The organism is Rhizobium indicum, from assembly GCF_005862305.2.
Classification (GTDB): Bacteria; Pseudomonadota; Alphaproteobacteria; order Rhizobiales; family Rhizobiaceae; genus Rhizobium; species Rhizobium indicum.
Genome location: NZ_CP054021.1, coordinates 3,431,324 through 3,542,116 on the forward strand (window position 1 = coordinate 3,431,324; position 110,793 = coordinate 3,542,116).

Genomic DNA, 110,793 nt, shown 5'->3' on the forward strand with positions numbered 1-110,793 from the left:
GATGAAGGTCACCACGCCATTGGCCAGCGTGACGCTGGCAAGCTCGTTCTTGCAGCCCTTGGTGGCGTCGAATTTGGCGACGACCAGCTTGGCGCATTTGCCGGAAAGCGTAATGACGCCGGGCGCACCAGGAAAGGTCTCTAAGGGCGCGGCCGGCGCGGCAGAGGCCGGCAAGGCGAGGACGGCGGAAAAAAGGGCGGCAGCGGCAAGCGCGTATAACTTCATTTCGATCTCAAACCCCATGTCGTGGCCCCATGTCGTAGCGAGGCGAATCACTACCTCACCCTCGGTTCGCCATGGCATGGCTCTGTGTCCGAATTTGGCGCCGTTATTGCTGAGGCGCAAAAATTTTGTCGGCCACCGGGCTCGCTCGGCGATCGGCGGCAGATGAATGAAAAGTTAGTTGAGCTTGCTGGTTACAAGATCCAGCAACGACATAGGCTGCCGGACATCGGCAACGAACCGATGTGAAACGACAGTGGCAAGGCACTCATCGAGTGTGCCGTCTTGGACGCACGTCCGGTCAAGGGGAATGGGCCCAGGCAGGGAAGTCCAGGCCCATTCTTTCCCGATCGGAGGTCAGTCAGATCAGGAATTTGTAGCTGCCGGTCCAGAGCATAATGCCGAAAAGTGTGAACGGTTTTCGGATGACATCCTGTTCTAGCCGGCAGCCTTTTATCAGAACGCGCGCTGCAGGCGGAAGAAGCCCGAGGTAACGTCGCTAGCATTGTCCGGATCGAGGTACTGAACCGAAATCTTGGTGGAGAGGTTGTCGACGATCTGGTAATCAACCGTCAGACCGACCTTCCAGGCATCATTGTCGTCGTTGAACTCGCCAGCAGTGATGCCGTAGTTGTTGTAGTACTGAACAGCCGGGGTGATCTTCAGCTTGTCGGTCGCCTTGATGGCGTATTCAGCAGCGATCGCCCACTCAGCCTTGTTGTAATAGGCGTTCGGGTTGCTCGCGTAGACAACTGCGAGGCCGAGCGTGCCCGGACCGACAGCAACCGTACCCATAGCGCGGACGGCGCCTTCTTCGTTGTCGGTGTCGTAACCGGCAGTGATCTGGTAGCTGAATGCACCAGCCTTGCCGCCGAGACCGACTGCAACGCCAACGTTGTTGGCGGTTTCGCCGTCATAGAACGGGCTGTCTTCCAGCTCATCAACGCTGATGCCAGCGTAGAAAGCGTCGGTTTCGTACTGATAACGGATGGAGTTATGCAGCGTTACCGGAGAACCGATATCGTCCGTTTCGCCGGAGAGACCATCGTCCCACCAGCTGTAGAACAGACCAGCGCGGAAGCCGGCGATGTCGATGTAGGCGGAGTCGAGAATGGCCTTCTGAGCCGAAGCGTTGTCAGCATTGAACTGCATGACGATAACGCCGGTCAGCGGACCATATTCGGTGTCGCTCTTGGCCGTGAACTGAACCTGACCACGCGTACGGGCGTCCCAGTCCGAGTCGTTAGCGACAGAACCACCGCCGCCGGCGCCGATCGAGCTGGCGTTCGGAGCAACGTCAACCTGGAAACGGATGTAACCGTTGATCTTGAGGCAGGTTTCGGTGCCCGGGATGTAGAAGTAGCCGGTGCCGTAGGCGTCGCAGACGCGAACGTATTCAACCGGTTCCGGCTCGGCAGCAACGATAGCGTCAGCAGCCTGAGCGCCGGATACTGCTGCAAGTGCTGCAGCGGAGCCGAGAAGAAGGCTCTTAATGTTCATGGAATAACCTCCAGTTCAGATGCAGAAGGATGAAGACCGTTGCCATCGGCAGTCCCTACGTATCTTCAACCCGTGTGAGCGAAGCGGCGCCTTTTGACCCGGTGCCTGCCTCGCCGCGGTAGTTACACAGCGGCATGTTGCGTCGCAATAACGATGTCGATCATGACAGCAGGGCGGGGCTGCTATGTTGCTGAAATAACACGCGTTTTGTCACAAACCCGTCATCTGTCCGTCACAAAACCGCGCTTCCGGATAGGTGAGCAACGAGGGGGTGAGTGTTCAGCAACGGTATGCAATTGATGCTCGAATGAGCGTGTCCTCATATCTGGACACGCCGTAACAGCCATCGGCGCGAGTCGGAGGAAGGCTAGGCGACCGCCAGGGTCTGCCGGGGCCTGCCGATCTTGGCGACAGGTTCTAACGGGCAGTAATCGGTGGCTGACGATACGTCGCCTCGACGAGAAGCGACGAAAATCTGGCACGCACTTTTGCTGGAATTGCTCTATTTGCCTTTTCACCAGCTTGCCGGCGGCCTCTCGGGCGTCGAACGGGAAGAGCAAGCGTCTCGCTAGGGATTTTTGAAGTCGTCCCAGAGGATCGCTACCCCAGCCGCGAGGATCGTGATCGGGATCAGCCAAAGCTTGATGCTGATGGGTTCGACGACATGAAACTGCATATAACTGAAACCGAGGAGACCAGCCCCAACCAGGGCGAGGCCGAGGATTAAGGATATCGCTTTCCGTGTCCGCGTCCTTTGCGTCATACGTCCCCCGTGTGGGGCCATCCCACAGCCATTGAAACCCCGGCCCGGATCATGGTCGCGGACCAATCACGTGCAAGCCCTCGCTCCGCAAAGTGTTGGATCTGACGCGCGTGCCAGGCTCAGGAATCAGAAAATCCCCAAGGCGGGGATTTATCAACGATGTCAGGGAGATCGGATGGTGGGCGTGACAGGGATTGAACCTGTGACCCCTACGATGTCAACGTAGTGCTCTCCCGCTGAGCTACACGCCCATCCGATGGCGGCGCATAGATCACAAAACCTTTGGAGCCGTCAATAGGCTTTTTTCAGTTTTGTGACGCGCCGGCCGGCAAGCCTTACGCGGCAAGCATCTTGTTGACCTCGTCGACGAGATCGCGCAGGTGGAAAGGCTTGGAAAGGACCTTGGCATCCTTCGGCGCCTTCGAATCAGGGTTCAGCGCCACGGCGGCAAAACCCGTGATGAACATCACCTTCAGGTCGGGGTCGAGCTCGGTGGCGCGGCGCGCCAACTCGATGCCGTCCATCTCGGGCATGACGATATCGGTCAGCAGCAGGGAAAACGGCTCCTCGCGCAGCCGGTCATAGGCGCTGGCGCCATTGTCATAGGAAAGGACCTTGTAGCCGGCCTTTTCGAGCGCTTTCACGAGGAAGCGGCGCATGTCGTTGTCGTCTTCGGCGAGAAGTATCTTCTGAGTCATCAATCCAGACCGCGATCCATAGGTTTTTGGTGGGCTGCCAGCCGTTTACACTAGTCTTTATCCGGTAAACAACCGGTGAATTGCCTGTGCGTGACCGCCATCCCGTCTACATAGTATGGACTTGCGGCCGGGCAACTGGCAACATGGGCCAAGCAGTCAGTTCATGACATGGTAAAGAGGGCCGAAAGTGCCGGAAATACGCGAATACGAGCTTTTTGAGGTTCATGAGCCCGTGTCGCAGACCATTCCCTTCGTCTACAACTCCCCCCATAGCGGCCGCATTTATCCACCGGAATTTATTGCTCAGTCAAGGCTGGAGGGCATCGCCATCCGCCGTTCCGAGGATCACTATGTCGACGAGCTCTTCGGCTCGGCCGTCGCACTCGGCGCGCCGCTGCTGGCGGCCAACTTCCCGCGCGCCTATCTCGACGTCAATCGCGAGCCTTACGAGCTCGATCCGCGGATGTTCGACGGGTTGCTGCCGCCCTATGCCAATGTCAATTCGCTCAGGGTCGCCGGCGGGCTCGGCACCATTCCGCGCATCGTCGCCGAGAACATGGAGATCTATGCGCGGCGCCTGCCGGTGCAGGAGGGGCTCGATCGCGTCGAAGCGGTCTACAAGCCCTATCATGCGGCGCTTCGCCGGCTGATCGCGCGAACGCATGTGCAGTTCGGCTTCGGCGTGCTGATCGACTGCCATTCCATGCCCGGCAACGTGCGCGTTGCCGGCAGCACTGCGCGACCTGATTTCATCATTGGTGATCGCTACGGCACCAGCGCTTCGGCCGAACTTTCGCGCGCGGCCATCGCCATCCTCGAGGAAATGGGTTTTGCGGCGATCCGCAACAAGCCCTATGCCGGCGGCTTCATCACCGAACATTACGGCCGGCCTTCGCGCGGCCTGCATGCGCTGCAGATCGAGGTGAACCGAGCGATCTATGTCGATGAAGTGACGCTGGAGAAACGAGAGGATTTCGCCGCAGTGGCCGACGCCGTCACGGACTTCATGCAGCAGATGGCGGAATATGTCGAGAAATTTGCCGGCGACCGGGCGCTGGCCGCCGAATAGATCTCTTCTTCGATGTTGCTGACGTCTGGCCTTCGTTTTCCGGCCAAAAAAAACCGCGCTTGTGAGCGCGGCTAAGTCTAGGGAGGAAACACCCAAGGAGGGTATTTACAGTCAGAAGACTGTATGAAGACGCTACTATTGCATTGCACAAATGTCAAGCAATATATTGCGCTGCGATATCTTTGGGCAGTTGGAGCCAAATTGCCTGCTGCATTTGCATTCCCGTTGCTTTTCGCTATGAAAAGCGCCATTCCCGCCAGCCAAACGGATCCAACATGTTTCCTGACCGTTCGTTCTTCAATCGCCTGGCGGAGGCTGCTCGAGCCGAAACGCTGCCGCGCTTCCGCTCCGGCCTCGATGTCACGAACAAGCTTTCCTCCGGTTTCGATCCGGTGACGGAGGGCGACCGGGCGGCCGAACTCGCCATCCGGGCGCTGATCGAGGAGAGTTTCCCCGGCCACGGCATTCTCGGCGAGGAACACGGCAATGTCGGGCTCGACCGCGAATATGTCTGGGTGATCGATCCGATCGACGGCACGCGCGCCTTCATATCGGGTGTGCCGGTATGGGGAACGCTGATCGGCCTGCAGAAGGATGGCAGGGCGATCATGGGCATGATCGAACAACCCTTTACCGGCGAGCGTTATTTCGCCGACCAGAACGGCTCGATCTATACCGGGCCGGAGGGCGAGCGGCGTCTGGCGACGCGCCAGTGCGATGCGCTTTCGAACGCCATCCTGTTCACCACCTCGCCGCATCTCTTTGCCGGCGAGGAGATGGAGAAATACCGCGAGATCGAGAGCCAGGTGCGGCTCTTCCGCTACGGCTGCGACTGCTATGCCTATGCGCTGCTTGCCGCCGGTCATGTCGATCTCGTCGTCGAAAACAGCCTGAAGCCTTATGATGTCGGCGGCATCATTCCCGTCATCGAGGGGGCGGGCGGCATCATCACCACCTGGGACGGCGGACGGCCGGAAAACGGCGGCTCGATCATCGCTGCCGGCAGCCGCGCAGTCTACGAACAGGCAATCGCCATCCTGCAGCGCTAAGCCCCGACCGGCCGCGCTGATCCCGGTCAGCAACGCTGATCCCCCGTCAATAACGCTGATGCGTCTCACGTGCCGAGGGCTGCGACGTCCTGGTTTTCTTCGGCATCGCTGCCGGGAATGAAGGCGTGGAAGGCCGCAAGGGCGGCGGCGCGGTAGATATCGCGCTCCTGAAAGATCTCGTGACGGGCGCCGTTGATCGGCACCAGCTGGCCGGCACGGAAATAACGCGAAAGCCGCTCCTGCGCCGTATAGGGCACGACACCGTCGCGCGTCGGGGCGATGACGATGGTCGGGATGGTGATCGAGAAGAGATGGTAGGGTGAGGTGACCCGGTCCATCGTGCGAAAAGCCTCGATCAGCCAGCGGGCCGTCGGCGGCCCGAGCGTCAATTCCGGATAGGCCTTCATCATTGCGACATTGCGCTCGAAGCGGTGTTCGTCCGAGGTCAGCGGGTTATCGCTGAAGTTCGGCTCCTTCAGTTTCGAGGTCAGCGGCAGGAAGCCGAGGCCGACGGCAGTCAGCGTGCCGGCGAGAGCGCGGATGACGCGGGGCGAGGCCGACTGGCCGGTCAGGCCGATGAAGGGCGCCGACAGCACCATGCGATCGATACGGGTGGTGAGATAGGGCGCGGCGGACAGTGCGATCAGGCCGCCGGTGGAATGCGCGAGCAGATAGAAGGGCAGGCGGGTATCCGGCAGCACCACCTTTTCCAGGAAGGTATCGAGATCACGCTCGTAATCGGCAAAGCGGCGGATGTGGCCATGGTTGCGGCGCTTCATGAGCCGTGACGAACCGCCCTGGCCGCGCAGGTCGAAGGTCGCGACCCAGAGACCCTTGGCCGTGAGGTCGCGGATCGTTTCGAAATATTTCTCGATATATTCGTTTCGGCCGTGAAGGATGACGACGGTGCCCTTGGCAATCTGGCCACCCGAGCGGAAGACGGCGTAACGCAACTGGTGGCCGTCATGGGTTTCGAAGAACCCTTCCGTGCGGTTTTCCGGGGCGGGATTATCGGGCGTCGAATAGAGAACCTGATCCATGACTTTGCCAATGCGCCGCTGCTGACTGCTTCGCATCAGGGATAGCGCATGGCATCCGGCTTGGAAAGCGGTGGGGAAAAGGGCCGGCAGGAGCATGAGGGTGCTCGCGGCCGGCCGAGGTTGAGACTGAAGAAGAAGGGACGATGCACTTCAGTCATCGGGACCAGATTCACCCGACGCCGAAATTCCTAGGCGAATGCGCCTGAACGCGCTCCGAACCGGTCGTTCATGCGGGGTTCACGGGCCGATCAAGGCGATTCCGGAAAGGTCTTGAACTCCTCGAATCCCATCACCATCTCCTTTCTGCGGGTGCCGAACAGGGCCTGCACAACCGTCCCAAGGCCGCCAAGGATGGGGTCTCAGGGGCAATTCATCGCAACACGTCGCTTCCACAGGAGGACATCATGCGTCACGTAGACTTCTCTCCCCTTTATCGTTCAACCGTCGGTTTCGACCGGCTCTTCACCATGCTCGACAGCCTTGCCCAGCCGGAGCAGGCGCAGACCTATCCGCCCTATAATATCGAGCGCACCGGTGAAAACACCTATCGCATCACCATGGCCGTTGCCGGTTTCGACGAGACCGAACTTTCGATCGAAGCCCATGCCCATGTGCTGTCCGTGAAGGGTGAAAAGAACGAGGAACCTGCCGAAAGCGGCGAATTCCTCTACCGAGGCATTGCCAAGCGCGCCTTCGAGCGCCGCTTCCAGCTTGCCGATCATGTCGAGGTGACCGCCGCTTCGCTGAAGAACGGCCTGCTGCACATCGACCTTCTGCGCAATATTCCCGAGGCCATGAAGCCCCGCAAGATTACAATTGCCGCAGAACCGGTCGAGGCTCCGAAGGCCATCGAAGCGCAGATCATCAACGGCTAATCAGATCCTTATCGGATAAAACGAACGGCGCTCCATCGGGGCGCCGTTTTTGTTGTTGCTTAGGCCGGGCTGCCGGCCTCTTTCATCTCTTTTTCCGTTGCGCGGCGGGCCGCGGCGGCGGCGTATTTCTGGGCAATGACGGCGCAGACCATCAGCTGGATCTGGTGGAACAGCATCAGCGGCAGCACGATCGCGCCGATCGACTGGCCGGCGAAGATGACGTTCGCCATCGGTACGCCGCTTGCGAGGCTCTTCTTCGAGCCGCAGAAGGTGATGGTGATCTGGTCGGCCTTGTTGAAGCCCAGCCACCGGCTGCCGAACATCGTCAGCACCAGGACAATTGCCAGCAGAACCATGTCGGCGGCGATGACGACGGCGATATTGGCGATCGAGAAGGTGTGCCACAGGCCCTCGACCACCGCCGTGCTGAAGGCAAGATAGACGACCATCAGGATCGAGCCGCGGTCGACAGGCATCAGGATTTTCTTCTTGGCGCGAATCCAGTCGCCGATCCAGGGCTGCAGGACCTGGCCGATGATGAAGGGGGCAAGCAGCTGCAGCAGGATCTGCTCTAATGCGTCGAAGGAGAAGCCGCCATGGCCGCCGACGGAAAACAGCAGGCCGACGAGCAGCGGCGTCAGGAACATGCCGAAGATGTTGGATGCAGAGGCCGAGCAGATGGCGGCGGGCACATTGCCGCCCGCCATCGAGGTGAAGGCGATCGACGACTGCACCGTGGACGGCAGGACGCAGAGGAAGAGGATGCCGAGATAAAGCGGCTGCGGCAGGATCGTGTCGGGGATCAGCCCGAGCGCCATGCCGAGCAGCGGGAAGATGCCGAAGGTCGTCAGCAGGATGACGATATGCAGGCGCCAGTGCAGCAGGCCTGATATGACCACGTCGCGCGACAGGCGGGCGCCATGCAGGAAAAACAGCAGCGCGATAGCAAGATCGGTGGCGATGCCGAAATAATCCGCGAACGTGCCGCGCGCCGGCAGCAACGAGGCAAGGATGACGGTGCAGACGAGCAGGATGGTGAATGTATCGGGCAGAAAGCGGCGCATGGCGGTCTCGCGGCTTGATAAAACAGTCATTGTTCTGTCGTCCATTATGATCCAGGATGCAAGAAATAACAGTTATTGAGAATCTGGATCATGCTGGACCTTTCGCAATTGCGCAGTTTCGTCGCCGTCGAACAGATGGGCAGTTTCACGCTCGCCGCCGAAAGGCTGGGCCTCGGGCAGTCGACGGTCAGTCAGCACATCCAGCGGCTGGAGGCAGCGCTCGGGCGCAGGCTGCTGGCACGCGATACGCATAAGGTGATGCTGACCGGCGATGGCGAGGCGCTGTTGTCGCATGCGCGCGCCATGCTTTCGATCGAGGGGCAGGTACAGTCGCTGTTTAAGAACAACAGCCTGCGCGGCAGCCTGCGGCTCGGCGTGTCGGAGGACTTCGTCACCAGCCAGCTGCCGGCGGTGCTGGAGGATTTCGTTCGTTCGCACCCTTCGGTCGACCTCGAACTGACAGTGGCGCTTTCCGGCGTTCTTTACGAGATGCAGGACAATGGCGAGATTGATCTGGTGCTCGCCAAGCGCCGGCTCGGCGATGCGCGCGGAAAGCTCGTCTATCGCGAGCCGCTCGTCTGGCTGGCGCGCGATCCCGAGCGTGTGCTTGCCTCCGGCCCTTTGCCGCTGATCGCCTTTCCGCCGCCGAGCGTGACACGAGTGATCGCGCTCGAAGCGCTCGGGCGAAACGGGGTGCCGTGGCGGATCGTCTGCACCTGCGGCAGCCTGAGCGGGCTGACGGCGGCGGCGCGGGCCGGAATGGGCGTGCTGGTGCAGCCACGCAGCATGGCGCCCTCAGGACTGAAGGAGATTGCGGTCGGAAAACTTCCGGCGCTGGAGGATGTGGAATTTGTGCTGGTGCCGCGCAAGGGAGCCGATCAGGCGCTGGTTTCAGCACTGTCGGAGGATATTCTGCAAAAGGTGAGGGGACTGAGGTCGGCGTGAGTCCTTGCCCGTCACCGAAAGGCCTGCCGGGCCGGCAAGCCTTTCGGGCAGGCGATCAGGCGGCCAGGCACTTCAAGAAGCCATCGACATCCGCTTCGGTGGTCGCGAAGCTGGTGACGAGGCGGATCAGGGTTTCGCTTTCGGAAACGAGTTCGGGCATTGCCGCCGGGACCGGCCATGCGTAAAATTTCGCGCCCCTTTCCTCCGCAGTTTTTGCGGCACTTTTGCTGACGACGGCAAAGACTTCGTTGGACGCGGTCGGCCAGGCGAGGCGGGCGGAGTTGCTCGTGCCGATACCGGCGCGCAGCCGGTCGGCCATGCCGTTCGAATGGCGGGCGAGATCGAGCCAGAGATCGTTTTTGAAATAGGCATCGAACTGGGCGGCGATGAAACGCGACTTGGAGAAGAGCTGGGCGGCGCGCTTGCGGATGAAAGGCATTTCCCGAGCCTGATCCGGATTGAAGAAGACGATCGCTTCAGCACACCAGCAGCCGTTCTTGGTGCCGCCGAAGGACAGCATGTCGACGCCGCGCTTCCAGGTCATTTCGGCCGGTGTGGCGCCGAGTGCGACCAGGGCGTTGGCGAAGCGGGCGCCGTCCATGTGGAGCGGCAGATTGCGCTTCCTTGATATGGCGGCGATCTCGCCGATCTCCGGCAAGGAGTAGACGGTGCCGATCTCGGTCGCCTGGGTGATGGTCACCGCGCTGGCGCGGCCGTGATGGACGGCATCCTCGGGAAAGCTTGCGATCTTCGCCGAAAGCTTTGCCGGATCGATCTTGCCGGCTTCGCCGTCAATGGCAACGAGGCGGGCGGCGCCGGAGAAAAATTCCGGCGCGCCGCATTCATCCTCGATCACATGGGCCTCCGAATGGCAGAAGGTGATGCCGCCGGGCCGCTGGACGCTTGCCAGCGATAGGGAGTTGGCGGCCGTGCCGGTGGCGACGAAGAAAACCGAAACCTCACGCTCGAAGATCTCGGAAAAACGGGCCTCGACCTTCCTGTCGAGATCGCCGGCGCCATAGGCCGCGGCAAAGCCGGTCGATTCCGTCAGCAGACGTTCGGCAATGGATTTGTGGGCGCCGGCCCAGTTATCGGAAGCAAAGAACATGGGGGAAACCGTGGGAAAGGAGGGGGTTGGCAAAGTCCGCAGCGGACATTACGCCAAAGCTTCACAGGATCAAGGTTGTCGCCTGCGACACATCACGGAAATTGAACTACGCAATCAATAAACAAAATAATACGTCTCGGCGTAATTTTATTTCGTCGCTGCAGCTGCTCAGGCAATCTTCCGTCGCAAATTGACGTTTTTTAACGGAGCGCTCTTGCAGAGCCGAATGCTTTCTGGCATAGAACTGATGAATTAGGACAGTGTTGCTGTCCTATTTTGGCCTTTATGACCGAAGAGGCGCCGAAAGCCCTGGAACAGACCGGCTTTCACGCTATAGTTCTTCCGAGCGTCAAGCCTCAAGGGCGGCGCGCGGAGGCGAATGGCAGGCGCGGAACGCGACGGTTTGCTTTCCTTTAAAAGCAGATGTCTGCGGCCGATCTTCACAATGCAACAGCGCTGTCATGCGCCGAACCTATCTTCGGGTTGCGGCGCGAGACGAAAAGCCGCCCGCGGCCCCGCGGGCTTCGACAGGAGGAAAGATGATGACGAAGACGCCATCCATGGAAGTTGACCGGTTTGCTGCTGCAGAGCTGCGCGCGACGGCCAATATCTCCAAATCCGCCTCCGGCCTGCCGAAGAAACAGGGCCTCTACGATCCGCGCAACGAACATGATGCCTGCGGCGTCGGCTTCGTCGCGCATATGAAGGGCCAGAAGTCGCACCAGATCGTCAAGGATGGCCTGTTCATTCTCGAGAACCTGACGCATCGCGGCGCCGTCGGCGCCGATCCGCTGATGGGTGACGGCGCCGGCATCCTGGTGCAGATCCCCGACCGTTTCTTCCGCGAGGAGATGGCCGAGCAGGGCATCACCCTGCCGCCGGTCGGCGAATATGGCGTCGGCCATATCTTCATGCCGCGCGATGAAAAGCAGATCGAGCACTTCAAGAAGGTGATCAAGGATGTCATCACCGAGGAAGGTCAGGTCTTCATCGGCTTCCGCGACGTGCCGGTCGACAATTCGTCGCTCTCCAAGGCGCCGGCCATTGCCGCCACCGAGCCGCATCATGTGCAGGTCTTCATCGGCGCCGGTGAGGATGCCGAAAACAACGACGAGTTCGAGCGCCGGCTGTTCACGCTGCGCAAGGTGATCTCCAACCGTATCTATGACGAGTTCGACGGCGAGGAGAGCAATTTCTATCCGGTGTCGCTGTCGTCGGCGACGGTGGTCTACAAGGGCATGTTCCTGGCTTATCAGGTCGGCGTCTATTACAAGGACCTGTCGGATCCGCGTTTTGAAAGCGCGGTCGCCCTGGTGCACCAGCGCTTCTCGACCAACACCTTCCCGTCATGGAAGCTCGCGCATCCCTACCGCATGGTCGCCCATAACGGCGAGATCAACACGCTGCGCGGCAACGTCAACTGGATGGCGGCGCGCCAGGCGTCGGTCTCCTCACCGCTGTTCGGCGAGGACATCTCCAAGCTCTGGCCGATCTCCTACGAGGGGCAGTCGGACACGGCCTGCTTTGACAACGCGCTCGAATTCCTGGTGCGCGGCGGTTATTCGATGGCGCATGCCGTGATGATGCTGATCCCGGAAGCCTGGGCCGGCAACCAGTCGATGGCGGCCGAACGCAAGGCCTTCTACGAATATCATGCGGCGCTGATGGAGCCCTGGGACGGGCCGGCTGCCGTCGCCTTCACCGACGGCAAGCAGATCGGCGCGACGCTCGACCGCAACGGCCTGCGGCCGGCGCGCTACCTCGTCACGAATGACGACCGCGTCATCATGGCGTCCGAAGCCGGCGTGCTGCCGGTTCCGGAGGAGAAGATCATCCAGAAGTGGCGCCTGCAGCCGGGCAAGATGCTGCTGATCGACATGGAACAAGGCCGCATCATTTCCGACGACGAGGTGAAGTCGCAACTGGCGACGGCGCATCCCTATCGCAGCTGGCTCAATCGCACCCAGCTCATCCTCGAAGACCTGAAGCCGGTGGAACCGCGGGCACTGCGCCGCGACGTCTCGCTGCTCGACCGCCAGCAGGCCTTCGGCTACACGCTCGAGGACACACGCATCCTGATGTCGCCGATGGCGACGACCGGCCAGGAAGCGATCGGCTCGATGGGCACGGATACGCCGATCTCGGCGATGTCGGAAAAGCCGAAGCTGCTCTACACCTATTTCAAGCAGAACTTCGCGCAGGTGACCAACCCGCCGATCGACCCGATCCGCGAGGAACTGGTCATGAGCCTGGTTTCCTTCATCGGGCCGCGGCCGAACATTCTCGACCATGAGGGGGCGGCCAACGCCAAGCGGCTCGAGGTTCGTCAGCCGATCCTGACCAATGGCGATCTCGAAAAGATCCGCTCGATCGGTCATACGGAAGACCGTTTCGACACCAAGACGCTCGATTTCACCTATGATATCGAGCGTGGTGCCGAAGGCATGCCCGAAATGCTCGACCGGCTCTGCGAGCGCGCGGAAGCGGCCGTCAAGGGCGGCTACAACATCATCGTGCTCTCCGACCGCCAGATCGGGCCGGACCGGATCGCGATTCCTGCTTTGCTCGCCACAGCTGCCGTGCATCACCATCTGATCCGCAAGGGGCTGCGCACCTCGGTCGGTCTCGTCGTCGAGACCGGAGAGCCGCGCGAAGTCCATCATTTCTGCCTGCTTGCCGGCTACGGCGCCGAGGCGATCAACCCCTATCTCGCCTTCGACACGCTGCTCGACATGCATGCCAAGGGCGAATTCCCGAAGGAAGTGGATGCTTCCGAAATCGTCTACCGCTACATCAAGGCGGTCGGCAAAGGCATCCTCAAGGTCATGTCGAAGATGGGCATCTCGACCTACCAGTCCTATTGTGGCGCGCAGATCTTCGATGCGATCGGCCTGCAGTCGGAACTGATCGACAAGTATTTCTTCGGAACCGCGACGATGATCGAAGGCGTCGGCCTCGAGGCGATCGCCGCGGAAACCGTCGCCCGCCATAATGCGGCCTTCGGCACCGATCCGCTTCTTGCCACGACGCTCGATATCGGCGGCGAATATGCCTACCGCATGCGCGGTGAAAGCCATGCCTGGACGCCGGATGCGGTCGCAGCCCTCCAGCATGCCGTGCGCGGCAATGCCGAGGACCGCTACCGCGAATTCGCCGACATGGTGAACAATTCGGCGCTGCGCATGAACACGATCCGCGGGCTCTTCAAGATGAAGAGCGCCGAGGCGCTCGGCCGTACGCCGGTATCGATCGACGAGGTCGAGCCGGCGGCCGATATCGTCAAGCGTTTCTCGACGGGGGCGATGTCCTTCGGATCGATTTCCAGGGAGGCGCATACGACACTGGCGATCGCCATGAACCGGATCGGCGGCAAGTCGAACACCGGCGAGGGCGGCGAAGAATCCGACCGCTATATACCGCTGGCCAATGGTTCGATGAACCCGGAGCGTTCGGCGATCAAGCAGATCGCCTCGGGCCGCTTCGGGGTGACCACCGAATATCTCGTCAATGCCGACGTGCTGCAGATCAAGGTGGCGCAGGGCGCCAAGCCTGGCGAAGGTGGCCAGCTGCCGGGTCACAAGGTTGACGCGACGGTTGCCAAGACCCGCCACTCGACACCGGGCGTCGGCTTGATTTCGCCGCCGCCGCACCACGACATCTATTCCATCGAAGATCTGGCGCAGCTGATCTACGATCTGAAGAACGTCAACCCGACTGCCGATGTTTCGGTCAAGCTGGTCTCGGAAGTCGGCGTCGGTACGGTCGCTGCCGGCGTCGCCAAGGCGCGCGCCGACCATATCACGGTCGCCGGCTTCGACGGCGGCACCGGTGCCTCACCGCTGACCTCGCTCAAACATGCCGGCAGCCCCTGGGAAATCGGCCTTGCCGAGACCCAGCAGACTCTGGTGCTGAACGGCTTGCGTTCGCGCGTCGCCCTGCAGGTGGACGGCGGCCTGAAGACCGGCCGCGACGTTATTATCGGAGCGCTGCTTGGAGCCGACGAGTTCGGCTTTGCCACCGCGCCGCTGATTGCCGCCGGCTGCATCATGATGCGCAAGTGCCATCTCAACACCTGTCCGGTGGGTGTGGCGACCCAGGATCCGGTGCTGCGCAAGCGCTTCAAGGGCGCGCCGGAGCACGTCATCAACTACTTCTTCTTCGTCGCCAACGAAGTGCGCGAAATCCTCGCCTCGCTGGGCTTCACCCGGCTCGACCAGATCATCGGCGCCTCGGAGCTGCTGGAGAAGGACGAGATGCTGAACCACTGGAAGGCGAAGGGCCTCGACTTCAGCCGCATCTTCCACAAGGTCGACGCTCCCAAGGAAGAGACCTTCTGGACGAGCCGGCAGAAGCACCCGATCGACGACATTCTCGACCGCGTGCTGATCGAACAGGCGCAGCCGGCACTGACGGCCAAGACGCCCGTTGCCTTCGAGGTCGGCATCAAGAACGTCGACCGGTCGGTGGGCGCGATGCTTTCCGGCGAGGTCGCCAAGCGTTATCGCCATCGCGGTCTGAAGGAAGACACGATCAACGTGACGCTTCGCGGCACGGCGGGGCAGAGCTTCGGCGCCTTCCTGGCGCGCGGCGTCACCTTCAACCTGATCGGTGACGGCAACGACTATGTCGGCAAGGGCCTTTCGGGCGGCAAGATCATCATCAGGCCGCCGGAGAATTCGAGGATCGTCGCCGAGGACTCGATCATCGTCGGCAACACCGTGCTTTATGGTGCGACCGAGGGCGAATGCTACTTCCGCGGTGTGGCGGGCGAACGTTTCGCCGTGCGCAATTCGGGCGCGATCGCCATCGTCGAGGGTGTCGGCGACCATGGCTGCGAATACATGACCGGCGGCGTCGTCGTTGTGCTCGGCGCCACGGGCCGCAACTTCGCAGCCGGCATGTCCGGCGGTGTCGCCTACGTGCTCGATGAAACCGGTGATTTCGCCAGCCGCTGCAACATGGCAATGGTCGAGCTCGAGCCGGTGCCCGAGGAGGACGACATGCTGGAGAAGCTGCATCATCACGGCGGTGATCTCATGCACAAGGGACGCGTCGACGTCTCTGGCGACATGACGCGCCATGACGAGGAGCGCCTTTACCAGCTGATCTCCAACCATCTGCATTATACGGGCTCGGCCCGCGCCACTGAGATCCTCGACAACTGGGCCGATTACCGGCCGAAATTCCGCAAGGTCATGCCGGTCGAATACCGGCGTGCGCTCGAGGAAATGGAGCGCAGCCGGATGGGCATCGCCGCGGAATGAATTGCACCGGACATCCGTCACCTGACGACTGCAGGTGACGGGTGACGAAAATATCTCGATGACCCGTGACGATCACACCGACGGCGAAGGCTGTCCAGATCGCCCGGATGTCTTTCAGGGGATATGGTCCAATGACGGTCAAGACAAGCAACTTGCCCCGGGTACCGGGACTGACGATAGACAGATTGGCTGCGGTGAGGCGGTCATGAGGGTAAGGGACGAAGATATGGGTAAGGTAACAGGGTTTCTGGAAATCGACCGGCAGGTGGCAAAGTACCAGCCGGCGTCGGATCGTATCCGTCATTTCCGCGAGTTCACGATCCCGATGTCGGACCCGGAAGTGCAGAAACAGGCCGCGCGCTGCATGGACTGTGGCATCCCTTATTGCCACGGCCCGACCGGCTGTCCGGTTCACAACCAGATTCCCGATTGGAACGACCTCGTCTACAACAACAACTGGGAAGCGGCGATCCAGAACCTGCATTCGACCAACAACTTCCCTGAGTTCACCGGTCGCGTCTGCCCGGCGCCTTGCGAGGAAGCTTGCACGTTGAACCTCGAGGATGCGCCGGTCGCCATCAAGACGGTCGAGCAGGCGATCGCCGACAAGGCTTATGAACTCGGTTTCATCCGGCCGCAGCCGGCAACGGTCCATACCGGCAAGAAGGTCGCCGTCATCGGCTCCGGCCCCGCCGGCATGGCGGCCGCCCAGCAGCTCGGCCGCGCCGGCCACGAGGTGCATCTCTATGAGCGCGAGACCAAGCCGGGCGGACTGCTGCGGTACGGCATTCCCGACTTCAAAATGGAGAAGAACTTCATCGACCGTCGCGTCGAGCAGATGAAGGGTGAGGGCGTCACCTTCCATTGCGGCGTCAATATCGGCGTCGACGTCAAGGTCGAGCAGTTGCTCGCCGATCACGACGCCGTGCTTTACTGCGGCGGCTCCGAGACGCCGCGCGAGGCGGGCATTCCGGGCACCGACCTTGCGGGCGTGCATGATGCGATGCCCTATCTGGTGCAGCAGAACCGCCGCGTCGGGCGCGAGAACATCGACAGCGTCGGCTGGCCGTCGGACCCGATCCTTGCCGGCGCCAAACATATCGTCGTCGTCGGCGGCGGGGATACGGCTTCGGACTGCGTCGGCACGGCCTTCCGCCAGGGCGCCGTCAGGGTCACCCAGCTCGACATCCGGCCGCAGCCGCCGGAGAAGGAAGACAAGCTTGCCGTCTGGCCCTTCTGGGCGACGAAGATGCGCACCTCTTCCTCGCAGGCCGAGGGCGCCGTGCGTGAATTCCAGGTGGCCACTCTTGAATTCGTCGGCGAAGACGGTGTGCTGACCGGCGTCAAGTGCTGCGAGGTCGACGAACGCCGGCGGCCGGTTCCAGGCACGGAATTCGTCATCCGGGCCGATCTCGCCTTCATCGCCATCGGTTTCCGCGGGCCGTTCACCGGCAGCGTGCTGAAGGAGCTCGACGGCAAGCTGACGCTCAACACCGATAAGCGCGGCTCGACCAACGTCGTCGCCAACGACCGCGACTACAAGACTTCGGTCGACAAGTTCTGGACGGCGGGCGACGTGCGCCGCGGCCAATCGCTGGTGGTCTGGGCGATCCGTGAAGGCCGCCAGGCTGCGCGCGCCATCGACGAGGAATTGATGGGCTCGACCGTTCTGCCGAACTGACCGCCAGCCGCACACCTGCCCGAAGACCACGAACTCCGCCCCTCCGGCGGAGTTTTTTCATGGTGCACAGCGCTGTAGTGCGACCGCTTGACGCGGAGGCTCTGCGCCGCAAGCCCCAGGCAATGCCGGGAAGCGAGATTTTCCGCCGGACGCGGGCTCAGAAGGAGCCGGCGGCGACCGAAGCGGAGGTGCCCTGCCGTTTTGGCCACAGCACATTTCACCATCGGTCGCGACGCAAGGCCGCGAATGATCGACAAGGATTTTCAAATGGTTTCCGCACTTGACAGCACACGGCTGGTTTCGGCCCAATATGCCCTGAAAAACCTTCGCGGCTCCGATGACAGCGCGCAGGATACGCAGAGTTCATCGGCTGCCAGCATTCTGAGCAGCTACGGGCTCGATCCGAGCTCTTCCTCGCTTCTTTCCAACCAGGCCCTTTCTGGGCTGCTCGACAGGCTTTCGGCCCAAAGCGACACGTCGGACGAGTCCGACACGACGGGTGACGGCGCCGACGTCACCAGCGCCTCGTTCATGTCGATGCTGAAGCAGCAGCTGCAGGATGCGGCTGCGGCCGAAGGCGAGAGCGGCAAGGCCCATGACATGCTGGCCGCCCTCGAAGCGGGTACGCTCACCATCACCGATCCGACACAGGGCGTATCTATAACCGCCTGGGATGTCGACGATCCCGACGAGGCGGACACCGAGAGCAAGGCCGGCAAGGATATCGACGTCAGCGGCTGGAGCGACTTCCTCGACGCGCATCTGGAGCGCGGCGCCGATGGCGCCTTCGTCAAGGAAAACGGCAGTTATGTCGACCAGACGAACGACAGCAACGCTTTCTTCGGCCTGATCGGCTCGAACTATTATTATCTGAGCTGGCCGCAGGCGACGTCCGCATAAACTGCGTGAAGCAAAAGGGCGCCTCGGGCGGCCTTTTCATTTGACCGAGACTTCGGCCGGCGCCTTAACCGCCGGCAGGCGGTAGTCATCGACGCGGCCTGGAGGTGCTGGCGTCATTTCGCCCTGCTCGACCAGGAGATCGCGCGGCGAGCGCGTCAAAGTCATCGGTGGCGGCCTGGCACCGAGAAGCTCGGCGCCGCCGTCGAGATTGGGATCGGAGAGACTGATCGGCACGGTATGTTCGACCGGATTGGTGGGAAGGCCGAGACCGGGCAGATTGCTGGAGTCGAGGCGGACCAGATCGGGGCTTGCCTGCGTGCCGAGCAGACGCCGCGCCGGTTTTTCCACATAGAAGGCGAGCTTGCGCCGGCCGGCCTGCGTAAGGTTGATGCCATCGGAGGTGCGCAGGCGCACCTGCTGGCCGTTCACATCCGAACCGGTGACGATGAAGTTGCCGTTTTCGTCGACGAAACCATCCCAGATATCGACGAATTCACCGCCGATGCTTTCGACCTGGTTGCGATAGAGCTGGTTCATCTGGACGGCATCGGCCGTCATCGAATCGGATTCGAAGGCGGGAAGACCGACCCAGAGCAGCGGGATCTTGCGGTCGGTGACCTCCTTGCCGAAGGAAAGCACGCGGCGGCGGTATTCGGTGAACCAGCCATCGGTGCGGAATTTTTCCTTGGCGGTGTCGGTCACCATCTGCTGGCGGTCGTTGGCGCCGATCATGACGACGACCATTGCCGGCTTCAGCTCGTCGATCATCTTCGGCAGCTGTTCCGGCCAGTCGTAATAATCGTCGCGGACAAGGCCTGAGGAGACGTTGCCGCGGGCTTCGACGACGACACCCGGCGAGGTCTCGAAGGCGGCGGTGAGGCCGTCGCCAAGGCCGCTGGCCAGGAAATCGCCGACGATCAGGATCTTTCGGGCGTCGCCGAGCTTCTGTACGGCCGGCTCCTCCTCCTGTACGGGAGCGCGGACCGGCGGTGCAGTGCGGGTATTGACTATGGCTTTCTGCGCCGGCGGGCGTTTGCGCTGCTGGCGTCTCGGCTGCTGCACGTCAGGGGCCTGCGGGCCGTCGTCGAGATAGCGTCGGCCAAGGAAGAAATCGAAGATCGACCGGCGCTGATACCGCTGCTCTTGGGCTTCGGCGACATGCACCGGCGCAAAAGCGCCAAGGCACAGCGAAGCCGCCGCCAAGGCGAGCACGAGCCAACGGATTTTACAGGTCCGATCAATTTTCTTCGTCATGGGCAGTTCCGCATCTGCCGGCATCTTGCACGCAGGGCAGGCCAGCGTCCACTCCCACTGATATCTAGGTCACGGTTCTGCCGCTTCCAATGCGGGTTCGCCAAAACCGTGCGGCAGGAGACGGGGCGACCTGCATGAGACAAAGACTTGAAGCGCCCTGCATGATTCCCGAACCGATGCAAACTCTAGCGGCGCAGTGCGTTCAGAAGCGGCAACGAGGGCTCGCCGTCCGGCTGCATGCCGATGCGCGACTGCACGGCTGATATCGCCGCCTTCGAACCCGAGCCGAAATTGCCGTCCACCTCGCCATTGTAATAGCCGAGCGTCTTCAAACGGGTCTGCAGCTCGAATTTCTCGGTAATGTCGAGTGCGCCGTTCGGGCGCGGCCAACGCTGCTGCATACCGCCGTAGCCGGCGATCTGGTCGGCCAGCAGGCCGACGGCAAGCGCGTAGCTGTCCGAGGCATTGTAGTTCTTGATGGTGAAGAAGTTGGCGGTCATCAGGAAGCCTGGGCCGCCAGCTCCGGCCGGCATCTTCAGCACGGCTTTGGTAGCGCTCTCGCGGAAGGCCTTGCCGTTCGGGCGTGTCAGGCCGAGTGCCGCCCATTGGGCCAATGTATGGGTCTTGCCGGCCTGCTTGGCGGCCGCTGCGGGAACGACGACCTCATAGCCCCAGGTCTTGCCGGTATCCCAGCCGTTCTTCATCAGGAGATTGGCCGAGGTCGCCAGCGCGTCGGGGATCGAGTTCCAGATATCGCGATAGCCGTTGCCGTCGGCATCGATGGCATAAAGCAGGTAGCTTGTCGGAATGAACTGAGTGTGGCCCATCGCGCCGGCCCAGGAGCCGGTCATCTCGCGTGCCGGCACATCGCCGTTCTGCAGGATCTTCAGCGCGGCGACCAGCTGTTTCTTGGCGAATTTGGCGCGGCTCGGATCGGCATAGGCAAGCGTTGCCAGGGCGCGTGGCACGTAGTGCAGCCGGTCGTCCTTGTCGAGGACTGCGCCGTAATTCGATTCCATCGACCAGATGGCCAGCAGAATGGTCTTGTCGACCCCGAAGCGCTGCTCGATCGCAGCGAGCGTCCTTGCGTGCTTGGCGGCCATCTCGCGGCCGATCTTGACCGTATAGGGGTTGACGCGGGAATCGACATAGTCCCAGATCTTCGAGGTGAATTCCGGCTGGTAGGCCGCCTTTTCGAGCACGGTCGGATCGGGCTCGCTCACCCCGGAAAAGGCCTTTTGATAGGTTGCCTTACTGATGCCACTCTGAGCGGCAGTCTGGTAAAAATCCGCGATCCATTTCTGGAAGCGGGAATCAGCTTGCGCGTTGTCGGGGACCAGTGCCACCTGGACGGCGACAACGAGGGCGAGAGCAAGACCACGAAGGGAGTTTTTGTGATTCTGGGTCATCGACAGTCGTATCCGTCATCTTTAGTTTCTGGTGCAGCGGGGCATCATTTCCGCCCAGACCCGAGACTACAGGAACGGAGTCAACAAATTCTTTACCATGGCGGCCCGCTGCAGTCACCATTTGCAAAACAGTAGCAATTCTATACTAGTTAAAGCTAAAAAGCTCTATTTCCAAAGCGATATGATCGAAGCAGGAGGCCGGGTGTGGCTCAACACAACAAAGTTCGTAAAGCAGTATTTCCGGTTGCCGGGTTGGGAACGCGATTCCTGCCGGCGACAAAGGCTGTTCCGAAGGAAATGTTGACCGTCGTCGACAAGCCAATCATTCAATATGTCGTCGATGAGGCGATCGAAGCCGGGATCGAACATCTCGTCTTCGTCACCGGACGCAACAAGCACGTCATCGAAGATTATTTCGACATTCATTTCGAGCTGGAACAGACGCTGCGCGAACGCGCCAAGAAGGCGGAGATTACCCTTCTCGCCCAGCAATTGCCGAAGGCCGGCACGGTGAGCTTCACCCGCCAGCAGGAGCCGCTCGGCCTCGGCCACGCCGTGTGGTGCGCGCGTGAGATCGTCGGCGACGAGCCCTTCGCACTGTTGCTGCCCGATATGATCATGAAGGGTGACAAGGGCTGCATGAAGGGCATGATTGACCTCTATGCCCAGAGCGGCGGCAATATCATCGCCGTCGAGGAATGCGCACCGGATCAGGCGCATAAATACGGCATCGTCGGCGTCGGCGAGGCGATCGGCGACGGCTTCCGCATCACCGGCATGGTGGAAAAGCCTGCCAAGGGAACGGCGCCTTCCAACTTCTTCATCAACGGCCGCTATATCCTGCAGCCTGAGATCTTCAAGATCCTCGAAACCCAGGAGCGCGGCGCCGGCAACGAGATCCAGCTCACCGACGGCATGCTGAAGCTGCTGAAGGAACAGGATTTCGCCGGTTACCACTTCCGCGGCGCGACCTACGACTGCGGCGCCAAGGACGGCTTCATCCTGGCGAACGTCGCCTTCGCCCTCGAACGCGCCGATATCCGCCCCTCCGTCGAAGGCGGCTTCAGGGAACTGCTGGCCGGCCTGAAATAAGTTGCAGATTCAACGCGATAAAGCGCCGCGTGTCCTAACGGATGCGCGGCGCTCTATTTTCCGAGATTCTTAGCGTTTCAGCTTGAGACCGACGCCGGCTCGCCATTGCTGCGAATCGGTGCCTTCCTTGCGCGTCGTCAGCTCGTAGCCGAGCGTGCTGGTCAGATCGAGATAGCGGTTGATGTTCCAGGTCAGGCCGGTCGCGGCGGTATAGACGAGCTCGTCGTTGATGGTGCTGTCCGTGGGATAATCGCGCCATATGACCCCGCCGATCATCGTCCCGACCAGGTTGTCGCGCAGCTGGTGGGTGACCGTCGTCGTCAGCGCGTGCGAGACGTAGCCGCTTTCGCCTGCCGTGGTCGAGGGTTGGATGCTCGTCTGCAGGTCGAGATTGACATCGGTGCCGCGGATCGGCGACCAGAGCAGGCTCGCATCGAGCGTGGCTGTATCGATCGAGGACAGCCGGCTGTCTTCGAAATCCGCCATCTCGTAGCCGAGGCCGACTTCACCCTTCAGCTTTTCGCCGAGATCGACCTCGACGCCTGCCTTGGCGCCATAGCTATGGCCGGAGCGCTCGTAACCGGCAGAGTCGCGGGTTTCGTCATAGACCGAACGGCCGATCGTCGCCTCGATGAAGGGAATGAGCGCGGGAGACAGCTCGTAGCCGACGCGGCCGCGCAGCGTACCCGTCGTCTGGTTGCGATCGCTGAGGGCGACGGTGGTGCCGTTCGCAAGCTTGGCATCCGAATAGATCGAGCGGGTCAGTGCCAGTGCCGTCGTGCCGCGCAGGATGCCGAAATCGCGTTGGACGGAGGCGCCGGCCGAAATTTCCTGCACGTCCGACTGCTGTGCGGCGTCGGCGATGGCGTCGGGATCATCCGTATCCTCACGGTAGAAATTATAGCCAGCGGTGAGGTGCGCGGTCGTATCGTCGGGAAGATCCAGCCTGAGATCGCCGTTGACTTTAAAGGAAGGCTGCTCCTCGCCCTCGCCGCTGATATTCCTCTGCCAGGCACCTTCCGAGGTGACGGTCAGCTGGTGCCGACCCCAGTCGGAAGTCAGTGTCGCTGCGGCATCCGTTTCGAGAAAGGCGCGCCGCTGCCTGGTATTGCCGTCCTTGGTGGTCTCGGTGTTGATGCTCTGGGTGACGCTCGGGCGGAGCACGAAAGTGCCAATCGGGATTCCCGGCGTTTCCTCTGTCGAGGCGCTATCGGCAGCCCTGCGGCGCGGCAGCGTCTCGTCGCTCGGCGCCTCGCGGGTGTTCAGCCGGCGTATGTCTTCGTCGAGGATGGAGCCGGTAATGTCGTCGCCGGCTTGCGCATCCGGTATGGCGGGCCGCTGCTGGGCATCGTCCGCGTTCGCGGTCGCGCCGTTTGCCGTAGGCGCAATGGTATCGCCGGTCTCGTCATCGAAACCGGCGGCGGATGCGGCATTGTTGGTGGCGCGGTTATCCTGGGAGGCGGCGGAGCGGCTGTTTGCCGGCTGTGTCGAGGCGGACTGCGCGAAGGCTGCCGTCTGGCTGAGAAGCAGACCACCGACCACTGCAAAAGAGACGGCACGGCTCATGGCGCGGAGCGGCGTCACACTGCTCGTCTGTTTTGGCTGGCCCATGCAATTCGCGCCTGACATGCTTTCGGTTCTTACCCAAAGGTAAAGCCTCGTGGTTAATCATTCGTTGCTGTCGGCGGGCGCTGTTCACAATTCGGAAAGAGTGCGGGGTGGACTTGGAAAGTGAAAAGGTCTAACGCAACTTCATGAACAGAAGAGCGATCAACCTCGTTGAAAACAGCGTGCTCGAGTCGGCAAAACGCACGATAGAGACCGAAAGACGCGGTCTTGAAGCGCTCGAACAAGCTTTTGACAATGGATTGGCCGGCCCTTTCACACGGGCCGTCGAAGTCATCGGCGACATCTCCGGACGTGTGATTGTCACCGGCGTCGGCAAGAGTGGGCATATCGGCGCCAAGCTCGCGGCGACATTCGCTTCGACCGGAACACCCGCCTTTTTCGTGCATGCGGCGGAAGCCAATCACGGCGATCTCGGCATGATCGAGCGTGATGACGTTGTGCTGGCGATTTCGAAAGGCGGCGAGAGCGCCGAACTCAAGAGCATCATTTCCTTCACGCGGCGCTTCTCCATTCCGCTGATCGCGATCACCTGCAGCGAAGGCTCCTCGCTCGCCGCCGCCGCCGATATCGTCCTTCTGATGCCGAACGAACAGGAAGCCTGCCCCAATGGGCTGGCGCCGACGACCTCGACGCTGATGCAGCTTGCAATCGGCGACGCGCTGGCGGTGGCGCTGTTGGAGGCGCGCGGCTTTACCGCCACGGATTTCCACGTCTTCCATCCGGGCGGCAAGCTGGGCGCGAGCCTGATGCATGTCGCCGATATCATGCACACCGGCGAGCGGCTGCCGCTCGTTGCCAAGGGCACACCGATGCCGGAGGCCATCACGGTCCTGTCGCGCAAGCATTTCGGCTGCGTCGGCGTGCTTGATGAGGATGGGCGGCTCTGTGGTATCGTCACCGAAGGCGACATGGCGCGCAACCTGACGCGCAATCTTGCCGAGCTTGCCGTCGACGACATCATGACGCGGACGCCGAAGACGGTGAAGCAGACGGTGCTGGCGACCGCAGCCCTGGCGCTGCTCAACCAGCATCACATCGGCGCGCTGATCGTCATCGACGACGACAGCCGGCCGGTCGGGCTGGTGCATTTCCACGACCTGCTGCGGATCGGCGTCGCCTGATCAGGTTCGTTTGATCAGCGTTATTTGATCAGACGGGCTCGACCGTCAGGTCGCGGCCATTGCTCGAAACCACCTTCACCTGCGTTCCGACGGGCAGGTCAGGCCCCATCACCTGCCATAGCGTATCGTCGAGGCGGATGCGGCCGCGGCCCTCGCGGATCGGTTCGTGCAGGGTCGCCGTGCGGCCGACGAGGCTGGCGCCGCGCTGATTGAGAAAGGGCTCGTCGGTGGTCGCATTGCGCAGGGTCAGCCGGCGGCCGGCGAAGGTCGTGGCAACGGCGAGAAGCGCAAAAAGGATCGCCTGCAACTCCCAGACCCAGAAGGCGCTGTCCCAAAAGAGCAGCGACAGCGCGCCGACGATCAGGGCGGCAAGGCCGATCCAGACCAGGAAGAAGCCGGGAACGATCATTTCCGCGGCGAGCAGCACGAGGCCCGCGACCCACCAGCTCCACGGACCGAGTTCGGCGACGATCTTCGCCAGCATGGCTTAACGCTCCTGCTCGGGATTGAAAGGATTGGGGGTCGACGGATTGATCGGTGGCGTCGAGCGCGCCGGTGCGGGGCGCGGACGCGGCGGTACCGGCAGCGGTGTTGACGGGCTGTTGCCGGCATCGCCGAAGACCTCGCGGGCAATGGCGCCGATACCACCGAGCGAACTCAGGATGGAAGAGGCTTCCATCGGCATCATCACGATCTTGGAATTGGGCGCCGAACCGATCGAGGTGAGCGCCTCGGTATATTTCTGGGCAACGAAATAGTTGATCGCCTGAATGTCGCCAGCGGCGATGGCTTCAGAGACCATCTTCGTCGCCTTGGCCTCGGCCTCGGCCAGGCGTTCGCGGGCTTCGGCGTTGCGGAAGGCGGCTTCGCGCTGGCCTTCGGCCTGCAGGATGGCGGATTGCTTGGCGCCTTCGGCCCTCAGAATCTGTGCGTTGCGCGAGCCTTCGGCCTCCAGCACCTGGGCGCGTTTCTCGCGCTCGGCCTTCATCTGGCGGGCCATCGCATCGACGAGGTCGCGCGGCGGCTGAATGTCCTTGATCTCGACGCGGGTGACCTTGATACCCCAGGGATGCACGGCCTCGTCGACGACGCGCAGCAGCCGGTCGTTGATCGCATCGCGGTTGGAGAGCAGTTCATCAAGATCCATCGAACCCATGACCGAGCGGATGTTGGTCATGGTGAGATTGAGGATGGCGTTTTCGAGGTTGGAGACCTGATAGGCAGCCTGGGCGGCGTTCAGCACCTGATAGAAAGAGACGGCATCGGCCGAAACCGAGGCATTGTCCTTGGTGATCACCTCCTGGGTCGGCACGTTCAGCACCTGCTCCATGACGTTCAACTTGGCGCCGACGCGCTCGATGAAGGGGGTGATGAGGTTGAGGCCTGGCTCCAGCGTGCGGGTATAACGCCCGAAGCGCTCGATCGTATAGCGGTAGCCCTGCGGCACGGTCTTGATCCCGGCAAAGAGTACCAGGATGACGAAGATGACCAGTACGATCACGACGATGTCGAAGCCGCCGAACAGCATGAAAAATTCCTCCTATCGGCGCATTCGCGCCCACCTACACCACTGATGTGGTGAGTTAGCATGTTCTTTGCGAGGAGGAAATGACGCACGGCTGCCGCACCTTCCAAGCGAAAGGACGGTAAGGTCCGTCGGGTCGTCGCCGACTATCCGTGCGGTGTAAATTTCTGAAGATGGTTTCTTAGATCCAGCCCTGCAATTCGCGGCGGACGACCTTTTCCAGCACCTTCATGCCGTCCTCGCCATCGTTGAGGCAGGGGATATGCGCGAACTTCTCGCCGCCGTTTTCGTGGAAGGAGTGGGCGGCCTGTTCGGCGATCTCCTCCAGCGTCTCCAGACAGTCGGAGACGAATCCGGGATTGATGACGGCGATGCGTTTGACGCCGTCCTTGGCGAGTTTCTCAACGGTCTTGTCGGTATAGGGCTGCAGCCATTCCTCCGGCCCGAAGCGGGACTGGAAGGTCACCATGAAGTTTTCTTTGGTGAGCCCGAGCCTCTCGCGCAGCAGCCGGCCGGTCTTCTGGCATTGACAGTAATAGGGATCGCCTTGCTTGAAATAGGACATCGGTATGCCGTGGAAGGAGGCGAGCAGCATCTCGGGCTTCCAGTCGAGGGTCGAAAGATGCCTTTCGACGGATGCGGCGAGCGCTTCGATATAGGTCTCGTCGTCATGATAGGCGGGAACGGTGCGCAGCGCCGGCTGCCAGCGCATTGAGAGCAGCTTCTGGAAGGCCTTGTCGTTGACGGTGGCGGTCGTCGCCGCCGCATATTGCGGATAGAGCGGGAAGAGCACGATCCGGTCGCAGCCTTCTTCTTTCAGCGCGTCGATGCGCGAGGCGATCGACGGCGTGCCGTAGCGCATCGCCCAGTCGACCTTGACGCTATCAAGATCCTTCAGGCGCTCGGCCATCAGTTCCGACTGGTTGCGGGTGTAGGTGCGCAGATAACTTTCGTTCCTCTCCTTGTTCCAGATCAACTCATAGGCCTTACCGACCTTTTGCGGGCGGGTGTTGAGGACGATGCCGAACAGGATCGGATACCACTTCCAGGGCGACCATTCGATGACGCGGCGATCGGTCAGGAATTCCCTGAGGTAACGGCGCATCGAGGTATAATCGGTGCCATCAGGCGTGCCGAGATTGACCAGCAGAACACCGACCTTGCCAAATTTGACGGCCGGATGGTCGGCCGGGCGGAGTGAAATATCTGCTGTCATTCTGACCCCAAAGCTCTTTCTGTCTCTTCGGCTCATACGCAGCCTGGAGATCGTGGTTCACCCTATAGAAAGAAAAGCCGGCCCGGGAAACCCCGGACCGGCCATTGGCATCGGGACAAATCGTCTTACTTGGCAGGGACCTCGATCTCCTTGCCGACCGTCAGGTGACGCGGGTTCGGCTTGCCATTGGCATCCGAAAGCTTCCGCCACAGCGTGCCGTCGCCATAGAAGGTCACTGCGAGATCCCAGAAGGTGTCGCCCGCGGCGATGACGTGGGTGGAAGGCGTCGTCGCGGCAGGTGTGGAGGCTGCCGGTGCGGGTGCCGGTTCCGCAGCGGGTGCGGGTGTTGCTGGCGCCGGTGCCGCGGGTGCAGGAGTCGGTTCTGCAGGTGCCGCCGGCGCGGGAGCCGGTGCTGCTGGGGCCGGGGCAGCGGGTGCGGGAGCCGGCTCGGTGGATGGGGCGGGAGCAGCCGGTGCAGGGCTGGGTTCGGCAGAGGGAGCCGGAGCAGGCGCTGCCTGCGCCAGTTCCGTGACGCGGCCGTCCGTGTAGGGCTTGTAAGGCGAATGCGCGGCGACATATTCGGCGGTCACGTCGGCAAGATCCGGACCATAGTCATAGGCGTTCTGGCCGTCCTTGAAGATCGAATAGCCATCGCCGCCGGCCCGCATGAAGTTGTTGGTGGCGACTTTGTAGGTCTTGGCGGGATCGATCGAAGCGAAATTGTCGCCGTCCTTCACCTGAACATCGCTGACGCGGCTGCCGACGGGTTTCGACTGGTCGAAGGAGAACTTCAGGCCGGCGACCTGCGGAAAGCGCCCGGCGCCCTGGTCGATCTGGCTGACGCCGTTTTCGAGCGCCTTGACGATGTCTGCGCCGCTCAGCTCAAACGTCGCGAGCGTGTTCTGGAAAGGCAGGACGGTGATGACCTCGCCCTGGGTGATCTCGCCTCCGTCGATCGAAGCACGCAGGCCGCCGCCGTTCTGAACAGCGATGGTGACGCCCTGGTTTTTGGTGCGATCGAGCATGGCGTCGGCCACAAGGTTGCCCATCGAGCACTCCTTGACGCGGCAGACCTTGCGGTCGCCTTCGATCGGGCTTTCCGAGGAGCCGATCACCTTTTTGCGCAGGTCCTCGATCGGTTTTGCCAGTTCGGCGATACGGGCGATGACGGCCGGATCGGGCGTGAAGGTGGAATCGATCAGGATCGGATCGCCCTTGGCATCCTTGACGACGCCGCTATCGTCGAAATTGACGACGAGATCGCCGAGATACTTGCTGTAGGAGGCGGCCTGGACGACCGGTACCTTGTAGCCACCGGGATTGTCGACCATCGTCGGGTAGGGGCCTTCAGCCTTCGGGTCGGTGTTGGAGAGCAGGCTGTGGGAATGGCCGCCGACGACGATATCGACATCCGGGATCTTGGCGATCAGGGCGAGATCGCGGGGATAACCGACATGGGTCAGCGCGATGATCTTGTTGACGCCCTGGCCCTTCAGATCCTGAATGGCCGCTGTGATGGTCTCAACGTCATCGGCGATCGTGACGTTCGGGCCGGGGGAGGAAAGCTCTGCCGTATCATTGGTGACGGCGCCGACGATGCCGATCTTCTGGCCGCCGACATCGAGCACCAGCGACGGCTTGATGCGGTCACCGAGCTTGGAGGCGGCCGTCGCCTTGACGTTCGCGGTCACGACAGGGAACTGGACCTTGTCGAGGAAGGTCGCGAGCCCGTCCTCGCTGTCGTCGAATTCATGGTTGCCGACGGTCATGGCGTCGAACTTCATCAGGTTGAGGAATTCGGCTTCGGCTGCCCCCTTGTAGGTCGTGTAGAAGAGCGAGCCCTGGAAATTGTCGCCGGCATTGAGGAGGACGACGTTCTTGCCGGATAGCGCCTGACGGCGCTGGTCGATCGCGGTCTTCAGGCGGGCAGCACCACCGAAGCATTCCTTCTTGCCTTCCTCCTCGGCCGAGCAGGTGGAGTCGAACTTGTTGATCGATTCGATGCGCGAATGGAAATCGTTGATATGAAGAATATTGAGTTCGTAATCCGCAAAGGCGGCGCCCGCGCTGAGCGCCAGCATGGACGCGGTCAAAAGACCGAAGCTGAAAGACTTCGTCATCCTTGTTCTCCTGATTGAGGCGAAAGATCCCCCTGATCCCTCGCCGATCCCTTTCATTATGCGCCGGGGCGGTTTCCCGGCCTGCGGATGTTCCATCAGACGATGCACGACCGCAAGAGAAAGCTGGGCCAGGCGGGACGCTTTCCAAGGGGGCCGGGTAAAAAAGCCGGGTTCCTATCCCCGGCATTCGCCGTCGGCGGTGTTTCGATAGAGTTCGTGCACGGCCTCCGCAATATTCGGGACTATGGCGAGCGCGACGATCAAGCAGAGAAGGGAAACGAGGCGATGAAAGCGCCGGCCGGCCCGATAGGCAAGGAGCGCGCCTGCACCATAGATCAGGACTGCCGGCACGGCGAAGATCAGCACCTGCAGCGGCCCGTCGCAATCGGGAGCGGCGATGCCCTGGGCACGATATTCGTTGGCCGGTGAAACGACCGCAAGCGCCGCAAGCGGCAATGCAAGCAGCAGGATGAGATAAGAGGCGAAGGCCCGCATGGTGTGCCTAGCCTATCGCCTCATCTTTCAGCCGCGGCGGGAAAGCGTGAACTGCGCGCCGGAATCGGAGGTGCAATTGAGCTGGCTCGGGTTGACGAGGGCGCAATTGACCTTTGACTGGGTCTTGCGCACCAGCGAGGTCATGTTGATCTCCACCAGGGTCGGTGAGGTGTTGATATAGGTGCCCGAGGCAAGAAGCTGGTTGCTGTCGGTCGTGCGGGTGGTGAAACTACCGCCCTGGAAGGTGGAAACGATGCCGTTCGGATCGCTCCAGTTGCCTTCGACGCCGGTGGCGGCGGGCGCGGTTGCAACCGGCAAGCGACGCGGCTCTGATGAAACGCAGGCGGCAAGAGCGGCCGCTGCACCGACAAGAACAAGACCAGTTCTGATTTTCATAAGGCTTCTCCCGGCGAATCGGCGCGGCGGACAGCCGCCAAGTTCGGGCAAAACATGGCGCGCGCCCGGCACGAAGGCAAGCCTTGGAGGGGTGGCGGGCGGCAATTATACAGCCGGCGTTACAAAAATGCCCGCCTTGCGGCGGGCATTGTCAAAGCCGTGCAGGCGTCCTCAGCGAACGAGAATGTTCCTGAACTGCCACGGATCCTTGGTGTCGATATCCTCCGGGAAGAGGCCCGGACGACCGTCGAGCGGGGTCCAGTCGGTGTAGTGGCCTTCGACCGGGCCGAGATAGGGCATCTGCACTTCGAGGCAGCGCTTGTAATCGATCTCGTCGGCTTCGACGATGCCGGCATTCGGGTTTTCCAGCGCCCAGACCATGCCGGCGAGGACGGCGGAGGTCACCTGCAGGCCGGTGGCGTTCTGGTAGGGCGCGATGCGGCGGGTTTCTTCCAGTGACAGGCGCGAGCCATACCAGTAGGCATTCTTCTCATGGCCGTAGAGCAGGACGCCGAGTTCGTCGATGCCGTCCTCCAGCTCGTCCTCGTCGAGAACGTGATGGACCGGCTGCGGCGTGCCGCCATTGCCGAACATCTCATGCAGCGAGAGAACGGCGTCGTTGGCCGGATGGTAGGCATAGTGGCAGGTCGGGCGGAAGGTCACTTCGCCGTCCTTGTCGCGGACCGTGAAAAAGTCGGCGATCGAGATCGACTCGTTGTGGGTGACGAGGAAGCCATATTGCGGGCCGGGCGTCGGGCACCAGGTGCGCACGCGGCTGTTGGCGCCCGGCTGCTCCAGGTAGATCGCCGCCTTGTTGCCCTTCTTGTGCTTCTTGGCGTTTTTCGGCATCCACTCTTCATGCGTGCCCCAGCCGAGTTCAGCCGGCTGCAGGCCTTCAGAGATGAAGCCTTCGACGGACCATGTGTTCCAGAAGACGTTGAGCGGCTTCGGATGCTTGGTGCGCTGGGTGTCGCGCTCGGCGATGTGAATGCCCTTGACGCCGACCTTCTTCATCAGCTTTGCCCAGCCTTCGCGATCGTGCTGGTCCGGCTCCTCGAACTTGAGGCCGATGTCGTTGGCGAGGTTGACGAGCGCCTGCTTGACGAACCAGGAGACCATGCCCGGATTGGCGCCGCAGGTGGAGACGGCGGTGGCGCCGCCCGGGTTCTTCGCCTTTTCCTTGCGCATGGTTTCGCGCAGCGCATAGTTGGTGCGGTCGGCATTGCTCATGCCCTTGTCGAAATAGAAGCCGAGCCAGGGCTCGACGACGGTGTCGATATAGGGAACGTCGAGTTTGCGGCAGAGCTTGATGATGTCGAGCGAGGAGGTGTCGACCGAGAGGTTGACGCAGAAGCCCTGACCTTCGCCCTCCGTCAGCAGCGGCTTCAGCAGTTCCTTGTAATTGTCCTTGGTGACATGTTCCTTGATATGGCGAACGCCGTGCTTCTTCAGGATCTCCATGTCGGAGGGCTCTTCACGAGGGTCGATGACGACCATCCGGCTCTTGTCGAATTTGAAATGGCGCTCGATCAGGGGCAGGGTGCCGCGGCCGATGGAGCCAAAGCCGATCATTACGATCGGACCGGTAATTTCGGCATATACCGGATAATTCTGTTCCGTCATTCTTTTCTCCTGTGGAAGGCGACGAAGGCGTTCAGCCCGAAGAATTGTTTTGAAATTGCCGCAGAGAGTGCGAGGTGACCGGCTCTAACCATAAAACGACGTCACAATAAAGAGCGTTGACGGGGAAAGACCAAATATCGAGTGGCGATAGGGGCCGGCGAAACCGTCCTGGGGATCGGCAGACAGCATGGATTGGCTTAACCGATGACGGTGCCCTGATGGAAGAGCATGCGCCAGTGCCCCTCCTCTTCCAGCCGCCAGATGGAACTGCGCAGCGTCCGCCTTTCGCTTCCGTCGGTGTCTGTGTAAATGGCGCGGTAGGTGACGAGCGCGATGTGCTCCGCAAGTCTTTGGGTTTCGAAATGCTCGCCGTGGGACGTTCCCGTTCGTTGCTCGGCCAACAGACTGGGCACAATGACGTCGAAGGTATAGAGCCGTCCGGAACCGCCGATTTCACGGAAATCGCGCGAGAGCAGCGTAGTCAGCATCTCCCGCGAGGCGCGAACGGACGGGTCGAAGAGTTTTTCTTCGAGCTCCTTCAGATGGGCTGCGAGATCATCCATGATCGGCTCCTGCAAATTCAGCCCTTCAGGATTTCCAGTCCTTCGACCGCCGTCGTTACGGCAAACTCGGTGATGTCATATTCGGCAACGCCATGGATGGTGAAGGGATCGGCGGCGACATAGGCCTCGATTGCGATGCGATCGCCGATTGCGAGGATGACGCCGCCGGTGCGCGGTACCTTGCGGCCTGAGGCGAGGAACCAGCCCTTGGCATAACCCTCCTTCACCCAGGCCATGTGCGGCTCCATGTGCCTGTCGGCTTCATCGTTGGGTTTCACATAGGTGAGCGAGAGAATGAACATGGTCAGCTCCTGACGAGGTTTGCGCGGATCAGGCCGCGCAGCGAATTGCCGATATAAAACGTGCCGGCATCGAGATCGGCAAGCGAGATACGGTCGACGCGGGCCTGCCGCCGGCAGATGAGCTCGGTGCGCAGCACGCCGGCGAGCAGGCCGCAGGAGATCGGCGGGGTGCGCAGGATGCCGGTTCCATCGTCCAGGAAGATCGAGGTGATGGTGCCCTCGCAGACTTCGCCGCACTCGTTCAAAAGCATGACCTCATCGGCCTCATCAGGCCGATATTCGGCGCGCGCGGCCTCGTAGACGGCACGGCGCGTGGTCTTGACGCGCAGCAGCCTGTCGGCGGAATTCAGGCGGGTCTCGGCGAGGCGGACGGTCCAGATGGTATCGGGCGCCAGGGGCACGAAAGCGGCGCGCGTCACCTCGATGTGGCCTTGCGCGTCGAAGGTCAGGCGGATGCGCAGTGGACCGGCAGCACCCGCAACGGCTTCGTCAAGCCTTGCTGTCGCTTCGATCGGTTGCGGGAAGCCAAGGCGACGGGCGGAGCGGGAAAGCCGGGCGAGATGCAGCCGCAGCCGGATGAAGCCCTCGCCGGGCTGCCAGCGCAGCGTCTCGATCAACGAAAAATCGATCATCGCGCAATCCATTGGTCGCCGACAGCGAAGCGGGCCTTGAGCAGGCATTCCTCATATTCGGCCTCGGCGGTCGAATCGAAGACGATGCCGCCGCCGACATTGAAGACGGCCCTGCCGCCGTTAAAAAGCGTGATCGTGCGGATGGCGACGGAAAAACGCATGGCGCCGGTGGGCGAGATCATGCCGATCGCCCCGCAATAGGCGTCGCGCGGGGCATCCTCCAGCGCGTGGAGGATTTCCATTGCCCGCATCTTCGGCGCGCCGGTGATCGAACCGCAGGGGAAGAGCGCGGAGAAGATGTCGCGGATCGAAAGATCGGGGCGGAGCCTTGCCTGGACATGGCTCACCATCTGGTGGACGGTCGGATAGGTCTCGATGTCGAAGAGCTTAGGGACGTCGAGCGTGCCGACCTCGGTGATGCGGGAGATATCGTTGCGCAGGAGATCGACGATCATGCGGTTTTCCGCTTGCGTCTTGATATCGCGGCGCATGGCCTCGATGATTTCGGCATCCTCGGCGGCAGTCGTGCCGCGTTTTGCCGTGCCCTTCATCGGATGGGTCTCGATCCAGCCCTCTTCATCGGTGCGGAAGAAAAGCTCGGGCGAACGCGAAAGGATGATCGGGCCGCCGAGATCGACCAGCGCGCCGTATTTTACAGGCTGGCGTTCGATCAGCCACCAGAAGGCGGCACGAGGATCGCCGTTCCAGCGAGCCTCGACCGGCATGGTGAGGTTTGCCTGATAGGCGTCGCCGAGCCGCAGGTGCTGGTGGAGGCGGTCGAAGCGCTCTTTATATATAGGGAAATCCCACGCGGCTTTCGGAGCGGTGAGGAATTCCTCGTTTTCGAGGCGCTGTCTTGGCTGGGCAAACGGATGCGTATCGGGCTGCGGGGCGTCGAAAACGCCGAAACAGATGAGCGGGGTTTCGCGATGTTCCCCGGCGAAGGGGGCAAGTTTTTCTTCGAAGAGGTATCCGGCCTCATAGGCCATGTAACCGGCAAGCCATTTGCCTGCGGCCTTGGCCTGCTCCATCCGAACAAGGCCTGCAAAGAACTCGGCGCGCGTCCTGGCAAGGATGATCTCTGCCGGCTCGGCGAAAAGCATCACCTGTCCTGATGTGTCGTCGCGGAAGAGAATGTAGGGGTCAGACATTGTTCACGGCATATTGCTTGGTTATCCGACGGTCGCGTCTGCGATGCGGGGCGATGCGAAACTCGTGGTTTTGCTGCGGTAGGCCGAGACCGCAGTAGCACCCACCTCCCTCATTCCTGTGCTTGTCACAGGAATCCAGCCACGGCGCGTCTGCGCCGTGAATGACTCATGTCCGACAGATAAAGAGTCTCCGGCGCCCAAGGACTTGGGCGCGCTGGATTCCTGTGACGAGCACAGGAATGAGGGAGAGTGGGCTGCCGTCATGGGTCCTCGTGGACATTGCAGAATGCGGTCAATGTATCAAGCGTAACAACGGTCCCATCATAGCGTTCGTTCTTTCAAGTCATGGTCGGGGCTCTCAGCCCTTATCCAACGCTTCCAACTCGTCGATCAGCCCTTCGATCATCGACAGGCCCTGGCTCCAGAACGACGGATCGGTGGCATCGAGGCCGAAAGGCTTCAACAGTTCCGAGTGATGCTTGGTGCCGCCGGCCCTCAGCAGTTCGAAATACTTCTCCTGAAAGCCCTTCTCGGACTTCTGGTAGACGGCATAGAGCGAATTCACCAGGCAATCGCCGAAGGCATAGGCGTAGACATAGAAGGGCGAGTGGATGAAGTGGGGGATATAGGCCCAGTAAGTCTCGTATCCCTCGGAAATGCTGATCGCCGGCCCAAGGCTCTCCGACTGGACGGAGAGCCAGAGTTCACCGATATCGTCGGCAGTGAGTTCTCCAGCCTTGCGGGCGGTGTGCAGCTTGCGCTCGAATTCGTAGAAGGCGATCTGGCGCACGACCGTGTTGATCATGTCCTCGACCTTCTGGGCGAGCATCGCCTTGCGTTCGCGCGTATCGGTGGTCTTTTGCAGAAGGGCGCGGAAGGTCAGCATCTCGCCGAAGACGGAAGCGGTTTCGGCAAGCGTCAGCGGCGTCTGGCACATCAGCGCCCCTTGCGCACCGGCGAGAACCTGATGCACGCCGTGCCCGAGTTCATGGGCAAGGGTCATCACATCGCGCGGCTTGCCCATATAATTGACGAGCACATAGGGATGGGCGGAGGGAACCGTCGGATGGGCGAAGGCGCCGGGCGCCTTGCCGGCACGAACCGGAGCATCGATCCACTGTTCGTCGAAGAACCGCCTGGCGATATCAGCCATCTCGGGGGCAAAATTGCCATAAGCCGAAAGCACCGTGTCCTTCGCCTCCGGCCAGGAGATGATGGCACTGGAGGTTTCCGGAAGAGGCGCGTTGCGGTCCCAGAAATTCATCTGCTCCATGCCGAGCCATTTCGCCTTCATCTTGTAATAGCGATGCGAAAGGCGGGGATAGGCTTCGCGGACGGCTGCGGCCAGCGCATCGACGACCTCGCGCTCGACGCGATTTGCCAGGTGTCGGCTGTCTGCGATGTCCTCGAAGCCGCGCCAGCGGTCGGCGATCTCCTTGTCCTTGGCAAGCGTGTTAGTAATCAGCGTAAAGGTGCGGATATTCGCCTTGAAGGTTTCGGCGAGCGCCATAGCTGCCTTGCGGCGTACTTCCGGATCCTTTTCCTGCAGCTTGTTCAACGCCACTTCGAGCGGCACTTTCTCGCCATCGATGTCGTAGCGAAGTTCCGCCATGGTTTCGTCGAAGAGGCGGTTAAAGGCGGCGGCCGAGGTCATCGACTTCTCGAGGAAGAGCTGTTCCAGCCTGTCGTCGAGCTGATAGGGCTTGTCCTTCCTGAGGTCGAGCAGCCAAGGGCGATAATGTCCGGCGGCGGGATCATTCGCCATGCAGGCGTCGATCACCGCGTCGTCGATGCGGTTCAGTTCCAGCGCGAAGAACAGGAGATGGCCGGAAAATTCGGTGATCTTGGCCTGTACGTCGCCGTAGAGCTTGCCGTTTATCGGATTGGTGGTGTCGGAGAAATAGGTGAGGCCGGCAAAGGAGCCGAGACGGCCGATGATGTCGTCCAGTGCCTCATATTCCTTCAGTGCCGCGCCGATGCCCTCAGCGCCGGTCTTCGCCGCCGCCGCAGTGAGTGTGCCCTTCCACTTTTCTTCAAAGGCGATCGCGGCCTTGCCGGCCTTTTCCATGTCGGCGACGAAGGCGGTGGAGGTGGCGGAGGGATAAAGATCCTGCAGCTTCCAGACCGGCAGATCGCCGAGCGCCGCATCGGCGGCCCCAGCTGGCGCTGCCGCCGATAGAAGAAGGCCGGCGTGCGGGAGCTTGTTTTTCATGAGCGCAATTCCTCTCCACTTTTATAACAGGTCTGCCGTAACAGGTCAGCTTGTCTACCGCATCGGCCCGAAAATCGGAATCGATTTTCGGAAAGCACGATGCGTCGATTGAAAGTGTTACAGCGTCCTTTGCGCGTCTGAAAAGACGCGCGGCGCTGTAAGCGTGCTAACGCCCGGCATCAAGGGGTTTTCGGCGTATGAAAGGCCTCGCTTCGGCACGAAAACCGCTCGTCGCAATCGTTAAAATGCAATTGTTTCTCAAAACTGGATGTTCAAGCCTTGCTGTCAGAGTGCGCTTTATGGTTTCGCATGAAGTGAGGCGACAATGACCGGTTACAATGAGCTCAAGGGAGCAGGGCAAATCCTCGTGGTCGAGGACGACCCCGTGCAGCGCCGCCTGCTCAAGAACGCAATCGAGCGTCACGGCCATGTCGTGCACCAGGCGGAAAATGGCCGCATCGGCCTGGAAATGGTCAAACGCGACAGCGGCCTTTTCAACGTCATCGTGCTCGACTTGATGATGCCGGAGATGACCGGCCTCGAATTCCTCGATGCGCTTCACGAATTCGGCACGCAGATCCCTGTCATCGTGCAGACGGGGCAGGGTGGCATCGAAACGGTGGTGCAGGCGATGCGCGCCGGCGCCTTCGATTTCGTCGTCAAGCCGGTCTCGCCCGAACGCATCGCCACTTCGATCTCGAACGCGATGAAGCTCGACCAGCGCGAGGTGAAGGCGCGGGCCGGACGCCGGTCGCGCTCAGGCTCGGTTGGCTTCGACGATATCGTCTCGGCAAGCCCGGCGATGCTCCGTGTCATCGATCTCGCCCAGCGGGCGGCTCAGTCCAACATTCCGGTCGTGCTCGAAGGCGAATCCGGCGTCGGCAAGGAACTGGTGGCGCGCGCCATCCAGTCCGGCGGCGACCGCTCGAACAAGCCCTTCGTCACGGTCAATTGCGGGGCGATCCCGCATAATCTGGTCGAAAGCATTCTCTTCGGTCACGAGAAGGGCGCGTTTACCGGCGCGACCGAGCGTCATATCGGCAAATTCATGGAAGCCGATGGCGGCACCATCTTCCTCGACGAGATCGGCGATCTGCCGCTCGAGGTGCAGGTGAAGCTTCTGCGTGCCGTGCAGCAGGGCGAGATCGAGACCGTCGGTGCCCGCACCGCGCACAAGGTCAATGTCCGGCTGATCTCGGCGACCAACAAGGATCTGATCGAGGAGGTCAAGAACGGCCATTTCCGCGAGGATCTCTACTATCGCCTCAACGTCTTCCCGATCACCATTCCGGCGCTGCGCAAACGCAAGGAAGACATTCCGCATCTGGTGCGCGTCTTTGCCGACCGCTTCTCCAGCGAGCAGAAGAACGGCCGCCGCATGACGGTGAATGCCGGCACGCTGGCTTTGCTGACCGCCTATGACTGGCCGGGTAATATCCGCCAGCTCGAAAACGCGATCTTCCGCGCGGTCGTTCTGGCCGAAGGACCTGAGTTGACCGAGGCTGATTTCCCGCAGATCGCCGCCCAGCTTCCGGAATATGACGTGGTGGATCACCTGGCACTAGTTGCCGACAATACCGGCCTCGATCCTGACAATGGCTATGGCGAGGACTTCAGGGCGTCGATGTCGGGAGAGGTGCACCACCGCCTGTCCGAGGCCTCGGAAAACGCGATCGCCAGCGTCAATCCTGCCGGAGACGTGCGCAAGCTTGCCGATGTCGAGGAGGAACTCATCCGATTCGCGCTCAAATTCTATCGCGGGCAGATGAGTCAAGTAGCGCGCAAACTTGGCATCGGCCGATCCACACTTTATCGCAAGCTCAAGGACTACGGCATAGACCCTGACAATCCCCAGAAAGATGCGGCTTAAGCGCTTTTCCTTAAGATTAAGGCAACCACGTTTTGTTACTAGTCATAAACCACTTGTTAGTGGCGCGTTCACTATGTAAAGAAAAGGTTGATCATGTGTGGCATTTTTGCCATCGTGTGACCGCATTTGACAGTCATCTGAGACAGTACGGGACATTGTCTGTCTGACGGGGATCGAGTTGCCGAATCTGAATGGGAATTCCAAGCCTTCGCGCTTGAGCTGGCGTTTGTTGTGCGCCGACATTTGCGGAAAGGCAATAAGGACGGTAGCGGCCGCCCTTCTTGCGCTCGCGGTTTCCTCACCGGTATTCGTTGGTACGCCTTCGCAGGCAGCGGGCGACACCCGCAGCCTCAAGCTCTATTTCATTCATACCGGCGAAAAAGCCGTCATCACCTACAAGCGTAACGGCAAGTTCGACCCCAAGGGTCTGGAGCAGCTGAACCGCTTCCTGCGCGATTGGCGCAAGAACCAGCCGACGAAGATGGACCCGCGCCTGTTCGACCTGATCTGGGAAGTCTATCGCCAGAGCGGTTCGAGGGATTACATCAACGTCGTCTGCGGCTTCCGCTCGCCGGGGACCAACGAGATGCTGCGCGGCCGCTCGCGCAAATCCGGCGTCGCCGAAAAGAGCCAGCATATGCTCGGCAAGGCGATGGACTTCTTCATTCCCGACGTCAAACTCGCGACGTTGCGCGGCATCGGCATGAAGATGCAGGTCGGCGGCGTCGGCTTCTATCCGAAATCGGGCTCGCCCTTCGTGCATATGGATGTCGGCGGCGTTCGCGCCTGGCCGCGCATGAGCCGCGACGAACTCGTCAGGCTTTTCCCCAACGGCAACACCATCCATATTCCGGCCGACGGCAAGCCGCTGCCGGGCTACCAGCAGGCGATGGCCGACTACAAGCGCCGCGCCAGCGGCACGCAGATTCAGATCGCCAGCGCTTCCGAATCGGCAGCGCCGAAGCACAAGACGCTGTTTGCCGCGCTCTTTGGCGGCGGAGCGGACGAGCAGGAAGACGAGTCGGATGATTCCACGCCTGTCGCCGTCGCCAAGGCGACGCCGCCTAAGGCCGAGCCTGCTCCTGCTGAGCCGCAGCAGACCGAAGTCGCCGATTTGAACGCGCCGGTGCCGCAGGTTCGCCCCGCATTCAGCAACCAGCCGGCGGCCAGCGAAGTGGCGAATGCACTCGTCGCGCCGCCTTCGGGTAATGCCGCACAGCAGGCTCTTGCGGCGGCCATTCCGGCCGATCAGGCCCAGCCGCAGCAGTTCGCCGATCTCAGCGCCTACAGCATTCCGGTTCCCTCGCTTCTCGGTCAGCGCCGCGCGCCTGGCGACGCCGAGGTTGCGTCGACCGATCCCGTGCTGACGGGCGCGAATGCGCTGCCGGTTCCGACGCCGATCGAACGCCCTTCCGTTGCCGAGAACCTTCTTGCAGCGGCCGATGCCGATCCGGAGGCAGACGCCGACGAAGCCGACCAGGACGCGCTCTCTCCTGCGGTCGCCGATGCGCTCGACCAGCAGCGGAACGAGGATGCGGAAAGGCAGATCGCGTCCAGGGCGGCGCCGCAGACGGTCGAGCAGGCCATCAACGCCGCGATGACGCAAAAGGCGGCTGCCGCAAAGCCACCGCTCGAACTCGCGGCGTTGGCGCCGATGACCAAAACGGCTAGCTTTGGCGACGGCTTCGACGAACCGGCTGTCGAAAGCGCCGTGGCGCAGGGGCTTCCCGCCAAGGGTGGTCGCCCGACACATAAGGAAGCCGCTGCAGCGGATGCCAGCCGCACGACGGTGCGCACTGAGCCGAAGCTGACGGAAAAGATGATCTCGCAGTGGGCGCTCACCAATGCCCGCCTGGAAATGGCCTCCAAGCAGGTCAAGGCGCCGCGGTTCGTCAGCCAGACGATGCGCGCCCAGCCGACCGCCGTCTATGCCGAGGGCTTCAACGTCAAGACCGCTTCGGTCGACCCGGCCCGCTTCAGCGGCACGGCTGTGAATTTCATGGAAGTGCGCAAGTTCAACACGAACTGAGCCTGCCGATTACGGAATGTCGAAACCGCCGGAGCGATCCGGCGGTTTTTCTTTTTGCTGTTTCGATGGAGCGAGATGGCCGTTCCGCCTTGCGCGCAAAAGAAAAGCCGCCGAAAGGCCCGGCGGCTTGTCGATATCGGCGATGTGGGCGGATCAGGCCTCCGGCGGCGACTCGATCATGCCGAGCGCGAGCAGGTAGGTGTCGAGGATTGCTTCCTCTTCCATGCGTTCCTGCTCGTCCTTCTTGCGCAGCGCCACGACCTTCTTCAGGATCTTGGTATCGAAGCCCATTCCCTTGGCTTCGCCATAGACGTCCTTGATGTCGTCGGCGATGGTCTTCTTTTCTTCTTCCAGCCGTTCAATGCGCTCGATGAAAGCGCGAAGCTGATCGCGGGCGACGCCATGAGCATCAGACATCGTGTTCTCCTGGTTTTTCGGTGATCAATTTTGGATGCCAGTGACTGCCGCGAAGCGACGTCACGGTCAAGCCTGTTCGCGGCCAGCCACGCTATTTGTGTGGATTGTTCAGTTCAAAAGCAGCCTTTTGCACAGGCGACGCCTCGTTCTGGTGAAGATTCTTCCAGTCCTCATAGGACATGCCATAGACCATTTCGCGCGATTCGTCCCTGGTAACCGGGACACCTTCGGCCTCGGCGGCTTCGCGATACCAGTTCGACAGGCAGTTGCGGCAGAAGCCGGCCAGATTCATCAGATCGATGTTCTGAACGTCGCTGCGCTCACGAAGATGTGCGACGAGGCGGCGGAAGGCGGCAGCTTCGAATTCGGTCTGTTGTTCCTTGCTGAGCGCGGTCATCTTGCTTCCTTTCTTTCAATAGGGGCCGGTGCGTGACAGGTGGACGTCGTATCCGTGCAAGGCGGGATCGGCATTCATCGCCACAAAGATCGGTGCCAGGCGTTCGGCCCATGCTGATATGCCGGTCTCGTCTCCGATCAGGTCCTGCCGCACCTCGAGCAGCGCATGCGGAATGCCTGTGATCATGCAATGGCGGTACATGGTATCGCCCTTCAGTGCGCCGTCATAGGGTTCGTTGTCGCCAACGGCGAGATCGGGGTCGGCGCGCAGCATGTCGAGCAGCGGGCCGACGGCGCGATGGTCGCTATCCCAGAGCACGGCGGCGTGCCACGGACGGGGAATGCCTTTCCAGGCCGGCGTGAAGGAGTGCAGCGACAGCACCAGGGGCGCCCTGCCGGTGGCATTCGCCACGCTGTCGATCGTTGCGGCGACAGCGTCGTGATAGGGGCGGTGGAAGGTTTCGATGCGGTAGTCCCACTCCTGCGGTGTGATCGGATGATTGCCTGATATGACGGCGCCGTCGGAGATCTTCATGATCAGCGTCGGATCGTCTTCGCCGCGATTCGGATCGATCAGCAGACGCGAAAAGCCGCCGAGCACGGCAGGAACGCCGAGCTTCGCCGAAAGCTGCCGAGTCAGTCCCTCGATGCCGATGTCATAGGCGATGTGGCGGGCGAAGGCCGCCTCGGGCAGTCCGAGCCGGCCATATCGCGCGGGAAGGCGGTTCATCGCGTGATCTGCGAGGATCACCATGCCTTTGTCATGTTTGCCGGATAGGATTTCGAAGGATTGGAAGTCGTCCATCAGGGAATTGCCGTTTGTCATTGCGCCGTCGGGCGCAGTGATCGCATGCACCTGCGGCAGGTTCAAGCGCGGCAGGGTGGGGAGAGGTTGAGTCGGACCCTCGACGGTGGTTATGAAAGGAAATATAATCGATTAGCATTGCGTTGACTTTCGCTTGACGGCGGCGCAAGAAGACACGGATACGAATAACCGTGGAGCTATTTGGGAGCCGTGTTGATCCAAGCCGCGCCAAGTTTCCTCACGCGGTCCGGACCGCTGGTCCGTCTCGCTCTGTTCGCTCTTGCAGCCGCCATGCCGTTTTTCATCGCAGATGCCGCACGCGCCGATTTTCGCGTCTGCAACGGAACACAGAATCTCGTCGGCGTTGCGATCGGATACCGGGCCAAGGATGGCTGGGTGACGGAGGGCTGGTGGCAGGTGCCGGCAACGACCTGCGCCACGCTGATCGAGGGAGAATTGCAGTCGCGTTATTATTACCTCTACGCAGAGGACGCCGCCCGGGGAGGACGATGGACGGGTGACGTGCAGATGTGCGTGGCGGAAAATGAATTCAAGATCTCGGGTGTGCAGGATTGTTATGCCCGCGGTTACCAGAAGATGGGATTCAAGGAATATGATACGGGCCGCCAGGGTAGCTGGATGGTTCAACTCTCCGACACCCCAGGGACGCAAGAAAGCCAGAATTGATGAAGCGTAATCGCAAAGTTAAAATCCTCGCCACCCTCGGGCCAGCCTCCTCCGAGGAATCGATGATCGAGAAGCTGCACCAGGCTGGTGCCGATGTCTTCCGCATCAATATGAGCCATGCGAGCCACGACATGATGCGTATGCTCATCCAGCGCATCCGCTCGGTCGAGGCGCGCTCCGGCCGGCCGATCGGCATTCTCGCCGACCTGCAGGGACCGAAACTGCGTGTCGGCAAGTTCGTCGACGGCAAGGTGGATCTGAAGCCCGGCCAGACCTTCACGCTCGACAACAACGAAGCCCTCGGCGACCAGAACCGCGTCTATCTGCCGCACCCCGAGATCCTGGAGTCGGTACAGCCCGGCCACCGTCTGCTGATCGATGACGGCAAGCTCGCCCTGCGCGCAGAAAAATGCGACGGCAAGAGCATCGTCACGACTGTTATTTCGGGCACGCGCATCTCCGACCGCAAGGGCGTCAGCCTTCCCGACACGCTGCTCGGCGTCGGCGCGCTGACGGACAAGGATCGCGCCGATCTCGACGCAGTGCTTGCCACCGACGATGTCGACTGGGTGGCGCTTTCCTTCGTCCAGCGTCCCGACGACCTTGCCGAAGTGCGCAAGATCGCCCGTGGCCGCGTCGGCCTGATGTCGAAGATCGAAAAGCCGCAGGCTCTCGAGCGCATCGAGGAAATTATCGAACTTTCCGATGCATTGATGGTCGCGCGCGGCGATCTCGGCGTCGAAATGCCGCTCGAATCGGTTCCCGGTATCCAGAAGCAGCTGATCCGCGCCTGCCGTCGTTCGGGCAAGCCGGTGGTCGTTGCCACGCAGATGTTGGAATCGATGATCTCCGCGCCGGTGCCGACACGCGCCGAAGTTTCCGACGTCGCGACCGCCGTCTTCGAAGGTGCGGATGCCGTCATGCTCTCGGCCGAATCGGCCTCGGGCGACTATCCCGTCGAAGCTGTCACGACGATGGCGTCGATTGCCACCGCCATCGAGCGCGAGCCGCATTATCCCGGCATCATCTATGCCCAGCGTGCCCAGCCGGAAGCGACCGGTGCCGATGCGATCTCGCTGGCCGCCCGTCAGATCGCCGAAACGCTGAAGCTGTCGGCGATCGTCTGTTACACCTCGTCGGGCACCACAGGCCTTCGTGCCTCGCGCGAGCGTCCGCAGGTGCCGATCCTGGCGCTGTCGCCGATCATCAAGACGGCGCGCCGTCTTGCCGTCGTCTGGGGCCTGCATTGCGTCGTCACCCATGACGCGACCGATCTCGACGACATGGTCAACCGCGCCTGCCGGATCGTCGCCGACGAAGGCTTCGGCAAGCCGGGCGACCGCATCATCATCTCGGCCGGTGTGCCGCTCGGCACGCCCGGCGCCACCAACATGATCCGCATCGCCTATATCGGCTCCGACGGCCAGAGCGGCGTCTGATCCGATCGCATCTCGTCGAACGCCCGCTGCCTGAAGAGGCGGCGGGCTTTTTCGTTGATGGGGCGGTATTGCCAAGGGCTGCGGTGCGTGCAAGTTTCGCTTCCCTGGGTTCGGAGGAGCATCATGGATATCGTCACGCTTCTGGCTTTTGCGGCCGTTTCCTTCGTTGGTATCGCGACTCCGGGGCCGACAGTGCTGTTGGCGCTGACCAACGGCTCTCGGCACGGTCTGCGCCGCGCAGTTGCCGGCATGATCGGCGCGGTGCTGTCCGATTTCGTGCTGATCGGCGCCGTCGCGATCGGGCTCGGTGCGCTGCTCGCTGCATCGGAATTCTGGTTCTCGATGCTGAAATGGGCGGGTGCCGCCTATCTCGCTTTTCTCGGCATCATGCTGCTGCGTTCGAAGGGCACGATCGATGCGGCGTTGAAGTCCGGAGCGCCTGCGAGTGCGACATCGCCCTTCTCGATCGGACTGAAGAGTTTCATGGTCGCGGCGACCAATCCGAAGGGCTACCTGTTCTTCTCGGCCTTCCTGCCCCAATTCATCGATCCGACCATGCCGCAGGCGACGCAATATATGCTGCTCGCCCTTGTCTTTGCCGCGCTCGATTTCCTCATCATGTTCGGCTACGCCTTCTTCGGTTCGCAGGCGGTGCGTTTCCTGAAAACCTCAGGCGCCATGTGGTTGGAGCGGGCCTGCGGTGGCGCGCTGCTGGCGCTCGCCGGCTCGCTGGCCTTCTATCGCCGGGCAACCGTTTGAGGTTAGGGTCGAGCCAGGGATAGATGGCCGACGCGATAGGCCTGCGTCTGCTCGCCGATCTCGGGAATTTCTCGCCACAGTCTGAAGCGTACCCGCGTCCAGGTCGTCGGTTCGAAGCCGGAGACGGAGGCGAGTGCGCCGCCTGTCGCCAGGTCGGCTTCGGCCGCCACGCTTTCGACGCGGCGAATGTCGGCGAGCGGTGCGTAGGGCTCGGTTTGCAGGATATCGCGTGTGGCGAACCTGGCTGCGGCGATGTCGGATGAGACTTCCGACCGCCAGACGATCCAAGTCCTCACCCGCGGCCAGCCGAAGGCACCGGTCAGTGTCTCGAAGCCCGGACCACAAAGGAAGTCGCTCGCTCCTTCCGGCTGCTGCCAGAGATAGAAGGGCGCATAGAGATTGTCGCGACTGCCGAACTCGCCCTTGCGGGCGCTGAGATAGGCTTTGAAGCCGAGATTGGGAAAGCCGTCGAGCATCGGCCCCTTGTCGCGGATGCGGCGGTCGATGATCGACATGTCGTAATCGGTGGGCAGGGTGAAGCTGTACTGCATGGCGATCATGACCGTCTCTCCACCGGCTGCAGCCATTCGACGACGCTGCCGTTTTCCGTCGGCTGGACGCTGATATAGCTGAAGGGGCTGTCATCGGCCGCGCCATGCCAGTGGCGCTCGCCGGGCGCAAACCAGACGGCATCGCCGGTACGCAATGTTTCGATCGGGCCGCCATCGTTCTGCGCCAACCCAAGCCCCGAAAGCACATAGAGCAACTGACCCCTGGGATGCGTGTGCCAACGGGTGATGGTGCCGGGATCGAGCGTCGCCCGCATCGCGGTGTTCTCGCCATCGGCGCTGCCTTCGAGCAGCATCTCGACCCAGAAGGGCGCAGTCGCGACGCCCTCCGGCGAGCGGATTGCCTTGCCGGGGCGTTTAACAGTCATGGTCTTCGGCTTCGACGCGCTCATTGCCGGCCTCCAGCCACACGAAGCCGCCAGTCTGGGTCGGTCATCTGGGCAATGCCATTGCCGAAGGACCAGTCTTCCGGTGCGCTGGTGCTGATGACGATCATCACATCCTCAGGCCGGAGGCCCGGCGATTGCGCCAGGAGATCGGCGAGCCGCCGATAGAGCGCCGCCTTCATCTCGCCGGTGCGAGGCCTGCCGATCGTGATCGAGATATAGACGAAGTCGTCCGAGCGCAGGCCGGCGAGATAGCTGCGGTCGAAGATCAATTCGTTCCCGTCATGCTGATGGATGGCCTGGAAACGATCGTTTTCGGGCACGTCGAAAGTCTCGACCAGGGCGCGCTGGATGTTGTCGGCCAGTGCCATGAGGTAGTCCGGCGACTTGCCTTTGCGAAGGGAAATGCGAACGAAGGGCATCGGAATCTCCATGGTTCAGGCCGTCGATCGGCCTTGACAGCAGAACCATCGCACGGCACGATGATGCTGAAAATCAGAATTTTATGGATCAATGATCCTGAAAATTGGGACTATATTATGCGACGGACGATTTTCGATCTCGATGTGCTTCGAACCTTTTCGACCGGCATGGAACTCGGCAACTTCGCCAAGGCGGCCGAGCGGCTTGGGCGTTCGACCTCGGCAGTGAGTGCACAGCTGAAGAAGTTGGAGGAGCAGGCGGGTACGCCGATCTTCCGTAAGGCGGGGCGCGGACTGGCGCTGACCGATGCCGGCGAGACGATGCTTGGTTATGCCAGGCGGCTGCTGGAACTCAACGACGAGGCGGCTGCCGCCGTCAACAGCGTCGAGCTGGAAGGCTGGGTGCGGCTCGGCCTGCAGGAGGATTTCGGCGAGAGCCTGCTGCCGGATGTGCTCGGTCGCTTTGCGCGCGCTCATCCGAAGGTCCGGATCGAAGCGCGGGTGGTGCGCAATGCCGAACTGCTCGAGCGCGTCACATCGGGCAAGCTCGATCTGGCGCTTGCCTGGAGTGACGGCACGCTGACGGCGCATTGCGAGCGGATCGGCGAAGTGCCGATGCGCTGGATCGGACCTTCCGAGGGGCAGCCGGCCTGGCAAGCCGCAAGCGGTGAGCCGATGCCGCTCGCTTCGCTGGAGGCGCCGTGTCTGTTACGCAGCGCCGCGACCAAGGCGCTGGATGAGGCGGGCATCTCCTGGCGGCTCGCCTTCGTCAGTCCCAGTCTCGGCGGTCTCTGGGCCGCGACGGCGGCAGGCCTCGGTCTCACCATCCGCACGCCGATCGGCCTGCCGGCGAAGGTCCGGCCGCTCGCGCCGGAGACCATCGGCTTGCCGGATTTGCCCAAGCTCGGTCTGGTCCTGCATCGGGCGGAAGCCGAACCGCAACCGGCTGCGGCCCGGCTTGCCGAGCTCGTGCTTCAGTCCGTGCAGGGTGCGCTGCGCGAGGTGTCGGCTTGACATCTCCGCATTGACCCTTCGGGCGCAAGCCTGTAGCCTCGAACCGCTATGAAGACGTTCACCCTCAATATCGCTTCGGTCTTCTTCTTGAGCCTCTAAGGCTCTGCCTTCGGGCATCAGAAGATGCGGCCGCTGACCAGCCTTTGCGGCTGGCGCGTCGCCGTGGACTGTAACCACCCTGCGTCTGGCCAAGGAAAGAGCCGGCAGGATTGGCGATAGAGAGATATGTCATGACATCAGATGTTTATCCGGCGGCACTGAGTGCTGCGCAGATCGAGCAATTCATCGAGGACGGTTTCGTCAGGATCGACGACGCTTTTCCCCGCGCATTGGCCAAGGAAGCTCGTGCCATCATGTGGCGCGACATTCCCTTCGATGCGGATGATCCAAGGACGTGGACGCAGCCTGTCGTGCGGCTTGCCGGCTATGGCGGCGGACCATTCGAGAAAGCCGTCAATACGCCGGTGTTGCATTCGGCCTTAGACCAGCTCGTCGGCAAGGGTCGCTGGGAGCCACGCAGTGGGCTTGGCAGCTTCCCGGTCCGCTTTCCCCATCCCGATGATCCCGGCGATGCCGGTTGGCATGTCGATCTGAGCTTTCCCGGCGAGGATTCCAATCCGGGTGAGCAGCGGGACTTTTCCGCCTGGCGGGTGAACATCACCTCGCACGGGCGGGCGCTGCTGATGCTCTTCCTGTTTTCGGATGTGGGGCAAGAGGATGCGCCGACCCGTATCCGCGTCGGTTCGCACAAGGATATCGCACGCCTTCTCGAGCCGGCCGGCGAGAGAGGAATGGCCCATCTCTGGCTGGAGCATGTCGGGGAAGAGCGGCCGCTGGCGTGGGCGACGGGACGGGCGGGCACGGTCTATCTGTGCCATCCGTTCCTCATCCATGCGGCGCAGATGCATCACGGCAAGCAGCCGCGCTTCATGGCGCAGCCCGGCCTTGCACCTTTCGAACCTCTTCGGCTCGAACGGGAGGACGGTGCCTATTCACCGGTCGAAATCGCAATCCGCCGGGCGCTTCAAGAGCGGTAACGAGGACAGAATGCATCCGGTTCAAAAGGCCGGGTGCATCACATCTGCAGTTCCTGCAGGGCGGCGCGTCGAATTGCCTGCGGCGGCTGACCGAAAGCGCGAAGGAAGGCGCGGCGCATGCGCTCGCGATCGGCAAAGCCGGTTTCGCGAGCAACGACATCGATCGGGTGGCGGCCCTGCTCCATCATCAGCCGGGCCGCTTCCAGCCTCAGGTTCTCGACGGCCTTCGCCGGCGATTGTCCGGTTTCCGCGCGGAAGGCGCGGCTGAACTGGCGGGGGCTGAGATGGGCGGCTTCCGCCAGCTCCTCGACCGAAAGCGTCGATTTCAGATTGCTGCGGGCGTGGGCGAGCGCCTTCTGAATCCGGTCTGATTTGGGCTCCAGCTCCAGCAGGGCGGAAAACTGCGATTGGCCGCCGGAGCGGCGATGATAGACGACGAGCTTGCGGGAAACGGCGCGCGCCACCTCGAAACCATGATCCTTCTCGACCATCGCCAAAGCCAGGTCGAGACCGGCCGTCATGCCAGCCGAGGTCCAGATGGAACCGTCGATGATGAAGATCCGGTCCTCTTCCATCTTTATCTTGGGATAGCGGCTTTGCAGCTCGCGAGAGACATACCAGTGCGTCGTGGCGCGGCGGCCGTCAAGGATGCCGGCTTCGGCAAGAAAGAAGGCGCCGGTGCAGATCGACGCCAGGCGACGTGTGACGGGCAGGGCGGCGCGGATGAAGTCGGTTTCTGCGGCATTCGGCAGCCTGATATCGGGCGCGCCCGCCACGATCAGGGTGTCGAGAGCCGGGGCGCCGAAGGCCTCCGTCTCCATCATCATGCCAAGCGAGTTGGCAATCGGCCCACCATTTTCGGAGAGGTAGCGGATCTCGTAAACCTTTTCCTCGAGTTCGAGATTGGCGAACTCGAAGGCGGAGACGGCCGCCAGGCTCATGATCTGAAAGCCGGGATAAAGCAGAAAGCCGATTTGCTGCATGATCATCGCGTCCTGAGAAAAGTATGTCCTGAAAGGTGGTATAAATGACATTCAGGACATTTACAATCAGGCGTAAGACTCTCCTCAAGCGCAAGGCATCGTGCTGGCGTATTCAAGGAGACGGATCATGACACAGGACCATAAGGGTACGGCGCTGGTGACCGGCGCATCCTCGGGCATCGGCGCAATTTATGCCCACAGGCTGGCAAAGCAGGGTTACAATCTCATCCTCGTTGCCCGCAACGGCGAGCGGCTGAAGGCGCTGGCAAGCCGGCTGACCGATGAGACCGGCCGGACGGTCGAGACTGTCGTTGCCGATCTCGGCAACCGGGCCGATCTCGGCCGCATCGAAGGGGTATTGAAGGATGACCGGAGCATCACGCTTCTGGTCAACAATGCCGGTGTCGGTGGAACGGCGCCGCTGCTTTCCGCCGATGTCGAAAAGATGCAGGAGATGATCGAGCTCAACGTCACGGCGCTGACGCGACTGACCTATGCCGCCGTGCCGGGGTTCGTCGCACGCGGCGGCGGCACGATCATCAATATTGCGTCCATCGTCGCGATCGCGCCGGAGCTGCTGAACGGCGTTTACGGCGGTACGAAAGCCTTCGTGCTCGCCTTCAGCCAGTCGCTGAAGCACGAGCTGGCGGAGGAGAACATCCGCGTGCAGGCGGTGCTGCCTGGCGCCACCGCCACGGAATTCTGGGACATCGCCGGCACGCCGGTGGAACATCTGCCGAATGAGATCGTGATGTCGGCAGAGAATATGGTCGATTCGTCGCTCGCAGGTCTTGAGCAGGGCGAATTTGCAACGATCCCCTCGCTTGAGGATGCAGGCCTGCTTGCCGCTTACGAGCAGGCGCGTCAGGCATTGATGCCGAACCTCTCACGCACCGCGCCGGCGAAACGCTACAAGGTCGCGTAATTATAAAAGATAGAAACCATCCGCGGCTGCTGCTGCGGATGGTCGACGGCGTTCACTTACACGATGTTCAGCCGAAACGTTCCAAAGCCATGGCGAAGATATCGGAATCGACATTGCCGCCGGAGGTGACCACTATGACCGTGTCGCTTTCCAGGGCATCGCCATGGAAGAGGGCGGCGGCGAGCGCCACGGCGCCGCCGGGCTCGACGACGATCTTCAGCCGTGTGAAGGCGAGCGCCATGGCGCGCAACGCCTCCTCGTCGGTGACGACGATGCCGGCGCCGGCGAGGCGCTTGAGGATCGGGAAAGTGATATTGCCAGGTTGCGGCGTGACGATCGCATCGCAGATCGAGCCTGACACCGCCGCGTTGCGTTCGATCTTGCCGGAGGCGAGCGAACGGGTGGTGTCATCGAAATCCTTGGGCTCGCAGGGGCGGACGCGAAAGCCGGGGGCGCTGGCTTCGAGGGCGAGCGCAATGCCAGAGGTCAATCCGCCGCCGCCGCAGGGAACGAGGACCTCGGCTGACGTCACGCCTTCCTCTTCCGCCTGCTCGGAGATTTCGAGACCGGTCGTGCCCTGACCGGCGATGACAAGCGGTTCGTCGAAGGGCTTGATCAGCGTCAGGCCGCGCTCGGCCGAAAGCCTCGCGCCGATCTCGTCGCGATCCTCGTTGACGCGGTCGTAGAGCACCACCTCGGCACCGAAGGCACGGGTGTTGGCAATCTTCAGCTTCGGCGCATCGCTCGGCATGATGATGACGGAGGGGATATTGTGCAGCTTGGCCGCAAGCGCAACGCCCTGGGCGTGGTTGCCGGAGGAGAAGGCGATGACGCCCTTCGAGCGCACCGCCGGATCGAGGCCGGAGACGGCCGACCATCCGCCGCGAAACTTGAACGAGCCGGAATGCTGCAGGCATTCCGCCTTCACGAACAGGCGCCGGCCGGCGATCTCATCGAGGAAAGGGGAGGAGAGAAGCGGCGTGCGCCTTGCATGACCGCGCAGACGGGCGCGGGCTGCGACAATCATTTCAATGCTGGCCATTCGGGAATCTTTCTGCTTGCGGGTTCGCCCATGCATAGGGCGCGGCAAGTCAATTGTGAACGGCGACTTTGTCACGGTGACATGAATGGTGCCACCGCTGCTTCTCGAGCCGCGTTGCGCTTCCGCCGACTGTTTGATCAGGCGATCCCCGAAACGTCAGTAGCCGCTTGCCGACCCTTCTGCCGCGCGGCTGTCCATGGCGCCGTTGTAGCGGGCACCGCCACCCTTTTCGATGGCAGCAAGGCTTTTACCGCCGACGAGGATGCCGGCGGCCTGGCCCCATTGCGGCGCGTCATTGCCGCCATCGAAGCTGTAGCCCATGGCGGCGAGTGTCTTTTCCGTATCCGGCGAGAGCGCATAGGGTTCGAGAAAGACCTTGTCGGGCTGCCATTGGTGGTGGAGACGCGGGGCGTTGACCGCCTGGCTGATATCCATGCCGAAATCGACGACATTGAGGATCGCTTCCAGCGTGATGGTAATGATGCGCGAGCCGCCGGGGCTGCCGATCACCATAAAGGGTTTGCCGTCCCGGGTGACGATCGTCGGGCTCATCGAGGAGAGCGGCGTCTTCTTCGGGGCGATGGCATTGGCCTCGCCCTGCACCAGTCCGTAGAGGTTCGGCACGCCGGGCTTGGAGGTGAAATCGTCCATTTCGTTGTTCAGCAGCACACCGGTGCCGGGCGCTACAACGGCGGCACCGAAGGAGCCATTCAGCGTATAGGTGACGGCGACCGCATTGCCCTCGTCGTCGATGATCGAATAATGCGTGGTCTCGGTGCTTTCCTTGCCGCCGAGCGGTTTCAGGTTCGCCGAGGTGCCGGCCTTGTAAGGGTCGATCTTGGCGGCGATCTCCAAAGCATACTTCTTGTCGAGCAGCGTTGTGACCGGGTTCTCGACGAAATCGGGATCGCCGAGCGCAGCATTGCGGTCGACATAGGCATAGCGCATCGCCTCGACCATGATGTGCACGGTTTCGGCCGAGTTATAGCCCAGATAGGAGAGCGGGTAGCCTTCCAGAACGTTGAGGATCTCGCAGATGATGACGCCGCCGGAAGACGGCGGCGGCGAGGAGATGATGTCGTAGCCGCGATAGTTGCACTCGATCGGCTTCAGCTCGCGCACGGCATATTGCTCGAAATCCTCCTTGGCGAGGATGCCGCCATTGGCCTGGCTCGCCTTGACGATCGCCTCGGCGGGCGCGGCCTTGTAGAAGGCGTCGGGGCCTTTTTCGGAAATGCCTGCCAGGACGGCGGCAAGGTCCGGTTGCTGGAGTTTTTCGCCGGATGCATAGGGTTTACCATCAGGTTTCAGGAAGATCTTTGCCGTGGCTTCATCCTTGGCGAGGCGCTTGGCGTTGCCGGCGAAACTTGCGGCGTCGCCCTGTTCCAGCGTGAAACCTTCCTTGGCGAAGCGGAGCGCCGGTGCGATCAATTCTTCGCGCGGTTTGGTGCCGTATTTCTCGCGCGCGGTCTCGAAGCCCATGACGGAGCCCGGCACGCCGACGGCAAGATAACCGTCGAGGCTGGCGCGCGGCACGATATCGCCCTTGGCATCCAGATACATGGTCTTCATTGCGGCAAGCGGTGCGCGTTCGCGAAAATCGAGGAAAGTCTTCGTGCCGTCCTTCAGGCGGATGGTCATGAAGCCGCCGCCGCCGAGATTGCCGGCCGCGGGATAGACGACTGCCAGCGCATAACCGACGGCGACCGCCGCATCGACGGCGTTGCCTCCGCTTTTCAGCACCTCGACGCCGACATCAGTCGCCAGATGCTGGGCGGTGACGACCATGCCGTGCTCGGCTTCGACGGGCGCAGGCGAGGCGGCAAAAGCCGAGGTCAGGCTCAGCGACAATGCTGATATGACGGAGATCGTCCCGATATGCAGGCGGCCCATGATTTCCCCTCCTATGGACAATGATGGAAAAACATATGGGGCTGCGACAGCCCGAGGCAATGCAAGGGGTTGGCTTTAAAACATGTCGCGCAAAGTATGTCGCGAGTTTGCGGCGACGACTTACGTAAAAACAAAATCTAGAGCGTCAGCAGTTCGGCGAGTTTCCGGTTGGTGTCGTCGTCATCGAGGGGCGTATAGACGATGAGCTTCATCTCCGGCCGACTGGTCAGTGTCAGGCCGGTATGTTCGAATGACATGCGGCCCTTGACGGGATGGTTGATGCGCTTGATGCCGGATAGCGGGTTGACGACCTCATGGCGCTGCCACCAATCACGAAATTCAGGGCTTGCTTGCTTCAGCAGCGCGATCAGCCGATCGAAATCCGGATCGCAGGCATAACGCGCGCTGTCGGCGCGGAACATCGCCAGCGAGACGCGGGCAACCGATTCCCAATCGACGAGCAGCCGGCGATGCGCCGGGTCGGCGAAGAGACGATGCATGATGTTGCGTTCGTCGCGGTCGAGCGTGTCATAGCCGCCGAATAGCATGTCGGCGGCGCGGTTCCAGGCGAGCACATCCCATCGGCGGCCGAGCACATAGGCCGGCTGGTGGGTCAGGTTGGCGAGCATGCGTTGCAGCGGCTCGTCGACGCATTCCGGTGCCGCCGACACTGTCTCCGGCACCTGGCGATTGTTGAGAGTGAAGAGATGCCGGCGCTCTGCCTCGTCGAGGCGCAGCGCATCGGCAAGGGCGTTGAGCACCTGCGCGGAGGGCCTGATGTCGCGGCCCTGTTCCAGCCATGTGTACCAGGTGGTGCCGACGCCGGCGAGCATGGCAAGCTCCTCGCGCCTCAGACCCGGCGTGCGCCGACGAAAACCCTCGGGCAGGCCGACATCGGAGGGTGCCAGCCGCTCGCGGCGAGAGCGCAGGAAGGCCGCAAATTCGCGGCGGCGTGCTTCGAATGTGTCGGATCTCTGGTCCATGGCGCCGATCATATCAGTATCGATACCAGGATAAAACTGGAACTGTTTGCCGTTTTCAGGCCGCGCATGATTGAGGTGTCGCAGGTGGTCGAAGCGCCTGCGGATCGTTCAATTCAAGGAGCAGCATCATGTCTTTGCAGCATGTGGTCGTCATCGGCGGTTCTTCCGGCATCGGCCTTGCCACGGCGAAATTACTTTTGAAACAGGGATATACGGTCACTATTGCAGGCCGCGACGGCGAAAAGCTCGCGGCGGCGAAGGCTTCGCTCGATGGTGATCCGCGCAGCCTGGTGCTCGATGCGGCGGAGCTTTCAAGCCTCGGAGAGGCCTTCGCCGGGATCGGCGCGTTCGGCCATCTCGTGCTGGCGATGGGCAGCGGTCATGGCGCCGGACCCTTCGCGACGCTCGACATGGCGGATCTGCTTGCCGGGTTCCAGACCAAGCTCATTCCTCATGCCGCAGCGGCGCAGGCGGCGTTGCCGCTGCTGCAGCCAGGCGGCAGCATCACCTTCGTCTCGGCGGTCAGCGCGCAGGCTGCGATGCCCGGAACGGCTGGGCTTGCGGCCGTCAATGCCGGCATCGAGGCGATGGTGCCGGTGCTTGCCGCCGAGCTGAAGCCGCTGCGCGTCAACGGCGTTTCTCCCGGGGTCGTCGATACGCCGTGGTGGAATTTCCTGCCGCCCGAGCAGCGCGGCGGCGTCTTTGCGGATTTCGCCGGCCGCACGCCGGTCGGCCGTGTCGGCAGGCCGGAGGATATTGCGGAGGCGATCGCCTTCCTGATCGGAAACGGTTTCATGAGCGGCCACGTCATCACCTGTGACGGGGGTGTGCGTCTCAGCGCGTGAGGTAGGCTTCAGGCTGTCGCCGACCGGAAATCCAAGCCGGAGAGGTCATACGCCGGGCAGGGCGCCTGGCCTCAACGACGGCACGGTTGCGACCGTCCGATCGCGTGAGGTGGCGGCAAGCCTTTCTTCGGCCTTGCGGGCGATTGCCTGCAGGTCGCGCGGCTTGCCTGATATCTTCTCCATGGCGGCGATGGCGACATCGGTTGCGAGGTAATCCGGCTTGTGGCCGACGCCGCTGACGGTAATGAGCTCGGAGCCTGATATATCGCGGGCAAGGCCGCGTGAATGCAGGTGTTCCCAGACGATCTCGTCGCGGTCGCCCGTTATGATGATGGTCGGCGCGGTGATCTGCGAATAGAGCAGCGACTGCTCCTTCACATAGGCGAGCAGTCTTTTGAAATCGGCGGCATTGTTGTGGAAGGCGCTGGGGCGTAGCACCAGCGACGGACCGGTTTTTTCGATGTAATCGGCCGGGCGAGGATTGGGGCGGAAGACATTCAGCGTGCCGCGCTCCAGCCGGCTGAGCCCGAGCGGCACGACGATCGCGTGGTTGAAGAGCCAGCCGACGATCGGTACGGTTGCCACGTGATAGTACCAGTCGATGCCGCCCGGCCATGGATGGGTGGCGGGCGCGAGGAAGAGCAGGCCGGCGGTCTTGTCAGGATGGCGCAGGCCGAAGGCGGCGGTGATAGCGCCGCCGAAGGAATGGCCGACGATGATCGCCTTCCCGATGCCACGCTTCTCCATCAGCCTGGCGATTGCATCTGCCTGGCCGGAGGGGACGGCGTTCTCAAGGCCGCCGCGTTCGGAATAGCCATGACCGGGGCGATCGACGAACAGCATTTCCGCCCGGCCTTCGAGTGCAGCGCGGAAGGCAACGACCTGGTCGAGCAGATTGCCGCTGGCGCCGTGAATGAAGACCAGCGCCGGCAGATCCGCATTTTCGGGACGCTCGACGTGGACGGCATTCATGCGGTAGCCGCCGACATCCGTCAGTTCGCCGATATTCGGATAGGCGTGTTCGAATTGCCGCGCCTTATAAGTGGAGTAACCGATGGCGGCGGCGAGCGGGGCGAGAAGAGCGGAAACTTCTGCAAGCATGATCTCAACGAGCGATAATTGCGGGACGTCCTGCGGGGGACAACCGCCACATCGTTCCCTCTCTATTCTAAAATTGTGCAGCGTGATCCGACGTCAAGGTCGCCGCCCGGAAATCAGGTGCGGTTGCCGGCAAGTTTTTCCGCAAGCGTGTTGGCCTGTTCCTGCGCGGTGCGTTCGGCGGGATAGATATCGAGAAAACGCTCCCACGCCTTCAAGGTCAGTTGGTCGTTGCCGGAATTGCTGAGGATTGCCGCCATGCCGGAGAGCGCGCCGAAATGGCGCGGCTCGAGATCGAGCACACGTTCGATATCGGACATCGACTTGCGATAGTTTCCCATGACGAAATTCAGCGTGGCGCGGCGGTTCCAGCTTTCGGCATAATCGGGCTTCAGCGCGATCGCCTCATCGAGGAAATCGAGAGCCGCGGGATTGCGCTTCTCCTCGATCGCCTTGTCGGCCCACTGCATCAGCAGATTGACGGTGGCACTGCCGGAATCGTTCCATTCCATGCGGATTTCATTGGCGATGCCGCTGGCCTTTTCGGGATCGCGTTCACGCTTCAGCTGGCTGAAGAGCTGGTCGAGGTGCTGCTTCGGCGCATTGTGGGCATCCGCCTGCTCGACGATGACGTCCTTTTTCGCGGCGGCCGCCGGCTGTTCCGCGGCGGCGGCCGGAAAGGAGGAGGTGAGGAAAATGAGGGCGAGCGGCAGCGCCGCTGATGTCAAAGCAAAAAAGCGCATGGCGGGCATATTAGCCCGCCAGCGCCGAAGATCAAACAAATTTGACGTGATCACCGCAGCGACCCACCGGATATATCTGCCGGCGCAAGCTCACGCGGCAGGGCGATCCGGACGCGCGAAATCAGCCCTGACGAGCCTTGAAGCGCGGGTTCAGCTTGTTGATGATGTACATGCGGCCCTTGCGGCGAACCAGACGGTTGTCACGGTGACGAGCCTTGAGCGACTTGAGCGAATTCTTGATCTTCATTTTTCTGATCCGCGATCTCTATGGGGGAATTCACATTCGCCCGTATCTTTAACAATCAAAAGCGCGCCATCGGGCGCGCTGTTTAGGTGGGGGAGCAGATACCCCGTCACCTTTTCCGTGTCAACCACACGAAGGTGTTTTTCCCAAGGCACAGGGGTGTTTTCTCAGGCCAAAACCGGCGATTTCGGCGTCAAGGTGGTGACATGGCCCATCTTGCGGCCGGGGCGCCACTCGGTCTTGCCATAGAGATGAACCAGCGTATCGGGGCGCCGCAGCCAGTCGGGAACGGCAAGGATATCGTCGCCGATCAGGTTCTGCATGACGCAGTCGGAATGGCGCTCGGCATTGCCGAGCGGCAGGCCGGCAACGGCGCGGATATGCTGCTCGAACTGGCTGACGACGCAGGCGGCTTCCGTCCAGTGACCGGAGTTGTGGACACGTGGTGCCATCTCGTTGGCGACCAGGCCGCCATCGGCAAGCACGAAGAATTCGATGCCGATGACGCCGACATAGTTCAACGCGGCAAGGATTTTCTCGGCCGATTGGCGCGCAGCGTCCGCCGCCGGCGCAGAGATCGCAGCGGGAACCGTCGAGGTGTGGAGGATGCCGTTGCGGTGGACATTCTCGGCGGGATCGAAGCAGACGACCGTACCGTCGGTGGCGCGGGCGGCGATGATCGAGACCTCGCGCTCGAAGGCAACGAAGCTTTCGAGGATGAGCGGCACGCCGCCAAGTGCTGCATAGGCGCCATCCGGGCTGTCTGCGGCCGAGCGGAAAACCTTCTGGCCCTTGCCGTCATAACCGAGACGGCGGGTCTTCAGCACGCCCTGGCCGCCGAAATCCTTCAGTGCCGCCTCGAGATCGGCCTGGCTGTCGATCGCATGGAAGCGGGCAGTTGATATGCCGCAGCCATTGAGAAAGCGTTTTTCGACGAGGCGGTCCTGGGCGGCTTCCAGCGCCTTCGGCGGCGGATAGACAGACACGCTCGCCGACAGCGTTTCGGCGGCTGCGACGGGCACGTTCTCGAATTCGTAGGTGACGACGTCGCAGATATCGGCGAGTTCGGCCAGTGCCGAGGGATCGTCATAGGCGGCGGTAATCTGCCGGTTGGCGAGCTGGGCGGCCGGGCAGTCCGCCTGCGGCTCGAGGATGACCGTGCGAAAATTCAACCTGGCGGCGGCAATGGCCAGCATGCGGCCGAGCTGGCCGCCGCCGATAATGCCGATCGTTCGTGCCGTCATAGATCGTCCATCGGGTATTCGGCGACGGCAGCACTCTGGCGCTCGCGCCATTCGTCGAGCCGGTCGGCGATTTCTTCGTCGGAAAGGGCTAGCACGGCGGCGGCGAGAAGGGCAGCGTTGACTGCGCCGGCCTTGCCGATGGCGAGCGTACCGACAGGGATACCGGCCGGCATCTGCACGATGGAAAGGAGGCTGTCCTGGCCGGACAGGGCTTTCGACTGGACCGGCACGCCGAAGACCGGCAGCGGCGTCATCGCGGCGGTCATTCCCGGCAGGTGGGCGGCGCCGCCGGCGCCGGCGATGATGACCTTGAAGCCCTCCGCGCGTGCGCCCTTGGCGAAATTGACCAGCCGGTCGACTGTGCGGTGGGCCGAAATGATGCGCGCGTCATAGGGAATTTCCAGCGCCTCCAGCGTGTCGGCGGCGTTTTTCATGGTCTCCCAGTCGGACTGGCTGCCCATGATGATGGCGACGGGTGGTCTGTCTGTCATCGTTGCTGTTATTCCCTCTCAGGCGATGATGTCAGGGATGATCTGATCTTCCAGCTTGGAGAGCCTGTCCTTGATAACGAGCTTCTTCTTTTTCATGCGCTGGATCCGCAGAGCGTCGCATCCGGTCTGGATCATGGCGTTGATCGCGGCGTCGAAATCTTCGTGCTCCTGGCGCAGGCGCGCCACTATGAGCCTGATTTCCGCCTGTTCCTGATCGGCCATATGCATTCCCCGTTATCGTCCTTGGACCTTGTCCGATCTGGCGATGATTTCCGCAAGCTCCTATCATCAAATACAGGTAACGGCTAGTTAGTCTTGATCATGAAATTGCCATCCAGTCTTCATCTTTTGGCCTTCGACAAGCCTTCAAAAATATGTCACAGTCCCGCCCGTTGACACCTTGATCCCCGACGATGTTGGCCGGGGAGGGTAAGAGGAAGGAAGGGTCATATGACTGTTCAAGCTCATCTTGAGTCACTCCAGAAAAAGCATGTCGCTCTCGAGGAGGAGTTGCACGCGCTCAGAACGTCTCCCTCAATTTCGGATACGGAGCTTGCCGAATGCAAGCGCCGCAAGTTGCGCATCAAGGACGAGATTCAGCGTCTTAAGTCATCCGTCCACTAATCTTCCCAAGGGTCGCCGGGCGATCATCTTGCGCAACAAGGTAAATCCATCCATTCCGCCAAAAATTTGCAAGAACCGGTGATTTGACACCATATTTGCGCCAGTCCGATGCATCCGGCATCGTGGCTGGCGCTTTTGGGTCTGTCACGTCCCACATCGCGTTCTTATGATTCGCATCGTATCCCCAGATCTTATGGGAACTTGCATCAGGCCCAGAACTGATCCAGCCACAAATTGAGCTTGTCGAAGCCGCGGTTATTGACCGTGTAGATGCGTTTGGTGCCTTCCGAGGTCACGGAAACGAGATTGCTGTCGAGAAGCGCCTTCAGGTGCTGTGAAACAGCTGGACGGCTGATCGGCAGGCCTTCGGCGAGCTCATTGACCGTCCGTGGCGCGCGACGCAATTCCTCCAGCAGAAACCGCCGGTTCGGATCGGCAATCGCAGAGAAAGGGTCGGTGTTCGACATGGCGGCAACGCTACGTCAAACCGGCCGCGCCAGCAAGGAAATTGTGCATTGCAGCGAATTGCAGCAATGCGAAGTGCAGCGGCGCTGTAGGCCTCTTACCAGCCAAGGCCCTCGCGCACGATCAGGAAGGCGGCGATCAGCGCCATTGTATAGATGAAGGGATAGAAGATCTGTGGCCTCATGCGGCGCACGCACCAGGCGCCGGCAATGGTGGCGAGCGGAGCAAAGGGCAGAAGCGTTGCGGAGGTCGCAAGGTTCTGGGTGCCGAGCTGGCCGAGCGCGAAATAGGGGATCAGCTTGACAGCGTTGAGGATCGCGAAGAAGCGCACGCTGGTGCCGGTATATTCGCGTGGCTGCAATTTGAGCGGCAGGGCATAGATCTGGAAGGGCGCACCGCCGGCATGGGCGACGAAGCTGCCATAACCGGAAAATGTTCCCCAGAGGCTGGCGGCTACCGGCCGCTGGCTGCGCGGCGGGATCACCTTGCCGGCGCCCGGGCCGAAATTGCTCCAGAAATAGCGCAGGCAGAAGAGGATGGTCACCGCGCCGATGACGATGCGCAGCAAGTTGCCCGGAACCAGAGCCGAGGTCGCCCAGCCCAGCGCAATGCCGGTGAAGGCGCCGGGCAGCATGATCTTCAGCGTCGTCCAGTCGCCATGCTTGCGCCAGATGACGAGCGAGATCATGTCCATGAAAACCAGGATCGGTAGCAGGATGGCCGCCGCCTCGACCGGCGAGACGACAAGGGCGAGGAAGGGCAAGCCGATCAGCGACAAAGCGTCGCCCATGCCGCCCTTTGCGAGGCCCACCAGCAGAACGGCGGGCACGGCGGCGTAGTAGAATAACAAATCCTGCGGCATGCTTTCGACGTCCTCCTCTTGCAAGCCTCGTCTAACGGAACTACTCACACAAAACGAGTGCGGATCCCTCATTTCGAAGGGGAATTCGCAGGAAACGGAAAGACCCCATGACCGAACCGGAAAACCGCTGCCGCCTTGTGCTCATCGTAGCCGATATCGCCGATGCCGATGAACAGGCAAAGATCGTCGCCGACGCGCTCAAGGGCGGCGATGTCGCTTCGGTGATCGTGCCGCAATACGGGCTCGACGACGGCACCTTCCAGAAACATGCCGAAAAGCTGGTGCCGTTGATCCAGGGCGCTGGCGCCGCCGCGCTGATTGCAGGCGACAGCCGTGTCGCAGGTCGGGCGAAGGCCGACGGCCTGCACCTTTCCGGCAATGCGGAGGCCCTTTCGGAGGCGATCGACAAACATGCGCCGAAGCTGATCGTCGGCGGCGGCAACGCGGCCGACCGGCACCATGCGCTGGAGATCGGCGAAGTCAGGCCGGACTATATCTTCTTCGGCAAGCTCGACGGCGACATCAAGCCGGAGGCGCATCCGAAGAACCTGGCGCTCGGCGAATGGTGGGCCTCGATGATCGAGATCCCCTGCATCGTCATGGGCGGCACCGATCCGGCCTCGGCGCTCGCCGTCGCCGAGACCGGAGCGGAGTTCGTGGCGATGCGGCTGGCGGTTTTCGGCGAGCCCGCCCGGGCGCCGTCCGTCGTTGCCGAGATCAATGCGTTGCTTGACGAAAAAGCGCCACGGTTTGAGGATTGAAATCGCGCTCATGCCGATCCCGCCCGCCCGTCATTTGAAATATCTCCTCGCCGGCATGGCCGCCTTCCTTGCGGCCGGGCCGAATATTGCCTTGGCGCAGGCGCCTGACAGCGTCATCAGTCAGCCGGGCACGGGGCCGGCTTCGACCTTTCGCACCGATCGGCCTTCCAGCCCGGGCGTGCAACCCTCCGACGGCGTCGGCGTATTCGACCGCATGGGCGCGAAGCTGCCGGACCTGCCGCCGGAGAAGGATTACAAGGGGCCGATCGACGAGGCTTACGGCGCCTTCCAGCGCGGTTATTACCTGACGGCAATGGACAAGGCGCTGCCGCGCGCCCAGCTCGGCGATCCGGCGGCGCAGACGCTGATCGGCGAAATCCTCTCGCAGGGCCTCGGCGTCAAGAAGGACGTGAAGAACGCTGCCTTCTGGTACGGCAAGGCGGCCGAAGGCGGCGATGCGGCGGCAATGTTCAAATATGCGCTGATCCTGATGGAAGGCGAGGGCGTGCCGCGTGACAAGGTCAAGGCCGACGACTACATGCACAAGGCGGCCGAGGCCGGCAATCCTTCGGCGGAATTCAACTGGGCACAGCTTCTCATCGCCGACAATCCCGGCGAGAAGGGACTGAGGCTGGCGCTGCCATTCTACGAGAAATCGGCCGAGCAGGGCATTGCCGATTCGCAATATGCCGTGGCGCAGATCTATGCGACGCTGAAGGACCTGCCGGAAGAAAAGAAGAAGCTTGCCCGCGAATGGATGGTGCGCGCGGCGCGCGCCGGCTTCGATACGGCCCAGCTCGATCTCGGTATCTGGCTCGTCAACGGCGTCGGCGGGCCGAAGGATTACGTCAAGGGCTTCGAATGGCTGAAACTTGCCGCCAATGGCGGCAATGTCGCCGCGCAGAACAAGCTCGCCCATCTCTATATCAACGCGATCGGCACGGCGCCCAATCCGATCGAGGCGGCGAAGTGGTACGTGCTGTCGCGCCGGGCCGGGCTCGCCGATCCGGCGCTCGAGGATTTCTATCTCGGCATCGAGGACACCCAGCAGAAGGCGGCGATCGACGCCGCCAACAAGTTCCGGCGGCGATAGCGGCCGTATCCCAACTTAGAAAAGCGCGTCGGCGAAAAGATCCTCGTCGTTTTCGGCTTTGGCGGTTTCGGCGGGAGCGGAGGTGCTGTCCTCGCTCGCCGGAATGATGCCGCGATGAATGCTGCGCTCCTGGACCATCGTATAGTGCTTGAAGATCTTGCGGTCGAGCGGCGCGATCGTCTCAGCGAGATCGGAGATATCGGCGACATCGGTGCCGGCGACGCCTTCGAGCATATCGGCGCAGCCGGCAAGGACTTCGCCCAGATTATGTTGGAAATCGAGCTTGCCGATCAGCAGGCTGATCTTGGTGGCGACCTCGCGACCGTTCTCGGCGAGCACCTTCAGCTCGTTTTCCATCACGTTGGCTGCAGAGCGGATGTTGCCGACGGCCGAGGTCAGGCTTTCTCCGAGATTGCCGGCTCCGGCATCGGTGGCGGGGGCGACGCGCCCGGCCGCAGCTTCGAGCGCCGGCAGGCCGTTGACGATGGCGTCGGCGGAATCGTCGAGCTTGCCGGCGAAGATGCGCAGTTCGGCGGTGACGACGTTGATCGACCTGCCTTCCTCGCCGAGCCGGCTACAGCGCAGGTTGGTATTCAACGCCATATAGTGAATGTCGGTCTTGACGGCGCGGATGTTGCCGATCGCTTCGGAGAGCTTGGCCGCCGTACCGATCGTCGACTGGCTCACCTGGTCGGCCTGGCGGCTTGCCGTATCGACCTGCTTGACGATTTCATGAGCGGCCGAAACGCTGGATTCCAGCGCGCGCATGAAGTTGCCGCCGGCCTCGCCACTCTCACCGCTCATCTGATCGCGCAGCTTGAGAATCTCCCGCATGTCGTGGTCGAAACTCGCGATCGTCTTGACGACGTTCTCGGAATCCCGCTGGAAATTTGCGCACATGTCGCTCATCTGCGCCGCTGTCAGATGGTGAATGACGTTCTGGAGGCGCTGGCGCGCGTCGGCGTCGAGTCTGGCGCCATCCTCGCCGGCAAAGAAATTTTCAAGCAGCGAAAAGGTGGCCTGCACATGCTCGATGCGCTGGCGGGTGATATCGCCGATCTGCAGGGCGGACAGCGTCGAGGCGACCTTGCCCTGGACGGCGCGGGCAATTGCGCCGACCTCGCGGGCGATGACGCCGAGATCCTTGCGGTGTCCGGCGATCTTGGAGGCATCATCGCGCAGGGCTCCGGCGACGGCCGGAACAGTATCGGCATAGCCCTTGGAAACGCCGGCGCCAAAGGAGGCGGCAAGCTTGACCTCCTTGTCGAGACTGTCGAGGTGCGTGGCGAAACGATTGACCTCATCGGTGCCGGAATAGATGCGCTCCAGGATCTCCTGGGCGAAGCCGGCGAATTCGGCAAGGCCGGCACCGGTAATCTTCACGGTCACCGCGAAGGTTCTGAGATAACGCATCGTCTCCTGCATGTCGGCGACGTGCTTGCGCAGCTCTCTGCCGGTATGCGCCAGCGAGACGAGCGCCTGCTGCCGGTTTTCCTCGGTGACGGGCAGCGCCATCAGGCTCTCCACCGTGGCGCGGAGATCGGCGCTGGTGTCGCTCGCCTCCTTGTTGTCGAGCGTCGTGGTGACACTCTCGAGCGAGTTCAACAGACGGTTGAGGACATCCATCACCGAGAGCAGCACGGTACCGCCTTCGAGGAAACGTTCCTCGACCTGGCTACGAGCAGATTCCAGGGTCTGGCTGATGTCCCGCCCCGACGTGTAGGCTACAGCGTTCGACGATACCAGAGCGTGTGCCACTTTTATACCTTTTCTTAAAATACAGGCAATTCGACTCTATTTTTACGGGCAGGATGGAAACGTCCGGTAAACGCGGCGGGACTCGCCAGCGTTGTGATTAACGAAAGATGTCGATGGGTCCCGGGGAAAGTGTCACTGTCGCGTGGCGTAATTCAACATACTGTTTTTACTTTATTTATTTCTAAATTTTGAGAAAAAAATACAACTTATCCCGGATGAGAATTGGGAGTCGCGGAACGCGCTATACGGCAGTTTCCTACAACCGCTGTTTACTCTGCATTAACGCTGTCGTGAGAGTCCTTTTAGGGTCATCAAGTATTTTTCTGGCCCAGGAGGCTGTATTGGATACTCAGAAGCAATATTACGAATCTATAAATTTACCGGACGTGCTCAGTATTCGTAACGTGTCCGAACTATATTCAAAGTTTACTGATGAATTTCATAGCAATGATACAATCATCATCAGCATTCCCGAAGGCGCGGAAGCGGATCTGAGTTTCGTTCAACTCATCGAATCCTCGCGCCGCCAAGCAAAAGCCAAGGGAAAGACGTTCAAGCTTTCTTCGCCGGCCAGCGGCTCGGTCCTGAAGGTACTTGAGCGCGCAGGTTTCATCGAATCCTTCGATCATGAAGACGCAAAGTTCTGGTTGCATAAAGAGGTGACATTATGACTGCAAATATCCTGACTGTCGACGATTCCGCCAGTATTCGTCTGACCACCAAGGTCACGCTGACCAATGCCGGTTATAGTGTCACCGAGGCGGTCAATGGGGCAGAGGGCCTCGCGACGGCCAAGGGCAGCAGCTTCGATCTGATCGTGACCGATCTTAACATGCCTGTCATGGACGGGCTGACGATGATCGAGGAACTGCGCAAGCTGCCGGCGCAGGCCGGCGTCCCGATCATCTTCCTGACGACGGAATCGGACGCCGACCTCAAGGCGCGTGCCAAGGCCGCCGGCGCAACCGGCTGGCTGACCAAGCCGTTCGACCCGGAAAGCCTGGTGAAGATCGTGAAGAAGGTTCTGGGACGATGAGTACGCTCGATCCCGTCGCCGTATTCCGCACGGAAGCCGCCGAATGCCTTGAAGCGATCGAGGCCGGTCTTCTCGACCTGACCCACCAGCTCGACAACAAGGATCTCGTCGACGCCGTGTTCCGCGGCCTCCACACGCTGAAGGGCTCCGGCGCAATGTTCGGTTTCGAGGCGCTCGCCGCCTTCACCCATCATTGCGAAACAGCCTTCGACCGCGTCCGAAAGGGCGAGGTCGCGGCGACCAGCGAACTCGTCGCCGCCGTTCTCGCCGCGCAGGACCATATGCGGGCCCTAGTCGACCAGCCGGACGCCGATCATGGCGATACCGGGCATAAGCTTCTGGCGCAGCTGCAAGCCGCCGTCGGCGGCAAGGAAGCGGCGCCAGCAGCAGCGCCGGCCGCTGTTTCCGTACCCGCAGCCGTGCGTGACGCAGCGGCGAAGAAGAAGAACAGCTGGCGCATCCGCTTCAGCCTGCCCGCCAATTCGATGGCCAACGGCACCAACCCGCTCGGCCTGCTGGACGAGCTGCGCGATCTCGGCGAATGCACCGTGCGCGCCAACACCTCGGCCATTCTGCCCCTCGACGCGCTGGCTCCGACGGAACTCCACATTTCCTGGGACGTGACGCTGACCAGCGAGCAGGACCGCTCGGCGATCGACGACGTCTTCATCTTCGTGCTCGATGATATGGAACTCAGCGTCGAGGAGATCGACACGTCGGCAGCGGCAACCGCCGCTCCGGTCGAGGAAAAGGTTGCACCTGCCCCTGTCGTCGCGGCATCGGCGGCCGCCGTTTCACCAACCACCGTCCCGGAGTTCCGTCCTGTCGAGGCGGTTCCGGCCAAGCGCGAGGCGCCTGCCGCCGTCAGCCAGGCGAAGGCGGCCGAGAATGTCCGCGTTCCGGCCGAACGTCTCGACGAACTGATGGACCGCGTCGGAGAGCTCGTCATCGCGCAATCGCGCCTCAGCCAGCTCGCCAGCGCCAGCACCGATATTGCACTGCGCTCCGTCTCGGAAGAAATCGAACGTCTCTCCGGCGAATTGCGCGACACGATGATGGTGCTGCGCATGGTGCCGGTCGCCACCCTGTTCTCCCGCTTCCGTCGCCTCGTTCACGATCTCGCTCGCGAGACCGGCAAGGTGATCGAGCTGGTGACGGAGGGCGAGAGCACCGAAGTCGACAAAACGGTCATCGAGCGTCTGGCCGATCCGCTTGTGCATCTGGTGCGCAATTCGATCGATCACGGCCTCGAAACGCCCGCCGACCGCCTTGCCTCCGGCAAGACGGAAGCCGGCACGGTGACGCTTTTGGCCCGCCAGGCCGGCGGCGAGGTGATCATCTCGATCAGGGACGACGGCCGCGGCATCAATCGTGAACGGGTGCGCGCCAAGGCGGAGTCCTCCGGCCTTATCCAGCCCGGCCAGCCGCTTTCCGACTCCGAGCTGCTGCAGCTGATCTTCGCCCCCGGCTTCTCGACGGCAGCCGCGATCACCAATCTGTCCGGCCGCGGGGTCGGCATGGACGTGGTGAAGAAGACGGTCGAGGCGCTCCGCGGCGCGATCGACATCGTCAGCGTGCCGGGACAGGGTTCGGAAGTGTCGCTGCGCATCCCGCTGACGCTCGCCATCATCGACGGCCTGCTGGTGCGCGTCGGTTCCGGCCGCTACGTCATCCCGCTCTCGGCGGTCGAGGAATGCCTCGAACTGTCGCTCGAGGAAGATCTTCGTTCGCGCGGCCGCAGCTTCATCTCGCTGCGCGACAGCCTGGTGCCGTTCCTGCGCCTGCGCGACCTCTTCCGCACCGGCACAAAACCCGATGTGCATCAGAAGGTCGTCGTTATCTCCACAGGCACGGAGCGCGTCGGCCTCGTCGTCGACCAGATCATCGGCGACCACCAGACGGTCATCAAGTCGATGTCGAAACTGCACAATAACGTCGCGACCTTCTCGGGCGCCACCATTCTCGGCGACGGCAGCGTCGCTCTCATTCTCGACGTCGGGCACCTGGTTGCCGCGGGTCAGCAACAGGAGGCGCAATTGCGTGTAGCAGGATGAGTGCAACAGCAGCAGCCGAACGATTTGACAATCACTGGAACTATGCCGAGGAAGTCGAAGTCCTGACCTTCGATCTCAACGGCGAAACCTTCGCGCTGGAAGCGGTCATCGTCCAGGAAATCCTGGACCTGCTTCCCGAGACCGCGGTGCCGGGCAGCCAGCCCTTCGTCGCCAGCGTCATCAACTTTCGCGGCAAGGTCATTCCGCTCGCCGATCTGCGTCTCGCCTTCGGGATGGAAGCGGCGGAGGCGACAATCGACAGCCGCATCATCGTCATCGAGATCGATCTGCAGGGCGAGCAGACGCTCGTCGGCCTCAGGACCGACAAGGTGAACGAGGTGACGACGCTTGCAAAGTCCGCGAGCGAGGCCCCGCCGAGTGTCGGCATGCGCTGGCGCGCCGATTACATCAACTGCCTGGTGAAAAGGGGCGGAGAGTTCATCATTCTCCCCAATCTGCAGGCGATTTTTTCATCGAGGCGAGATGCGGCGGGAGCCGCTAATTGACGCTGAATGAATTCAACGAGGGGTTTGGGGACTATGCGACTGACAATCAAGACGAAACTGGTGACCGCGTTCACCTTCATCATTCTGATGCTCGTAGGCACCGCCGCTTACGGTATCTTCAGCCTTGGATCGCTGAATGACACGATCGATAAGCTTCTCGCCGGCCCGGCAGCCCGGCTCGATCTGGCGCAGCAGATCAACATTGCCCAGCTCGAGGAGATCCGCCAGCAGAAGAACCTGCTCACTGCCCGCAGCGCAGACGAGACGGCTGGCGCAATCGCGAAGGGCAATCAGGCCCGCAAGGACTTCACCGACGCCTTCAACCAGGTGTTGGAGCTGGCCACGGAAGAAGGCAAGGCGCGCTGGGCGCGCATCGCCGAACTTTCCAAGAGCTTCACGGCAGCCGACGATCAGATCCGGGAATATATGAAGGCCGGCAATGCCGAAGGCGCAAATGCCGTTTCCGTCACGACGGCGCGGGTCGCTGCCAACGACATCGACTCGACGCTCAGCGAAATCCTGGCACTTGAAAAGCAGCGTATGAAGGCTGCCGACGACGGCGCCGAGGCGCAGTACACGACGACGCGCACAATGATGGTTGCGGTCGCCGCCGTTGCCCTGCTGATTGCTGCCTTTACCGCGTTCTGGATCGCCAGCACGATCAGCAAGGGCCTCGGCCGTGCCAACAGCGTGGTGCGCGAAGTGTCGGAAGGCGATCTGACCAAGATGGCCGATATCACCAGCCATGACGAAATCGGCGAACTTCTGGGCAACGTCAATACGATGATCGAACGCCTGCGCGGCGTCGTCGCCGACGCACTGTCGGCCGCCGACAACGTCTCTTCCGGCAGCCAGCAGCTTTCGGCAAGCTCGGAACAGGTATCGCAGGGCGCTACCGAACAGGCGGCTTCCGCCGAAGAGGCTTCTGCCTCGATGGAGCAGATGGCCGCCAACATCAAGCAGAACGCCGATAACGCCGCCCAGACCGAAAAGATCGCCCGCCAGTCGGCCAAGGACGCGGAGATGAGCGGTGAAGCGGTGACGCGTGCTGTCGACGCCATGCGCACGATTGCCCAGAAGATCGGCATCGTCCAGGAGATCGCCCGCCAGACCGATCTGCTGGCTCTGAACGCTGCCGTCGAAGCCGCTCGTGCGGGGGAACACGGCAAGGGTTTTGCGGTCGTCGCCTCGGAGGTGCGCAAGCTTGCTGAACGCAGCCAGTCGGCCGCTGCCGAAATCAGCTCGATGTCGAGCGACACAGTCAAGGCTGCCGCCGATGCCGGCGACATGCTTGGCCGGCTGGTGCCCGACATCCGCAAGACGGCGGAACTGGTTTCCGAGATCAGTGCGGCCTGCCGCGAACAGGATATCGGCGCCTCGCAGATCAACGAAGCGATCCAGCAGCTCGACAAAGTGACGCAGCAGAATGCCGGCGCTTCCGAGCAGATGTCGGCAACCTCCGAGGAGCTCGCCTCCCAGGCCGAGGAGCTGCAGACCTCGATCGCCTTCTTCAAGGTCGATACGGCAGGCAGCGCACGGACCGGCGCCTACAAGGCCCAGCCAAAAGCTTCGACCAAGGTGATCAAGACCCCGGCTGCTGTCCGCAAACCCGCCCCGCAGGCCAACGGCCAGGGCCGTGGCCAGACGGTTTCGGCGCAGCAGCAGCGTCTCAAGGGCTTTGCTCTCGATATGTCGATGGGCGGTCCAGACGCCGGCGACGACGACTTTAGGGAGAGCGCATAGGCGCTCCCCTGGCAAAAGCGCCTGAACGCTTTCGCCATGTGATCCCTCGGGCTGCTCCGGTGGCCCGAGGCGGGATATCCCCCAACGCATGTAGGCGTTGGCGCTGCGATCGATAGATGTCCGGCTGCCGGGAAGTGAATGTAGTCGCTTTCCCCCTTTTCAGACACATCACTTTCACGCTCGACGCCCCACCGATGGGACGTGTCTCTATCCATTCGTTTTGACCGCAAACAGGGGGTCTCACATGCGTTTCACCATCAAGCTCAAATTGGGTCTTGCCTTCGGCATCATGACGCTGCTGCTGATCGGCATCGCGGTTTATGGAAGCCTGAGCCTCGGCACCTTGAACGATGCAAGCGGCAATATGATCGACGGCCCGATGCGCCGCCTGGAACTGGCGCTGAACGCCAATGTTGCCGAAGTCAACGCCATCCGCGCTCAGAAGAACGCGCTGCTTTCCACCGAACCCGACGCCGCTGCCGGTTTCTACAAGGAGGCCGACCAGAACTTGCAGGCGATGTTCGATGCCGTCGATGCCGGCCACGCCATCGCTTCGCCCGAAGGCAAGCCCTATTGGGAAAAGCTGCAGACGATCGGTGCGAAATTCCGCGACAGATCCGCCGAACTGCAGCAGCTTGACGCCAGGGGCGATCAAGCCGGTGCACTGGCGCTGTCGCTCGGCGACCTGCGCACGATGACCAACGACATGGGTGACGCGATTGCCGCACTCATCGAGATCCAGCGCAAGGGCATGAAGGCGACCGATCAGTCGAACACCGATCTTTACAATTCGACCAAGCTGATCCTCGGCACCGCTTCCGGTATCGCCGTGCTCATCGCTCTCGGCGCTGCACTGTGGATCACGCTCGGCATCAACAACGGTCTGCGGAAGATTACGACCGTCGTAAACGCCGTCGCAATCGGCGACCTCAACCAGAAGGTCGACGTCAAGACCAATGACGAGATCAAGGATCTCATCAACACGGTCAACACCATGACTGCCAACCTGCGCGCCACGGCAGCACTCGCCGATCAGATCGCTATGGGCGACCTCAGTACCGATGCCAAGCCGCTTTCGGACAAGGATACGCTCGGCATCGCGATGCAGAGCATGATCTCCAACCTGCGGACCACCGCCGGCATCGCCGATCAGATCGCAAACGGCGACCTGACGGTGTCTCCGAAGCCGCTCTCCGACAAGGATGCGCTGGGCCTCGCCCTGGAGCAGATGGTCGAACGTCTGCGCGGCGTCGTCGCCGACGCGATCTCCGCCGCCGAGAACGTCTCTTCCGGCAGCCAGGAACTCTCGGCAAGCTCCGAGCAGGTCTCGCAGGGCGCCACCGAACAGGCGGCTTCGGCCGAAGAGGCTTCCGCCTCGATGGAAGAGATGGCTTCCAATATCAAGCAGAACGCTGACAACGCGGCGCAAACGGAAAAGATCGCCCGTCAGTCGGCCAAGGATGCTGAAGCCAGCGGCGAGGCCGTCTCCCGTGCCGTCGATGCCATGCGCACGATCGCCCAGAAGATCGGCATTGTCCAGGAGATCGCCCGCCAGACCGATCTGCTGGCTCTGAATGCCGCTGTGGAAGCAGCACGCGCCGGCGAACACGGCAAAGGTTTTGCGGTCGTCGCCTCGGAGGTGCGCAAGCTTGCCGAACGCAGCCAGTCGGCTGCCGCCGAAATCAGCGCCATGTCGAGCGATACCGTGACGGCCGCCCAGGAAGCCGGCGATATGCTCGGCCGTCTGGTGCCCGACATCCGCAAGACGGCGGAACTGGTCTCCGAGATCAGTGCTGCCTGCCGCGAACAGGATATCGGGGCTGCCCAGATCAACGAGGCAATCCAGCAGCTCGACAAGGTGACGCAGCAGAATGCCGGTGCCTCCGAGCAGATGTCGGCGACCTCCGAGGAGCTCGCTTCCCAGGCCGAGGAACTGCAGACCTCGATCGCCTTCTTCAGGGTTGACATGGCGGGCGGGCGCCGCGATCGCACGCCGGCTGCAAAACTCACCGTCCGCAGCCGGGCTCCGGCCACACCGCGCAAGCCGGCCAGCAAGGCGCCGGCCAATACGGTCGCCGGCCAGCAGGCCCGCGCCAAGGGGTTTGCCCTCGATATGTCGATGGGCGGTCCCGACACGGCCGATGACGAGTTTAGGGAGAGCGCATAGCGCTCCCCCGTTCGCAACTGTCGTGGGCCAGCCAGCCTGGCCCACGACGCGCACTCCGGCGCTCGCGTGCCGGCACGGAAGTCCGCCAATTTCCTTCCGTGGCATGTCTTTGCCTACTCGAATTTCTTTGCTGCATGATGCCGCGCGCCCCTGGACCCCATTTTATTGCTTCGCTCTCGGAGAGGTATATTGAGATGCGTATTACGATCAAACTTAAGCTCGCAGCCGCATTCGGCTTTGTCATACTGTTGCTGGTAGGCAGCGCGGTCTATGGAATCATCAGCCTCAGTTCCCTGAACGATGCTGTCGGCAACCTTGTTTCAGGTCCTGCAAAAAGGCTGGAACTGGCTCTGGAGGCAAAGACTGCCGAGCTTAATGCCGTTCGCTGGCAGAAGAATGCCCTTCTGGAAATGGATCCCGAAGTGGCCAGGAAGGACTACCAGAACTCGGCGAAGAGCCTGGATGAAATGGTGGCCTTCGCCACGGGCGGCCAACAGCTCGCAACCACCGAGGGCAAACCCACTTGGGACAGGCTGGTTGAGCTTGCCAAACGCTTCAATGAGAGCTCCAACAAGGTCGCCTCCATCCAGGAAAGCGGCGACAGGGCAGGGGCCGCGGCGCTTTCGTCGGGAGAGGTCCGCGTCCTCGTCGTGGAATTGGAAGAGGTTTTCGAGACGCTCGTCGCACTTCAGCAGAAGTCGATGACGCAAGCCGATGACGACACCGACATTCTTTATAGTTCGACGAAGAACATGCTCATCGGTATTGCTGTCGGCGCTTCCGTCATCGCGTTCGCTGCTGCGCTATGGATCGCGCTCGGCGTCAACAGCGGCCTGCGCAAGATCATGAACGTTGCCAGCGCCGTCGCCATCGGTGACCTGAACCAGAAGGTCGAGATCAGGAGCAACGACGAGATCAAGGATCTCGTGAACACGATCAACGTTATGACGGAAAATCTTCGCAACACCGCGGAGATCGCCAATCAGATCGCAAACGGCGACCTGACGGTGTCTCCGAAGCCGCTCTCCGACAAGGATGCGTTGGGCATTGCGCTCGAGCAGATGGTCGAGCGCCTGCGCGGGGTTGTCTCCGACGCGGCCGCTGCCGCAGAAAATGTCTCGGCCGGCAGCCAGGAACTCTCCTCGAGCTCCGAGCAGGTGTCGCAGGGCGCAACTGAACAGGCCGCGTCGGCCGAAGAGGCTTCTGCCTCGATGGAAGAGATGGCCGCCAACATCAAGCAGAACGCCGATAACGCCGCCCAGACCGAAAAGATCGCCCGCCAGTCGGCCAAGGACGCGGAGATGAGCGGTGAAGCGGTGACGCGTGCTGTCGACGCCATGCGCACGATTGCCCAGAAGATCGGCATCGTCCAGGAAATCGCCCGCCAGACCGATCTGCTGGCTTTGAACGCTGCCGTCGAAGCCGCGCGTGCGGGGGAACACGGCAAGGGTTTTGCGGTCGTCGCCTCGGAAGTGCGCAAGCTTGCCGAACGCAGCCAGTCGGCCGCCGCCGAAATCAGCTCTATGTCGGGCGATACGGTCAAGGCCGCTCAGGAAGCCGGCGACATGCTCGGCCGGCTGGTGCCCGATATCCGCAAGACGGCGGAACTGGTTTCCGAGATCAGTGCCGCCTGCCGCGAGCAGGATATCGGCGCCTCGCAGATCAATGAAGCGATCCAGCAGCTCGACAAGGTGACGCAGCAGAATGCCGGTGCTTCCGAGCAGATGTCTGCGACATCGGAAGAGCTCGCGACCCAAGCGGAAGAACTGCAGACGTCGATCGCCTTCTTTAAAGTCGATACGGCAAGCAATCGCCAGCATCGCGTGCCGGCCGCCAAGGTCACGGTCCGCAGCCTGGCTTCCGCCGCCGGCCGCAAGCCCATGTCCAAGAAGCCGGCTGCCAACAGCGTTGCCGGCCAGCAGGCTCGGGCGAAAGGCTTCGCTCTCGATCTCTCGATGGGTGGTCCCGATAGTGGGGACGCCGAGTTCAAGGAAAGCGCATGATCATGGCCACGACATCTCTGGAAGCGCAATTTGTGACCTTCAGCCTCGGCGAGGAGATTTTCGCCGTGCCGGTTGAGGTCGTACGGGAAATCCTCGACTATGCGGAAGCTTTCAAGATTCCGAATGGTCCTGACTATCTGCTCGGCCTGCGCGATGTGCGCGGGCAGGGCGTGCCGACGATCGACCTTCGATTGAAGCTCGGCATGACGAAGACCGTGCCGACACCGCACACGCGGGTGCTCGTCCTCGACGTTCCGATGGAAAGCCGGCTGCTGACGCTCGGCCTCGTCGCCGACCGCGTCTTCGAGGTCACGCCGTTCCGGCGCGAGCAGATCGAGGCAGCGCCCGATATCGGCGTGCGGTGGCGCTCGGACTATATCGCCGGCGTCGTTCGCCGTGAAAACGGCTTCGTCGTCATCATCGATCTTGCACGCTTGCTGTCGCGCGAGGACGCCTCGGCACTGCAATCGGCGGCCTGACCCGCGCATCAACTCGGAGTACTGCATTCTATGAGTATGGCAGCAGCGGTGGAAACCCAATTGCCGGGTGACCGGATCAGCAAGCGCAATTTCGACAAGCTTGCCCGGTTCATCTACGACTATAGCGGCATCAAGATGCCGCCGACCAAGCTGACGATGCTCGAAGGGCGGCTGAGGCGCCGCCTTCGCGCAACCAACCACGCGACCTTCGACGATTATTGCGACTTCCTGTTCAATGAGGATGGCCTCGCCCAGGAAACCGTCTACCTGATCGACGTGGTGACGACGAATAAGACCGACTTCTTCCGCGAAGCCAAGCATTTCGACTATCTGCAGAGCGTGGCGTTGCCGGCGATCGCCAATAGCGGCGTGCGGACCATCCGCACCTGGAGTTCGGCCTGCTCGACGGGGGCGGAACCCTACACGATGGCGATGGTGCTGGCGGAGTTCGCCGAAGGCCGCAATGACGTCTCCTGCAGCGTGCTGGCGACCGACCTTTCCACCGACGTGCTGCAGACGGCGCGCCGGGGCATCTACCCGGAAGATTTGATCGCGCCTGTGCCGCGCGATCTGCAGCGCAAATACGTGCTGACAGCCAAGCAGCCAGGTCGGCGGGAGGTGCGCATCACGCCGAAACTGCGCAGCAAGATCGGTTTTGCCCGTATGAACCTGATGGACGAGAAATACGCGATCGGCGAACCGATGCACGTCATCTTCTGCCGCAACGTGCTAATCTACTTCGACAAACAGACTCAGGCCGGCGTGCTCAACCGCCTCTGCGCCTGCCTGGCGAAGGGCGGCTATATGTTCATCGGTCACTCCGAATCGATCACCGGCTTCGATCTGCCGTTGAAGCAGGTCTCGAATACGGTGTTTCAGCGTATCTAAAGCGCATCGCGTCATCCCAAAACCGCTGCGCACTTCTGGACGGCATGCATTAGGGGCATTCATGGCTAAGAAAATCCGCGTTCTCATCATCGACGATTCCGCCAGCATCCGCCAGACGCTGACCCATGTGCTGGAGCAGGATCCCGATATCGAGATCATGGCGGTCGCATCCGACCCTTTCATGGCGGCGCGGAAGCTCCAGGAGGAGATCCCCGATGTCATCACGCTCGACGTCGAGATGCCGCGCATGGATGGCATCACCTTCCTGCGCAAGCTGATGTCGCAACGGCCGATCCCCGTCGTGATGTGCTCGTCGCTGACGGAAGCGGGTTCGGAAACGCTGCTCCAGGCGCTGGAGGCCGGCGCCGTCGACGTCATTTTGAAATCGAAGATCGGAGCGGCCGACAGCCTTGCCGACGATGCGATGCGTATTCGCGAAGTCGTCAAGAGCGCCTCGCATGCACGGCTTTCCAACGTGCGCCGCGCCGCCGGAACCATTCGCCCGGCTTCGGCGGAGGGGCCGGCCAAGAAGCTGACCGCGGATGTGATGCTGCCGCCACCGACGGGGCGGGCCATGGCTAAGACGACGGAGATGGTCGTCTGCGTCGGCGCCTCCACCGGCGGCACCGAAGCGCTGCGCGAGTTCCTGGAGGAACTGCCGGCCAATGCACCTGGCATGGTGATCGTCCAGCATATGCCGGAAAAATTTACTGCCGCCTTCGCCAAGCGGCTGAACGGGCTCTGCGAGGTCGAGGTCAAGGAAGCCGTCGATGGCGATCCGGTGCTGCGCGGCCATGTGCTGATCGCGCCAGGCGACAAACACATGCTGCTCGAACGCCAGGGTGCGCGCTACTATGTGAGCGTCAAGACCGGGCCGCTGGTGTCGCGACACCGGCCTTCCGTCGACGTGCTCTTCCGCTCGGCGGCGCGCTCGGCCGGCTCGAACGCCATGGGGATCATCATGACCGGCATGGGCGACGACGGCGCGCGCGGCATGCTGGAAATGCATCAGGCCGGCGCCTACACAGTGGCGCAGGACGAGGCGAGTTCCGTTGTTTTCGGCATGCCGAAGGAGGCGATCGCCAAAGGCGGCGTCGACCGTATTCTGCCGCTCGATCAGATCGCTCGCGAAGTGCTGATGACACAACAGAAGTTTTAAGTCGGTTTCAAGGGAACCGGCTGAAGCCGGCGGTATCGCACGATGCCGCCGGCTTTTGATCATAGCCGTCAAGTTCTGTATTCAGGCGAGATAACCGCCGTCGATCGTCAGGCTGGTGCCGGTGACGAAGGCGGCCTCGGCACTGACGAGATAGGCGGCGAGACCGGCGATCTCGCGGTCCTCACCCAGGCGGCCAAGCGCCATCAGCGGCTTGAGGCGCTCATGATCGTCCTCATTGGGGTTCATGTCGGTCGCCGTCGGGCCGGGCTGGATGTTGTTGACGGTGATGCCGCGTGGGCCGAGATCGCGGGCGAGGCCGCGGGTCATCGAGGCGATCGCGCCCTTCGTCATGCTGTAGACTGCGGAGGTCGGAAAGCCGCTGCGATCGGCGGTGACGCTGCCGATGGTGATGATGCGGCCGCCTTCCTTCATATGTCTTGCCGCTGCCTGGATGCCGACGAAGGCAGCGCGGACATTAATGGCGAACATCCGGTCGAAATCTTCGAGCGAATAGTCGTCGAGCGGGTTGAGGATGAGAATCCCGGCATTGCTGACGAGAATGTCGAGACCGCCAAAGGTCTCGGCTGTCAGCGCGACAGCATCCTGCACGGCTTTCGCGTCGGCACTGTCGGCCCGGATCGCTAGCGCCCTGCCGCCGGCAGCCTCCAATTCGGCGACGATCGCCTTCGCCTTGTGCTCCGAGCTGGAATAGGTGAAGGCGACGGCGGCGCCGTCGGCGGCGAGCCTTCGGACGATGGCGGCACCGATGCCGCGTGAGCCGCCGGTAACGAGGGCGATCTTGGTGGAAAGGGGTTGAGACATGCAGGTTTCCTTTGTTTTTGGATAGATCAGTCTAGAATTGTGCATGGAAAGGCCGGTTCGGAGTTGTCCCTTCGTCAGCGGAGGCTTCTGATTGCCATGCGTGCGATACCGCGTAGCGTCGCGGGTGGGGCGCCGTTTCGGGCGCTGACTTTCATGCCCGACAGGGCAGCGCCGAGAAACGGAATGGCGTCGGCGATATCGATATCTGTTGCGAGATCTCCGGTCCTGCGAGCCTCCGCGAGAAGGCTCTCGATCGCCGCGTGAAGCGCGTGGCCGGCGCTGTCGGTAAGAGCTGCGACCTCGGCATCGGTGCGGCCGAATTCACAGATGGCGCTGACACCGAGGCAGCCGCGCCGCGCTTCGGCAGCGGGACGCGAGGCGAAGGCGACAAGAGCGCCTTCCAGCGCCTCGATCGGCCGGCCTTCGCGGCGAAGATCGGCGATGATGTTGTCGATGCTCTCCACATTGTAGCGCTTCAGCGCTTCCAGATAGAGGCCGCGCTTGTCGCCGAAGGTGTCGTACATGCTTTGCCGGCTGATCTTCATCGCCGTCAGCAATTCCTCGGTCGAGGTGCCTTCATAGCCGTGCTCGGAAAATACGCCGATGGCGGCATGAAGGGCGGTGTCGCGATCGAATTCCTTGTGTCGTGCCATGACGAGGCTTCTACTCTTATTGGACTGATCTGTCCAGAATAAAATTAATGGTTTCTGGCACCGCAGGGCAGCCATGCGCGCCTCCCCTTGAAATTTCCCTGATTTTGTGGTCTTGAGGCCGCCAATCTTCGCAGCGCTGCCTGTCATGCATGTTCAGGGACACTTCCCGCCCCTGGCAGCGCGCGCGCCCCGTATCAGTCCCAAGGAAAAATGCGCCGATGGCCCGTTCAGCTCTTCTCAATGTCATGGTTCAGGCTGCCCTCAAGGCAGGAAAGTCGCTGGGACGTGATTTCGGCGAAGTGCAGAACCTGCAGGTTTCCGTGAAGGGACCGGGCGATTTCGTTTCCACCGCCGACCGCAAGGCCGAAAAGATCGTCAGGGAAGAGCTGCTCAAGGCGCGTCCGACCTATGGCTTCCTCGGCGAGGAAAGCGAGGAAATCAGGGGCACCGACGGCGCGCATCGCTGGATCGTCGACCCGCTCGACGGCACGACGAACTTTTTGCACGGCATCCCAGCCTTCGCTGTCTCGATCGCGCTCGAACGCAATGGCGAGATCGTTGCCGCCGTCGTCTTCAATCCGGCGACCGACGAACTCTATACCGCCGAGCGTGGCGGCGGCGCCTTTCTCAACGACCGGCGCCTGCGCGTCGCTGCGCGCCGGGCACTGTCGGATTGCGTCATCGGCTGTGGCGTGCCGGCGCTCGGCAAGCGCAATCACGGCAAGTTCCTGGTCGAGCTTCGCCACGTGATGGGCGAAGTGGCAGGCATCCGGCGCCTGGGCTCGCCGACGCTTGATCTTGCCTATGTCGCGGCCGGGCGTTTCGACGGTTTCTGGGAAGCGGAGCTTGCGCCCTGGGATATGGCGGCTGGCATCCTGCTCATCCGCGAAGCTGGCGGTTTCGCCACCGACTGGGACGGTGGCGCGACGATGCTGGAGAGCGGCACGATCGTCGCCGGCAACGAGATTATCCACAAGGCGCTGATCGAAGTCGTCAAGCGGCCGGTTCCCGCCAAGTGACCGAACGAAAATCTGGCTGTTGTAAAGTCACGGTTTTCTCCCCGGCATACTTCAATTCGGCACAATGTTGTTCTAGTCTCCGCCAGCAGGGAATCCGGAGGCTGCGTAACCTATGGAAAATGTGAATGTGGCGGAGATCGGCTCCACCGAAAAGACGGCGGGCATTTATGCCAACAGGCTTTCGAGCCCCATGCCCTTCCTCTGGACGATGCTGCTTTTCCTCGTCATCGTCGGTTTTATCGCCGCCATCCTCTTCCGCCAGACGCAGACCGCCTTCATGCACAATCCGGGCCTCAACGGCCTGATCGTCGGCGTTCTCGCGGTCGGAATCATCCTTGTTTTCAACCATGTACTGGCGCTTCGCCCCGAGGTGCGCTGGTTCAATTCGTTCCGCGCCGCCGGCAGCGTCGACAAGGTCAACCGCAATCCGCGGCTGCTTGCGCCAATGCGGGCGCTGCTCGGCAGCCGCAAGTCCGCAGTGTCGCTGTCGACGACGGCGCTACGCTCGATCCTCGATTCGATTGCCAGCCGCCTCGACGAATCGCGCGACGTTTCGCGCTACCTGATCGGCCTCTTGGTCTTCCTCGGCCTGCTCGGCACATTCTGGGGCCTCATCGGCACGATCGGTTCGATCAGCATTGTCATCCAGTCGCTCGATGCCGGCTCGAACGGCACCGGGGACGTGCTCTCGGCGCTGAAGGAAGGGCTTTCCACGCCGCTTTCGGGCATGGGCCAGGCCTTCTCCTCCTCGCTGCTCGGCCTTTCCGGTTCGCTCATTCTCGGCTTCCTCGACCTGCAGGCCGGCCGCGCGCAAAACCGCTTCTATATGGAGCTGGAAAACTGGCTCTCCTCGGTCACGGATGTCGGCTCCGATCATCTTGCCCCAGCTCTCGACGCCGTTTCCGGCGCTTCGTCGGACGACATGCGCGCGCTCTCCGATTATCTGCGCAAGGTCTCGGAAGAGGGCGGCGCCGGCAGCCAGCGCTCCGTCGCTGCCATGGCGAGCCTTGCCGAAGGCATTCAGGGTCTCGTCAAGAACATGCGCAACGAGCAGCAGATGCTGCGCGACTGGATCGAGGCACAGCAGGACGAGGCCAAGGCAATGCGACGCACGCTCGACCGGCTTGCCGAACGCATCGGCGTGCAGGAGCGCGCAGGTGAGAGGGGCGAGCGTTTGCGCGACCGTGCCAGCCAGGCAGAAAAGAGCGAGGGCAAGTAAGCCATGGCTCTTGCCCGCAACCGGCGCCGCGAACGCACGGTGGATTACTGGCCGGGTTTCGTCGACGCGCTGTCGACGCTGCTCATTTCCATCATGTTCCTGCTGACGGTCTTCGTCGTCGGGCAGTTCATCCTCAGCCGCGAGATCACTGGACGCGATGAGGTGCTCAATCGTCTCAACAGCCAGATCAACGAATTGACGCAGCTTCTCGCGCTCGAAAAGGGCAGCAACCAGGATCTCCAGGATTCGGTCGCCAATCTGCAGGCCTCGCTTGCCAGCGCCGAAGGTGACCGGTCGCGGCTGCAGGCGCTGCTGAATGCCGGTTCGGGCGGTCAGGATGCGGCACAGAAGCGGATCGGCTCGATGACGCAGGAGCTCGACGAGCAGAAGCAGGTGAGCGAGCGGGCGCTCAGCCAGGTCGAATTGCTGAACCAGCAGATCGCAGCGCTTCGCAGCCAGATTGCCGCCGTCGAAGCAGCCCTTCAGGCGTCGGAGGAGAAAGACCGGGTCTCGCAGACCAAGATCGCCGACCTCGGCAGCCGCCTCAACGTGGCGCTCGCCGCACGCGTTCAGGAGCTGAACCGCTACCGTTCCGACTTCTTCGGCCGTCTGCGCGAGATCCTCTCGGACCGCGAGAATATCCGCATCGTCGGCGACCGGTTCGTCTTCCAATCGGAAGTGCTGTTTCCCTCGGGCGGCGCCGATCTCAACCCGGAGGGGCAGACCGAGATGGCGAAGCTTGCTAGCGCCCTTCTCGATCTCGCCAAAGAAATTCCGCCCGAGATCAACTGGGTGCTGCGCGTCGATGGCCATACCGACAATGTGCCGCTTGGCGGAACTGGCCGCTATCGCGACAATTGGGAACTCTCCTCGGCGCGCGCGATTTCGGTCGTCAAATTCCTGATTGCACAAGGCGTGCCGGCCGACCGGCTGGTTGCCGCCGGCTTCGGCGAGTTCCAGCCGATCGCGCCTGGCGATACACCGGATGCGCGCTCTACCAACCGCCGCATCGAGCTGAAGCTGACCGAGAAGTGATTAACATCATATCGCCTGCCGCGCGTCCTTTAGCCGGCCGGCGAGGAAATCGCGCACGGCGGGGCTGTCGCTGAGGCCGATTGCTGTCATATAGGCATCGGCTGCCGCGGTATGATCGCCGACCTGGGTCAGGAGAAAGGCACGCACCGCCCAGTAGGGCTGGTAGCTTGCGATGTCGCGCGGATCGAGCTTGTCGAGCTGCTCCAGCCCGGCAGCGGCGCTCGAGGCCCTGCCGATCACCGCAGCCTGGCTGACGCGCGCACCCAGCGTCGGCTTCATCATCACCAGCGCTGCGTAGAGTGTCGTCAGCGCCTGCCAGTCGGTCGTTCCCGATAGCCGGCGCGCCGCATGCACGGACTGGATCGCCGCCTGGCACTGGAAGGGGCCGAAACGGTCGAAGCTGCCGGCCTTGCGCAGCAGCGCATCCGCCTCGGCAATCATGATCGCGTTCCACGCAGTCGTATCCTGCTCATCCAACGGCACATATCGGCCATCGCCGCCGCGCCGGGCGCTGCGGCGGGCTTCGCAGTGAAGCATCAGCGAGAGCAGGCCAACAGCTTCCGGTTCGTCCGGCAGCACCGCCAGAAGCGCACGGCCGAGCCAGATCGCTTCGCCGGCGAGCGAATGGCGTTCGTTCTCTCCGTCAAGACCGTCCCAGCCGAGACCGTAAGCCGCGTAGATCGCCGAAAGCACCGCCGCCAACCGCCCCGGCAACGCGGGGCGAGGCGGAACGGCGAAGGGAATGCCGGCATCGCGGATCTTCACCTTGGCCCGCACCAGCCGCTGGCTCATCGCCTCCGGTGAGACGACGAACGATCGGGCGATGATCTTTGCTTCGATGCCAGGAACGGTCTGCAGCATCAGCGCCGTATGCACGGAGCTGTCGATGGCGGGATGGGTGCAGGCAAACAGCAGCTTCAGCCGCTCATCGGGAAAGACGGCGCTGCCGGCCGCATTCATGCGTTCCTCCGCCTCCTCGAAAGCGACCGATATCGTCGTTTGCGCATTGGCCTCGACAGTGCGGTGGCGGGCAGCCTGCATGAGGTTGCGGCGGGCAGCCACCAGCAGCCAGGCTTCCGGATTGCCAGGAATGCCGCGCTCCGGCCAGACGCGAAGCGCCGAAGCCAGCGCTTCCGACAATGCATCTTCTGCCGCCGGCACGTCGCGCGAGCGGGCGGCGAGAAAGGCGATCAGCTTGCCGTAGGACTGACGCGCCACCTTTTCGGCAGCGCGTCCGGCATCGGGCGGCATGACCACCTCACATCTGCAGGCGCGGGCGCACCTCGACCGAACCCTTGTCGGAGATCGGAACGCGGATTGCCCATTCGAGTGCGGTGTCCATGTCAGGGACGTCGATCAGATAGAAGCCGCCGAGCTGTTCCTTGCCGTCCGGATAGGGGCCGTCCTGGACATCATGGTCCTCGCCTTTGCGGCGCACGATCGTGCCGGTTTCCGGGCCTGTCAGCCCGGCGCCGCCAGTCATGATCCCTGCCTGGGCGAGCGCCTGGCTGTAGGCGACCCAGCCGTCGCGATAGGCGGGATCGCTACGGCGGGCGAAATCCTCGGCGGCTTCGCGAATGATGAGAGCATATTGCATGGAAAACTCCTGATCTCGTTGCTGACGTTGATCCGGGCATGCCGATAGCGGGGATCCAGATCCCGAAAACCGTGAAGCCCGGCGGAGCGGTGGGGCCGTTCCGAAACAATGAGGCGCGGCCACCGGTCGTTTCGACATGGTTTTCAAAAAAATATGCGAAAAAGAAAAATGGCGCCGAAAATCGCAAGCGGGCCAGGCTCAAGGGCGCCGGCGCTGCTTACGGGCGCGAAAGGGCAGGGCGGCAATCACGCCGCCGCCGCCGGTCTGCTCAGGACTCGGCCTTCGTCTGGTCGACGACCTCGGCGCTTGGCGTGTTCTTCTTGATGGATTCGATGGCACTCACGGCGGACGCCTTCGCCTTGTAGCCTTCGGACAGGAACATGGTTTCCCCGTTCGATGCCTTGAAGCGGAAGCGGAACTCGCCGGCCTTATCCTTATAGACTTCGAATTTATACATAGATGTCTCCCGAAATCCCAAAACGCTGAATTGCAACCATCAGCTTAGTGGAGGCTAGATCAAAATGGCGAGCTTTTCCACTGCCTTAATCAGGATTGGGTTGCTTAGCGTCCAATTGTCACCGTTTCTATTGGACGCAAGCGAATGAGGGCGGCAGCGCCTATGCCCGAGAACAGGATGATCTCAGGCCGGATCGGCCTAAAATCTGAATCCTGTTCTCATTTAAAGAATAGAGCATGACGTCATCCGAAAACCGCTCACACTTTGCGGATCATGCTCGGCATCACTCCATCTGGATGTTCGCGCCCTTGACGACCGGTTCCCATTTGGCGAGTTCGGCCTTCACATGGGCGGCGAGTTCCTCCGGCGTCGAGCCGACGATGGTGGCGCTGAATTCCTTCATCCGTTCCGCAACGGCAGGGTCGGCGAGCGCTTTCTTGGCCGAGGCGTTAAGGCGCGTCACGACCTCGCTCGGCGTCTTGGCCGGGGCGAAAAGCGCGTTCCAGGTGTAGGTCTCGTAACCTGGAATGCCTGACTCGGCGACGGTCGGTACGTCGGGGAAGGAGGGCGCGCGCTCGGCCGTGGTCACCGCCAGCGCCCGCAGAGTGCCGGCCTTGATGTGGCTCGACGAGGAGGGCAGGTTGTCGAACATGATCGGCACCTGGTTGCCGATGACGTCGTTCAATGCCGGACCGGCACCCTTATAGGGGATGTGCTGCATGCTGACGCCGGCCATGGACTTGAAGAGTTCACCGGAAAGATGCAACGGCGTGCCGTTGCCCGATGAGGCGTAGCTGTATTTGTCGGGCTCGGCCTTCAGCAGGGCGACCAGTTCCTGCACGGTCTTTGCCGGCAGTTCCGGGTTGACGACCAGCACATTCGGCACGACGACGAGCAGCGAGATCGGCGCGAAATCCTTTTCGGCGTCATAGGGCGTCGATTTCAGGATCAGCGGATTGAGGGCGTGGGTCGCGACCGTGCCCATCAGGATGGTGTAGCCGTCCGGTTCGGCGCGGGCGACGTTACCGGCGCCGAGATTGCCGCCGGCGCCGGCGACGTTCTGGACGATTACCTGTTGGCCGAGATCCTCCGACATCTTCTGCGCGACGATGCGGGCGACGACATCGGTCGAGCCGCCGGCCGCGAAGGGCACGACCATAGTGATCGCGCGATCGGGAAAATCCGCAGCAGCGGCAGACGCGCCGACGGCAAGGGCCGCAAGCGCACCGAAACCGAGCGCAAGGCCCGTACGTCGCGTCATATCGAAAAGCGCCATTCCTATCTCCTCCCAAGGATTTCAGCAGCAATATCCCCACCCCGGGGAATGAAGAGGTTAGGGCAGGACGCGCGAAAGACAACCGCAGAGAAGCGCGGCGGGTTCAGACTTTAGTCGCTGTTGGCGGGAGAAGTGCGCGCCGGCTATTTCGCGGCGGCGAGCACATCCTCATTGGCGGCGTCGAATTGCAGCCGCGCCAGCCGCGCATAGATGCCGCCGTGACGGATCAGGCTCTGATGCGTGCCCTCTTCGACGACCCGGCCCTGATCCATGACGAGAATACGGTCGGCCTTCAGCACGGTTGCCAGGCGATGGGCGATGACGAGCGTCGTGCGGCCGTCCACCAGGCCGTCAAGCGCCTTCTGCACCAGCGTTTCGCTTTCGGCGTCAAGCGCGGAGGTTGCCTCGTCGAGCAGCAGCACGGGCGCGTTCTTCAGGATGGCGCGGGCAATGGCGATGCGCTGTCGCTGGCCGCCGGAGAGCGTGATGCCGCGTTCGCCGACCTCGGTCTCATAACCCTGGTCCAGCCGGGCGATGAATTCGTCGGCCTGCGCGGCAAGAGCTGCGGCGCGGACCTCGTCACGCGAGGCGCCGGGACGGCCGAAGGCGATGTTGTCATGGATCGAGGCGGCAAAGATGGTGACGTCCTGCGGCACGATGGCGATGCGCTGGCGCAGCTCGTCGGGCGTCGTCAGCTGCGCATCGACACCGTCGATCTTCACGCTGCCCTGCTGCGGATCGTAGAAGCGCAGCAGCAGCGAAAAGACGGTGCTCTTGCCGGCACCGGAAGGGCCGACGATGGCGACGGTCTCACCTGGCGTGACCGCGAAGCTTAAACCATGCAGCGCCGATTTGCCGGGGCGCGAGGGATAGGCAAAATGCACGCCGGAAAATTCGACGCGGCCGCGGCTGGGCGAGGGAAGCGGCTCAGGGCTGGCGGGTGCTGCGATCGGCGAGACCTCGTCGAGAAGCTCGGTCAGCCGGTCTGCGGCACCGGCTGCCTGCGAGAGTTCACCCCAGACCTCTGACAGCGCGCCCAGCGAACCGGCGGAGATGACGGCATAGAGCAGGAACTGGCCGAGCGTGCCGGCCGAAAGCGTGCCGGCAAGCACGCTGTGGGCGCCGACCCAAAGAACGGCGACGACGCTGCCGAAGATCAGCGTGATGGCGATCCCGGTCAGCAGCGCGCGCGAGCGGATGGCGGCGCGGGCGGCCTCATAGGCGGATTCGACGGCGGTGCCGTAACGCGTCGCTGCGGCATCCTCGCCGTTGAAGGCCTGGACGGTGCGGGTCGCGGCGATCGTCTCGTTGGCGAAGGCGGAGGCATCGGCGAGCGTATCCTGGGCGGCGCGTGAGCGCTTGCGCACCGAGCGGCCGAAGGCGACGAGCGGGAAGACAATCAGCGGGATCGCTCCGATGACGAGGCTCGAAAGCTTCGGCGAGGTGACGATCATCATGCCCATGGCGCCGATACAGAGGATGAAGTTCCTGAGCGCCACCGAGGCGGTGGCGCCGACGGCGGACTTGATCTGTGTCGTATCGGCGGTCAGCCGCGAGACGATCTCACCCGATTGATTGACGTCGAAGAAGGAGGGCGACAGCCTTGTCACATGGGAAAAGACATCGCGGCGAAGATCGGCGACGATGCGCTCGCCGATGGTGATGACGAAATAATAGCGCAGCGCGCTGGCGACCGCGAGCACGATGGCCATGACCATCAGCATGGCGAAGTAGCTGTTGATGAAGCGGCCGTCGGACTGGGTGAAGCCGTGATCGATCATGCGACGCACGGCGAGCGGCAGCGCCAGCGAGGTGATGGCGGCAAGCGCCAGCGACATCAGCGCACCGGCCACCAGGCCGCGGTAGCGCATGACATAGGGCATCAGCCTGCCGAGCGGTCGCAGCGATCGCTTCTTGTTTTCCTCAGCCCGTGTCTGCTCTGCCAAATCGTCTCCGATCGCCCGCAGGACCCGCGCAATGCGGCCTGTTGGCTCTTGTTATCTAGGCGTCCTTCATGTATAGGCACCGCATCCTAATGGGAAGCCGTAGCCATCCGACTGCGGCTTCATTTATTCAATCGGTTCGTTGGCCGCAACTGCATGCGGCAAATTGAACTCCGGTATCGCAGGAAGATTGTTATGAAGGCAGGCATCCATCCCGAATATCACATGATCAAGGTGGTCATGACCGATGGCACTGAGTACGAAACCCGCTCGACCTGGGGTTCGGAAGGCGCTGTCATGAACCTCGAAATCGACTCCAAGTCGCATCCGGCCTGGACCGGCGGCAACCAGCAGCTCATGGACCGCGGTGGCCGCGTTTCCAAGTTCAACAAGCGCTTCGGCGGTCTCGGCCTCTAATCGCTTTTGCTCGACGGAATTCGAAGAGAGCCCGGTTTCGCCGGGCTTTTTTGCGTTTGCAACGGCTTACAGTGCCGCGCGTCTTTTGGGACGCGTAAAGGACGCTGTAGGGATGCGGGCTTCAGCGGCAAACAAAAAACCGGCCACGTAAGACGCAGCCGGTTCGTATTCGAATTCTTGCAGATCTGGTCAGTTGTTGCCGAAGGCGGTCTGCAACAGGGAAAGCTGGGCCTGGACGCTGTTCTGATTATCATGAACGATCACCGCTTCGGACGGGCGGTAGATCTCGCGGTCGAGTAGGGCGATACGGTTCTGCAAACGCAGCGAGCGTTCGACGAGGTCGCGGAAGGATTCCGGCAGGTCGCCCCAGCCGGGCGCGGCGCGGTCGACGTTGAAGCCGTCGAGGCGAACCTTGTTCTTTTCGGCCAGCACCTGGTCACGGGACATTTCGCCATTGTTGACGGCGCGCTGCAACAGCAGCCAGGAGGCCATCTGCATCAGGCGGGTGGTGAGACGCATCGATTCCGCGGCGTAGAGAACCGAGGCCATCCGCGGCAGAACCTTGGAGGCGGCGCGGCCCTGACCGTCGAGATAGGCGGCAGTCTCTTCGACCAGCGACATGCCTTCCGCATAAAGTGCCTTGAACTGCGAGGATGCAGCGGCGCGGCCTGCAAAACTGATCGTGTTCAATCCAACTTCCGACATCGCAATAGTCCCTGTTCGCACGCAGCTACATATATTCAGGTAACGCCGGCACCGACGGAAAAGTTTCCAGGCCCGGTCTTTATGACTTTAAGATGGTATCATTAGCCCAAATGCGCAAGCCGTTTCTTAAGAAAGGGTTAATCTCCACAGTTTCGTGGAAGTGCGCCGGCCATAGGAAAAAGAAGAGCCGCAAACGCGGCTCTCAAGGTAAAACAGGGAGAAAAATCAGACCAATTCACCGCTTGGAAAACTGTCTGAGATCCAGAGGAAATCCGGATGAATACAGTAATACCTTATAAAGCTTAATATTTTATTAACATTGTGCCGGATTAAGACTTGAGGCGGGCTATTTTATCCGCCTATAGCCTTGTTTTTCGGGGTTTTTATCGGATCACGAGCGGAAGAAGCTCTCCGCCGCCTGCCGCCCGGAGGCTTTGCGGGCGGCCTCGGCCTCAAGACGGGCGATCTCCGTCTTCAGCAATTCCACCCGCGCCTTCAATTCATCGACCGAAAGCATGGAGAGATCGGCGCCGATCTCATGGGCGACTTTCTTCTGCGGCCGGTCATCATCGATGAAGCTCATGGTTCGTCCTCCGTTCGCTGCCTAACCAAACTTTACAGCAGGATCGTCGCTTTCGGGAGACTTTCCGGTTTCGGGAGGTTTGCCGGCGCCGCGATCGGCAAGCGACATGCTTTGCGGTGTCAGGATCGCCGAGGTGCCGGTCGGGATCGTCGTGTAGGCGTCGCGGTCGCTGGCGGGGACCGCGGCCCGGATGCGGCTCCTGATGATGGCATAAACGGTGATCAGCACATGGGCGATGGCGGTGACCAGGAAAAGCGCGTGTGGACTGATCGCCGACATGACGGGACCGCTGAGCGTCGGGCCGATCACCGTGCCGATGCCGTAGAGCAGCAGCAAGCCGCCGGAGACCTTGACGAAATCCTCTGACGACGCGAAGTCGTTCGCGTGGGCGACGGCGATCGGATAGAGCGTATTCGCCACGGCGCCGTAAAGGACGACGAGCCCGATCAGCAGGGCGGGGGACGTCGGGTGGAGCAGGAAGATCAGCAGGCCGGCAAGGGCGGCGATCCCCGACATGGCAGCGAGCACGTAACGCCGGTCGATGCGATCGGAAAGCCGGCCGGCCGGCAGCTGCATCACCGCCCCGGCGAAGATGGTGGCGCTCATCATGACGGCGATGCTGGTGTCGGAGAGGCCGGCGCCGGCGCCGAAGACGGCGCCGAGCGTGCCGTAGGCACCGTTGGCGATGCCGACGAGCAGGATGCCGAGGCAGGAGACCGGCGAGTTGCGATAGAGCGCCGGCAGATCGAGGCGCACCGCCTTCAGCGGCTGCGGCGAAGCGGCGGTCGACAGCGTCGTCGGCAGCATGGCGATGCAATAGAAGATGCCGCAGATCATGAAGAGAACCGGCGTGCGCACATCCTCGAGCGGGATCATCATCTGGCCGCCGACCACGCCGATGAGTGTGATGCCGATATAAAGCGAGAAGATCATGCCGCGGCTCTCGTTGCTGGCACGCTCGTTCAGCCAGCTTTCGATGATCATCGACGTGCCGGCGGTGGAGAAGCCGGTGACGGCGCGCAGGACCACCCACCAGACCGGATCGATGATGATACCGCTGACCAGCGCAATGATGGCGATGATCGAGATGAAGCCTGAAAAGGCACGCACATGGCCGACGCGGCGCACAATCTTCGGCGCAATCAAGCAGCCGATGACGAAGCCTCCCGCCCACGAAGTGCCGAGCAGGCCGAGCGTCGTCGTCGCGTAGCCTTCGAGATTGCCGCGCACGGGAAGCAGTATGCCCTGCAGGCCGTTGCCCATGAAAAGGAAGAGCGTGCCAAAGAGCAGCGCGGCGACGGACAGCAGATTTCTCTTCATTTCCCCAGACTCGGTCTTAGCGATTTGCAATGACATAAGGCAGGACCTGCGTCAGCCCAGCCTCAAGATGATTGATTGTGCCCCGGAATGTCTTTACGGCGTGTCGAGATCCTCTTGTTCGCGCGGAAAAATGTCCGTCCTGTGACATTCCGAAAAACGGAAAAAATAAAGCATGACAAAGCTGATAGCCTTGCTGCTCATCCTTGCCATGGCGATACAGGTGATCAAACCGCTCGGGCTTCCCGGCCTCAGGCGGCGGATGGATTTCTGGAAGCTCGCGCTGATCGCTTTCGCCGTCTGGGCAGTGGCTCTGCTTTCGCGCGATTTCCTGATGTAGCCCCGGATTGCGTATAAAGCAGGGGTATGGTCCGGGCTGCGACCGTCAGTCTTGCAAGCCAATTTCTCCGCGCATGACGGAAACGCAGCCTCCCGAGATGACGACATCGGTGACGATGCCGTTGGATTTCACGACATCAAGGGTGATGGCGCTGCGGCGGCCCATTTCGACGCCCTGTTCAATGGTGATGCGGGCGTTCATATCGGTCTCCGGCGCAAGCGAGACGAGATAGGCGCCAAGCGCGGCTGAAGCGCTGCCCGTTGCCGGATCTTCGGGCACGTTATCGAGGGGCGCGAACATACGGGCGCGAATATTCCATGGATTTTCGGCTGTCCTCACATAGAGGAAGAGCGAGAAGTCGTGGCCGCTCGTCGTCTGGCGGCCGGCAGCTGCCTGGAACCCGGCAAGGTTCGGACGGGCGGCGGCCAGCGCTTCGAGCCCGTTCACTTCTGCGATGGCGAAGTTCAGCCCGACGGATGCAAAGACCGGGGCATGGGTGGTGTCGACGATGACGCCCGGGTCGAGCGAGACGCAGCCGGCGATGGTTTGCGCGGCGATGGTGTCGCCGATCGTCAGCGGCTGCGGCGCGCGGATGGCGGCAGCAGCAACCTTTCCGCCGCTGCGTTTCAGGCTGACTTCGACGATGCCGGCCTTTTCCTCAAAACGCAGCGTATCGCCGACCGGCTTGCCGAAAATCTCCGCCTGCTGGCCGAGCACATAGGCGGTGCCGACGTTCGGATGGCCGGCAAAGGGTACTTCCATCGTCGGGGTGAAGATGCGCACGCAGGCGGAATTTTGCGGGTCTTCCGGCGGCAGGACGAAGGTGACTTCGGAATAGTTGAACTCGGTGGCGATCTTTTGCATCGCCACATCGCTCAGACCGCGCGCATCGGAAATGACGGCAAGCGGATTGCCCTCGAAGCGGGTGGAGGTGAAGACATCGACGGTGACGTAGGAGAGGGTGTTCATGGCGGCTCCTGTTGTGACAGGGCGCTATGAGTAATCACGGTTTTTCGCGGAACGAAGCGGTTTCTTGTCGCCGTGACAATGAGAGGGCAGGAAACGGCGGAGAGGGCAGGAAGCTGCGTTCGCCGCTCCCTGCCCATTAGTTCAAAGCTCCAAAACTCAGGCTGCCTTTTCCAGGTCTTTCTTCCAGTTGCCCTTGGCGGCAAGGCTGTTCATCTCGGCGCGGTGGGTGAATTCGCGCTGGCCGGCAGCGACGTTTTCCTGCTTGCCGTTCCAGGCCCTGAGCGCGCTGTCCTGCAGGGCGCGGCCGTAGGAGAAGGTGACGAACCAGGGCAGGTCGCCGCTGGCATTGATCGCCGAAAGATGGGCTGTCGCCTCTTCGGTCGTTTGGCCGCCGGAAAGGAAGGCGATGCCGGGAACGGCGGGAGGAACGGTCGCCTTCAGCACCTTGACGGTGCGCTCAGCAACTTCCGCGACCGAGGCCTTGCGGGCGTTCTTGCCGTCGATCACCATGTTCGGCTTGAGGATCATGCCTTCGAGGTTGACGCGGGCATCGGCCAGTTCCTCGAAAACGATGCGCAGCGTGGATTCGGTCACTTCGGCGCAGCGGTCGATATTGTGATCGCCCGGTTTGCCGTCCATCAGGCATTCCGGCTCGACGATCGGAACGATCCCGGCCTCCTGGCAAAGTGCGGCATAACGAGCAAGCGCCTGAGCGTTGGCGCGGACGGAACCGCGGGTCGGCAAGGTCGACGAGATGGCGATGACGCCGCGCCACTTGGCGAAGCGGGCGCCGGCTTCATAATATCTGGCAAGGCGCTCGCCGAGACCGTCGAGGCCCTCAGTGATGGTTTCAGCGGGATATTTGGCCATCGGCTTGGCGCCGGTGTCGACCTTGATGCCGGGGATGGCGCCGGCTGCGCGGATGATATCGACGAAGGGCGTGCCGTCCGCGGCTTTCTGGAACAACGTCTCTTCGAAGAGGATGACGCCGGAGATATATTTCTTCATCGCCTCGTCTGAGCGGAAGAGCATCTCCCGGTAGTCTCGCCGGCTCGTTTCGGTCGATTCGAGGTTGATCGTGTCGAAACGTTTCTTGATGGTGGAGGTCGATTCATCGGCGGCGAGCAGCCCCCGGCCGCCTGTAACCATCTGCACTGCAATGTCTTCCAGTCGTTCGCTCATTTCGTTCTCTCCACAACAATAAACATCGGCACTTCAGGAATATAGAACGCGGATAACAGAAGTTTATAGGGAGGAAAATGGAAGGCTAAGTCATTGAAACGATTGAATTCAATTCAATCGTTTGAAAGTTGGGATTTTTTTCATCCTCTGAGCAAAAGACCGCGGAAGCTGTTTTTCTTCCACGGTCTATCCACATGTAAAATCTGCGAAATTCAGTCTTGCGGATTACCTTGCAGCGTTGAGGACCGCGACGCCGGGAAGCTCTTTGCCTTCCATCCATTCGAGGAAGGCGCCGCCGGCGGTCGAAACATAGGTGAAATCGTCGGCAACGCCGGCATGGTTGAGCGCCGAGACGGTGTCGCCACCGCCGGCAACGGAGGTGAGCTTGCTGGCTGCCGTGCGCCCAGCGGCGTATTTCGCAGCAGCGACCGTTGCGGCATCGAAGGGTTCGATCTCGAAGGCGCCGAGCGGGCCGTTCCAGACCAGGGTTGCGGCGCGTTCGATCCAGGCGTTGATGGCCTCGACGGATTTCGGGCCGACATCGAGCACCATGGCATCGGCGGGAATGGCGTTGATATCGACCGTCTCGTTGGCGGCACCCGCCTTGAACTCGCGGGCAATCACGCCATCCTCCGGCAGGATGATGGCGCAGCCGGCGGTCGCGGCCTCGATCATGATCTGTTTGGCGGTTTCGGCGAGATCATGTTCGCAGAGCGACTTGCCAACATTGGTGCCGCGGGCGGCGATGAAGGTATTGGCCATGCCGCCGCCGATGACGAGCGCATCGACCTTCTTCACTAGGTTCATCAACAGGTCGATCTTGGTGGAGACCTTGGCGCCGCCGACGATCGCGACGACAGGGCGAGCGGGATCACCGAGGCCCTTCTCCAGCGCTTCCAGCTCGGCCTGCATGGTGCGGCCGGCATAGGCCGGCAGGTGGTGGGCAAGACCCTCGGTCGAGGCATGGGCGCGGTGGGCGGCCGAAAAGGCGTCGTTGACATAGATGTCGCCATTGGCGGCAAGCGCCTTGGTGAAGTCTGCGTCGTTCTTTTCCTCGCCCTTGTGGAAGCGGGTGTTTTCCAGAAGCAGGATATCGCCGTCATTCATCGCGGCAACGGCGGAGGCGGCGGCTTCGCCGATGCAGTCGGGGGCCGTCAGCACGGCATGATCAAGCACTTCCTCGACGGAAGGGGCAATCAGCGACAGCGACAGATCCGGCGAAGGGCCATCCTTCGGCCGGCCAAAATGGGCCAGCAGGATCACCTTGGCACCCTTTTCGGACAATTCGAGGATCGTCGGCGCCACACGCTCGATGCGCGTCACATCGGTGACCTTGCCGTCTTTCACCGGGACGTTGAGGTCGACGCGGACGAGAACGCGCTTGCCGCGGATGTCGGAAAGATCGTCGAGGGTCTTGAAAGAAGGCATGGGGAGGATCCTGTCGTGGTTGGCGAAAGTTGCGCCGAACATAGCAAGGATCATTCGAGACGCAAGGCGTTCAGCGGCCGTTTTCGCGTGTGCCTTCGTCGCGTCCTGCCGGCGGTTTCGGCGTGCTTTCGGAGGCTGCGGTTTCCCGGTTCCGGCGTCCGTTCAGTCGGTCGCGGATGCGCTGGATGATGTCCTTGAGATTGAGGAAGATCGGCAGCGTAATTGCCGGTTCGACGGCTTCGAGCGACATGCCGACGGAGGTGATATGATCGTGCTCGTCTAAATCGCGGACGATGAGGATGATCGAGCCGAGGCGGACGCGGTCGGCATAATCGGCCTTGCCGCCGAGGCGCTGCCGCATCAATTCGGCGATCGTCAGGCCCTTTTCGGATTCGTTGAGCAGGCCGGGGCCATAGGCGGCGTCGAGATCGGCGGCGGGGCGGGCAGGAGAGAGCGCGAAGGCCCCGAAGAATTCGGCATCGTCGTCATCGACAGGCGCCCGGCTGGCGAAGAGCCGGTCGAGCAGGCGGGAATAGCTCGGCACGATGAAGAGGTAGACGAGATCGTGCTCGCGCAGCCGCCCGGCATATTGATAGCGCATCGACTTACCGTCGCGGATGACGAGCGAGGGGGTTGCCCAGCGCGGAATGCGCTCGCCGCGCAGCACCGGGCTATCCTTGATGACGCGGTAGGAGAGCAGTTCGTGGTTGGCCGCGCCCGGCAGGTCGACCTCGACCTTGTCGACCGCGCCGATGCGCGGCGGAATGATCAGCCCGAGCTTTTTGGCGACGGGTTTGATCGTCCAGCCCTGGAGGAGCAGCGAGACCAGCACGATGATGAAGGCCGTGTTGAAATAGATCTGACCGTTCTCAAGCCCGCCGAGGATCGGCATGATGGCAAGCAGGATGGAGACGGCGCCGCGCAGGCCGACCCAGGCAACGAAGCCGATTTCCTGCTGCGTGTAATCGAAGGGAAGCAGCGACAGCCAGATCGCCAACGGCCGGGCGACGAAGATCAGGAAGAGGGCGAGCAGGATGGCCGGCACGATAATGACAGGGAATTGCGACGGCGTGGCGAGCAGGCCGAGCACCAGGAACATGATGATCTGCGCCAGCCAGGTCATGCCGTCCTGGAAGCGCTTGATGGTGCCGATCGCCTGCATCTTGCGGTTTCCGGCGTAGATGCCGGCGACATAGACGGCGAGGAAGCCGCTGCCGCCAACCGCGCCGGTGAAGGAGAAGACGAGAAGAGCGAGCGCCAGCACGAAAATCGGCGTCAGGCCGCGATCGGTATCGAGCTTACTGACGATCAGCACGATCATCATGCCGCCGAGCAAGCCGAGAATGACGCCGAGGCCCATCTGCTGCACGAACATGGCGAGCATGCCGATATTGATGCCGGCATAACGCTCGCCGCTCGCCAGCACCTCGACGAGGGCGATGGTGAGGAAGATCGCCATCGGGTCGTTGGTGCCGGATTCAACTTCCAGCGTCGAGCGCACCTTGTCGCGGATGTTGATGCCGCCGATGCGCAGCAGGAAGAAGACGGCGGCGGCATCCGTCGACGCGACGATCGAGCCGAGCAGCAGTCCTTCCAGCCAGGTGAAATTCAAAAGCCACATGGCGGCGAAGGCAAAGAGCGAGGCGGTGATCAGCACGCCGACCGAGGCGAGCGCCAGAGAGGGCACGGCCGCCAGCCGGAAGGCCTGCATCGGCGTGCCGAAGCCGGAGTCGAAGAGGATGACGGCCAGCGCGATGGAGCCGAGAATATAGGCGAGATAATTGTTGCTGAACTCGATGCCGAGGCCATCGACGCCGGCGGCAAGGCCGATCATCAGGAAGAGCAGCAGCAGGGGGGCGCCGAAGCGGAAGGCGAGCAGGCTCGAAAAAGCGGCAAGAAGCACGAGCGCCGTCGAAACCAGCACCACGATATAGAACGCTTCCATGCCCACTCCTTTCCATCGACTGCTTCGCGAACACAGCCGCCCCGGCCGGTCCGCTTTTATTCAACCCCTCCGTCACGCGCGGCGATCCGTCAGTAAACGGCAAAACGTCAGAGAAGGGTAGGCCTTGCGGCTTAACCTCGTCGTGAGCTGCTTCATGCTGCTGAACGGCTGCCGGACGGCCAACCGACACGGAATGCTACGGGAGAAATTCTCTATAAGGAATGTATAGGAAAATCAGGCGAGAGCAGGGCAAAAAAGACAGGCACGGATTTTTCCTGCCGGTATCTGCGAATGGCAACAGAATAAGACACGCTCCTCCTTTCACCCGGCCCGATTGCCTTGTCCAATGACGGGAAGACTGGATTGCAGGCGCGGATGCGGAGAGGGGGAAAATGAGCGCTGAGATATTTCGATATCGGGTGGACATGCCGGCCGCCCAGCGAGAGCAGCCGGCTGCAGTTTTGTGCCAGAAGCGGCCGGCTCTTGCTCTGCTATCCCAATACTTCCTGAAGTATGACGATGGCGAGAAACGAGAGGCCAATGAACGCGGCGACCCAGATGACCAGACGATTGGCCTTTGCCAACACGGCAGGTCTGACGTCCCGCTTGGGGTGAAACCGTTGCCGCCGTTTGTGGGTGGTGTGGGACAAGCGTTTTTGTGCCTCTGCCATTTATCACCTCCACTTGGCTCATTTTAGCCATTGTGCAGTGCTGCGCACGCATTTCCTCAATCTAGCACGCTTGGCCAGCGGATTGCCAACCCGAGATCAATCCTTGCGGCCAGGGATTTCGTCGACGATGGTTTCGCGCAGGAACGTCTATCGAATTCGAACCCGCCGCTTCGATCTGACTTCGGAACCGGAAAAATGCGGATCGTCGGTCAGTCTTCTGTATCCTCGCCCTCGTCGGTCAGATCCGCGACCGGGACCAGGAACACGACGAACTCGTCCTCGATGGTCCGTTCGGGATCGTCGTCGAATTCATAGGCGTGCTCGACTTCGCTTGCTTCCTCGGTGGTCGCCTTGCGCAGGCTCAGGGCCGCTTTGCGGTCCCAAAGAGGCTTGCCTTCGGATTCCAGGACGGTCAGATCGTCGCGAAAGTCTTCCGCCTCGAAGAAATGCGTCGCTTCCTCGTGATTTTCCGAACGAAAACTGGCAACGGCGCGGCCGGCGATTTCAACGGTAAAATAATCCATCCATCTCTCTCATTTTCATGCGGGCATCAGTGCTACCGCACGGGTATTGGCGTTCCGCGCCTGGCCGGCGGCCGATGCGGCGCGAGGAAACTGGGCATTTTGCAATGTCCAGGTGAGTTATCCTAACAGATCCCATCCCGACAATGGACGAAAAGATACCAGAGCAGGGAAGGCTGGTGTCGTTCACAGGCGCGGCAACAAAAAGCGGCCCGGTTTCCCGGGCCGCTTGCATGTCGAAGTCTCAAGAGCGCTCAGATGAGCTTGGCGAAAGCGACTGCCGTGTCGGACATGCGGCTGGAGAAGCCCCACTCGTTGTCGTACCAGGACAGGACGCGCACGAAGTTGCCTTCCATGACCTTGGTCTGATCGGTTGCGAGGATCGAGGAGTGGCTGTCGTGGTTGAAGTCACGGGAGACGAGCGGCTCGTCGGTGTAGCCGAGGATGCCCTTCAGCTTGCCGTTTGCAGCAGCCATGATGGCTTCGTTGATTTCACCAACGCTGGTCGCCTTCTTGGCGACGAACTTGAAGTCGACGACGGAAACGTTCGGGGTCGGAACGCGGATCGAGGTGCCGTCGAGCTTGCCTTTCAGATGCGGCAGAACGAGGCCGACTGCCTTGGCTGCACCCGTCGAGGTCGGAATCATGGACAAGGCAGCAGCGCGGGCGCGATACAGGTCCTTGTGCATCGTGTCGAGCGTCGGCTGGTCGCCGGTATAGGAGTGGATGGTCGTCATGAAGCCGTGGTCGATGCCGACGGCGTCGTCGAGAACCTTCACGACCGGCACCAGGCAGTTGGTGGTGCAGGACGCGTTGGAGATGACCAAGTGCTCCTTGGTGAGCTGGTCATGGTTGACGCCGAAGACGACCGTCAGGTCGGCACCATCGGCAGGCGCCGAAACGATGACGCGCTTGGCGCCAGCCGTCAGGTGAGCGGCAGCCTTGTCGCGGGCGGTGAAGATGCCGGTGCATTCCATCGCGATGTCGACGCCGAGTTCGCGGTGCGGGAGCGTTGCCGGATCCTTGATCGCCGTGACCTTGATCGGCTTGCCATTGCCGACGATGATCGAGTCACCCTCGACCTTCACCGTTGCCGGGAAGCGGCCGTGGATCGAGTCGTAGCGCAGCAGGTGGGCGTTGGTTTCAACCGGGCCGAGATCGTTGATGGCGACGACTTCGATGTCGGTGCGGCCGGATTCGACGATGGCGCGAAGGACGTTGCGGCCGATGCGGCCGAAACCGTTGATGGCAACCTTGACTGTCATGTTCATTCACTCCCGATAGAGTAGGGCCCGATAGTGAGGGCCTGGAATTGAGGAGATGGAGAGCACCTCACGGCGCCCTCATTAAAGCTTTGCTTCCGCGGCCGCAACGACGGCGTCGGCGGTGATGCCGAAATGCTTGTAGACTTCCTTGACCGGGCCGGAAGCGCCGAAGCTCTTCATGCCGATGAAGGTGCCTTCCGGTCCGATGAAGGCATCCCAGCCTTCGCGAACGGCGGCTTCGACGGCGATCTTGACCGGCGAGTTGCCGAGGATTTCCTTGCGATAGGCTTCCGGCTGCTCGAAGAAGAGTTCCGTGCAGGGAACCGATACGACGCGGACGGTGACGCCCTTGGCTTCGAGCGCCGTACGGGCTGCAACGGCGATTTCGACTTCGGAGCCGGAGGCGAAGATCGTCACCTTGGCGTCGGCATTGCCGGCCAGCGTGTAAGCACCCTGTTCGCAGAGGTTCTTTTCGCTGTATTCGGTGCGGGCCGCCGTGAGGTTCTGACGCGTCAGAGCAAGGCCCGAAGGACGGTTGTGCGTCTTGATGGCGATCTGCCAGCATTCCGCCGTTTCCGTGGCGTCGGCCGGACGGAAGACCATCAGGTTCGGGATAGCGCGCAGACCGGCGAGCTGTTCGACCGGCTGGTGTGTCGGGCCGTCTTCGCCGACGCCGATCGAGTCATGCGTCAGGACGTGTATGACGCGGATACCCATCAGCGAAGCAAGGCGGATCGGCGGGCGGCAATAATCCGAGAAGATCAGGAAGCCGCCGCTATAGGGGATGAGGCCGCCATGCAGCGCAATGCCGTTCATGGCAGATGCCATGCCATGCTCGCGGATGCCCCAATGCATGTAACGACCGGCGAAATCCGTCGGCGTGATCGAATGCATCTGGCTGGTCTTGGTGTTGTTCGACGGCGTCAGGTCGGCGGAGCCGCCGAGCGTTTCCGGCAGGAAGCCGTTGATGACCTCGAGCGCATCTTCCGAAGCCTTGCGGGTCGCAACCGTCGGCTTGGTCTCGGCGAGCTTCTTCTTATATGCGCTGATCGCGGCGTCGAAACCTTCCGGCAGATCGCCTGCCATGCGGCGGGTGAACTCGGCCCTGGCCGGAGCCTTGGCGAGACCGTCTTCCCAGGACTTGACGAGGTCAAGGGAGCGGGCGCCGGCTGCACGCCAGCTGTCGAGAACATCAGACGGGATGACGAAGGCTTCGGCTTCCCAGTTCAGCGCCTTGCGGGTGGCCGCAATTTCTTCGGCGCCGAGCGGGTTGCCGTGGACCTTGTGGGTGCCCTGCTTGTTCGGAGCGCCGAAGCCGATGATCGTCTTGCAGGCGATGAAGGTCGGGCGGTCGGACTTATGGGCAGCTTCGATCGCGTCGGAGATAGCGGCCTGATCGTGACCGTCGATCTCGATCGTGTTCCAATGTACCGCCTTGAAGCGGGCGATCTGGTCGGTGGAATCCGACAGCGAAACGGCGCCGTCGATGGTGATTGAGTTGTTATCCCAGAACAGAACGAGCTTGTTGAGCTTCAGGTGGCCGGCGAGCGCGATGGCTTCGTGGCTGATGCCCTCCATCAGGCAGCCGTCGCCGCAGATCGCATAGGTATAGTGATCCTGGAGATCGGAGCCGAACTCCTCGCGCAGCTTGCGTTCGGCAATCGCCATGCCGACGGCATTGGCAATGCCCTGGCCGAGCGGACCGGTCGTCGTTTCGATGCCGGTGGCGTGACCGTATTCCGGATGGCCGGCAGTCTTCGAGCCGAGCTGACGGAACTGCTTCAGATCCTCGATCGTCATGTCAGGATAGCCGGTCAGATACAGCACCGAATAGAGCAGCATCGAGCCATGGCCGGCCGACAGCACGAAGCGATCGCGGTTCGGCCAGTGCGGCTTCTTCGGATCGAACTTCAGATATTTGGAGAACAGGACCGTTGCCACGTCGGCCATGCCCATCGGCATGCCCGGGTGGCCGGAGTTCGCCTTTTCAACGGCGTCCATGGCGAGAAAACGGATCGCATTCGCCATCCGGTCGTGTTGTTCGGGAGAGGTCATGGCTTTTCCGCAAGTTCCGGGTGTCGGGGGATGGCCTCGAGCCTCCAAGACCATCGAGTGAAAGCGGCAGAGACATAGCAGTTGGGACGGGCAAGTCAATAAATGGCAGGCCAAATCCGGGCGCGCAGCAGCGATTTTTGACATTTGATCGCACGATTGTACAAATGACGAATCTGATGTGGCGAGCCTATGTAAAACGCTCATCCACAGGATAGGCCGGTGGGCAAGTGACAGGATTTATTGACGGGCCGTCGGCGAGCTGCATATCCTTTTGAAATCGCAGGATCGGCGCGGCGTGCCGATTCGCGGATCCTGCGCGGGAATCGGAAAGACATGATGCCCACAGGCAAAACCATGGAAGCAGCGCTCAACGAATTGAGACAGGCGATATCGAGCCTCGAAAACGCCGTCGACATGCGCGTCGAGCGGCAGCGCGAGCAGGGCGAGATCGAGGGCGAGGTACGGCGTGTGCACGCCGACCGTTCGCGGCTGGCGCAGGAGCTCGACCAGGCCGAATTCCGCGCCAACCGGCTGGAAGAGGTCAATCGCGAGGTATCGCGGCGGCTGGTGACGGCCATGGAAACGATCCGCGCAGTTCTGGATCGCTAGAACAGGATGATTTTAGGCCAGGCCCAAAATCTGAATCCTGTTCTAATTTAAAGAGTTAGAGCATGATGTCGTCCGAAAACCGCTCACACTTTTCGGCATCATGCTCTTATAGAAAGAGTTTGGCATGGCGCAGGTGACGGTAACGATCGACGGCAAGGCCTATCGCATGGCCTGCGAGGAAGGGCAGGAGGATCACCTGACCGATCTCGCCACCCGTTTCGACCGCTATGTCGGCCATCTCAAGGATCAGTTCGGCGAAATCGGTGATCTCAGGATCACCGTTATGGCCGGCATCATGATCACGGACGAGATTGCCGAGCTGACGCGCCGCGTTGCCGGATTGGAGTCCGAGCTCGAGACGCTGCGCGGCAATCGCGATACGGTGCTTGCAGCCACCGCCCGGACCGAGGAAAATCTTGCCGCAGCGCTCAGTGAAGTGTCGAGCCGCATCCGCGGCATCACCGACAAGCTGAACGGCCGGTCCGCCCCCGAACTCAATTGATCTCAAATAAATAGGGGCGGCCTTCCGTCGCCACTGGCGCGTCAGCACAAACGACCTTATATATCGCCATGCGGTCTGCGCCTCTCGACAGGAACCACAATCCCTGGGGCCATACTCGATCCAAAGGGAGCTGTCCCTGGCCAGGCCCGTGGGCCTGGACACACGGCGCCCACCTACGTTTGTAGGCACCCAGGATCGTAAACATCCATCGGTGGTCGTGGATCGCACCCTTTCCTTCCACCCTCAGTGAAGACGCCGGATCGACAGGGCGAACGCGCAGCTTGCGCGTCCACCCCTTTTGCGCGTCCGTTACTTCTTCAGACCTGGAAGGGTGACTTGGAAGACCTGGAACATGGTGTCGACGTCGGCACCGCCGTCAGCCTTGTAGGCGGCACCCACCTGGAAACCGTCCTGCGTCAAGAAGTCGTTGTCATTGACGACGATCAGGAAATAGTCGTCCGGCAGGTTCGGGTCGAGAACGCTCGCAAGACCCATGGCTTCCCACTTTTCCGACAGATTGTTCTTGTCGTTCGGCGCGCCGTTGTGCAAGCCGAAGCGGGCGAGATCGGCCTTGTCGTTGAGGTCGATGAAGGGTGTCAGCGTCGCCTGTGTCAGCGAGGGATCGACGACGCCCTTCGGCGCGATCGGCTTGCCGTCATCGAAATCGCTGCCGGCGATGTCGGTCGCGGCGGAAACGTCGACGATGTCGACCTTGCGGTAGAGCGAGGTATCGCCTTTCAGTCCCTGGCCGTTGCCGCTGTCGCGGGCGAGCATCAGGAAGGTCTTGTCGGAAAGAGCGACGATTTCGCTCTCGGCGGCGATCGTCGTCTTGTCCTTGGCGTCCTTGAAGACTGGCAGCGGCACGACATATTCGTGCACCAGTTTCAGGTGGTCGGGATCGGCGGCGTCATAGATCAGCGCGCGGGTATTCTGGCGGGTCGAGCCGGAATCGCCGCCGTCCTGGCGGGCAGCCGATTGCAGCACAGCGATGATGAACTTACCATCAGGCGTCATCGCCATGCCTTCGAGACCCTGGTTGTTCTGGCGGCCGGTCTCCGGATCTTTCGGGTCCGGAGCGGAGGCGCCGGGACCGGGATTGTTGGAGGCAAAGCTCAGCGCGCCCTTGCGCATCGGCAAAAGCGCCTTCGGCGGCTGGGTGGCGGAGAGCAGGTGGCCGTCGGCCGAGAAGCGGTAAATATAAGGCCCGTATTCGTCGCTGACGAACATGCTGCCGTCGGCCATGCGGATGATGGCTTCATTGTCGAGCGCGATCTTGCCGTTCGTCGCCTGCGGTAGCGCGGGAAAATTGCCGGCAGCGGGGCGGACGCCGGATTCCGGGTCGAGGCCGGTCATGTCGCCGCCCTTGTCGTCGACGAAGAGTGTGGAATCGACGAGCTTTGCGTCGACGCCCGACTGTTCCTTGCCGGCCTCGGGTGCTGCACGCGGAGCGGTCGGCGTCAGCCCGATCGAGATGGTGTTCAGGCGAGGACGATAGTCGACGGTGCCGACGGCGTTGTAACCGCGGTCGGGCAACAGGTAGAGCGTGCCCTTGTACCCGGCGCCGTCGCGGCTCCAGGCGGCGGGATCGACCGCCATGCCCGAGCCGGAACCGAAGGTCTCGCCGAATTTGTCACGCTGGTTGGCCGGAATGCGGCCGATGCCCACCAGGCCCTTGTTGACGAAGGTGAGGCCGCCGACGGTGGCGGAATTCTCGGCCACTGCGACGACTGGCACGGCGGCGGATGCCGCGAGAACCGCGGCGAACAGCCGCGCTGTGTAAGGTCTGACATTCTTCATGCAAATACCCTCTCGGTCAAAAGCGCTCTCGAAACGGCTTCCGCCCGCAGGCTGGACACCGCTTCAAATGACACCCCCGGCCTGGATTCGATTTCCCGATGGCACAACACGCCCTGGATTTCGTCGCCCCATATCCCCGGCAGACGGTCTATGACGGGATCATGATATCTGGATGACGCTTTTCAGTGAAAAGCCCATGCCAAAAGGTGTGAGGCTTTTGCATATCCGCATTTCAGCTCGCTGCTCTATCCGACCGGGTAAGGCCCCTCGGCAAAGACCTCGTCGTGGTAGCCTTTGGAGCCGACATCCAACGCCAAGGGGCTTCGCCACTCCCTGTTGTCGCGCAGGCAATCGAGCACGAAACGGAAATCATATCGCGGCTGCCAGCCGAGTTCCCGCCTTGCGCGTTCGTTGACATAGACACGGTCGAGCGAAGGAAACATTTTCCAACCCCGTGATGCGTAGAGAGAAGCTGCACCCGGGAGCAGTCGTTCGACGACGGGAGGCGCGTCGCGCCTGATCTCGGCAAGATCCCTTGCCGAAAACGGCGTCGTGGCGGAGATGATGTAGCGGCCAAAGCCGATTGCCGGCGCCTTTTCGAGCGCCTGCAGATGAGCGCCGACCACGTCGGTGATATCGACGCGGCGGTGAAGAAGCTCGTTGGCCTGGGCGTTTTCAGCCGAATAGCCGTTGCGAATGTCAGGATCGTCGTCGTTTTCGGGAAAGAAACGCGAAGTCCTGAGAATGACCACCGGCAGACCGGATTTGTGGGCGAAGAGTTCGCATAGACCTTCGGCAGCGAGTTTCGTCACGCCGTAGATGTTTTTCGCGACGGGAAGCACGTCCTCGGTCACCCATGCCGCCGGTTCGCCGGCAGCCGGAGTCAATGCTGCGCCGAAGGTACTGGTGGTGCTGGTGAAGACGAAGCTTGCAACGCCTGCGGCGGCCACTGCTTCTTCGAGCAGGTTAAGGGTGCCGGCGATATTGGTGTCGAGGAAATCGCGATTGTCGTGGGTTGCCACATGCGGTTTGTGCAGCGTCGCGGCATGGATGACGTGGCTGATGCCAGACATCGCCTGGCGGACGAAGGCGCGATCACTGATCGAGCCGACCATGTCGGTAAAAGCCGAGGGCTTGATATCGATGCCGCGCACCCACCGGCTTTCCGCCCTCAAGGTTCGCATCAGCGCCTCGCCGAGATGGCCGGCACTTCCCGTTACCAGTATCGTCATCACATCGTCTCCTGACCGCTCGGCCGCGGACGCTATAAAGACTGGCGTTTCCGGACAACGCATAAATTATGCAGGGGAATGCAGGAAAGCTTGAGGCTCAGCCGATGGTCGTGACGAGGCGGCCGGCGCTACCGTCGGAAAGCATGATCCGTTCCCAGGTCACACGGCCGGCGGCGATTGGCAGCAGCGCATTGCCGTTGGCGCCGGTATCGAGGGTCAACGACGAGAGCCTGCCCTCATGCCAGCCGCGCTCCTCCAGCGACTGCTCGGCGGCGGCGATTTCGGCGGATGCATAAGAGAATATGGAGCGGCCGAGAAAGGCGCCGAGCGGCGCCCGCCACTCCGCCTGCCGCGGGCGAGAGGCGGAGAGCAGCCGGTGGGTGCGGTCGCAGATCAGATGCACCGGCCGGACGGAATCCTCGACCAGCCGCTTCAGCGCCGCATCGACTGCTGCATGTTGCGGTGAGCTGAAAATCCGTTCCAGCTTGGCCGCCTGTTCGGCCGACAGGGCGAGCTGATCGCGCTCCCAGCGTGAGACCGTCGCCTGGTTGACGCGGAGGAGTTCGGCAAGATGTTCCTGCTTCATGCTGCGCAGCAGCCGCATGCGGCGTATGCCGGCGCCCGATATCGTCATCTGCCTGATCCCGTGCCGTTTTGGCCAGCATAAGGCTTCGGCTGGCCGGCAAGCAAGCTGTTGGGCGACTGGATCATTATTCGGGCTGGCCCTCGAGGTCGCCTTTCAGCCGGTCGAGAATCGACAGGGAATGGCCGGCATAGGTGCTGATCCAGCGGTCATAGATGTGTTTGATCGGCAGGCTGTTCAGGTGGTTCCAGCGCTCGCGGCCTTCCTTCCTGGCGATGACCAGGTCTGCCTCCTCCAGCACTTTCAGATGCTGCATCACCGTACAGCGGTCCATCTCCGGAAACATCTCGCAAAGGGTCCCTGTGGTTCGGGGGCCATCCTTGAGCAGATCGAGGATTTCGCGGCGGCGATGATGCGCCAGCGCCTTGAAAACGGGATCGTCGGTTGATTCGCTTGACATGTTATATTTTTATAACATAATGGCGACGAGGACAATGGAATAGACACACTGGAGAAGAGGAGAAGTGTCATGTCTCTCAGAATCCGCATTTCCGGCCGTGTCGGCCGCCCCGTTGCAGAGGTGTTCGATGCCGTCGTCAACCCGAAGAAGCTCAGCAGTTATTTCACCACGATCGGCGGAGCGAGCGCACCGCTCGTGAAGGGCACGACGGTGACCTGGTGGAAGGATGCGCCGGTCGAGGTCGTCGAACTCGTGCCGGAAAGCCGCATCGTGCTGCGCTGGGATGGCGGCACCGGCGAAGACAAGACGACCTATAAGACGCTGGTGGAGATGAACTTCAAGCCGCTGGAAGACGGTGGCACGCTGGTGACCATCGCCGAGACCGGCTGGCGTGAAGACGATGCCGGCCGGCGCGGCACCTATCTCAACTGCGAAGGCTGGACGCAGATGCTCTGCTGCATGAAGGCCTTCGTCGAATACGGCATCAATCTGCGCGAGGGCATGTTCCTCAGCGAGATGAAGGGTGAGCCGGCCAGCGCGCCTGATGTTTGAACGAGTGAGTCGGCATCAAGACGATCGGCGGCGCAATCGTCGCATTTGCCAATATCACCGAGACTTTGCTTGCCTGTCACACTGCGGGTGCTAATTTCCGGATTCGATACTTCATTTCGGTTTCCAGGAGATTCATTATGCAGCTTGGCATGGTTGGTTTGGGCCGCATGGGCAACTATATGGTCCAGCGCTTGATGCGAGGCGGTCACGAATGCGTCGTCTACGACGCCAGGCCGGAAAGCGTTGCCGAGCTCGCAGGCCTCGGTGCGACCGGCAGTGCCTCGCTCGCGGAGTTCGTCTCGAAGCTCGCCCACCCGCGCGCGATCTGGCTGATGCTGCCGGCGGCGATCGTCGACAAGGTGCTGGCGAGCCTAGTGCCGCTGCTTGAGAATGGCGATATCGTCATCGACGGCGGAAATTCTTATTATCATGACGACATCCGCCGCGGCGCCGACCTCATCACCAAGGGCATCCACTATGTCGATGTCGGCACAAGCGGCGGCGTTTTCGGCCTCGAGCGCGGTTATTGCCTGATGATCGGCGGCGAGAAGGGCATCGTCGAACACCTTTCCCCGATCTTCGCGACGCTGGCGCCCGGCGTCGGCAAGACCGAAGCCTCACCGAACCGGAGCGCCGAAGCGGCTGCGGTCAGCACTGCGGAACAGGGTTATCTGCATTGCGGCCCGCATGGCGCCGGTCATTTCGTCAAGATGGTGCATAACGGCATCGAATACGGCCTGATGGCCGCCTATGCCGAAGGTATCAATATTCTGAAACATGCCAATATCGGCGCCGCCTCGCACGAGGCGGATGCGGAAACCGCGCCACTCGCCCATCCGGAACATTTCCAGTATGATTTCAACCTGCAGGATGTCGCCGAAGTCTGGCGCCGCGGCAGCGTCATCACCTCCTGGCTGCTCGATCTCACGGCCGATGCGCTGCATGCCGATCCCGCACTTTCGAAATATGCCGGCCGCGTCTCGGACAGCGGCGAAGGCCGCTGGACGATCATGGCGGCAATCGACGAAAGCGTGCCGACGCCGGTGCTGAGCGCTGCGCTCTACGGTCGCTTCTCCTCGCGCGACAATGACGAATTCGCCAACAAGGTGCTGTCGGCGATGCGCGCGGGCTTCGGCGGTCACGTGGAAAAGCCGGTCCCGAAATCCTGAAGGCAAGCGACTTCACTCACCGTTCCGACAAAGCCGTCATCCTGAAATAGCGAGCGCAGTGCTTCGTTTCGAGGAGGCGGCGAGGTTTGCCTTTGCTAGCCATCGGTATGGTTTCCCTACTGCTTGCTGGCGGCAGCGGTCGCGAGTATCCATTGCAAAATGTCAGCGCTGCCTTCTACAAGCGACCGACATTTCATTGGAGGCGGTCATGGAGCGTGGCATGGCAGGAAGCTTGAAGGCCGTCATATTCGGCATGCTGGTATTGCTTGCGCTTTTTTCGGCGGTTTCGCCTGGCTTTTCCCAGACGCCGCCAGCGCAAGTGCCGACCGCGGCCGCCCCGCCGGCCGAAGTGCGTCAGATGATGGAGCTGATGCAGACGCCTCAGGTCAAGCAATGGATGTCGACGCAGATGGCGACGGCGCCCGCGAGCGATGCGGCGGCTGGCGACCAGATGTCGGTGCTCTCAGGTCTGCTCCAGCATGCCCGCCGGCACGTCTCGATGGTCTCCGATGCGGCGATGACGCTGCCCTCGCAGGTCGGCCATGCTTCTTCGCTGTTCTTCGGCGAGATCGCCGCCGCCGGCTGGCCGCGCATGGTGGCGCAGTTTCTGGCGATTTTCCTGCTCGGCACAATCGTCGAGCGCATTGCCCGCTATGCCTTTCGCCGCCGCCGCCAGGCGGCGCAGATGGCGGGCATGCATCTCGCCCCGCGCGTCATCCCGGCGCTGATCTTCGCGATGGCGACGGCGCTTGCTCTTCTCAGCGTCAGCTGGCCGCCGGTCAGCCAGAGCATCGCGATCGTTTGCGTTGTCGCGCTCGTAGTCCAGCGCTTCACGATTTGCCTCGGAGGCGTGCTGGTCGATCTCATCGGGCTGGCGCGAGCCGAGGAAGAACGGCAGGAGATCACCGCGGCAATCATGCCGGCGCGCGCGGTTGCATTCTTCTGGTATCGGCGCTGTGCGACCTTCGTCATCTATTTCATTTTTGGATGGGCGGTGATCCAGTCGATGGAGCCGCTCGGCTATTCTGCGAGCGTGCGGATCCTCGTCGGCTATATCCTGGGCATCGGCCTGCTGCTGATCGCGATCGAGGCGGTCTGGTCGCGGCCGCACAAGGACGAGAAGCGTGGTCACGGGACCTCCTGGGCGCTCACCGTCTATTTCCTCTTGCTCTGGAGCCTCTGGGTCGCAGGCTTCAACTGGCTGCTCTGGCTCGGCATTTACGTGCTGCTGCTGCCGCGCGTGCTTGCCGTCTCGACGATTGCGGTAAAATCGCTGCAGCAGACCGAAGCGAGCTTCCTTGCCACACGCCGTATTGCAGCCGTGCTGCTCGACCGCGGCGTGCGGGCGCTGATCATTGCTGTTGCCGCCATCTGGCTCGGGCATATGCTCGGCGTCGGCGCCGACACGATGGCCGCCGGCGAAACGATGGTCGACAAGATCGCGCGCGGCGTGATCGGCGGCATCGTCATCTTGCTTGCCGCCGATCTGCTCTGGCACGTCATCAAGGCCTATATCGACGGCAAGCTGCTCGATTCATCCGTGGATGGCGGGACAACGGATGAGGAAAAGGCCAAACGCGCGCGGATACAGACGCTGCTGCCGATCTTCCGCAATATTCTCGCCGTGGTGATCGCCGTCATTGCCGTTCTGATGGTGCTCTCCGGCCTCGGTATCGAGATCGGGCCGCTGATCGCCGGCGCCGGTGTTGTCGGCGTCGCGGTCGGTTTCGGCGCGCAGACGATCGTCAAAGACGTCATCAGCGGTATGTTCTATCTCTGGGACGATGCCTTCCGCATCGGCGAATATATCGAAAGCGGCAGCCACAAGGGTGTGGTCGAGGCGTTCAGCTTGCGCTCGGTGAAGCTCAGGCATCATCGCGGGCCGCTGACGACGGTGCCGTTCGGCGAACTCGGGGCGGTGAAGAACCTCAATCGCGACTGGACGATCGACAAGATCAGCCTCAACGTCAAATACGACACCGATCTCGTCAAGGCGAAGAAGGTGATCAAGCAGATCGGCCAGACGCTGCTCGAAAATCCGGAATTCGGCCCTCATATCATCGAGACGCTGAAGATGAAGGGTGTCGAGCAGTTCGGCGAATTCGCGATCGAAATCCGGCTGTCGATGATGACGAAGCCCGGCGAGCAATTCGTCATCCGCCGCAATGCGCTGGCGATGATCCGCAATGCCTTCCAGGAAAACGGTATCGAATTCGCCGTGCCGACGGTGCAGGTGGCGGGCGATCGCGACGCGGAGGTGGATGCTGCCGTCGCGCGCTACGCCGCGCATGCGCGGGCGAGCAGCGAGCCGGCCGCATGAACCGCTTCACATTGCGCCGGCGGCTGCGATCAGCAGGCCGCCGATGATCGCCATGTTGGTTTTCCACGTATTGATGGCGCTGTCACGCGCCGTTGCCTGCATGTCCCAGAAATTCAGCAGCATGACGGTGGCCGCCAGCGTGAAGACGATGAGACCGAATGCCGCTGCCGCGACGAACAGGCCGAGCATCAGCAGGATGCCGGCGACAATCTGGAACACGCTGCCCAAGACCAGCACCCATTTCGCAAAAGGAACGCCGCGGGCTTCGATCGCCTCGGTCAGCGGCACGATGACGAAAAAATGTTGAACGCCGCCAGCGACATAGAGGCCGCCGAGCAGCAGGCGGCCGAGAGCAAGCATCACGAAGGCCGAACCATCCTGCATATCGAACCTTTCTCCCGCGTCTCAACTCTCCATCGAGCGCAAGGCTCTGCCGAAGCTTACGAAAATGCAATGTGCTGCGCCGCCCGCCTGCGCAAATTCGCCCCAATTGAGGATGATTGAGGCGCAGGCGGCGGGGCTGGGGTAGCGGCGGCATGGCTTCATAGAGCTTATATGCCTTTCATGTTACGTCATCTGAAATGATTCCCGCCAAGCTGGCAGTTGCAGCAGGGTACGAGAATGTCGGGGCACGGCAATTTGGAAGAGATTGAAGAAACGGACGGGTTTTCCTTTGGCGGGCTATTCAGACGGTACAGAACGCCGCTGCTGGCGGCCGCATCACTGGTGGTTTTCTGCCTCGTCGGTTACGCGATTATGCAGCTCACCAACGAGGTGCGCTATGACGACGTCGTCGGTGCGCTCGCCGCCACCAGGCCGAGCTCGATCCTGCTTGCGTTGTTCTTCACGGCGCTCAGTTTCCTCGCACTGATCTTCTACGATCTCAACGCCATCGAATATATCGGCAAGAAGCTGCCCTTTCCGCATGTCGCGCTGACGGCGTTCAGCGCCTATGCCGTCGGCAATACCGCCGGTTTCGGCGCCCTTTCTGGCGGTGCGATCCGCTACCGCGCCTATACGCGCCTCGGGCTCTCGCCGGAGGATATCGGCCGCATCATCGCCTTCGTCACGCTGTCCTTCGGATTGGGGCTTGCGGGCGTCGCGGCAATCGCCCTCATCGTCATCGCCGACGAGATCGGCCCGCTCGTCGGCGTCAGCCCCTTCCTTCTGCGGCTGATCGCCGGTTCGATCGTCGCCATTTTGGGCGCGGTGATGATCATCGGCCGTGACGGGCGCGTGCTCGATCTTGGCCCTGTGGCAATCCGCCTGCCGGATTCGCGTACCTGGTCGCGGCAGTTCCTCGTCACCGCCTT

At 61.9% G+C, this 110,793-nt stretch carries 106 protein-coding genes, 1 tRNA gene and 1 other RNA gene (2 of these 108 only partly in view); 43 read left to right on the forward strand and 65 right to left on the reverse strand.

Annotated elements, in window-relative coordinates:
* From FFM53_RS16710 to cpdR1, 5 genes are all read right to left on the reverse strand, one after another.
* A protein-coding gene (locus tag FFM53_RS16710) for a hypothetical protein (protein WP_138390642.1) crosses the window boundary here: on the reverse strand, positions 1-243 show its 5' portion. It extends 270 nt beyond the left edge of the window; only the first 243 of its 513 coding nucleotides appear in the window; the start codon lies at positions 241-243; the stop codon falls past the left edge of the window.
* Between the two features lie 435 nt (positions 244-678).
* On the reverse strand, positions 679-1,722 hold the full coding sequence (locus FFM53_RS16715; RefSeq protein ID WP_138333354.1) for a porin: 1,044 nt from the start codon (positions 1,720-1,722) through the stop codon (positions 679-681).
* Positions 1,723-2,290: 568 nt separating this feature from the next.
* Entirely contained in the window at positions 2,291-2,485 is a 195-nt protein-coding gene (locus FFM53_RS36925) for a hypothetical protein (RefSeq protein ID WP_138390560.1), read from the reverse strand.
* Between the two features lie 176 nt (positions 2,486-2,661).
* Positions 2,662-2,736 (reverse strand) — tRNA-Val (locus tag FFM53_RS16720).
* Between the two features lie 84 nt (positions 2,737-2,820).
* Positions 2,821-3,183: a response regulator CpdR1 gene (cpdR1, locus tag FFM53_RS16725; RefSeq protein ID WP_003542883.1), complete on the reverse strand. Its 363-nt coding sequence runs from the start codon at positions 3,181-3,183 to the stop codon at positions 2,821-2,823.
* Between the two features lie 187 nt (positions 3,184-3,370).
* On the opposite strand from cpdR1, the gene FFM53_RS16730 reads away from it, so the two are divergent.
* Positions 3,371-4,252, forward strand: coding sequence for an N-formylglutamate amidohydrolase (locus FFM53_RS16730; RefSeq protein WP_131713414.1), 882 nt, complete (start codon positions 3,371-3,373; stop codon positions 4,250-4,252).
* Between the two features lie 275 nt (positions 4,253-4,527).
* Positions 4,528-5,301, forward strand: coding sequence for a histidinol-phosphatase (hisN, locus tag FFM53_RS16735; RefSeq protein ID WP_138333357.1), 774 nt, complete (start codon positions 4,528-4,530; stop codon positions 5,299-5,301).
* Positions 5,302-5,366: 65 nt separating this feature from the next.
* Here the strand turns inward: hisN and FFM53_RS16740 are convergent, their stop codons facing one another.
* Positions 5,367-6,341 carry an alpha/beta fold hydrolase gene (locus tag FFM53_RS16740; RefSeq protein WP_138390559.1) on the reverse strand — a complete coding sequence of 325 codons (975 nt, stop codon included), beginning with the start codon at positions 6,339-6,341 and terminating at the stop codon, positions 5,367-5,369.
* 404 nt (positions 6,342-6,745) lie between these two features.
* Here FFM53_RS16740 and FFM53_RS16745 point away from each other — a divergent pair, with 404 nt between their 5' ends.
* Positions 6,746-7,216: an Hsp20 family protein gene (locus FFM53_RS16745; protein WP_018072811.1), complete on the forward strand. Its 471-nt coding sequence runs from the start codon at positions 6,746-6,748 to the stop codon at positions 7,214-7,216.
* Positions 7,217-7,275: 59 nt separating this feature from the next.
* Here the strand turns inward: FFM53_RS16745 and FFM53_RS16750 are convergent, their stop codons facing one another.
* Positions 7,276-8,325: a bile acid:sodium symporter family protein gene (locus FFM53_RS16750; RefSeq protein WP_138390558.1), complete on the reverse strand. Its 1,050-nt coding sequence runs from the start codon at positions 8,323-8,325 to the stop codon at positions 7,276-7,278.
* A 45-nt stretch (positions 8,326-8,370) separates the two neighbouring features.
* Here FFM53_RS16750 and FFM53_RS16755 point away from each other — a divergent pair, with 45 nt between their 5' ends.
* Positions 8,371-9,225 (forward strand): LysR substrate-binding domain-containing protein, encoded by an 855-nt coding sequence (locus FFM53_RS16755; protein WP_138390557.1) that lies wholly within the window; start codon positions 8,371-8,373, stop codon positions 9,223-9,225.
* Between the two features lie 55 nt (positions 9,226-9,280).
* On the opposite strand, the gene FFM53_RS16760 is transcribed toward FFM53_RS16755, so the two are convergent.
* Complete coding sequence (locus tag FFM53_RS16760; protein WP_138390556.1) at positions 9,281-10,333, reverse strand: threonine aldolase family protein; 1,053 nt, start codon at positions 10,331-10,333, stop codon at positions 9,281-9,283.
* A 539-nt stretch (positions 10,334-10,872) separates the two neighbouring features.
* On the opposite strand from FFM53_RS16760, the gene gltB reads away from it, so the two are divergent.
* From gltB to FFM53_RS16775, 3 genes are all read left to right on the forward strand, one after another.
* Complete coding sequence (gene gltB / locus FFM53_RS16765) at positions 10,873-15,597, forward strand: glutamate synthase large subunit (protein WP_173883597.1); 4,725 nt, start codon at positions 10,873-10,875, stop codon at positions 15,595-15,597.
* A gap of 226 nt (positions 15,598-15,823) precedes the next feature.
* Complete coding sequence (locus FFM53_RS16770) at positions 15,824-17,278, forward strand: glutamate synthase subunit beta (RefSeq protein WP_072640575.1); 1,455 nt, start codon at positions 15,824-15,826, stop codon at positions 17,276-17,278.
* 267 nt (positions 17,279-17,545) lie between these two features.
* Positions 17,546-18,178 carry a hypothetical protein gene (locus FFM53_RS16775; RefSeq protein WP_138390554.1) on the forward strand — a complete coding sequence of 211 codons (633 nt, stop codon included), beginning with the start codon at positions 17,546-17,548 and terminating at the stop codon, positions 18,176-18,178.
* A gap of 36 nt (positions 18,179-18,214) precedes the next feature.
* Here the strand turns inward: FFM53_RS16775 and FFM53_RS16780 are convergent, their stop codons facing one another.
* Together FFM53_RS16780 and FFM53_RS16785 are read right to left on the reverse strand one after the other, a co-directional pair.
* Positions 18,215-19,456, reverse strand: a complete 1,242-nt coding sequence (locus FFM53_RS16780) for an SGNH/GDSL hydrolase family protein (protein WP_173883598.1) — start codon at positions 19,454-19,456, stop codon at positions 18,215-18,217.
* Between the two features lie 161 nt (positions 19,457-19,617).
* On the reverse strand, positions 19,618-20,841 hold the full coding sequence (locus FFM53_RS16785) for a lytic murein transglycosylase (RefSeq protein ID WP_138390552.1): 1,224 nt from the start codon (positions 20,839-20,841) through the stop codon (positions 19,618-19,620).
* Positions 20,842-21,045: 204 nt separating this feature from the next.
* On the opposite strand from FFM53_RS16785, the gene galU reads away from it, so the two are divergent.
* Positions 21,046-21,933 (forward strand): UTP--glucose-1-phosphate uridylyltransferase GalU, encoded by an 888-nt coding sequence (gene galU / locus FFM53_RS16790; protein ID WP_003542870.1) that lies wholly within the window; start codon positions 21,046-21,048, stop codon positions 21,931-21,933.
* Positions 21,934-22,002: 69 nt separating this feature from the next.
* On the opposite strand, the gene FFM53_RS16795 is transcribed toward galU, so the two are convergent.
* Positions 22,003-23,544, reverse strand: a complete 1,542-nt coding sequence (locus FFM53_RS16795; protein ID WP_138390551.1) for an outer membrane beta-barrel protein — start codon at positions 23,542-23,544, stop codon at positions 22,003-22,005.
* A gap of 143 nt (positions 23,545-23,687) precedes the next feature.
* Here FFM53_RS16795 and FFM53_RS16800 point away from each other — a divergent pair, with 143 nt between their 5' ends.
* The gene (locus FFM53_RS16800; protein WP_138333366.1) at positions 23,688-24,683 is read left to right on the forward strand and encodes a KpsF/GutQ family sugar-phosphate isomerase; all 996 of its coding nucleotides are present in this window, start codon (positions 23,688-23,690) and stop codon (positions 24,681-24,683) included.
* A gap of 28 nt (positions 24,684-24,711) precedes the next feature.
* Here the strand turns inward: FFM53_RS16800 and FFM53_RS16805 are convergent, their stop codons facing one another.
* The 12 genes from FFM53_RS16805 to FFM53_RS16860 all read right to left on the reverse strand — a co-directional run bounded on the left by FFM53_RS16805 (position 24,712) and on the right by FFM53_RS16860 (position 36,918).
* On the reverse strand, positions 24,712-25,167 hold the full coding sequence (locus FFM53_RS16805; RefSeq protein ID WP_003542867.1) for an NfeD family protein: 456 nt from the start codon (positions 25,165-25,167) through the stop codon (positions 24,712-24,714).
* Positions 25,168-25,170: 3 nt separating this feature from the next.
* Positions 25,171-26,211, reverse strand: coding sequence for an SPFH domain-containing protein (locus tag FFM53_RS16810; RefSeq protein ID WP_011653489.1), 1,041 nt, complete (start codon positions 26,209-26,211; stop codon positions 25,171-25,173).
* A gap of 178 nt (positions 26,212-26,389) precedes the next feature.
* A complete protein-coding gene (hemH, locus tag FFM53_RS16815; protein ID WP_138333367.1) occupies positions 26,390-27,424 on the reverse strand; it encodes a ferrochelatase in 1,035 nt (344 codons plus the stop codon).
* Positions 27,425-27,549: 125 nt separating this feature from the next.
* Positions 27,550-29,544: a bifunctional metallophosphatase/5'-nucleotidase gene (locus FFM53_RS16820; protein WP_138390550.1), complete on the reverse strand. Its 1,995-nt coding sequence runs from the start codon at positions 29,542-29,544 to the stop codon at positions 27,550-27,552.
* A 174-nt stretch (positions 29,545-29,718) separates the two neighbouring features.
* A complete protein-coding gene (locus tag FFM53_RS16825; protein WP_138333369.1) occupies positions 29,719-30,039 on the reverse strand; it encodes a hypothetical protein in 321 nt (106 codons plus the stop codon).
* A gap of 27 nt (positions 30,040-30,066) precedes the next feature.
* Positions 30,067-30,435, reverse strand: a complete 369-nt coding sequence (gene omp10, locus FFM53_RS16830) for an outer membrane lipoprotein Omp10 (protein WP_012758937.1) — start codon at positions 30,433-30,435, stop codon at positions 30,067-30,069.
* A 171-nt stretch (positions 30,436-30,606) separates the two neighbouring features.
* Positions 30,607-32,058: a homospermidine synthase gene (locus FFM53_RS16835; RefSeq protein ID WP_138390549.1), complete on the reverse strand. Its 1,452-nt coding sequence runs from the start codon at positions 32,056-32,058 to the stop codon at positions 30,607-30,609.
* A 197-nt stretch (positions 32,059-32,255) separates the two neighbouring features.
* A complete protein-coding gene (locus tag FFM53_RS16840) occupies positions 32,256-32,621 on the reverse strand; it encodes a nuclear transport factor 2 family protein (protein WP_138390548.1) in 366 nt (121 codons plus the stop codon).
* A gap of 17 nt (positions 32,622-32,638) precedes the next feature.
* Positions 32,639-32,923, reverse strand: a complete 285-nt coding sequence (locus tag FFM53_RS16845) for a YciI family protein (RefSeq protein ID WP_138390547.1) — start codon at positions 32,921-32,923, stop codon at positions 32,639-32,641.
* A 2-nt stretch (positions 32,924-32,925) separates the two neighbouring features.
* Positions 32,926-33,555: an aminotransferase class IV family protein gene (locus FFM53_RS16850; RefSeq protein ID WP_138390546.1), complete on the reverse strand. Its 630-nt coding sequence runs from the start codon at positions 33,553-33,555 to the stop codon at positions 32,926-32,928.
* Positions 33,552-34,706, reverse strand: coding sequence for an aminodeoxychorismate synthase component I (locus tag FFM53_RS16855; protein WP_138390545.1), 1,155 nt, complete (start codon positions 34,704-34,706; stop codon positions 33,552-33,554). The genes FFM53_RS16850 and FFM53_RS16855 overlap by 4 nt, the downstream gene beginning before the upstream one ends.
* Before the next feature lie 358 nt (positions 34,707-35,064).
* On the reverse strand, positions 35,065-36,918 hold the full coding sequence (locus FFM53_RS16860) for a M3 family oligoendopeptidase (RefSeq protein WP_138390544.1): 1,854 nt from the start codon (positions 36,916-36,918) through the stop codon (positions 35,065-35,067).
* A gap of 325 nt (positions 36,919-37,243) precedes the next feature.
* Here FFM53_RS16860 and FFM53_RS16865 point away from each other — a divergent pair, with 325 nt between their 5' ends.
* The gene (locus FFM53_RS16865; protein WP_041936462.1) at positions 37,244-38,788 is read left to right on the forward strand and encodes a sigma-54-dependent transcriptional regulator; all 1,545 of its coding nucleotides are present in this window, start codon (positions 37,244-37,246) and stop codon (positions 38,786-38,788) included.
* A 178-nt stretch (positions 38,789-38,966) separates the two neighbouring features.
* Positions 38,967-40,817 carry a peptidoglycan L,D-endopeptidase MepK gene (locus tag FFM53_RS16870; protein ID WP_138390543.1) on the forward strand — a complete coding sequence of 617 codons (1,851 nt, stop codon included), beginning with the start codon at positions 38,967-38,969 and terminating at the stop codon, positions 40,815-40,817.
* Positions 40,818-40,970: 153 nt separating this feature from the next.
* On the opposite strand, the gene FFM53_RS16875 is transcribed toward FFM53_RS16870, so the two are convergent.
* The 3 genes from FFM53_RS16875 to FFM53_RS16885 all read right to left on the reverse strand — a co-directional run bounded on the left by FFM53_RS16875 (position 40,971) and on the right by FFM53_RS16885 (position 42,435).
* A complete protein-coding gene (locus tag FFM53_RS16875) occupies positions 40,971-41,234 on the reverse strand; it encodes a DUF2312 domain-containing protein (protein ID WP_062941535.1) in 264 nt (87 codons plus the stop codon).
* Positions 41,235-41,325: 91 nt separating this feature from the next.
* On the reverse strand, positions 41,326-41,631 hold the full coding sequence (locus FFM53_RS16880) for a DUF1244 domain-containing protein (RefSeq protein WP_003542852.1): 306 nt from the start codon (positions 41,629-41,631) through the stop codon (positions 41,326-41,328).
* Between the two features lie 15 nt (positions 41,632-41,646).
* Positions 41,647-42,435 carry an N-formylglutamate amidohydrolase gene (locus FFM53_RS16885; protein WP_138390641.1) on the reverse strand — a complete coding sequence of 263 codons (789 nt, stop codon included), beginning with the start codon at positions 42,433-42,435 and terminating at the stop codon, positions 41,647-41,649.
* A 201-nt stretch (positions 42,436-42,636) separates the two neighbouring features.
* Between FFM53_RS16885 and FFM53_RS16890 the strand changes: the two genes are divergently transcribed.
* From FFM53_RS16890 to FFM53_RS16900, 3 genes are all read left to right on the forward strand, one after another.
* Positions 42,637-43,122 carry a DUF1036 domain-containing protein gene (locus tag FFM53_RS16890; RefSeq protein WP_011653476.1) on the forward strand — a complete coding sequence of 162 codons (486 nt, stop codon included), beginning with the start codon at positions 42,637-42,639 and terminating at the stop codon, positions 43,120-43,122.
* Positions 43,122-44,561, forward strand: coding sequence for a pyruvate kinase (gene pyk, locus FFM53_RS16895; RefSeq protein ID WP_003542849.1), 1,440 nt, complete (start codon positions 43,122-43,124; stop codon positions 44,559-44,561). Before FFM53_RS16890 ends, pyk begins: the two co-directional genes overlap by 1 nt.
* A gap of 123 nt (positions 44,562-44,684) precedes the next feature.
* Positions 44,685-45,320 carry a LysE family translocator gene (locus FFM53_RS16900; protein WP_138333377.1) on the forward strand — a complete coding sequence of 212 codons (636 nt, stop codon included), beginning with the start codon at positions 44,685-44,687 and terminating at the stop codon, positions 45,318-45,320.
* A gap of 2 nt (positions 45,321-45,322) precedes the next feature.
* Here the strand turns inward: FFM53_RS16900 and FFM53_RS16905 are convergent, their stop codons facing one another.
* Genes FFM53_RS16905 through FFM53_RS16915 form a run of 3 tightly spaced genes read right to left on the reverse strand, consistent with a single transcriptional unit; the run spans position 45,323 to position 46,697 of the window.
* Complete coding sequence (locus FFM53_RS16905; protein WP_138390542.1) at positions 45,323-45,880, reverse strand: DUF4865 family protein; 558 nt, start codon at positions 45,878-45,880, stop codon at positions 45,323-45,325.
* Positions 45,877-46,281: a cupin domain-containing protein gene (locus FFM53_RS16910; RefSeq protein ID WP_138390541.1), complete on the reverse strand. Its 405-nt coding sequence runs from the start codon at positions 46,279-46,281 to the stop codon at positions 45,877-45,879. Before FFM53_RS16910 ends, FFM53_RS16905 begins: the two co-directional genes overlap by 4 nt.
* The gene (locus FFM53_RS16915; RefSeq protein WP_138333380.1) at positions 46,278-46,697 is read right to left on the reverse strand and encodes a tautomerase family protein; all 420 of its coding nucleotides are present in this window, start codon (positions 46,695-46,697) and stop codon (positions 46,278-46,280) included. The genes FFM53_RS16910 and FFM53_RS16915 overlap by 4 nt, the downstream gene beginning before the upstream one ends.
* Before the next feature lie 117 nt (positions 46,698-46,814).
* Here FFM53_RS16915 and FFM53_RS16920 point away from each other — a divergent pair, with 117 nt between their 5' ends.
* Together FFM53_RS16920 and FFM53_RS16925 are read left to right on the forward strand one after the other, a co-directional pair.
* Positions 46,815-47,711, forward strand: a complete 897-nt coding sequence (locus tag FFM53_RS16920; protein ID WP_138390540.1) for a LysR substrate-binding domain-containing protein — start codon at positions 46,815-46,817, stop codon at positions 47,709-47,711.
* A 230-nt stretch (positions 47,712-47,941) separates the two neighbouring features.
* A complete protein-coding gene (locus FFM53_RS16925) occupies positions 47,942-48,748 on the forward strand; it encodes a phytanoyl-CoA dioxygenase family protein (protein ID WP_138390539.1) in 807 nt (268 codons plus the stop codon).
* A 38-nt stretch (positions 48,749-48,786) separates the two neighbouring features.
* On the opposite strand, the gene FFM53_RS16930 is transcribed toward FFM53_RS16925, so the two are convergent.
* Entirely contained in the window at positions 48,787-49,731 is a 945-nt protein-coding gene (locus FFM53_RS16930; protein WP_138390538.1) for a GlxA family transcriptional regulator, read from the reverse strand.
* Positions 49,732-49,858: 127 nt separating this feature from the next.
* Here FFM53_RS16930 and FFM53_RS16935 point away from each other — a divergent pair, with 127 nt between their 5' ends.
* On the forward strand, positions 49,859-50,656 hold the full coding sequence (locus FFM53_RS16935) for an SDR family NAD(P)-dependent oxidoreductase (RefSeq protein WP_138390537.1): 798 nt from the start codon (positions 49,859-49,861) through the stop codon (positions 50,654-50,656).
* A gap of 67 nt (positions 50,657-50,723) precedes the next feature.
* Here the strand turns inward: FFM53_RS16935 and FFM53_RS16940 are convergent, their stop codons facing one another.
* The 3 genes from FFM53_RS16940 to FFM53_RS16950 all read right to left on the reverse strand — a co-directional run bounded on the left by FFM53_RS16940 (position 50,724) and on the right by FFM53_RS16950 (position 54,586).
* Complete coding sequence (locus FFM53_RS16940; RefSeq protein WP_138390536.1) at positions 50,724-51,698, reverse strand: threonine ammonia-lyase; 975 nt, start codon at positions 51,696-51,698, stop codon at positions 50,724-50,726.
* Between the two features lie 156 nt (positions 51,699-51,854).
* Complete coding sequence (gene ggt, locus FFM53_RS16945; protein ID WP_138390535.1) at positions 51,855-53,591, reverse strand: gamma-glutamyltransferase; 1,737 nt, start codon at positions 53,589-53,591, stop codon at positions 51,855-51,857.
* A gap of 137 nt (positions 53,592-53,728) precedes the next feature.
* Entirely contained in the window at positions 53,729-54,586 is an 858-nt protein-coding gene (locus FFM53_RS16950; protein WP_138390534.1) for a helix-turn-helix transcriptional regulator, read from the reverse strand.
* Positions 54,587-54,702: 116 nt separating this feature from the next.
* Here FFM53_RS16950 and FFM53_RS16955 point away from each other — a divergent pair, with 116 nt between their 5' ends.
* Positions 54,703-55,419, forward strand: a complete 717-nt coding sequence (locus FFM53_RS16955; RefSeq protein ID WP_138390533.1) for an SDR family oxidoreductase — start codon at positions 54,703-54,705, stop codon at positions 55,417-55,419.
* A gap of 45 nt (positions 55,420-55,464) precedes the next feature.
* Here FFM53_RS16955 and FFM53_RS16960 read toward each other — a convergent pair whose 3' ends face one another.
* The 6 genes from FFM53_RS16960 to FFM53_RS16985 form a co-directional block, all read right to left on the reverse strand.
* A complete protein-coding gene (locus tag FFM53_RS16960; protein WP_138390532.1) occupies positions 55,465-56,520 on the reverse strand; it encodes an alpha/beta fold hydrolase in 1,056 nt (351 codons plus the stop codon).
* A 113-nt stretch (positions 56,521-56,633) separates the two neighbouring features.
* The gene (locus FFM53_RS16965) at positions 56,634-57,269 is read right to left on the reverse strand and encodes a tetratricopeptide repeat protein (RefSeq protein ID WP_062941522.1); all 636 of its coding nucleotides are present in this window, start codon (positions 57,267-57,269) and stop codon (positions 56,634-56,636) included.
* A gap of 112 nt (positions 57,270-57,381) precedes the next feature.
* The gene (gene ykgO / locus FFM53_RS16970) at positions 57,382-57,507 is read right to left on the reverse strand and encodes a type B 50S ribosomal protein L36 (protein ID WP_003542835.1); all 126 of its coding nucleotides are present in this window, start codon (positions 57,505-57,507) and stop codon (positions 57,382-57,384) included.
* Positions 57,508-57,671: 164 nt separating this feature from the next.
* Complete coding sequence (locus tag FFM53_RS16975) at positions 57,672-58,748, reverse strand: 5-(carboxyamino)imidazole ribonucleotide synthase (RefSeq protein ID WP_003542834.1); 1,077 nt, start codon at positions 58,746-58,748, stop codon at positions 57,672-57,674.
* Positions 58,745-59,239 carry a 5-(carboxyamino)imidazole ribonucleotide mutase gene (gene purE / locus FFM53_RS16980; RefSeq protein WP_011653459.1) on the reverse strand — a complete coding sequence of 165 codons (495 nt, stop codon included), beginning with the start codon at positions 59,237-59,239 and terminating at the stop codon, positions 58,745-58,747. Before purE ends, FFM53_RS16975 begins: the two co-directional genes overlap by 4 nt.
* Before the next feature lie 18 nt (positions 59,240-59,257).
* Positions 59,258-59,461: a YdcH family protein gene (locus FFM53_RS16985; RefSeq protein ID WP_003542832.1), complete on the reverse strand. Its 204-nt coding sequence runs from the start codon at positions 59,459-59,461 to the stop codon at positions 59,258-59,260.
* Between the two features lie 228 nt (positions 59,462-59,689).
* On the opposite strand from FFM53_RS16985, the gene FFM53_RS16990 reads away from it, so the two are divergent.
* Entirely contained in the window at positions 59,690-59,863 is a 174-nt protein-coding gene (locus tag FFM53_RS16990; RefSeq protein ID WP_003542831.1) for a YdcH family protein, read from the forward strand.
* A gap of 206 nt (positions 59,864-60,069) precedes the next feature.
* Here FFM53_RS16990 and FFM53_RS16995 read toward each other — a convergent pair whose 3' ends face one another.
* Together FFM53_RS16995 and FFM53_RS17000 are read right to left on the reverse strand one after the other, a co-directional pair.
* The gene (locus FFM53_RS16995; protein WP_003542830.1) at positions 60,070-60,330 is read right to left on the reverse strand and encodes an ArsR/SmtB family transcription factor; all 261 of its coding nucleotides are present in this window, start codon (positions 60,328-60,330) and stop codon (positions 60,070-60,072) included.
* A 95-nt stretch (positions 60,331-60,425) separates the two neighbouring features.
* Positions 60,426-61,190 (reverse strand): sulfite exporter TauE/SafE family protein, encoded by a 765-nt coding sequence (locus FFM53_RS17000; RefSeq protein ID WP_138390531.1) that lies wholly within the window; start codon positions 61,188-61,190, stop codon positions 60,426-60,428.
* A 107-nt stretch (positions 61,191-61,297) separates the two neighbouring features.
* Here FFM53_RS17000 and FFM53_RS17005 point away from each other — a divergent pair, with 107 nt between their 5' ends.
* On the forward strand, positions 61,298-61,951 hold the full coding sequence (locus FFM53_RS17005; RefSeq protein ID WP_017989377.1) for a thiamine phosphate synthase: 654 nt from the start codon (positions 61,298-61,300) through the stop codon (positions 61,949-61,951).
* A gap of 10 nt (positions 61,952-61,961) precedes the next feature.
* A complete protein-coding gene (locus tag FFM53_RS17010) occupies positions 61,962-63,044 on the forward strand; it encodes a tetratricopeptide repeat protein (RefSeq protein ID WP_138333393.1) in 1,083 nt (360 codons plus the stop codon).
* A 15-nt stretch (positions 63,045-63,059) separates the two neighbouring features.
* Here FFM53_RS17010 and FFM53_RS17015 read toward each other — a convergent pair whose 3' ends face one another.
* Entirely contained in the window at positions 63,060-64,802 is a 1,743-nt protein-coding gene (locus tag FFM53_RS17015; protein WP_138390530.1) for a chemotaxis protein, read from the reverse strand.
* 341 nt (positions 64,803-65,143) lie between these two features.
* Between FFM53_RS17015 and FFM53_RS17020 the strand changes: the two genes are divergently transcribed.
* The 10 genes from FFM53_RS17020 (at position 65,144) to FFM53_RS17065 (ending at position 76,837) form a co-directional block, all read left to right on the forward strand.
* The gene (locus FFM53_RS17020) at positions 65,144-65,473 is read left to right on the forward strand and encodes an STAS domain-containing protein (RefSeq protein ID WP_028742222.1); all 330 of its coding nucleotides are present in this window, start codon (positions 65,144-65,146) and stop codon (positions 65,471-65,473) included.
* Positions 65,470-65,838, forward strand: a complete 369-nt coding sequence (locus FFM53_RS17025; protein WP_003542824.1) for a response regulator — start codon at positions 65,470-65,472, stop codon at positions 65,836-65,838. Before FFM53_RS17020 ends, FFM53_RS17025 begins: the two co-directional genes overlap by 4 nt.
* A complete protein-coding gene (locus tag FFM53_RS17030; RefSeq protein WP_138390529.1) occupies positions 65,835-67,892 on the forward strand; it encodes a chemotaxis protein CheA in 2,058 nt (685 codons plus the stop codon). Before FFM53_RS17025 ends, FFM53_RS17030 begins: the two co-directional genes overlap by 4 nt.
* Positions 67,889-68,398 (forward strand): chemotaxis protein CheW, encoded by a 510-nt coding sequence (locus tag FFM53_RS17035; RefSeq protein WP_003542822.1) that lies wholly within the window; start codon positions 67,889-67,891, stop codon positions 68,396-68,398. The genes FFM53_RS17030 and FFM53_RS17035 overlap by 4 nt, the downstream gene beginning before the upstream one ends.
* A 33-nt stretch (positions 68,399-68,431) precedes the next feature.
* Positions 68,432-70,141: a methyl-accepting chemotaxis protein gene (locus FFM53_RS17040; RefSeq protein ID WP_138333397.1), complete on the forward strand. Its 1,710-nt coding sequence runs from the start codon at positions 68,432-68,434 to the stop codon at positions 70,139-70,141.
* 244 nt (positions 70,142-70,385) lie between these two features.
* Positions 70,386-72,308: a HAMP domain-containing methyl-accepting chemotaxis protein gene (locus tag FFM53_RS17045; protein ID WP_138390528.1), complete on the forward strand. Its 1,923-nt coding sequence runs from the start codon at positions 70,386-70,388 to the stop codon at positions 72,306-72,308.
* Positions 72,309-72,502: 194 nt separating this feature from the next.
* Positions 72,503-74,311 carry a methyl-accepting chemotaxis protein gene (locus FFM53_RS17050; RefSeq protein WP_173883599.1) on the forward strand — a complete coding sequence of 603 codons (1,809 nt, stop codon included), beginning with the start codon at positions 72,503-72,505 and terminating at the stop codon, positions 74,309-74,311.
* Positions 74,308-74,790 (forward strand): chemotaxis protein CheW, encoded by a 483-nt coding sequence (locus tag FFM53_RS17055; protein WP_018072866.1) that lies wholly within the window; start codon positions 74,308-74,310, stop codon positions 74,788-74,790. Before FFM53_RS17050 ends, FFM53_RS17055 begins: the two co-directional genes overlap by 4 nt.
* Positions 74,791-74,820: 30 nt before the next feature.
* The gene (locus FFM53_RS17060) at positions 74,821-75,678 is read left to right on the forward strand and encodes a CheR family methyltransferase (protein WP_138390946.1); all 858 of its coding nucleotides are present in this window, start codon (positions 74,821-74,823) and stop codon (positions 75,676-75,678) included.
* A gap of 61 nt (positions 75,679-75,739) precedes the next feature.
* The gene (locus tag FFM53_RS17065; protein WP_138333401.1) at positions 75,740-76,837 is read left to right on the forward strand and encodes a protein-glutamate methylesterase/protein-glutamine glutaminase; all 1,098 of its coding nucleotides are present in this window, start codon (positions 75,740-75,742) and stop codon (positions 76,835-76,837) included.
* 81 nt (positions 76,838-76,918) lie between these two features.
* Here FFM53_RS17065 and FFM53_RS17070 read toward each other — a convergent pair whose 3' ends face one another.
* Entirely contained in the window at positions 76,919-77,659 is a 741-nt protein-coding gene (locus FFM53_RS17070; protein ID WP_138390945.1) for a 3-oxoacyl-ACP reductase family protein, read from the reverse strand.
* Between the two features lie 74 nt (positions 77,660-77,733).
* The gene (locus FFM53_RS17075; protein ID WP_138333403.1) at positions 77,734-78,312 is read right to left on the reverse strand and encodes a TetR/AcrR family transcriptional regulator; all 579 of its coding nucleotides are present in this window, start codon (positions 78,310-78,312) and stop codon (positions 77,734-77,736) included.
* 218 nt (positions 78,313-78,530) lie between these two features.
* Between FFM53_RS17075 and FFM53_RS17080 the strand changes: the two genes are divergently transcribed.
* From FFM53_RS17080 to FFM53_RS17090, 3 genes are all read left to right on the forward strand, one after another.
* A complete protein-coding gene (locus FFM53_RS17080; RefSeq protein ID WP_138333404.1) occupies positions 78,531-79,331 on the forward strand; it encodes an inositol monophosphatase family protein in 801 nt (266 codons plus the stop codon).
* A gap of 112 nt (positions 79,332-79,443) precedes the next feature.
* On the forward strand, positions 79,444-80,550 hold the full coding sequence (locus tag FFM53_RS17085) for a flagellar motor protein MotA (protein ID WP_138333405.1): 1,107 nt from the start codon (positions 79,444-79,446) through the stop codon (positions 80,548-80,550).
* Between the two features lie 3 nt (positions 80,551-80,553).
* Positions 80,554-81,585 carry a peptidoglycan -binding protein gene (locus FFM53_RS17090; RefSeq protein ID WP_138333406.1) on the forward strand — a complete coding sequence of 344 codons (1,032 nt, stop codon included), beginning with the start codon at positions 80,554-80,556 and terminating at the stop codon, positions 81,583-81,585.
* A gap of 6 nt (positions 81,586-81,591) precedes the next feature.
* On the opposite strand, the gene FFM53_RS17095 is transcribed toward FFM53_RS17090, so the two are convergent.
* The 5 genes from FFM53_RS17095 to FFM53_RS17115 form a co-directional block, all read right to left on the reverse strand.
* A complete protein-coding gene (locus FFM53_RS17095) occupies positions 81,592-82,836 on the reverse strand; it encodes an RNA polymerase sigma factor (RefSeq protein WP_138390944.1) in 1,245 nt (414 codons plus the stop codon).
* 7 nt (positions 82,837-82,843) lie between these two features.
* Complete coding sequence (locus FFM53_RS17100; protein ID WP_012758892.1) at positions 82,844-83,182, reverse strand: YciI family protein; 339 nt, start codon at positions 83,180-83,182, stop codon at positions 82,844-82,846.
* Positions 83,183-83,450: 268 nt separating this feature from the next.
* The gene (locus tag FFM53_RS17105; RefSeq protein WP_064651210.1) at positions 83,451-83,639 is read right to left on the reverse strand and encodes a YegP family protein; all 189 of its coding nucleotides are present in this window, start codon (positions 83,637-83,639) and stop codon (positions 83,451-83,453) included.
* Positions 83,640-83,922: 283 nt separating this feature from the next.
* On the reverse strand, positions 83,923-84,915 hold the full coding sequence (locus FFM53_RS17110; protein ID WP_138390943.1) for a Bug family tripartite tricarboxylate transporter substrate binding protein: 993 nt from the start codon (positions 84,913-84,915) through the stop codon (positions 83,923-83,925).
* A gap of 143 nt (positions 84,916-85,058) precedes the next feature.
* Positions 85,059-86,861 (reverse strand): ABC transporter transmembrane domain-containing protein, encoded by a 1,803-nt coding sequence (locus FFM53_RS17115; protein ID WP_138333414.1) that lies wholly within the window; start codon positions 86,859-86,861, stop codon positions 85,059-85,061.
* Positions 86,862-87,053: 192 nt separating this feature from the next.
* On the opposite strand from FFM53_RS17115, the gene rpmE reads away from it, so the two are divergent.
* Positions 87,054-87,275: a 50S ribosomal protein L31 gene (rpmE, locus tag FFM53_RS17120; protein WP_003542805.1), complete on the forward strand. Its 222-nt coding sequence runs from the start codon at positions 87,054-87,056 to the stop codon at positions 87,273-87,275.
* 189 nt (positions 87,276-87,464) lie between these two features.
* On the opposite strand, the gene rcdA is transcribed toward rpmE, so the two are convergent.
* The 3 genes from rcdA to FFM53_RS17135 all read right to left on the reverse strand — a co-directional run bounded on the left by rcdA (position 87,465) and on the right by FFM53_RS17135 (position 89,883).
* Positions 87,465-87,980 carry a protease adaptor protein RcdA gene (gene rcdA, locus FFM53_RS17125; RefSeq protein ID WP_003542804.1) on the reverse strand — a complete coding sequence of 172 codons (516 nt, stop codon included), beginning with the start codon at positions 87,978-87,980 and terminating at the stop codon, positions 87,465-87,467.
* Positions 87,981-88,371: 391 nt separating this feature from the next.
* Positions 88,372-88,563, reverse strand: a complete 192-nt coding sequence (locus FFM53_RS17130; protein ID WP_003542803.1) for a DUF1192 domain-containing protein — start codon at positions 88,561-88,563, stop codon at positions 88,372-88,374.
* 21 nt (positions 88,564-88,584) lie between these two features.
* Positions 88,585-89,883: an MFS transporter gene (locus FFM53_RS17135; RefSeq protein ID WP_138333416.1), complete on the reverse strand. Its 1,299-nt coding sequence runs from the start codon at positions 89,881-89,883 to the stop codon at positions 88,585-88,587.
* 172 nt (positions 89,884-90,055) lie between these two features.
* Here FFM53_RS17135 and FFM53_RS17140 point away from each other — a divergent pair, with 172 nt between their 5' ends.
* Positions 90,056-90,220, forward strand: a complete 165-nt coding sequence (locus FFM53_RS17140) for a hypothetical protein (protein ID WP_003542801.1) — start codon at positions 90,056-90,058, stop codon at positions 90,218-90,220.
* Positions 90,221-90,265: 45 nt separating this feature from the next.
* Here FFM53_RS17140 and FFM53_RS17145 read toward each other — a convergent pair whose 3' ends face one another.
* The 8 genes from FFM53_RS17145 to tkt all read right to left on the reverse strand — a co-directional run bounded on the left by FFM53_RS17145 (position 90,266) and on the right by tkt (position 100,256).
* Complete coding sequence (locus FFM53_RS17145) at positions 90,266-91,189, reverse strand: PhzF family phenazine biosynthesis protein (RefSeq protein WP_138390942.1); 924 nt, start codon at positions 91,187-91,189, stop codon at positions 90,266-90,268.
* A 156-nt stretch (positions 91,190-91,345) separates the two neighbouring features.
* Entirely contained in the window at positions 91,346-92,371 is a 1,026-nt protein-coding gene (locus tag FFM53_RS17150) for a class I fructose-bisphosphate aldolase (protein ID WP_072640618.1), read from the reverse strand.
* A 225-nt stretch (positions 92,372-92,596) separates the two neighbouring features.
* Entirely contained in the window at positions 92,597-93,799 is a 1,203-nt protein-coding gene (locus tag FFM53_RS17155) for a phosphoglycerate kinase (RefSeq protein WP_173883600.1), read from the reverse strand.
* A gap of 70 nt (positions 93,800-93,869) precedes the next feature.
* On the reverse strand, positions 93,870-95,744 hold the full coding sequence (locus FFM53_RS17160) for a potassium/proton antiporter (RefSeq protein WP_138390940.1): 1,875 nt from the start codon (positions 95,742-95,744) through the stop codon (positions 93,870-93,872).
* Between the two features lie 491 nt (positions 95,745-96,235).
* Positions 96,236-96,415: a hypothetical protein gene (locus tag FFM53_RS17165; RefSeq protein WP_138390939.1), complete on the reverse strand. Its 180-nt coding sequence runs from the start codon at positions 96,413-96,415 to the stop codon at positions 96,236-96,238.
* Between the two features lie 209 nt (positions 96,416-96,624).
* Complete coding sequence (locus FFM53_RS17170) at positions 96,625-96,939, reverse strand: hypothetical protein (RefSeq protein ID WP_003552580.1); 315 nt, start codon at positions 96,937-96,939, stop codon at positions 96,625-96,627.
* A gap of 251 nt (positions 96,940-97,190) precedes the next feature.
* On the reverse strand, positions 97,191-98,201 hold the full coding sequence (gene gap, locus FFM53_RS17175) for a type I glyceraldehyde-3-phosphate dehydrogenase (RefSeq protein ID WP_012758881.1): 1,011 nt from the start codon (positions 98,199-98,201) through the stop codon (positions 97,191-97,193).
* Between the two features lie 81 nt (positions 98,202-98,282).
* Positions 98,283-100,256, reverse strand: a complete 1,974-nt coding sequence (gene tkt, locus FFM53_RS17180) for a transketolase (protein ID WP_138390938.1) — start codon at positions 100,254-100,256, stop codon at positions 98,283-98,285.
* Positions 100,257-100,589: 333 nt separating this feature from the next.
* On the opposite strand from tkt, the gene FFM53_RS17185 reads away from it, so the two are divergent.
* From FFM53_RS17185 to ssrS, 3 genes are all read left to right on the forward strand, one after another.
* Positions 100,590-100,865, forward strand: a complete 276-nt coding sequence (locus tag FFM53_RS17185; RefSeq protein ID WP_012758879.1) for a DUF4164 domain-containing protein — start codon at positions 100,590-100,592, stop codon at positions 100,863-100,865.
* Positions 100,866-100,989: 124 nt separating this feature from the next.
* Positions 100,990-101,367, forward strand: coding sequence for a cell division protein ZapA (locus FFM53_RS17190; protein ID WP_003542783.1), 378 nt, complete (start codon positions 100,990-100,992; stop codon positions 101,365-101,367).
* A gap of 69 nt (positions 101,368-101,436) precedes the next feature.
* A non-coding RNA gene (ssrS, locus tag FFM53_RS17195) (6S RNA) lies at positions 101,437-101,595 on the forward strand.
* 81 nt (positions 101,596-101,676) lie between these two features.
* Here ssrS and FFM53_RS17200 read toward each other — a convergent pair.
* The 4 genes from FFM53_RS17200 to FFM53_RS17215 all read right to left on the reverse strand — a co-directional run bounded on the left by FFM53_RS17200 (position 101,677) and on the right by FFM53_RS17215 (position 105,439).
* Entirely contained in the window at positions 101,677-103,164 is a 1,488-nt protein-coding gene (locus FFM53_RS17200; protein WP_138390937.1) for an esterase-like activity of phytase family protein, read from the reverse strand.
* 245 nt (positions 103,165-103,409) lie between these two features.
* A complete protein-coding gene (locus FFM53_RS17205) occupies positions 103,410-104,396 on the reverse strand; it encodes an NAD-dependent epimerase/dehydratase family protein (protein ID WP_138390936.1) in 987 nt (328 codons plus the stop codon).
* A 97-nt stretch (positions 104,397-104,493) separates the two neighbouring features.
* Positions 104,494-105,030 carry a helix-turn-helix domain-containing protein gene (locus FFM53_RS17210; protein ID WP_138390935.1) on the reverse strand — a complete coding sequence of 179 codons (537 nt, stop codon included), beginning with the start codon at positions 105,028-105,030 and terminating at the stop codon, positions 104,494-104,496.
* Between the two features lie 76 nt (positions 105,031-105,106).
* A complete protein-coding gene (locus FFM53_RS17215; protein WP_138390934.1) occupies positions 105,107-105,439 on the reverse strand; it encodes an ArsR/SmtB family transcription factor in 333 nt (110 codons plus the stop codon).
* Between the two features lie 69 nt (positions 105,440-105,508).
* Here FFM53_RS17215 and FFM53_RS17220 point away from each other — a divergent pair, with 69 nt between their 5' ends.
* The 3 genes from FFM53_RS17220 (at position 105,509) to FFM53_RS17230 (ending at position 109,480) form a co-directional block, all read left to right on the forward strand.
* The gene (locus FFM53_RS17220; protein ID WP_138390933.1) at positions 105,509-105,991 is read left to right on the forward strand and encodes an SRPBCC domain-containing protein; all 483 of its coding nucleotides are present in this window, start codon (positions 105,509-105,511) and stop codon (positions 105,989-105,991) included.
* A gap of 137 nt (positions 105,992-106,128) precedes the next feature.
* Positions 106,129-107,160 carry a phosphogluconate dehydrogenase (NAD(+)-dependent, decarboxylating) gene (gnd, locus tag FFM53_RS17225; protein ID WP_138390932.1) on the forward strand — a complete coding sequence of 344 codons (1,032 nt, stop codon included), beginning with the start codon at positions 106,129-106,131 and terminating at the stop codon, positions 107,158-107,160.
* A 208-nt stretch (positions 107,161-107,368) separates the two neighbouring features.
* The gene (locus FFM53_RS17230) at positions 107,369-109,480 is read left to right on the forward strand and encodes a mechanosensitive ion channel family protein (protein WP_138390931.1); all 2,112 of its coding nucleotides are present in this window, start codon (positions 107,369-107,371) and stop codon (positions 109,478-109,480) included.
* A 6-nt stretch (positions 109,481-109,486) separates the two neighbouring features.
* On the opposite strand, the gene FFM53_RS17235 is transcribed toward FFM53_RS17230, so the two are convergent.
* A complete protein-coding gene (locus FFM53_RS17235) occupies positions 109,487-109,864 on the reverse strand; it encodes a DoxX family protein (RefSeq protein WP_138390930.1) in 378 nt (125 codons plus the stop codon).
* A 237-nt stretch (positions 109,865-110,101) separates the two neighbouring features.
* Between FFM53_RS17235 and mprF the strand changes: the two genes are divergently transcribed.
* On the forward strand, positions 110,102-110,793 hold the 5' end (the start) of the coding sequence (gene mprF / locus FFM53_RS17240) for a bifunctional lysylphosphatidylglycerol flippase/synthetase MprF (protein ID WP_138390929.1). It continues 1,912 nt past the right edge of the window; the window shows 692 of its 2,604 coding nt (coding positions 1-692); the start codon lies at positions 110,102-110,104; its stop codon lies beyond the right edge, outside the window.

What these genes read in the sequence shown, in the direction of transcription:
- FFM53_RS16715 (WP_138333354.1), bottom strand. Translation starts at nt 1,722, where the DNA reads ATGAACATTAAGAGCCTTCTTCTCGGCTCCGCTGCAGCACTTGCAGCA.
- FFM53_RS36925 (WP_138390560.1), bottom strand. Translation starts at nt 2,485, where the DNA reads ATGACGCAAAGGACGCGGACACGGAAAGCGATATCCTTAATCCTCGGC.
- cpdR1 (WP_003542883.1), bottom strand. Translation starts at nt 3,183, where the DNA reads ATGACTCAGAAGATACTTCTCGCCGAAGACGACAACGACATGCGCCGC.
- hisN (WP_138333357.1), top strand. Translation starts at nt 4,528, where the DNA reads ATGTTTCCTGACCGTTCGTTCTTCAATCGCCTGGCGGAGGCTGCTCGA.
- FFM53_RS16740 (WP_138390559.1), bottom strand. Translation starts at nt 6,341, where the DNA reads ATGGATCAGGTTCTCTATTCGACGCCCGATAATCCCGCCCCGGAAAAC.
- FFM53_RS16745 (WP_018072811.1), top strand. Translation starts at nt 6,746, where the DNA reads ATGCGTCACGTAGACTTCTCTCCCCTTTATCGTTCAACCGTCGGTTTC.
- FFM53_RS16750 (WP_138390558.1), bottom strand. Translation starts at nt 8,325, where the DNA reads ATGGACGACAGAACAATGACTGTTTTATCAAGCCGCGAGACCGCCATG.
- FFM53_RS16755 (WP_138390557.1), top strand. Translation starts at nt 8,371, where the DNA reads ATGCTGGACCTTTCGCAATTGCGCAGTTTCGTCGCCGTCGAACAGATG.
- FFM53_RS16760 (WP_138390556.1), bottom strand. Translation starts at nt 10,333, where the DNA reads ATGTTCTTTGCTTCCGATAACTGGGCCGGCGCCCACAAATCCATTGCC.
- gltB (WP_173883597.1), top strand. Translation starts at nt 10,873, where the DNA reads ATGATGACGAAGACGCCATCCATGGAAGTTGACCGGTTTGCTGCTGCA.
- FFM53_RS16770 (WP_072640575.1), top strand. Translation starts at nt 15,824, where the DNA reads ATGGGTAAGGTAACAGGGTTTCTGGAAATCGACCGGCAGGTGGCAAAG.
- FFM53_RS16775 (WP_138390554.1), top strand. Translation starts at nt 17,546, where the DNA reads ATGGTTTCCGCACTTGACAGCACACGGCTGGTTTCGGCCCAATATGCC.
- FFM53_RS16780 (WP_173883598.1), bottom strand. Translation starts at nt 19,456, where the DNA reads ATGCCGGCAGATGCGGAACTGCCCATGACGAAGAAAATTGATCGGACC.
- FFM53_RS16785 (WP_138390552.1), bottom strand. Translation starts at nt 20,841, where the DNA reads ATGACCCAGAATCACAAAAACTCCCTTCGTGGTCTTGCTCTCGCCCTC.
- FFM53_RS16795 (WP_138390551.1), bottom strand. Translation starts at nt 23,544, where the DNA reads ATGGGCCAGCCAAAACAGACGAGCAGTGTGACGCCGCTCCGCGCCATG.
- FFM53_RS16800 (WP_138333366.1), top strand. Translation starts at nt 23,688, where the DNA reads ATGAACAGAAGAGCGATCAACCTCGTTGAAAACAGCGTGCTCGAGTCG.
- FFM53_RS16805 (WP_003542867.1), bottom strand. Translation starts at nt 25,167, where the DNA reads ATGCTGGCGAAGATCGTCGCCGAACTCGGTCCGTGGAGCTGGTGGGTC.
- FFM53_RS16810 (WP_011653489.1), bottom strand. Translation starts at nt 26,211, where the DNA reads ATGCTGTTCGGCGGCTTCGACATCGTCGTGATCGTACTGGTCATCTTC.
- hemH (WP_138333367.1), bottom strand. Translation starts at nt 27,424, where the DNA reads ATGACAGCAGATATTTCACTCCGCCCGGCCGACCATCCGGCCGTCAAA.
- FFM53_RS16820 (WP_138390550.1), bottom strand. Translation starts at nt 29,544, where the DNA reads ATGACGAAGTCTTTCAGCTTCGGTCTTTTGACCGCGTCCATGCTGGCG.
- FFM53_RS16825 (WP_138333369.1), bottom strand. Translation starts at nt 30,039, where the DNA reads ATGCGGGCCTTCGCCTCTTATCTCATCCTGCTGCTTGCATTGCCGCTT.
- omp10 (WP_012758937.1), bottom strand. Translation starts at nt 30,435, where the DNA reads ATGAAAATCAGAACTGGTCTTGTTCTTGTCGGTGCAGCGGCCGCTCTT.
- FFM53_RS16835 (WP_138390549.1), bottom strand. Translation starts at nt 32,058, where the DNA reads ATGACGGAACAGAATTATCCGGTATATGCCGAAATTACCGGTCCGATC.
- FFM53_RS16840 (WP_138390548.1), bottom strand. Translation starts at nt 32,621, where the DNA reads ATGGATGATCTCGCAGCCCATCTGAAGGAGCTCGAAGAAAAACTCTTC.
- FFM53_RS16845 (WP_138390547.1), bottom strand. Translation starts at nt 32,923, where the DNA reads ATGTTCATTCTCTCGCTCACCTATGTGAAACCCAACGATGAAGCCGAC.
- FFM53_RS16850 (WP_138390546.1), bottom strand. Translation starts at nt 33,555, where the DNA reads ATGATCGATTTTTCGTTGATCGAGACGCTGCGCTGGCAGCCCGGCGAG.
- FFM53_RS16855 (WP_138390545.1), bottom strand. Translation starts at nt 34,706, where the DNA reads ATGTCTGACCCCTACATTCTCTTCCGCGACGACACATCAGGACAGGTG.
- FFM53_RS16860 (WP_138390544.1), bottom strand. Translation starts at nt 36,918, where the DNA reads ATGAAAAACAAGCTCCCGCACGCCGGCCTTCTTCTATCGGCGGCAGCG.
- FFM53_RS16865 (WP_041936462.1), top strand. Translation starts at nt 37,244, where the DNA reads ATGACCGGTTACAATGAGCTCAAGGGAGCAGGGCAAATCCTCGTGGTC.
- FFM53_RS16875 (WP_062941535.1), bottom strand. Translation starts at nt 41,234, where the DNA reads ATGTCTGATGCTCATGGCGTCGCCCGCGATCAGCTTCGCGCTTTCATC.
- FFM53_RS16880 (WP_003542852.1), bottom strand. Translation starts at nt 41,631, where the DNA reads ATGACCGCGCTCAGCAAGGAACAACAGACCGAATTCGAAGCTGCCGCC.
- FFM53_RS16885 (WP_138390641.1), bottom strand. Translation starts at nt 42,435, where the DNA reads ATGGACGACTTCCAATCCTTCGAAATCCTATCCGGCAAACATGACAAA.
- pyk (WP_003542849.1), top strand. Translation starts at nt 43,122, where the DNA reads ATGAAGCGTAATCGCAAAGTTAAAATCCTCGCCACCCTCGGGCCAGCC.
- FFM53_RS16900 (WP_138333377.1), top strand. Translation starts at nt 44,685, where the DNA reads ATGGATATCGTCACGCTTCTGGCTTTTGCGGCCGTTTCCTTCGTTGGT.
- FFM53_RS16905 (WP_138390542.1), bottom strand. Translation starts at nt 45,880, where the DNA reads ATGATCGCCATGCAGTACAGCTTCACCCTGCCCACCGATTACGACATG.
- FFM53_RS16910 (WP_138390541.1), bottom strand. Translation starts at nt 46,281, where the DNA reads ATGAGCGCGTCGAAGCCGAAGACCATGACTGTTAAACGCCCCGGCAAG.
- FFM53_RS16915 (WP_138333380.1), bottom strand. Translation starts at nt 46,697, where the DNA reads ATGCCCTTCGTTCGCATTTCCCTTCGCAAAGGCAAGTCGCCGGACTAC.
- FFM53_RS16920 (WP_138390540.1), top strand. Translation starts at nt 46,815, where the DNA reads ATGCGACGGACGATTTTCGATCTCGATGTGCTTCGAACCTTTTCGACC.
- FFM53_RS16925 (WP_138390539.1), top strand. Translation starts at nt 47,942, where the DNA reads ATGACATCAGATGTTTATCCGGCGGCACTGAGTGCTGCGCAGATCGAG.
- FFM53_RS16930 (WP_138390538.1), bottom strand. Translation starts at nt 49,731, where the DNA reads ATGCAGCAAATCGGCTTTCTGCTTTATCCCGGCTTTCAGATCATGAGC.
- FFM53_RS16935 (WP_138390537.1), top strand. Translation starts at nt 49,859, where the DNA reads ATGACACAGGACCATAAGGGTACGGCGCTGGTGACCGGCGCATCCTCG.
- FFM53_RS16940 (WP_138390536.1), bottom strand. Translation starts at nt 51,698, where the DNA reads ATGGCCAGCATTGAAATGATTGTCGCAGCCCGCGCCCGTCTGCGCGGT.
- ggt (WP_138390535.1), bottom strand. Translation starts at nt 53,591, where the DNA reads ATGGGCCGCCTGCATATCGGGACGATCTCCGTCATATCAGCATTGTCG.
- FFM53_RS16950 (WP_138390534.1), bottom strand. Translation starts at nt 54,586, where the DNA reads ATGATCGGCGCCATGGACCAGAGATCCGACACATTCGAAGCACGCCGC.
- FFM53_RS16955 (WP_138390533.1), top strand. Translation starts at nt 54,703, where the DNA reads ATGTCTTTGCAGCATGTGGTCGTCATCGGCGGTTCTTCCGGCATCGGC.
- FFM53_RS16960 (WP_138390532.1), bottom strand. Translation starts at nt 56,520, where the DNA reads ATGCTTGCAGAAGTTTCCGCTCTTCTCGCCCCGCTCGCCGCCGCCATC.
- FFM53_RS16965 (WP_062941522.1), bottom strand. Translation starts at nt 57,269, where the DNA reads ATGCCCGCCATGCGCTTTTTTGCTTTGACATCAGCGGCGCTGCCGCTC.
- ykgO (WP_003542835.1), bottom strand. Translation starts at nt 57,507, where the DNA reads ATGAAGATCAAGAATTCGCTCAAGTCGCTCAAGGCTCGTCACCGTGAC.
- FFM53_RS16975 (WP_003542834.1), bottom strand. Translation starts at nt 58,748, where the DNA reads ATGACGGCACGAACGATCGGCATTATCGGCGGCGGCCAGCTCGGCCGC.
- purE (WP_011653459.1), bottom strand. Translation starts at nt 59,239, where the DNA reads ATGACAGACAGACCACCCGTCGCCATCATCATGGGCAGCCAGTCCGAC.
- FFM53_RS16985 (WP_003542832.1), bottom strand. Translation starts at nt 59,461, where the DNA reads ATGGCCGATCAGGAACAGGCGGAAATCAGGCTCATAGTGGCGCGCCTG.
- FFM53_RS16990 (WP_003542831.1), top strand. Translation starts at nt 59,690, where the DNA reads ATGACTGTTCAAGCTCATCTTGAGTCACTCCAGAAAAAGCATGTCGCT.
- FFM53_RS16995 (WP_003542830.1), bottom strand. Translation starts at nt 60,330, where the DNA reads ATGTCGAACACCGACCCTTTCTCTGCGATTGCCGATCCGAACCGGCGG.
- FFM53_RS17000 (WP_138390531.1), bottom strand. Translation starts at nt 61,190, where the DNA reads ATGCCGCAGGATTTGTTATTCTACTACGCCGCCGTGCCCGCCGTTCTG.
- FFM53_RS17005 (WP_017989377.1), top strand. Translation starts at nt 61,298, where the DNA reads ATGACCGAACCGGAAAACCGCTGCCGCCTTGTGCTCATCGTAGCCGAT.
- FFM53_RS17010 (WP_138333393.1), top strand. Translation starts at nt 61,962, where the DNA reads ATGCCGATCCCGCCCGCCCGTCATTTGAAATATCTCCTCGCCGGCATG.
- FFM53_RS17025 (WP_003542824.1), top strand. Translation starts at nt 65,470, where the DNA reads ATGACTGCAAATATCCTGACTGTCGACGATTCCGCCAGTATTCGTCTG.
- FFM53_RS17030 (WP_138390529.1), top strand. Translation starts at nt 65,835, where the DNA reads ATGAGTACGCTCGATCCCGTCGCCGTATTCCGCACGGAAGCCGCCGAA.
- FFM53_RS17035 (WP_003542822.1), top strand. Translation starts at nt 67,889, where the DNA reads ATGAGTGCAACAGCAGCAGCCGAACGATTTGACAATCACTGGAACTAT.
- FFM53_RS17040 (WP_138333397.1), top strand. Translation starts at nt 68,432, where the DNA reads ATGCGACTGACAATCAAGACGAAACTGGTGACCGCGTTCACCTTCATC.
- FFM53_RS17045 (WP_138390528.1), top strand. Translation starts at nt 70,386, where the DNA reads ATGCGTTTCACCATCAAGCTCAAATTGGGTCTTGCCTTCGGCATCATG.
- FFM53_RS17050 (WP_173883599.1), top strand. Translation starts at nt 72,503, where the DNA reads ATGCGTATTACGATCAAACTTAAGCTCGCAGCCGCATTCGGCTTTGTC.
- FFM53_RS17055 (WP_018072866.1), top strand. Translation starts at nt 74,308, where the DNA reads ATGATCATGGCCACGACATCTCTGGAAGCGCAATTTGTGACCTTCAGC.
- FFM53_RS17060 (WP_138390946.1), top strand. Translation starts at nt 74,821, where the DNA reads ATGAGTATGGCAGCAGCGGTGGAAACCCAATTGCCGGGTGACCGGATC.
- FFM53_RS17065 (WP_138333401.1), top strand. Translation starts at nt 75,740, where the DNA reads ATGGCTAAGAAAATCCGCGTTCTCATCATCGACGATTCCGCCAGCATC.
- FFM53_RS17070 (WP_138390945.1), bottom strand. Translation starts at nt 77,659, where the DNA reads ATGTCTCAACCCCTTTCCACCAAGATCGCCCTCGTTACCGGCGGCTCA.
- FFM53_RS17075 (WP_138333403.1), bottom strand. Translation starts at nt 78,312, where the DNA reads ATGGCACGACACAAGGAATTCGATCGCGACACCGCCCTTCATGCCGCC.
- FFM53_RS17080 (WP_138333404.1), top strand. Translation starts at nt 78,531, where the DNA reads ATGGCCCGTTCAGCTCTTCTCAATGTCATGGTTCAGGCTGCCCTCAAG.
- FFM53_RS17085 (WP_138333405.1), top strand. Translation starts at nt 79,444, where the DNA reads ATGGAAAATGTGAATGTGGCGGAGATCGGCTCCACCGAAAAGACGGCG.
- FFM53_RS17090 (WP_138333406.1), top strand. Translation starts at nt 80,554, where the DNA reads ATGGCTCTTGCCCGCAACCGGCGCCGCGAACGCACGGTGGATTACTGG.
- FFM53_RS17095 (WP_138390944.1), bottom strand. Translation starts at nt 82,836, where the DNA reads ATGCCGCCCGATGCCGGACGCGCTGCCGAAAAGGTGGCGCGTCAGTCC.
- FFM53_RS17100 (WP_012758892.1), bottom strand. Translation starts at nt 83,182, where the DNA reads ATGCAATATGCTCTCATCATTCGCGAAGCCGCCGAGGATTTCGCCCGC.
- FFM53_RS17105 (WP_064651210.1), bottom strand. Translation starts at nt 83,639, where the DNA reads ATGTATAAATTCGAAGTCTATAAGGATAAGGCCGGCGAGTTCCGCTTC.
- FFM53_RS17110 (WP_138390943.1), bottom strand. Translation starts at nt 84,915, where the DNA reads ATGGCGCTTTTCGATATGACGCGACGTACGGGCCTTGCGCTCGGTTTC.
- rpmE (WP_003542805.1), top strand. Translation starts at nt 87,054, where the DNA reads ATGAAGGCAGGCATCCATCCCGAATATCACATGATCAAGGTGGTCATG.
- rcdA (WP_003542804.1), bottom strand. Translation starts at nt 87,980, where the DNA reads ATGTCGGAAGTTGGATTGAACACGATCAGTTTTGCAGGCCGCGCCGCT.
- FFM53_RS17130 (WP_003542803.1), bottom strand. Translation starts at nt 88,563, where the DNA reads ATGAGCTTCATCGATGATGACCGGCCGCAGAAGAAAGTCGCCCATGAG.
- FFM53_RS17135 (WP_138333416.1), bottom strand. Translation starts at nt 89,883, where the DNA reads ATGAAGAGAAATCTGCTGTCCGTCGCCGCGCTGCTCTTTGGCACGCTC.
- FFM53_RS17140 (WP_003542801.1), top strand. Translation starts at nt 90,056, where the DNA reads ATGACAAAGCTGATAGCCTTGCTGCTCATCCTTGCCATGGCGATACAG.
- FFM53_RS17145 (WP_138390942.1), bottom strand. Translation starts at nt 91,189, where the DNA reads ATGAACACCCTCTCCTACGTCACCGTCGATGTCTTCACCTCCACCCGC.
- FFM53_RS17150 (WP_072640618.1), bottom strand. Translation starts at nt 92,371, where the DNA reads ATGAGCGAACGACTGGAAGACATTGCAGTGCAGATGGTTACAGGCGGC.
- FFM53_RS17155 (WP_173883600.1), bottom strand. Translation starts at nt 93,799, where the DNA reads ATGCCTTCTTTCAAGACCCTCGACGATCTTTCCGACATCCGCGGCAAG.
- FFM53_RS17160 (WP_138390940.1), bottom strand. Translation starts at nt 95,744, where the DNA reads ATGGAAGCGTTCTATATCGTGGTGCTGGTTTCGACGGCGCTCGTGCTT.
- FFM53_RS17165 (WP_138390939.1), bottom strand. Translation starts at nt 96,415, where the DNA reads ATGGCAGAGGCACAAAAACGCTTGTCCCACACCACCCACAAACGGCGG.
- FFM53_RS17170 (WP_003552580.1), bottom strand. Translation starts at nt 96,939, where the DNA reads ATGGATTATTTTACCGTTGAAATCGCCGGCCGCGCCGTTGCCAGTTTT.
- gap (WP_012758881.1), bottom strand. Translation starts at nt 98,201, where the DNA reads ATGACAGTCAAGGTTGCCATCAACGGTTTCGGCCGCATCGGCCGCAAC.
- tkt (WP_138390938.1), bottom strand. Translation starts at nt 100,256, where the DNA reads ATGACCTCTCCCGAACAACACGACCGGATGGCGAATGCGATCCGTTTT.
- FFM53_RS17185 (WP_012758879.1), top strand. Translation starts at nt 100,590, where the DNA reads ATGATGCCCACAGGCAAAACCATGGAAGCAGCGCTCAACGAATTGAGA.
- FFM53_RS17190 (WP_003542783.1), top strand. Translation starts at nt 100,990, where the DNA reads ATGGCGCAGGTGACGGTAACGATCGACGGCAAGGCCTATCGCATGGCC.
- FFM53_RS17200 (WP_138390937.1), bottom strand. Translation starts at nt 103,164, where the DNA reads ATGAAGAATGTCAGACCTTACACAGCGCGGCTGTTCGCCGCGGTTCTC.
- FFM53_RS17205 (WP_138390936.1), bottom strand. Translation starts at nt 104,396, where the DNA reads ATGACGATACTGGTAACGGGAAGTGCCGGCCATCTCGGCGAGGCGCTG.
- FFM53_RS17210 (WP_138390935.1), bottom strand. Translation starts at nt 105,030, where the DNA reads ATGACGATATCGGGCGCCGGCATACGCCGCATGCGGCTGCTGCGCAGC.
- FFM53_RS17215 (WP_138390934.1), bottom strand. Translation starts at nt 105,439, where the DNA reads ATGTCAAGCGAATCAACCGACGATCCCGTTTTCAAGGCGCTGGCGCAT.
- FFM53_RS17220 (WP_138390933.1), top strand. Translation starts at nt 105,509, where the DNA reads ATGTCTCTCAGAATCCGCATTTCCGGCCGTGTCGGCCGCCCCGTTGCA.
- gnd (WP_138390932.1), top strand. Translation starts at nt 106,129, where the DNA reads ATGCAGCTTGGCATGGTTGGTTTGGGCCGCATGGGCAACTATATGGTC.
- FFM53_RS17230 (WP_138390931.1), top strand. Translation starts at nt 107,369, where the DNA reads ATGGAGCGTGGCATGGCAGGAAGCTTGAAGGCCGTCATATTCGGCATG.
- FFM53_RS17235 (WP_138390930.1), bottom strand. Translation starts at nt 109,864, where the DNA reads ATGCAGGATGGTTCGGCCTTCGTGATGCTTGCTCTCGGCCGCCTGCTG.